Source organism: Desulfofustis glycolicus DSM 9705, assembly GCF_900130015.1.
Classification (GTDB): Bacteria; Desulfobacterota; Desulfobulbia; order Desulfobulbales; family Desulfocapsaceae; genus Desulfofustis; species Desulfofustis glycolicus.
On sequence record NZ_FQXS01000001.1, the window covers coordinates 344,371 to 459,713 of the forward strand.

General features: G+C 57.8%; 102 protein-coding genes and 2 tRNA genes (2 of these 104 only partly in view). 53 read left to right on the top strand and 51 right to left on the bottom strand.

Annotation, left to right across the window (positions count from 1 at the left end; translation table 11 throughout):
- Positions 1–1,412 carry the 5' portion of a hydantoinase B/oxoprolinase family protein gene (locus BUC26_RS01665; RefSeq protein ID WP_073373084.1) on the bottom strand. The gene continues 2,218 nt to the left of window position 1, outside the view, so 1,412 of the gene's 3,630 nt are visible here — the first part of the coding sequence; it begins with the start codon at positions 1,410–1,412; its stop codon lies off the left edge, out of view.
- Between the two features lie 201 nt (positions 1,413–1,613).
- On the opposite strand from BUC26_RS01665, the gene BUC26_RS01670 reads away from it, so the two are divergent.
- The 3 genes from BUC26_RS01670 to BUC26_RS01680 are packed head-to-tail and all read left to right on the top strand — an operon-like array spanning position 1,614 to position 4,551.
- Positions 1,614–2,597 carry a TRAP transporter substrate-binding protein gene (locus tag BUC26_RS01670; RefSeq protein ID WP_073373085.1) on the top strand — a complete coding sequence of 328 codons (984 nt, stop codon included), beginning with the start codon at positions 1,614–1,616 and terminating at the stop codon, positions 2,595–2,597.
- Between the two features lie 27 nt (positions 2,598–2,624).
- The gene (locus BUC26_RS01675) at positions 2,625–3,257 is read left to right on the top strand and encodes a TRAP transporter small permease (RefSeq protein WP_244155753.1); all 633 of its coding nucleotides are present in this window, start codon (positions 2,625–2,627) and stop codon (positions 3,255–3,257) included.
- Between the two features lies 1 nt (position 3,258).
- Entirely contained in the window at positions 3,259–4,551 is a 1,293-nt protein-coding gene (locus BUC26_RS01680) for a TRAP transporter large permease (RefSeq protein ID WP_073373086.1), read from the top strand.
- Between the two features lie 6 nt (positions 4,552–4,557).
- Here the strand turns inward: BUC26_RS01680 and BUC26_RS01685 are convergent, their stop codons facing one another.
- Positions 4,558–5,094, bottom strand: a complete 537-nt coding sequence (locus BUC26_RS01685) for a winged helix DNA-binding protein (RefSeq protein ID WP_073373087.1) — start codon at positions 5,092–5,094, stop codon at positions 4,558–4,560.
- A 282-nt stretch (positions 5,095–5,376) separates the two neighbouring features.
- Here BUC26_RS01685 and BUC26_RS01690 point away from each other — a divergent pair, with 282 nt between their 5' ends.
- Positions 5,377–6,717 (top strand): PhoH family protein, encoded by a 1,341-nt coding sequence (locus tag BUC26_RS01690; protein ID WP_073373088.1) that lies wholly within the window; start codon positions 5,377–5,379, stop codon positions 6,715–6,717.
- A 65-nt stretch (positions 6,718–6,782) separates the two neighbouring features.
- On the opposite strand, the gene BUC26_RS01695 is transcribed toward BUC26_RS01690, so the two are convergent.
- From BUC26_RS01695 to pdxR, 3 genes are all read right to left on the bottom strand, one after another.
- Complete coding sequence (locus BUC26_RS01695; protein WP_084540369.1) at positions 6,783–7,427, bottom strand: CBS domain-containing protein; 645 nt, start codon at positions 7,425–7,427, stop codon at positions 6,783–6,785.
- Between the two features lie 29 nt (positions 7,428–7,456).
- Complete coding sequence (locus BUC26_RS01700) at positions 7,457–9,124, bottom strand: DUF342 domain-containing protein (protein WP_073373090.1); 1,668 nt, start codon at positions 9,122–9,124, stop codon at positions 7,457–7,459.
- A 321-nt stretch (positions 9,125–9,445) separates the two neighbouring features.
- Positions 9,446–10,918, bottom strand: a complete 1,473-nt coding sequence (gene pdxR, locus BUC26_RS01705) for a MocR-like pyridoxine biosynthesis transcription factor PdxR (protein WP_073373091.1) — start codon at positions 10,916–10,918, stop codon at positions 9,446–9,448.
- A gap of 188 nt (positions 10,919–11,106) precedes the next feature.
- Here pdxR and BUC26_RS01710 point away from each other — a divergent pair, with 188 nt between their 5' ends.
- The 3 genes from BUC26_RS01710 to BUC26_RS01720 all read left to right on the top strand — a co-directional run bounded on the left by BUC26_RS01710 (position 11,107) and on the right by BUC26_RS01720 (position 13,591).
- Positions 11,107–12,084: a DMT family transporter gene (locus tag BUC26_RS01710; protein WP_073373092.1), complete on the top strand. Its 978-nt coding sequence runs from the start codon at positions 11,107–11,109 to the stop codon at positions 12,082–12,084.
- Positions 12,085–12,473: 389 nt separating this feature from the next.
- Positions 12,474–13,055 carry a flavodoxin family protein gene (locus BUC26_RS01715; RefSeq protein ID WP_073373093.1) on the top strand — a complete coding sequence of 194 codons (582 nt, stop codon included), beginning with the start codon at positions 12,474–12,476 and terminating at the stop codon, positions 13,053–13,055.
- Positions 13,052–13,591 carry a DUF3750 domain-containing protein gene (locus BUC26_RS01720; protein WP_073373094.1) on the top strand — a complete coding sequence of 180 codons (540 nt, stop codon included), beginning with the start codon at positions 13,052–13,054 and terminating at the stop codon, positions 13,589–13,591. Before BUC26_RS01715 ends, BUC26_RS01720 begins: the two co-directional genes overlap by 4 nt.
- A gap of 111 nt (positions 13,592–13,702) precedes the next feature.
- Here the strand turns inward: BUC26_RS01720 and BUC26_RS01725 are convergent, their stop codons facing one another.
- From BUC26_RS01725 to BUC26_RS01785, 13 genes are all read right to left on the bottom strand, one after another.
- Positions 13,703–15,103: a multiheme c-type cytochrome gene (locus tag BUC26_RS01725; RefSeq protein WP_143165879.1), complete on the bottom strand. Its 1,401-nt coding sequence runs from the start codon at positions 15,101–15,103 to the stop codon at positions 13,703–13,705.
- Between the two features lie 8 nt (positions 15,104–15,111).
- Complete coding sequence (locus tag BUC26_RS01730) at positions 15,112–15,726, bottom strand: cytochrome c3 family protein (RefSeq protein ID WP_073373095.1); 615 nt, start codon at positions 15,724–15,726, stop codon at positions 15,112–15,114.
- Between the two features lie 311 nt (positions 15,727–16,037).
- Positions 16,038–17,327 (bottom strand): TRAP transporter large permease, encoded by a 1,290-nt coding sequence (locus tag BUC26_RS01735; RefSeq protein ID WP_073373096.1) that lies wholly within the window; start codon positions 17,325–17,327, stop codon positions 16,038–16,040.
- Positions 17,324–17,908, bottom strand: coding sequence for a TRAP transporter small permease (locus BUC26_RS01740; protein WP_073373207.1), 585 nt, complete (start codon positions 17,906–17,908; stop codon positions 17,324–17,326). Before BUC26_RS01740 ends, BUC26_RS01735 begins: the two co-directional genes overlap by 4 nt.
- 74 nt (positions 17,909–17,982) lie before the next feature.
- Positions 17,983–19,032 carry a TRAP transporter substrate-binding protein DctP gene (dctP, locus tag BUC26_RS01745; protein ID WP_073373097.1) on the bottom strand — a complete coding sequence of 350 codons (1,050 nt, stop codon included), beginning with the start codon at positions 19,030–19,032 and terminating at the stop codon, positions 17,983–17,985.
- Between the two features lie 101 nt (positions 19,033–19,133).
- Positions 19,134–20,315 (bottom strand): M20 metallopeptidase family protein, encoded by a 1,182-nt coding sequence (locus tag BUC26_RS01750; protein ID WP_073373098.1) that lies wholly within the window; start codon positions 20,313–20,315, stop codon positions 19,134–19,136.
- A 37-nt stretch (positions 20,316–20,352) separates the two neighbouring features.
- Entirely contained in the window at positions 20,353–21,084 is a 732-nt protein-coding gene (locus BUC26_RS01755) for an aspartate/glutamate racemase family protein (protein ID WP_073373099.1), read from the bottom strand.
- 44 nt (positions 21,085–21,128) lie between these two features.
- Complete coding sequence (locus BUC26_RS01760) at positions 21,129–22,304, bottom strand: M24 family metallopeptidase (protein ID WP_073373100.1); 1,176 nt, start codon at positions 22,302–22,304, stop codon at positions 21,129–21,131.
- Between the two features lie 24 nt (positions 22,305–22,328).
- Positions 22,329–23,567 carry a Glu/Leu/Phe/Val family dehydrogenase gene (locus BUC26_RS01765; RefSeq protein ID WP_073373101.1) on the bottom strand — a complete coding sequence of 413 codons (1,239 nt, stop codon included), beginning with the start codon at positions 23,565–23,567 and terminating at the stop codon, positions 22,329–22,331.
- A gap of 66 nt (positions 23,568–23,633) precedes the next feature.
- Entirely contained in the window at positions 23,634–24,578 is a 945-nt protein-coding gene (locus tag BUC26_RS01770) for a hypothetical protein (protein ID WP_073373102.1), read from the bottom strand.
- An 87-nt stretch (positions 24,579–24,665) separates the two neighbouring features.
- Entirely contained in the window at positions 24,666–25,517 is an 852-nt protein-coding gene (gene panB / locus BUC26_RS01775) for a 3-methyl-2-oxobutanoate hydroxymethyltransferase (protein ID WP_073373103.1), read from the bottom strand.
- A gap of 42 nt (positions 25,518–25,559) precedes the next feature.
- Positions 25,560–26,363, bottom strand: a complete 804-nt coding sequence (locus BUC26_RS01780; protein WP_084540372.1) for an IclR family transcriptional regulator — start codon at positions 26,361–26,363, stop codon at positions 25,560–25,562.
- 492 nt (positions 26,364–26,855) lie between these two features.
- Positions 26,856–27,320, bottom strand: coding sequence for a PGPGW domain-containing protein (locus BUC26_RS01785; RefSeq protein WP_244155755.1), 465 nt, complete (start codon positions 27,318–27,320; stop codon positions 26,856–26,858).
- 641 nt (positions 27,321–27,961) lie between these two features.
- Between BUC26_RS01785 and BUC26_RS01790 the strand changes: the two genes are divergently transcribed.
- Positions 27,962–28,699, top strand: coding sequence for a substrate-binding periplasmic protein (locus tag BUC26_RS01790; RefSeq protein WP_208609674.1), 738 nt, complete (start codon positions 27,962–27,964; stop codon positions 28,697–28,699).
- A 9-nt stretch (positions 28,700–28,708) separates the two neighbouring features.
- A complete protein-coding gene (locus tag BUC26_RS01795; RefSeq protein ID WP_073373105.1) occupies positions 28,709–30,835 on the top strand; it encodes a hybrid sensor histidine kinase/response regulator in 2,127 nt (708 codons plus the stop codon).
- 24 nt (positions 30,836–30,859) lie between these two features.
- On the opposite strand, the gene BUC26_RS01800 is transcribed toward BUC26_RS01795, so the two are convergent.
- Complete coding sequence (locus tag BUC26_RS01800) at positions 30,860–31,303, bottom strand: PAS domain-containing protein (RefSeq protein WP_084540373.1); 444 nt, start codon at positions 31,301–31,303, stop codon at positions 30,860–30,862.
- 279 nt (positions 31,304–31,582) lie between these two features.
- On the opposite strand from BUC26_RS01800, the gene BUC26_RS01805 reads away from it, so the two are divergent.
- Both BUC26_RS01805 and BUC26_RS01810 read left to right on the top strand, forming a co-directional pair.
- Positions 31,583–32,884 (top strand): ATP-grasp domain-containing protein, encoded by a 1,302-nt coding sequence (locus BUC26_RS01805; RefSeq protein WP_073373107.1) that lies wholly within the window; start codon positions 31,583–31,585, stop codon positions 32,882–32,884.
- A complete protein-coding gene (locus BUC26_RS01810) occupies positions 32,881–34,905 on the top strand; it encodes a CocE/NonD family hydrolase (RefSeq protein WP_073373108.1) in 2,025 nt (674 codons plus the stop codon). Before BUC26_RS01805 ends, BUC26_RS01810 begins: the two co-directional genes overlap by 4 nt.
- A 164-nt stretch (positions 34,906–35,069) precedes the next feature.
- Here BUC26_RS01810 and BUC26_RS01815 read toward each other — a convergent pair whose 3' ends face one another.
- Positions 35,070–37,655, bottom strand: coding sequence for an APC family permease (locus tag BUC26_RS01815; protein WP_073373210.1), 2,586 nt, complete (start codon positions 37,653–37,655; stop codon positions 35,070–35,072).
- Between the two features lie 505 nt (positions 37,656–38,160).
- Here BUC26_RS01815 and BUC26_RS01820 point away from each other — a divergent pair.
- The 13 genes from BUC26_RS01820 (at position 38,161) to BUC26_RS01885 (ending at position 49,144) form a co-directional block, all read left to right on the top strand.
- Positions 38,161–39,162 carry a zinc-binding alcohol dehydrogenase family protein gene (locus BUC26_RS01820; protein ID WP_073373109.1) on the top strand — a complete coding sequence of 334 codons (1,002 nt, stop codon included), beginning with the start codon at positions 38,161–38,163 and terminating at the stop codon, positions 39,160–39,162.
- Positions 39,163–39,223: 61 nt separating this feature from the next.
- Positions 39,224–39,955: a hypothetical protein gene (locus BUC26_RS01825; protein ID WP_073373110.1), complete on the top strand. Its 732-nt coding sequence runs from the start codon at positions 39,224–39,226 to the stop codon at positions 39,953–39,955.
- Positions 39,956–41,068: 1,113 nt separating this feature from the next.
- Positions 41,069–42,472 (top strand): F0F1 ATP synthase subunit beta, encoded by a 1,404-nt coding sequence (atpD, locus tag BUC26_RS01835; protein ID WP_073373112.1) that lies wholly within the window; start codon positions 41,069–41,071, stop codon positions 42,470–42,472.
- Complete coding sequence (locus BUC26_RS01840; protein ID WP_073373113.1) at positions 42,462–42,854, top strand: F0F1 ATP synthase subunit epsilon; 393 nt, start codon at positions 42,462–42,464, stop codon at positions 42,852–42,854. The genes atpD and BUC26_RS01840 overlap by 11 nt, the downstream gene beginning before the upstream one ends.
- Complete coding sequence (locus tag BUC26_RS01845; RefSeq protein ID WP_073373114.1) at positions 42,847–43,161, top strand: AtpZ/AtpI family protein; 315 nt, start codon at positions 42,847–42,849, stop codon at positions 43,159–43,161. The genes BUC26_RS01840 and BUC26_RS01845 overlap by 8 nt, the downstream gene beginning before the upstream one ends.
- 84 nt (positions 43,162–43,245) lie before the next feature.
- Positions 43,246–43,551: an ATP synthase subunit I gene (locus BUC26_RS01850; protein WP_084540374.1), complete on the top strand. Its 306-nt coding sequence runs from the start codon at positions 43,246–43,248 to the stop codon at positions 43,549–43,551.
- A gap of 127 nt (positions 43,552–43,678) precedes the next feature.
- Positions 43,679–44,395: a F0F1 ATP synthase subunit A gene (locus BUC26_RS01855; RefSeq protein ID WP_073373116.1), complete on the top strand. Its 717-nt coding sequence runs from the start codon at positions 43,679–43,681 to the stop codon at positions 44,393–44,395.
- Complete coding sequence (locus BUC26_RS01860) at positions 44,388–44,666, top strand: F0F1 ATP synthase subunit C (RefSeq protein WP_073373117.1); 279 nt, start codon at positions 44,388–44,390, stop codon at positions 44,664–44,666. The genes BUC26_RS01855 and BUC26_RS01860 overlap by 8 nt, the downstream gene beginning before the upstream one ends.
- A gap of 4 nt (positions 44,667–44,670) precedes the next feature.
- Entirely contained in the window at positions 44,671–45,483 is an 813-nt protein-coding gene (locus tag BUC26_RS01865) for a F0F1 ATP synthase subunit delta (RefSeq protein ID WP_073373118.1), read from the top strand.
- Positions 45,476–47,047, top strand: coding sequence for an alternate F1F0 ATPase, F1 subunit alpha (locus BUC26_RS01870; RefSeq protein ID WP_073373119.1), 1,572 nt, complete (start codon positions 45,476–45,478; stop codon positions 47,045–47,047). Before BUC26_RS01865 ends, BUC26_RS01870 begins: the two co-directional genes overlap by 8 nt.
- Positions 47,013–47,894, top strand: coding sequence for a F0F1 ATP synthase subunit gamma (locus tag BUC26_RS01875; RefSeq protein WP_073373120.1), 882 nt, complete (start codon positions 47,013–47,015; stop codon positions 47,892–47,894). The genes BUC26_RS01870 and BUC26_RS01875 overlap by 35 nt, the downstream gene beginning before the upstream one ends.
- 441 nt (positions 47,895–48,335) lie before the next feature.
- Positions 48,336–48,590, top strand: a complete 255-nt coding sequence (locus tag BUC26_RS01880; protein WP_073373121.1) for a hypothetical protein — start codon at positions 48,336–48,338, stop codon at positions 48,588–48,590.
- Positions 48,591–48,856: 266 nt separating this feature from the next.
- Entirely contained in the window at positions 48,857–49,144 is a 288-nt protein-coding gene (locus tag BUC26_RS01885) for a hypothetical protein (RefSeq protein WP_073373122.1), read from the top strand.
- 468 nt (positions 49,145–49,612) lie between these two features.
- Here the strand turns inward: BUC26_RS01885 and BUC26_RS01895 are convergent, their stop codons facing one another.
- Together BUC26_RS01895 and BUC26_RS01900 are read right to left on the bottom strand one after the other, a co-directional pair.
- Positions 49,613–49,963 carry a hypothetical protein gene (locus BUC26_RS01895; RefSeq protein ID WP_073373124.1) on the bottom strand — a complete coding sequence of 117 codons (351 nt, stop codon included), beginning with the start codon at positions 49,961–49,963 and terminating at the stop codon, positions 49,613–49,615.
- Positions 49,960–50,154: a hypothetical protein gene (locus tag BUC26_RS01900; RefSeq protein WP_073373125.1), complete on the bottom strand. Its 195-nt coding sequence runs from the start codon at positions 50,152–50,154 to the stop codon at positions 49,960–49,962. Before BUC26_RS01900 ends, BUC26_RS01895 begins: the two co-directional genes overlap by 4 nt.
- Positions 50,155–51,058: 904 nt before the next feature.
- On the opposite strand from BUC26_RS01900, the gene BUC26_RS01905 reads away from it, so the two are divergent.
- Complete coding sequence (locus BUC26_RS01905) at positions 51,059–51,793, top strand: SDR family oxidoreductase (protein ID WP_073373126.1); 735 nt, start codon at positions 51,059–51,061, stop codon at positions 51,791–51,793.
- Between the two features lie 26 nt (positions 51,794–51,819).
- Here BUC26_RS01905 and BUC26_RS01910 read toward each other — a convergent pair whose 3' ends face one another.
- From BUC26_RS01910 to BUC26_RS01930, 5 genes are all read right to left on the bottom strand, one after another.
- Positions 51,820–52,248 (bottom strand): hypothetical protein, encoded by a 429-nt coding sequence (locus tag BUC26_RS01910; protein ID WP_073373127.1) that lies wholly within the window; start codon positions 52,246–52,248, stop codon positions 51,820–51,822.
- A gap of 633 nt (positions 52,249–52,881) precedes the next feature.
- Positions 52,882–52,958, bottom strand: a tRNA-Met gene (locus tag BUC26_RS01915).
- 183 nt (positions 52,959–53,141) lie between these two features.
- Positions 53,142–54,800, bottom strand: coding sequence for a chaperonin GroEL (gene groL / locus BUC26_RS01920; RefSeq protein ID WP_073373128.1), 1,659 nt, complete (start codon positions 54,798–54,800; stop codon positions 53,142–53,144).
- A gap of 67 nt (positions 54,801–54,867) precedes the next feature.
- Entirely contained in the window at positions 54,868–55,155 is a 288-nt protein-coding gene (groES, locus tag BUC26_RS01925; protein ID WP_073373129.1) for a co-chaperone GroES, read from the bottom strand.
- A gap of 241 nt (positions 55,156–55,396) precedes the next feature.
- Positions 55,397–56,473 carry a branched-chain amino acid aminotransferase gene (locus BUC26_RS01930; RefSeq protein ID WP_073373130.1) on the bottom strand — a complete coding sequence of 359 codons (1,077 nt, stop codon included), beginning with the start codon at positions 56,471–56,473 and terminating at the stop codon, positions 55,397–55,399.
- 139 nt (positions 56,474–56,612) lie between these two features.
- Here BUC26_RS01930 and BUC26_RS01935 point away from each other — a divergent pair, with 139 nt between their 5' ends.
- Positions 56,613–57,734 carry an AI-2E family transporter gene (locus BUC26_RS01935; protein WP_244155756.1) on the top strand — a complete coding sequence of 374 codons (1,122 nt, stop codon included), beginning with the start codon at positions 56,613–56,615 and terminating at the stop codon, positions 57,732–57,734.
- Positions 57,735–57,892: 158 nt separating this feature from the next.
- Here the strand turns inward: BUC26_RS01935 and BUC26_RS01940 are convergent, their stop codons facing one another.
- The 3 genes from BUC26_RS01940 to BUC26_RS01950 all read right to left on the bottom strand — a co-directional run bounded on the left by BUC26_RS01940 (position 57,893) and on the right by BUC26_RS01950 (position 61,645).
- Positions 57,893–59,098, bottom strand: coding sequence for a pyridoxal phosphate-dependent aminotransferase (locus BUC26_RS01940; protein ID WP_073373131.1), 1,206 nt, complete (start codon positions 59,096–59,098; stop codon positions 57,893–57,895).
- A gap of 234 nt (positions 59,099–59,332) precedes the next feature.
- On the bottom strand, positions 59,333–60,544 hold the full coding sequence (locus BUC26_RS01945) for an amidohydrolase family protein (protein ID WP_073373132.1): 1,212 nt from the start codon (positions 60,542–60,544) through the stop codon (positions 59,333–59,335).
- A gap of 192 nt (positions 60,545–60,736) precedes the next feature.
- Positions 60,737–61,645: a hypothetical protein gene (locus BUC26_RS01950; RefSeq protein ID WP_073373133.1), complete on the bottom strand. Its 909-nt coding sequence runs from the start codon at positions 61,643–61,645 to the stop codon at positions 60,737–60,739.
- Between the two features lie 164 nt (positions 61,646–61,809).
- Here BUC26_RS01950 and BUC26_RS01955 point away from each other — a divergent pair, with 164 nt between their 5' ends.
- Positions 61,810–62,874: a uroporphyrinogen decarboxylase/cobalamine-independent methonine synthase family protein gene (locus BUC26_RS01955; protein ID WP_073373134.1), complete on the top strand. Its 1,065-nt coding sequence runs from the start codon at positions 61,810–61,812 to the stop codon at positions 62,872–62,874.
- Positions 62,875–62,956: 82 nt separating this feature from the next.
- Here BUC26_RS01955 and BUC26_RS01960 read toward each other — a convergent pair whose 3' ends face one another.
- Positions 62,957–63,361 (bottom strand): hypothetical protein, encoded by a 405-nt coding sequence (locus BUC26_RS01960; protein WP_073373135.1) that lies wholly within the window; start codon positions 63,359–63,361, stop codon positions 62,957–62,959.
- Between the two features lie 288 nt (positions 63,362–63,649).
- Here BUC26_RS01960 and BUC26_RS01965 point away from each other — a divergent pair, with 288 nt between their 5' ends.
- Complete coding sequence (locus tag BUC26_RS01965; protein ID WP_073373136.1) at positions 63,650–64,057, top strand: hypothetical protein; 408 nt, start codon at positions 63,650–63,652, stop codon at positions 64,055–64,057.
- A gap of 235 nt (positions 64,058–64,292) precedes the next feature.
- Here BUC26_RS01965 and gnd read toward each other — a convergent pair whose 3' ends face one another.
- Positions 64,293–65,747 (bottom strand): decarboxylating NADP(+)-dependent phosphogluconate dehydrogenase, encoded by a 1,455-nt coding sequence (gnd, locus tag BUC26_RS01970; RefSeq protein WP_073373137.1) that lies wholly within the window; start codon positions 65,745–65,747, stop codon positions 64,293–64,295.
- Positions 65,748–65,935: 188 nt separating this feature from the next.
- Here gnd and BUC26_RS01975 point away from each other — a divergent pair, with 188 nt between their 5' ends.
- The 11 genes from BUC26_RS01975 (at position 65,936) to BUC26_RS02025 (ending at position 78,387) form a co-directional block, all read left to right on the top strand.
- The gene (locus BUC26_RS01975; RefSeq protein ID WP_073373138.1) at positions 65,936–67,381 is read left to right on the top strand and encodes an SDR family oxidoreductase; all 1,446 of its coding nucleotides are present in this window, start codon (positions 65,936–65,938) and stop codon (positions 67,379–67,381) included.
- A 50-nt stretch (positions 67,382–67,431) separates the two neighbouring features.
- Positions 67,432–67,929: a Na+/H+ antiporter subunit E gene (locus BUC26_RS01980; RefSeq protein ID WP_073373139.1), complete on the top strand. Its 498-nt coding sequence runs from the start codon at positions 67,432–67,434 to the stop codon at positions 67,927–67,929.
- Entirely contained in the window at positions 67,926–68,216 is a 291-nt protein-coding gene (locus tag BUC26_RS01985) for an MrpF/PhaF family protein (RefSeq protein WP_073373140.1), read from the top strand. The genes BUC26_RS01980 and BUC26_RS01985 overlap by 4 nt, the downstream gene beginning before the upstream one ends.
- Entirely contained in the window at positions 68,206–68,511 is a 306-nt protein-coding gene (mnhG, locus tag BUC26_RS01990) for a monovalent cation/H(+) antiporter subunit G (RefSeq protein ID WP_073373212.1), read from the top strand. The genes BUC26_RS01985 and mnhG overlap by 11 nt, the downstream gene beginning before the upstream one ends.
- The gene (locus BUC26_RS01995) at positions 68,508–69,491 is read left to right on the top strand and encodes a hydrogenase subunit MbhD domain-containing protein (protein WP_073373141.1); all 984 of its coding nucleotides are present in this window, start codon (positions 68,508–68,510) and stop codon (positions 69,489–69,491) included. The genes mnhG and BUC26_RS01995 overlap by 4 nt, the downstream gene beginning before the upstream one ends.
- Positions 69,488–69,796, top strand: a complete 309-nt coding sequence (locus tag BUC26_RS02000) for a sodium:proton antiporter (RefSeq protein WP_073373142.1) — start codon at positions 69,488–69,490, stop codon at positions 69,794–69,796. Before BUC26_RS01995 ends, BUC26_RS02000 begins: the two co-directional genes overlap by 4 nt.
- Complete coding sequence (locus BUC26_RS02005; RefSeq protein ID WP_073373143.1) at positions 69,796–71,274, top strand: complex I subunit 5 family protein; 1,479 nt, start codon at positions 69,796–69,798, stop codon at positions 71,272–71,274. Before BUC26_RS02000 ends, BUC26_RS02005 begins: the two co-directional genes overlap by 1 nt.
- Positions 71,271–72,770 carry a complex I subunit 5 family protein gene (locus BUC26_RS02010; protein WP_073373144.1) on the top strand — a complete coding sequence of 500 codons (1,500 nt, stop codon included), beginning with the start codon at positions 71,271–71,273 and terminating at the stop codon, positions 72,768–72,770. The genes BUC26_RS02005 and BUC26_RS02010 overlap by 4 nt, the downstream gene beginning before the upstream one ends.
- Positions 72,767–74,506 (top strand): complex I subunit 5 family protein, encoded by a 1,740-nt coding sequence (locus BUC26_RS02015; protein ID WP_073373145.1) that lies wholly within the window; start codon positions 72,767–72,769, stop codon positions 74,504–74,506. The genes BUC26_RS02010 and BUC26_RS02015 overlap by 4 nt, the downstream gene beginning before the upstream one ends.
- Before the next feature lie 359 nt (positions 74,507–74,865).
- Entirely contained in the window at positions 74,866–78,105 is a 3,240-nt protein-coding gene (locus tag BUC26_RS02020) for a TonB-dependent receptor domain-containing protein (protein ID WP_073373146.1), read from the top strand.
- 81 nt (positions 78,106–78,186) lie between these two features.
- Positions 78,187–78,387, top strand: a complete 201-nt coding sequence (locus BUC26_RS02025) for a hypothetical protein (protein ID WP_073373147.1) — start codon at positions 78,187–78,189, stop codon at positions 78,385–78,387.
- A 46-nt stretch (positions 78,388–78,433) separates the two neighbouring features.
- On the opposite strand, the gene BUC26_RS02030 is transcribed toward BUC26_RS02025, so the two are convergent.
- From BUC26_RS02030 to BUC26_RS02055, 5 genes are all read right to left on the bottom strand, one after another.
- Positions 78,434–80,686, bottom strand: a complete 2,253-nt coding sequence (locus BUC26_RS02030) for a CHASE2 domain-containing protein (RefSeq protein WP_073373148.1) — start codon at positions 80,684–80,686, stop codon at positions 78,434–78,436.
- 13 nt (positions 80,687–80,699) lie between these two features.
- The gene (locus BUC26_RS02035; protein WP_084540377.1) at positions 80,700–82,256 is read right to left on the bottom strand and encodes a sigma-54-dependent Fis family transcriptional regulator; all 1,557 of its coding nucleotides are present in this window, start codon (positions 82,254–82,256) and stop codon (positions 80,700–80,702) included.
- Positions 82,257–83,180: 924 nt separating this feature from the next.
- Positions 83,181–83,759: a hypothetical protein gene (locus BUC26_RS02045; RefSeq protein WP_073373150.1), complete on the bottom strand. Its 579-nt coding sequence runs from the start codon at positions 83,757–83,759 to the stop codon at positions 83,181–83,183.
- Positions 83,760–83,883: 124 nt separating this feature from the next.
- Positions 83,884–84,507 carry a glutathione S-transferase family protein gene (locus tag BUC26_RS02050; protein WP_073373151.1) on the bottom strand — a complete coding sequence of 208 codons (624 nt, stop codon included), beginning with the start codon at positions 84,505–84,507 and terminating at the stop codon, positions 83,884–83,886.
- Between the two features lie 218 nt (positions 84,508–84,725).
- Entirely contained in the window at positions 84,726–85,100 is a 375-nt protein-coding gene (locus BUC26_RS02055; protein ID WP_073373152.1) for a hypothetical protein, read from the bottom strand.
- A 275-nt stretch (positions 85,101–85,375) separates the two neighbouring features.
- Between BUC26_RS02055 and BUC26_RS02060 the strand changes: the two genes are divergently transcribed.
- From BUC26_RS02060 to BUC26_RS02075, 4 genes are all read left to right on the top strand, one after another.
- Positions 85,376–86,140, top strand: a complete 765-nt coding sequence (locus BUC26_RS02060) for a FadR/GntR family transcriptional regulator (protein ID WP_073373153.1) — start codon at positions 85,376–85,378, stop codon at positions 86,138–86,140.
- A gap of 262 nt (positions 86,141–86,402) precedes the next feature.
- Positions 86,403–88,061, top strand: coding sequence for a choline dehydrogenase (gene betA / locus BUC26_RS02065; RefSeq protein ID WP_073373154.1), 1,659 nt, complete (start codon positions 86,403–86,405; stop codon positions 88,059–88,061).
- Entirely contained in the window at positions 88,058–89,542 is a 1,485-nt protein-coding gene (gene betB, locus BUC26_RS02070) for a betaine-aldehyde dehydrogenase (protein ID WP_073373155.1), read from the top strand. Before betA ends, betB begins: the two co-directional genes overlap by 4 nt.
- 123 nt (positions 89,543–89,665) lie before the next feature.
- On the top strand, positions 89,666–90,616 hold the full coding sequence (locus BUC26_RS02075; RefSeq protein ID WP_073373156.1) for an ABC transporter substrate-binding protein: 951 nt from the start codon (positions 89,666–89,668) through the stop codon (positions 90,614–90,616).
- A 146-nt stretch (positions 90,617–90,762) separates the two neighbouring features.
- On the opposite strand, the gene BUC26_RS02080 is transcribed toward BUC26_RS02075, so the two are convergent.
- On the bottom strand, positions 90,763–91,134 hold the full coding sequence (locus tag BUC26_RS02080) for an STAS domain-containing protein (protein ID WP_073373157.1): 372 nt from the start codon (positions 91,132–91,134) through the stop codon (positions 90,763–90,765).
- Positions 91,135–91,274: 140 nt separating this feature from the next.
- A complete protein-coding gene (locus BUC26_RS02085; RefSeq protein ID WP_073373158.1) occupies positions 91,275–91,727 on the bottom strand; it encodes an ATP-binding protein in 453 nt (150 codons plus the stop codon).
- Between the two features lie 287 nt (positions 91,728–92,014).
- Here BUC26_RS02085 and BUC26_RS02090 point away from each other — a divergent pair, with 287 nt between their 5' ends.
- The 3 genes from BUC26_RS02090 to BUC26_RS02100 all read left to right on the top strand — a co-directional run bounded on the left by BUC26_RS02090 (position 92,015) and on the right by BUC26_RS02100 (position 93,558).
- Positions 92,015–92,827 (top strand): outer membrane protein, encoded by an 813-nt coding sequence (locus tag BUC26_RS02090; protein WP_073373159.1) that lies wholly within the window; start codon positions 92,015–92,017, stop codon positions 92,825–92,827.
- 111 nt (positions 92,828–92,938) lie between these two features.
- Entirely contained in the window at positions 92,939–93,268 is a 330-nt protein-coding gene (locus BUC26_RS02095) for a type II toxin-antitoxin system RelE/ParE family toxin (protein WP_073373214.1), read from the top strand.
- Positions 93,265–93,558 carry a helix-turn-helix domain-containing protein gene (locus tag BUC26_RS02100; protein ID WP_073373160.1) on the top strand — a complete coding sequence of 98 codons (294 nt, stop codon included), beginning with the start codon at positions 93,265–93,267 and terminating at the stop codon, positions 93,556–93,558. Before BUC26_RS02095 ends, BUC26_RS02100 begins: the two co-directional genes overlap by 4 nt.
- A 118-nt stretch (positions 93,559–93,676) precedes the next feature.
- On the opposite strand, the gene BUC26_RS02105 is transcribed toward BUC26_RS02100, so the two are convergent.
- Positions 93,677–93,754: transfer RNA gene (locus BUC26_RS02105), tRNA-Pro, on the bottom strand.
- A 386-nt stretch (positions 93,755–94,140) separates the two neighbouring features.
- Between BUC26_RS02105 and BUC26_RS02110 the strand changes: the two genes are divergently transcribed.
- The 7 genes from BUC26_RS02110 to BUC26_RS02140 all read left to right on the top strand — a co-directional run bounded on the left by BUC26_RS02110 (position 94,141) and on the right by BUC26_RS02140 (position 103,234).
- A complete protein-coding gene (locus BUC26_RS02110) occupies positions 94,141–95,343 on the top strand; it encodes an efflux RND transporter periplasmic adaptor subunit (protein ID WP_073373161.1) in 1,203 nt (400 codons plus the stop codon).
- A 12-nt stretch (positions 95,344–95,355) separates the two neighbouring features.
- Positions 95,356–98,457: an efflux RND transporter permease subunit gene (locus tag BUC26_RS02115; protein WP_073373162.1), complete on the top strand. Its 3,102-nt coding sequence runs from the start codon at positions 95,356–95,358 to the stop codon at positions 98,455–98,457.
- Complete coding sequence (locus tag BUC26_RS02120) at positions 98,454–100,118, top strand: TolC family protein (protein ID WP_208609678.1); 1,665 nt, start codon at positions 98,454–98,456, stop codon at positions 100,116–100,118. The genes BUC26_RS02115 and BUC26_RS02120 overlap by 4 nt, the downstream gene beginning before the upstream one ends.
- Before the next feature lie 88 nt (positions 100,119–100,206).
- A complete protein-coding gene (locus tag BUC26_RS02125; protein ID WP_073373163.1) occupies positions 100,207–101,013 on the top strand; it encodes an AraC family transcriptional regulator in 807 nt (268 codons plus the stop codon).
- 45 nt (positions 101,014–101,058) lie between these two features.
- Positions 101,059–101,667 (top strand): LysE family translocator, encoded by a 609-nt coding sequence (locus BUC26_RS02130; RefSeq protein WP_073373164.1) that lies wholly within the window; start codon positions 101,059–101,061, stop codon positions 101,665–101,667.
- Positions 101,668–101,808: 141 nt separating this feature from the next.
- On the top strand, positions 101,809–102,738 hold the full coding sequence (locus tag BUC26_RS02135; protein WP_073373216.1) for a helix-turn-helix transcriptional regulator: 930 nt from the start codon (positions 101,809–101,811) through the stop codon (positions 102,736–102,738).
- 124 nt (positions 102,739–102,862) lie between these two features.
- Complete coding sequence (locus tag BUC26_RS02140) at positions 102,863–103,234, top strand: VOC family protein (RefSeq protein WP_073373165.1); 372 nt, start codon at positions 102,863–102,865, stop codon at positions 103,232–103,234.
- A 344-nt stretch (positions 103,235–103,578) separates the two neighbouring features.
- Here BUC26_RS02140 and BUC26_RS02145 read toward each other — a convergent pair whose 3' ends face one another.
- From BUC26_RS02145 to BUC26_RS02195, 11 genes are all read right to left on the bottom strand, one after another.
- On the bottom strand, positions 103,579–104,478 hold the full coding sequence (locus BUC26_RS02145; RefSeq protein WP_073373166.1) for a formate dehydrogenase subunit gamma: 900 nt from the start codon (positions 104,476–104,478) through the stop codon (positions 103,579–103,581).
- A gap of 3 nt (positions 104,479–104,481) precedes the next feature.
- Positions 104,482–105,048, bottom strand: a complete 567-nt coding sequence (gene fdh3B / locus BUC26_RS02150) for a formate dehydrogenase FDH3 subunit beta (RefSeq protein WP_073373167.1) — start codon at positions 105,046–105,048, stop codon at positions 104,482–104,484.
- A 13-nt stretch (positions 105,049–105,061) separates the two neighbouring features.
- The gene (locus BUC26_RS02155; RefSeq protein WP_279626262.1) at positions 105,062–107,842 is read right to left on the bottom strand and encodes a formate dehydrogenase subunit alpha; all 2,781 of its coding nucleotides are present in this window, start codon (positions 107,840–107,842) and stop codon (positions 105,062–105,064) included.
- Between the two features lie 74 nt (positions 107,843–107,916).
- Positions 107,917–108,129 (bottom strand): Tat pathway signal protein, encoded by a 213-nt coding sequence (locus BUC26_RS02160; protein WP_073373168.1) that lies wholly within the window; start codon positions 108,127–108,129, stop codon positions 107,917–107,919.
- 82 nt (positions 108,130–108,211) lie between these two features.
- Positions 108,212–108,928: a TorD/DmsD family molecular chaperone gene (locus BUC26_RS02165; protein ID WP_073373169.1), complete on the bottom strand. Its 717-nt coding sequence runs from the start codon at positions 108,926–108,928 to the stop codon at positions 108,212–108,214.
- Positions 108,929–108,953: 25 nt separating this feature from the next.
- The gene (locus tag BUC26_RS02170; protein ID WP_073373170.1) at positions 108,954–110,615 is read right to left on the bottom strand and encodes a 4Fe-4S binding protein; all 1,662 of its coding nucleotides are present in this window, start codon (positions 110,613–110,615) and stop codon (positions 108,954–108,956) included.
- Positions 110,616–111,091: 476 nt separating this feature from the next.
- Entirely contained in the window at positions 111,092–112,129 is a 1,038-nt protein-coding gene (locus tag BUC26_RS02175) for an ABC transporter ATP-binding protein (protein WP_073373171.1), read from the bottom strand.
- Positions 112,126–112,914 carry an ABC transporter permease gene (locus tag BUC26_RS02180; RefSeq protein WP_073373172.1) on the bottom strand — a complete coding sequence of 263 codons (789 nt, stop codon included), beginning with the start codon at positions 112,912–112,914 and terminating at the stop codon, positions 112,126–112,128. Before BUC26_RS02180 ends, BUC26_RS02175 begins: the two co-directional genes overlap by 4 nt.
- Positions 112,915–112,926: 12 nt before the next feature.
- Entirely contained in the window at positions 112,927–113,886 is a 960-nt protein-coding gene (wtpA, locus tag BUC26_RS02185; protein ID WP_073373217.1) for a tungstate ABC transporter substrate-binding protein WtpA, read from the bottom strand.
- Positions 113,887–114,256: 370 nt separating this feature from the next.
- The gene (locus BUC26_RS02190; RefSeq protein WP_073373173.1) at positions 114,257–115,096 is read right to left on the bottom strand and encodes an EFR1 family ferrodoxin; all 840 of its coding nucleotides are present in this window, start codon (positions 115,094–115,096) and stop codon (positions 114,257–114,259) included.
- A 190-nt stretch (positions 115,097–115,286) separates the two neighbouring features.
- Positions 115,287–115,343: the end of an NAD(P)-dependent oxidoreductase gene (locus tag BUC26_RS02195; protein ID WP_341864980.1), read on the bottom strand. 957 nt of this gene lie beyond the right edge of the window; only the last 57 of its 1,014 coding nucleotides appear in the window; the start codon falls outside the window, past its right edge — the gene reads right to left on this strand; the stop codon is at positions 115,287–115,289.

The window sequence follows — 115,343 nt, forward strand, 5'->3', positions numbered from 1 at the left end:
AGACAGGCATGCTGCCCACCGGCGCCGCCAAAACAGTTCATCGTGTAATCGGTGATATCATGACCGCGCTGGACCGAGATTTTCTTGATGGCATTGGCCATGTTCTCAACGGCAATGCGCAGAAAGCCGTCAGCCACCAGTTCCGGCGGTTGCACCGGCAGGTCGGTGGCCCGGGCGATCTTTGCTGCCATCTCGGCAAACCGCGCGACAACCGCCTCCCGATCGAGCGGCCGATCGGCATCGGCGCCGAAAACATGGGGAAAGAAATCGGGCTGGACCTTGCCGAGCATCACGTTGCAGTCGGTGACGGTCAGCGGCCCACCGCGCCGATAGCAGACCGGGCCGGGATTAGCACCAGCCGAGTCGGGACCGACCCGATAGCGGGCGCCGTCGAAGTGGAGAATGGAGCCGCCACCCGCCGCCACGGTATGGATATGCATCATCGGTGCACGCATCCGCACCCCGGCGACCATGGTCTCGAAACTGCGCTCATAGGCGCCGTCGTAATGGGCAACATCCGTTGACGTGCCGCCCATGTCAAAACCGATCAGCTGCCGGTAACCGCTCATTTCAGCGGTCTTGACCATGCCGACGACGCCGCCGGCCGGACCGGACAGGATCGCGTCGCGCCCCTGGAACATCCGGGCATCGGTCAGGCCGCCGTTGGACTGCATGAACATCAGCCGCGGCCCGCTTTCTCCGGTACCGCCAAGATCGCCAGCCACCTGGTCGACATAACGCCGCAGGATCGGTGACAGGTAGGCATCGACCACGGTGGTATCGCCGCGCGGCACCAGTTTCATCAGCGGGCTCGCTTCATGACTGGTCGACACCTGGGTAAAACCGATGGACCGGGCCAGCGCAGCCGCCCGCTGTTCGTGCTGAGGGTAGCGATAGGCGTGCATGAAGACGATGGCCACGGCGCGGATACCGCGCTCATAAGAGGCACGCAGACTGCGCGTCAACTCGTCTTCGTCGAATTCGCAAATAACCTCTCCCCCGGCCCCGAGTCGTTCGCTGACCTCGGCGACTTCTTCGTAGAGCAGTTCCGGCAACACGATATGGCGATCGAAGAGGCGCGGCCGGTTCTGATAACCGATCCGCAGTGCATCACCGAACCCCCTGGTAATCACGAGCAGGGTCCGGTCACCGGTGCGCTCGAGCAAGGCGTTGGTGGCCACCGTAGTTCCCATCTTGACATGTTCGATGTGTTCGGTCGGGATCGGCTCGCGCTTGCCGATGCCGAGCAGATCGCGAATACCCTGGACCGCGGCATCGTCATACTGCTCGGGATTTTCTGACAACAATTTATGGGTGACGATGGTGCCGTCGGGCTGCCGGGCGACGACATCGGTGAAGGTTCCGCCTCGATCGATCCAGATGCGCCAGGCCGTGCTGTTTTTCGTCTCCATGGTCGTTCCGCGGTAAAGGATTGTGGTAGTGTGGAAGGAGTGTAATAGAAATTTTTTATCGACATTTTGTCAATGTAATGCCATAATGCCATCAGGACGACGGAATTGCAAGATCATATTGGGTGCCATTTCCATTCCGTTTATGGTAGTTTTACACTGCTGGTCACCGTCTTTCCACCACCAACACGAGAGGAGCGTATCATGAAACGGTTGAAAAAACTCATCCATGGCCTGTTGTTCTCCCTGTCCATCTGCTCCCTGACCGCTCTGGCTCAAGCGGCCGACACCTGGGACATGCCGACCCCGTATCCGGACAAGACGTTCCACACTCAGAATATCATGCAGTTTGCCGATGAAGTTCGCCAGGCAACCGACGGCAAGCTCGACATCAAGATCCATTCGGCCGGTTCGTTGTTCAAGCATCCGGAAATCAAAAATGCGGTGCGTGGCGGTCAGGTGCCGATCGGCGAATTCTTCGTCTCCCTGCTCTCCAACGAAAACCCGGTATTCGGTGCCGATTCCCAGCCCTTTCTGGCCACTAACTACGAAGATGCTGAAAAGCTGTGGGCGGCCCAAAAGCCGATTGTCACCGCCCTGCTGGAAAAACAATCGCTGATGCCGCTCTTTTCCGTAGCCTGGCCGCCCCAGGGGCTCTACACGAAAAAGCCGATCAACACCGTCGATGACCTTAAAGGCATCAAATTCAGGACCTACAACGCGACGCTGGAAAAATTCGCCAATCTGGTCGGCGCCGCACCCACCCAGGTAGAGGTTCCGGATATTCCGCAAGCCTTCGCCACCGGCCGGGTAGAAGCGATGATCACCTCACCGTCCACCGGTGCCGACTCTAAAGCATGGGATTTTGTTGAATATTTCACCGACATTCAAGCCTGGGTGCCGAAAAACATCGTGGTTGTCAACACCCGTGCCTTCCAAAAACTCGACGCTGACATTCAGCAGGCCGTTTTGACCGCGGCCGCCAACGCCGAAAAACGCGGCTGGGAGATGAGCCGCAAGGAAACCGCGGACCAGATCGCCGTCCTCAAGGAAAATGGCATGAAGGTCGTCGAGCCGAGCGAGGAGTTGATGGCTGGCCTGAAAAAAGTCGGTGACGAGATGCTGGCCGAATGGAAGGAGGCCGCCGGCGCCGAAGGTGAGTCATTGCTGCAGGCCTACGGCAAATAAACAATCCCCTGAGCGGGAGCGGCGTCTTTGTCGCTCCCGCCCGAACGGGCCTGTCGACCGATGCGAAGAGTTCTCGACACCCTGTATCTGGTAAGCGGCTGGCTGGCGGCTTTCTTCATCGCCGCCATTGGTGGCGTTGTTGTCGCCCAGGTGAGCATGAACCTGATTGATCGCGCCAGCACGTTACTACGTGGCACCGCCGTCGGTCTGACCATTCCGTCCTATGCCGATTTCACCGGTTTTTTCCTGGCCGCCGCATCGTTTCTCGCCCTGGCCCATACCTTTCGCCAGGGCGAGCATATCCGGGTCACCATCCTGATCGGCCATTTGCCCGCCAGGATCGCCTGGGCTTTCGAATTCTGGTGCGTTGCCGTAGCCGCCGCCATTTCCTGCTACTTCACCTGGTACACCGGGGTACTCGTCGGCGAATCATACCGCTTCAACGATCTCTCTCCGGGAATGATCGCCGTGCCGTTATGGATTCCGCAAACAGCCATGCTCATCGGGCTGATCATCCTGTCCATCGCTTTGATCGACGAGTTTGTCGGTCTGCTGCGGGGCAGGAAACCCGCGTACCTGGAGAGTGACGAGGGGCTGTTGGTCAGCGAACCCTACGAAAACGACGCGCCACCGGCTGAGACGGAGCAGCGCCGTGCCTGAAATGTTCATGATCGCACTGCTCCTGGTCTTTCTGCTGGCGTTGCTGGCCAGCGGGATCTGGGTGGCATTCTCCCTACTGGCAGTCGGCATGGCCGGCATCCATTTCTTTTCCGGCGCTCCCCTGGGCAATGTCATGGCTACCACCATCTGGGGCGCAAGCAACAGTTGGGCGTTGGCCGCATTGCCGCTTTTTATCTGGATGGGCGAGATTCTCTTTCGCTCACATCTGTCAGAAGACATGTTCACCGGGCTTTCTCCCTGGCTGTCCAAACTCCCCGGCCGACTGCTGCACGTCAACATTCTCGGCTGCGGTATCTTCGCGGCCGTCTCCGGATCGTCAGCGGCCACCGCCGCGACCATCGGCAAAATGTCGCTGCCCGAACTGGCGCGGCGCAATTACCCGGAAAAGATGATGGTCGGCACCCTGGCCGGCTCGGCGACCCTCGGCCTGCTCATTCCACCGTCGATTATCCTGATCGTCTACGGCGTCGCCACGGAACAGTCTATCGCCCGCCTCTTTATCGCCGGCATCCTGCCGGGCCTGTTGCTGGTCACCCTCTTTATCGGCTATGTCGTAATCTGGTCGCTACTCAACAAAGAACAGATCCCCAAACAGGTTGAAACGTTGCCGCTCGCCGAGAAGATCCGCCGCTCGCGCCGGCTCATTCCGATCATCCTGCTCATCGTCGGGGTAATCGGCTCCATCTATGCCGGTATCGCCTCGCCCACCGATGCCGCCGCCGTCGGTGTACTCCTCGCCCTGCTGCTTTCCTGGCTGGGTGGGACCCTGGACCGAAAGACCTTCCTTGACGGCCTGATGGGCGCCACCAAGACATCCTGCATGATCGCCTTCATCCTCGCCGGTGCCGCCTTTCTCACGGTCGCCATGGGCTTTACCGGAATCCCGAGAATGCTGGCCGAATGGATCGGCACGCTGAACCTTTCACCCTATGCCCTGCTCGCCGCTCTATCCATTTTCTTCATCGTACTCGGCTGTTTTCTTGATGGCATTTCGGTGGTAGTGCTGACGACATCGGTCATCATGCCGATGATCGAGCAGGCCGGGATCGATCCGCTCTGGTTCGGTATCTTCGTCGTATTGGTGGTTGAAATGGCCCAGATCACGCCGCCGGTCGGCTTCAATCTGTTCGTCATTCAAGGCTTGACCGGCATGAATATCCTGCGGGTCGCGGCTGCGGCGATACCGTTTTTCCTGCTGCTGGTCGTCGCGCTGATCCTGATCACCGTGTTTCCGCAGATCGTTACGGTCCTGCCCGGCATGATGGGCGGTTAAAAAGCGTCAGAGCGATGATGCCGCTCTGGCCGCCTGGTCGTAGAGTCCCGACATGAAGCGCAGGACCACGGCGGCGCGACTGACTTCGATGCCTTCCCGATCAAACGAGGCAAACGCCGAGACCAGGCAACGCTCGCGCACATCCCGATAGGACTCGCAGGCCTGCCGGCCTTCCTCGGTTGAACAATAAAAAATCTCCTTGCCGCGCTTCTCCCGGCCGACAAGGCCTGCCTTGACCAGTTTTTTCAATGCATAATTGACCGTGTGCTGATCTTCCACGTGGAGCACGAAACAGATGTCGGCCAGCCGTTTGCTGCGGTTTCGGTGGTTGACGTTGTGCAGGACGAGAACCTCGAGCGTACTGAAATCGGGGTGACCGGCAGCGGCCATGCACTGGACGATCCAGCGACTGAAAGCGTTGTTGGCGGTAATCAGACCATACTCCAACTCGCTCATCTGCCAGCCCCCCGCCGACGCGAGATGCTCCGAGGAAACTATCGGACTGAAGTGCTTCAGGTCAAGATTCTGTTTTTTTCCGCTCATAGACGTCTCCGCACCTCCTTCTTTCTTGTCTGCTTGCCGAATCCTGAACATACCAGAAGCACTGCCCGCTGCCAACTGCCGGCAGTCTCATTGCTGAACACTACAGCACACGGCCAGGTGCACCCAGTTGCAAGCAGCGACCTGATCCGGCAGAGCAAACGAAAACGTTACATGGAGGAATCGATTCTGGTATAGTTACAGCCAGTCTTTGTGCACGCGATGCGGGAGGTGATCTCCGCTAAATCACCGACAATCTCTCACCACCGCTACGGACAGCCCATCATGCCGAAACGAAAGAAAGTATTTGTCATCGACACCAACGTAATCCTGCACGACAGCACCTGTATTCACCACTTCGACGAACACGACATCATCATCCCGATCACCGTTCTCGAGGAACTCGACCAGTTCAAGAAGGGCAGTCAGATCATCAATTACCATGCCCGCGAGTTCGTCCGCGAACTCGATGCGCTGAGCACCGACAGACTATTCAATGGCGGTATCCGTATCGGTGCCGGCAAAGGCACCATTTCCATTCGCCTGGAGATGGATCCCCATCCCGACCTCCTGCCGTTTTTTCCCAACACGGACAAGCAGGACCATCGCATCCTCAACATCGCCTACCACATTGCCAGGCAACAGACCAAACCGGTCATCCTGGTCAGCAAGGATGTCAACCTGCGCATGAAAGCCCGCTCCATCAAGCTGATGGCCGAGGATTACACCACCGACCACGTTCGGGACCCGGCCCATCTCTATTCGGGTTGCCGCTACGAAGAAAACGTCACCACTCGACTGATCGAAAAACTCTATGAAGCCGGGGGCGAACTTGGTCTCGACGATTACGTTGCGGAACCCCCGCTCCGACCCAACGAATTTCTCGTGCTACGCAACGGCAAGAAATCGGCCCTGGCAATCTGCGCGATGAACGGATTCGACGGCAGTTTTGCCCTCAAGCGAGTCAACAAGGAGAGCATCTATGGCATCACCCCGCGCAATGCCGAGCAATCCTTTGCCGTCAGCGCCCTGCTCAATCGGGACATCAAACTGGTAACCATCACCGGCAAGGCCGGCACCGGCAAGACCCTGCTTGCCCTGGCCGCCGCTCTGGAAACCCGGACCCACTACCGGCAGATCCTGCTGACCCGCCCGGTCATGCCGCTGTCCAACAAGGATATCGGCTATCTTCCCGGGGATATCCAGTCCAAGATCAAGCCCTACATGCAGCCCCTCTACGACAATCTCGGTGTCATTCGCGGCCAGTTCCCGGAAAAAAGCGAGATGTTTCAACGTCTGCAGAAAATGCTCGATGAAGAGAAACTGGCCATCGAACCGCTCGCCTATATCCGCGGTCGAAGCCTGGTCAAAATGTATATGATCGTCGACGAGGCGCAGAACCTGACCCCGCATGAGGTGAAGACCATCATCACCCGCGCCGGCGAGGGGACGAAGATCGTCTTTACCGGGGACATCAACCAGATCGACCACCCCTATCTCGGCATCAGGTCAAACGGCCTCAGCAATTTGATCGACAAGATGCAGGGGCAGGCGCTGTACGCTCACATCGACCTGCGCAAGGGCGAACGCTCGGAACTCGCCGATCTGGCCAGCGACATCCTGTAACCACCGCCGCGAGCATTCTCATCCCTCGGCGCCCAGACAAGCGCCTGCTATTGTCCGGATGACAATCAGAAGGTCGGCGTGACACGCTCGACCGTAACCCCGTTGTCCCAGAGCTGGTTGAGCAATTCCTCGCTTTCTCTGCCCCGGATCTCAATACTGACCAGCTGTTGCTCGCGGCTGAAATCATGATGCTGGATGATGGCCAGAATTTCTTTGTTGTGCCTTTGAAATGCTTTGATCATCTTGAAGAATGACTCCGGTCGATGATCGATCTTCAGGTCGAGGCGGGTTCCGGCTCCCTCGGTGGTCATGATATCGAGAAAGGCGTCGAGCACGTTGGTAATGCTGATAATACCGACCAACCGTCCGCTCTCGACCACCGGCAAACCGTCAATTTTATTGCGGCGCATTTTTTCAACCGCCTCGAGCAGTGCGTCGTCGGGGCTCACCGTAATCGGTGAGGATGTCATCACCGCACCGATCGGGGTCGTGGTGCTCAGGTACTCCCCCTCTTGACTATTGTCGGAATCGAGGCTGGAGGGCATGACTTTTTCAATATCGCCGGGACTGACAATGCCCACCAGGACATCTTCCCGCACCACCGGTAACCGTCGGATCCGGTGCTTGCCGAACAATTCACGGGCTTCAGCCAAGCTCGTCTCCGGAGAAATACTGACGACATCTCGTTTCATCCACAATTCTACGTACATGTCACTCCTTTTCGCACGCTCTGATCGACTTATAAAACGATATTCTGCAAGGGGTTCCGACTTGAGTAAAAGGTAATTTTCTGCGTCTCGCTGTTAAGCGCAAAAAAGCCCTCCCGGCAGGTGTGTTTCAGTATCGCTTCGCTGTTGCCGATGCGAATGGTTGCACCGGCCTGAATGATGCCGGCGATCTCGATTTTCTGACCACAGGCGAAACGCAGGCCGCCGGCGGTATCATCGTCGGCCGAAACCGGGATGAGATTGAAGTCCTGCAGCGCCCGGCGACAATCGGCCAACTCTTCTTCATGCTCCTCAAGGTCGGGAGAAGTGCCCCCCGGTCCCAACCGATGACGCAGTCTGAAGACCACCTCCTCGCACGCCTTCTGCCTCTCGATGAGTTGCCCGAGCCGCTCGAACCGCTCGAAATCAACGGCTACTGCCAAGGAAGAATGGGGACTTGAATCGGTATCCACCTGGACGAGCGACAATGACCCGCCGGCAAAAAGTTTTGAGCCGATGATGCGCGACTCCGCGCCGGAGGTCACCGAGCCATGACAACGGACGTCGGCAAAATAGGCCTCCTTGGCGATATGCACCGCACCATGGCAGACAACTCGCCCCTCTTCGAGGTAGTATAGGAAAACATCGCCCCCGGCTTCTATGATCGACTGCTTACCGGTCACACCACCCCGGGCAATCACATTGGCACCGGCTACCTGACCGGATTCGATGATCCCGTTGACCAAAACATCACCACCGGCCTTCAGTATGAAACCGGGCTTGACCGACCCGCCGACTTCAACGCCGCCTTTGCTCCGCACGTTGCCGGTGGTAAAGTCGATATCCTCGGAAATAACCTGTTTGGAGGTCACCTTGACCGTGGTATCGTTGATCACCGAAACCACTCCGCCACAGGCAGCCCTGATCTGTCCGGTTTGCTCGTCGTAAACGATATCGGCGCCGGACTTGACGGACAATTCCTTGCCCGGTAGCTGCGGAACCTCGTGACCGTAGACGTTGATCCCCGGCAAGCCGGCCGTGGCGGCAATTCTGGTGGCCAGCAGCTGATCGGCGTCGACACCGATAAAAACGTTGCGCTCCTTGAAATCGATACTGCCGTCGGACTGCTCGCGCCCCGGCTGTTCGCCGACCTGTACTTCAATGCGCAATTTACCGTTCTGGCCATTGACCGGCATCCGACCGCGAGCAATCACCAATCCGGGCACCGGGGTTCGTTCACCGTGCACCTTGTCAAGGGCGCCGGCAATCGCTTTTTCCCTCACCCCCCAGCGCACACCTGCCTGCTCGAGTTGCTCGAGAATCTGCTGCTGATCAGGTGCCGGGTAGCCATCGATGGGAGGGTAGAGGTTCAATTTAACCGACCAACCGTCCTCACTGATAACGAGCAGCGGTTCGATCTCGACGATAACCACCCGGGTCGAGCCCTCTTTTTTGGTGGATAACCGCGGATAGCCGGAAACTGCAGCCAGCAAACCCCGCTTGTCGGCGCTGTGTTCGACATGTGGGCCCGGAGCCAGTACGGTTTCCTGCGCTTCTTTGTCATCCGGCGCCGAGCTATCAGTCTTGAGCGATGCCAGCAGCGTACCGGCAGGAAGCCACGGGCTTACTTCGAAACTCCTGACTTCCTCTCCTTCTCCGACCTTGACCGTGCCGGTTCTGAAATGCTGTTTGAAACCCACAATACTCTTTCCCGTTGCGGCGCGCAGTTTGCATGCGCCGTCATTTCAAGCCAACAGAGCCGTGCCGCCGGCGGAACCGGCCACATACGACGCCCCTCTTTCCTGCTCACGCCCGCTATTATAGCATATTTTCAGGAAAAATATCGAACACCAGTTAGCAAAGGACCGATCAAAACCGGTCTCGGCATTTACGTGAAATCGTTTCCCCGGGCTGACCGATCCCGCCGGAGGCTGCATCGCAACAGCCGGAGGCAGCACCGGCCAGTCCTTCCGACCATGACGCAGATTTTCGTTGTTCGTTGTGACTCCCGGTCATGGGGGTTAGTCGAGTCTGGCAAGCGCTTCGGCCAATCGGCTGATCCCTTTGTCGATCGACGCTTCGGTCTGGTAAGCAAAGTTCAGGCGAAGAAACTGTTCCCCCGCCGACTTATCGATGAAAAAGCCAGCCCCCGGGGCAAAGCCGACACCTGCATCTACGGCTTGCCGGAGCAGAGCCCCGCCGTCGACTTGTCCGACGAGCCGGAGCCAGAGGAACAAACCGCCCTGTGGAACGGAATACGCGACACAACCGTTGAGATAACGATCCACAGCAGTCACCATCGCCTCCCGCCGCTTCTTGTAGATGCGGATCGTCTTGCGGAGATGAGCCTGATAACTGCCGACCGAGAGGAAGGAGTTCAACGCACGCTGGGTCAGATTGGAGGTGGCCAGGTCGTTGAGACACTTGAGATTGACCAGCGTCTCGTAAATCGGCCCATCGGCAGCCAGAAAACCGACGCGTAGATCAGGCATCAGCATTTTCGAAAAAGTGCTGACGTAAATCACCGTGCCGCATGGGTCGAGCGACTTCAAGGCCGGCTGGGTACAACCGTCATAACGGAGATCACCGACAAAATCGTCTTCCAGGATCGGGACGTTATAGCGCAACGCCAGGGCCACCAGCGCTCTCCGGCGACTGCTGCTCAGGCAGGCACCGGTGGGGTTCTGGAAGTTGGGAATGGTATAAATCAGCTTGGGATGATAGGTCTGCAGGAGCGGCTCGAGCTGCTCAACGCACATACCCTGCTCGTCCACCGGTACGCCGATCGGCCTGATGTGCAGGGCCTCGAACAGATCGAGGGCACCATTGTACGTCGGCTCTTCGACAATCACCATGTCGTCGCTGCGCAACAGCGCCTGCACGACCAGACTGAGCGCCTGCTGGGAGCCAGTGGTGACCAGGATGTTCTCCGGATTGATACAGATTCCCAGACTGGTCATGACCTGGGAGATCGTCCTGCGCAACGGCAAATACCCGTTGGGTTCGCCGTAGGATAATCCCTCCATGCCGTCCCGCCGAATAACCCGCTGCATTACCCTACCAAATTCCCGGACCGGGAACAGACAGGGATCGCCGATTCCGCCGGAAAAGTAAACCGGATCGGTTACCCCGTGCCCGTCGGCCAAATGTCGAAACAGACTATCCTGCAATGACCGCTTCGAACGGGCCAGCGGACCTTGCTGCCAAACCGGCCAGGCTGAATCGTCACCGCTGCTCGGCGAGACGGTGATCGGCAGTACGGGTAGGACATAGGTGCCGCTTCCCACCCGGCTGGCTACCAGTCCATCGGCCTCGAGACGCGCATAGGCGTTTTCCACGGTGATCCTGCTCACACCCAGATCCTGCGCCAGGCTCCGCATCGATGGCAGCCGCGTATCGGCGGTCAGTATTCCGGTCAAAATCGCCTGCGAAAAAAAATCACTGATCTGCTGATAGATTGGAGATCCAGGTTTTTTATCCAGTACTATCCGCATCGGCCTCTCTTGTTAAATGTCATTATGTTTTTTATCAAAAATTGTCCATATTCGTCTAATTTTGATGATAATTATCTAATTGTCATACGAAATATAATCAATATTGTCCCTAACAATAATGACATTGACCGCTACAATTATGGCCAGCATCTCCTGATTGCCAAGAACCTCAACAAGGAGCGACCGGCATGAAACAATTCGATGACGAGGGCCGGGGATACCTGGCCGCCCTCTGCAGTGCGCTGGCCTTGGCCCTGACAGGCATCTGCATTCGCTATCTCTATACAAAGTACCAGATTGACCCGCTGATACTGGCTTTCTGGCGCAACGCACTGCTGGTTGCCGCGCTCTTTTTTATTCTCGAACTCAGTTATCCGAAATTGGTGGAAATCAGCAGCAAAGATCTCTGCAGAGTGCTCGGTTTCGGACTGGTACTGGCCCTATTCAACTATCTCTGGACCCTGTCCGTCACTATTAACGGCGCTGCCATCGCCACGTTTCTGGTGTATTCATCGGTCCCGCTGACCACCGTGCTCGGCTGGCTAATCCTTGGAGAAAAGCCGCCGGCCGGCATGTTTCCGGCGATATGCTGCTCAGTCCTCGGTTGCCTGCTCATATCCGGTGCCTGGTCCGCCGCCGACGTTTCTCTCTCCCCCGGCGGCATCATCGCCGGTATCGGTTCAGGGGGGTGCTTTGCCATCTACAGCCTGATCGGCAGGTTTTCTCGGCAGCGGGGCATGAATGCCTGGACGTTCATGCTCTATTGTTTCGGCTCCGCCGCCTTCTTTCTGCTGATCAGCGAGGTCGCGCTGCTCGGTGCTTCCGGAGCTCCATTCCGACCGATGGCTGCATTCTTTTCGCTCGGCGGGGCTCTTTCCGGATGGAGTCTGCTGTTTTTTCTCGCTGTCGGACCGACTCTACTCGGTTATGGGTTGTACACACTCAGTCTCGGCTATCTGCCGTCCGGCATCGTCAATCTAATCTCGACGCTGGAACCACCATTTGCTGCCGTGTTGGCTTACCTGCTGCTCGGGGAACTGCTCTCGCTGTTGCAGGTGCTCGGGGCCGCCCTGATTATCGGAGCGGTGCTGATCCTGCGCTTGATCAGACCTGCCCCGACACTGCGCCTTCGCCTGAAACACAGAGTAGTGCATCACTCCGGTTGACCGGCAGGGAACAGCCGGGGCGCGAAAGGATCGGCAAGAATCCGGAGCGGAATCTGGCACCAGTTCCGGCAGAGAGAGCGGCAAAATTGCACAATACCACTGACGATTTCACCGCCAATGGTTATTGTAGGACTGCATACCACATTCGGCCCGGAATAAAGGAAACCTGAAGACGTTCCGATTGTGGTAAAAAAAGGGGCCTGCATTACTGCAGGCCCGATATGTAGAGGCTCCTACGAGCCGGTGGGAACGATACGAAAAAGAGGTATTCGTCAAGACGGAGCAAATATAATGATGGACATCGAATTTGCAAGCATCTTTTTAAAAAAAAATGTAGGGCCGTTCCGTTTTGTTCTGCCGGTCGAATCCCGCACCCATCGGGTACATCAATGAAGATCCTGGTTATCTTGGGAAGTCCCCGCAAAAACGGCAATAGTGAAAGCGTCGCCCGCCTCGTCGCCGACCAATTGCAGCAGAATCTTGGCGCATCTGTCGACGTGATCCGGCTCGCCCGCCACAGAATTGCTCCGTGCATCGCCTGCGGCGGCTGCGCCAAGACCGGCCTCTGCGTCATCGAGGACGACATGGGAGAGCTCTATCCGGTCATTGATACTGCCGATATCATCCTGCTGGCGAGCCCGACCTATTTCTACGGACTGAGCGCCCAGACCAAGGAGTTTATCGATCGTATTCAGGCCCGCTGGTCGCGAAAATACCTACTCGGCATCAGGCTGCGCGAGCAAGACCGGCGCCGGGGCTATTTGATCTGCACCGCCGCCACCCAAGGCAAACGATTGTTCGACGGTTCCATCCTGGTGGCCAAATCTTTTTTTGACGCAATCGACGTCGGTTACGGCGGCGAATTGCTGATCAGGGGGGTGGATGAAAAAGGCGCCGTGCAGACACGTCCCGGCGAGGTGCAGCGAGCCAGCGACTTTGCCCGACAAATCACCGAGGATTTCCGCTCATGAAACCGTCGCTGTTCTTACTTTCATGCTGTCTCGTTGCCCTGACCATGACCGCCTGCTCATCGGGCGGCAGTTGGCGTGAGGCCAGCCGCGAATCGGCCGGAATAGCGCCCGAGCCGGCAAGCACCGAGGAAGCCGTTCTCCATGTTTACGGCGCCGATGCCTGGGGCTGGCGCGGTTGGTTCGCGATTCACACCTGGATTGCCGCCAAACGGTCCGGCGACCATACCTATAAGGTCTACGAAGTGGTCGGCTGGCGACTCAGCCGCGGTCTGCCGGTGGTCAGGATCGGCCCTGATATTCCTGATCGGTACTGGTTTGGAGCACGGCCGAAACTGCTGCTGGAACACCGGGGAGACGGAGTCGATGAATTGATCGATGCCGTCGATGCCGCCGCCCGCAGTTACCCGTGGCCGTCCATCTACAAAGCGGTTCCGGGACCGAACAGCAACACCTTTACCGCCTGGATTGCGAAAAACGTTCCGCAACTCGGCCTGCAGCTGCCGTTTTCGGCCATCGGCAGCGGTTATGTCAATTAGCAGCCGAGCCGGAAAATATGGCGGCGCCGACTCCCGACGAGGGGAGCGGCGCCGCTGTCTGCTAGAGTTGCCGTTGCTCGCTTTCGAGCAACGGTATCATTTTCAAACGGCTTATTGACCGCCGAAGATCGCTTTCGGCCGGGTGGTGCCCCCGGTGGCATTCGGGAAACCGGGATAGACGAAATCTTTCTCGCCGGTTTCGATCAGGTGATTGGCCTCTTTCATGTATTTATTGAATCGGTGCTTGCACTCGTAAAATCCGTGCCACCAGGCATAGTCCGGGGCCATCATGGCGACACCCATCCGCGCCCGGCGCCCCTCGTGATGCCATAGCTCGTAGTACTCGACCTCGAGGTGTTCGTCGAAGAATTTGGTCTTGTCGAGCAAGCCTTTTTCGTAGAGTTCGTCAAGCTTGGCCTTGGCCGGTTTGAAATACACCTCGTTGTATTCCTCAACGGCCCGGTCAAGGTCACTATAGTGTCCCTCCACCCACCGCTGGCTGTGGCATTGTATACACACCGCCTTCATTTTGTTGCGTTCGGTCTGCCAATTGGTGTCAGCCGGGAACGCCTGGAATTCCGACGGGCGGACCGTCAGCGGCGCCTGGGTCTCCCAGGACAATCGCTCCGTCACATCGTGGGTGGTCATCACCGAGCCGGAACCCGACATATGGCAGGAAGCACAGGTCGGTGAACGGTAATCGAGACCGGGGGTCCAGGTTCCGGGTGCCGCATCCCAATTGTACTCATCCTTGTAGGCATGATACATGGTGCCATGCTTGGACTCGTTATAGATCTCGATCTGCGGATGATCGGGCCCCAAATGACACTGATCGCAGGCCTCGGGCATCCGCGCTTCGGCAATCGAGAAGCGATGCCGGGTGTGACAGCTAGTGCATGAGCCGAGGGAACCGTCCAGGTTGACCCGGCCGACACCGACATTAGGCCAGGTCTCAGGGTCGACGGCACCGTCTTTCATCTGCAAGACCGTTCCATGACAGGCAAAGCAGCCGGTCTTCCGCTCGGTAGCGGAATTCATGCCACCATTGAGCCACGGATCGATCTTCCACATGATCTCGACGGTATTGGCATGCTTGCTCTTGGCATACTGTTGGGTCTCGTCCGGATGGCAGCGGGAACAATCCTTCGGAGTAACCACGGCAGCGACCGGTACCAGAAATTCTTTGTTTGCCCAGGGCGAACCTCCTGTCTCATAGACCTTGTCATGCGCCGTGCTCACATCCAGGTCCTTGGCATCGGCCAGATGGCAGTCCAGACAGGTAATTCCCGACCGGGCATGACCACTGGCTGCCCAATCGGCAAATAGGCCCGGATGCTCGGCTTTATGACACTCAATACAGGCCTGGGCTTCCTTAGGCATGGCACGATCCAGTCGAAACTGGCGCTCTTGCATGTAATTCTGCAGCGTTCCCGGTTCAGCCGGCTGCGCTTCCTGGGCCGCACCGATCGAAGCCAGGGACCAAGTCAACAGAATTGCTGCTCCAGCTATCATCCATTTCCTCATAAGGTACCTCCCTCCCAATTCGTTGGATATTCAACCTCGCCCCTGGAATTGAACAGAATTCCCGGCGCCCGATACGGGCCGCGGGACTCTTTGTGGGCATAGTAGGCACGATCGACGTGAACCAGACGATGATGGCAGTCGACGCATTTGCGCTCGTTGCCCTCACGGCCATACAGTGCAGCCCGGTGCGCCAGCATGGCGCCACGTTTGGCCGGAATGTGCAGCAGGTTACGGTGGCATTTCTGGCAGTTCTCGTTTTTCATATAGGCATAGGCTGCGGCGCGATTCTCGGCGCGGTCGTATGCCTCGGCCCCCTCCAGCACGTGGACGACGATGTCCTTGATGCCGTGCAGGGTCTTGTTGTAGAAAAAATCGATGGTATGTTCCGGCGGCGGCAAATGGCAATCCATGCAATTGGCGACAATACCCTGGGGATTATTGACATGGCTGGATGTCATCCAGGACTGATAGGCGGGAACGATCTCGTGACAACTTGAACAGAACTGCGGCGTGGAAGTCCGCGCCATCGTATAGTAGAGCAGGCTGAACAGAGGAAACGCTATAAGTACGCCGAGACAGATCAACAAAAGCGGCTTGACGGCTCTTTTCATGTCTTTATCCGTTGGCTGAAGAAGCAGCCGGATCTGCTGTCCGGCGCGTTCAATTATCGCTCTTTATCGTCCGGAACCTCACGAGGTCAGAAGAAACAGCAAAACGGCAGGGCATGGCCCGAACCTACCTAACATAAGTGTAACTTAAAAAAACGGTCAATTTCAAGCCGGATACCGCGTTTTTTTCATCTCCTGTGGCACGGCCGTTATTGGTAAGTGGGCTCCCGGTTTCCACCTCGATTTCAAAGGTCGCCACCATCGCCACGCCCCCTCACGACAACTCCGAACGGGGTCGCGCGAGTGGGGTGTCGCTAGTTCCCCGCCGCCAGGCCAGGCAGGAACAGGGCAATCTGCGGAAACGAGATCAGCAGGATCGTGGCCAGTGCGAGTATCAGCAAAAACGGCAACGCGTGTCCGATTACCTCGAGATAGGGTCTCCTGAAAATCAGCTGGGCGGTAAAGATATCGCAGCCGAACGGCGGGGTCGCCGAACCGATAGCCGCCTGCAAGGTAACCAGGGTACCGAGTAGGATCGGATCGACGCCGGCCCCGACTACATAAGGCTGAAAGACCGGGCTGAGGATGAAAATCGCCACGATCGGATCGACGAACATACAGGCGACGAAATAGACGACCACGACAATGGTCATCACCCAGAGCATGGACGGGTCCGGACCAAAGAGCGGCGGCAGCAGTTTTGCCGGAATCTGCAGGAATCCGATCAGGAAGGAAAAGGCCTGTCCGGCGCCCACCAGAATAAACACCACTCCGGTGATCACCCCGGTCTGCAGGAAGGCATCGATGACCCGCTCCCAAGTCAGACTGCGATAAATGATCAATTCCAGGATCAAGGCGTAGAAAACCGCCGCCGCGGACGCCTCGGTCGGGCTCAACAAGCCGGTATAGATGCCGCCGACGACAATCAGCGGAAACCCCATGACCGGCATCCCCTCCCTGATCGCGACCAGACGCTCCGCCCAGCTGGCCCTCGGCAGAGTGGGTATTTTTTTAATCTTGGAATAGACGTAGCAATAGATCGAAAACATCAGCAGGATCATCAGGCCTGGAAGAATCCCTGCCAGAAAAAGCATGCCGATCGAGGTGCTGGTGGCTACGCCGTAGACGATGAAGCCGATACTCGGGGGAATGAGGAAAGCAATGTCACTGGCGTTGATGATCAAGCCGAGCGTAAAGGAACTCTTGTAGCCGGCCTCGAGCAGCATCGGCCGCATGGTCCCGCCGATGGCGGCAACGGTAGCCTGGGTCGAACCGGACACCGCCCCGAACAGCGTGCAGCTGGCATTGGTGGTGATCGGCAGGCCGCCGGGAAGGTGGCCGACGAACACCTTGAGCATGGTGATCAACCGTTTCGCCGATGTGCCGGAGGTGATCAGGCTGGCCGAAAGAATGAACATCGGCACGCAGACCAAGGCCGGCGGGGTAAGCCCGGTAATCACCTGCTGCACCATGGTGATCATCATCCGTGGCGCCATATCGGGCATATAGACAAACAGATAGAGCAACAGCGAACCGAGCAGGGTGACCATGAACGGAAACCCGAGCAACAGCATAAGTGCCAGAGAGATTGCAAAAAGAGTCATGCCGGATCGCCTCCTATCTCCTCGTCTTCATACTCGCTTTCCTGATCGGGTGACTGCCAGGGATCCTTCTCGATGATGTTTTTCAGGATGGTTCGCAGATACTGGATGCTGGCCAACCCGAAACCGATCGGAACAATCACGTAAAAAATCCACTTCGGCATGCGCAGGGCCGGGGTCATGTGACTCCTCGACATCGCGTTTATCAGATATTCCCAGGAGGCATATGCCATTATCGCCATGACGATGGCACTGACCAGAGAGATAAAGATGATAAAAACCTTTTCCATCTTCGGCGGCATCGCATCGAGAAAGGCTCCCATGCGGATGTGACGCGCCTTGCGGACACCGTAGCTGACTCCGGTGAAGGTTATGAGCATGACGAGGAACATGGAAATCTCCTCGGCAAAATAGATGCTTTGAAAAAATGTCCGAGCGGCCACGTTGACCATCAGCAAGATGGCCAGCGCAGCGACACAGATGACAAGCACGGCGACTTCCACCGCGTTGACGGCTTTGCCGATAACCCGATTTATTCTCCGCAGGGTACCGATCTTTGCAGGACGATCACGATCTGTTTTCACAGTTGTGTCCTCAATCTGCCGGTGCAAACCGGTTTCCTGCCGCGGCCTGAGCCGCGGCAGGATATAATGATTAATTATTCGATATTAAGCGATTTTTTCGCACCTTCTATGTCTTTGAGCAAGACTTCCAACATCGCATCGGCACCTTCACCGCCGATCTGGGGATAGATCGGATAAACGTCTTTGGCCTGAGCCTTGAACGCCTTGATTGCTTCATCGTCGATATAGTGGAACTTCAGCGACGGCTTGTCCGCTTTCATCTTCTCCATATCCGACGCATTACGCTCGGTGATCCACTGGCCGGCCGGGATAATCGCGTCAATCCAGTAGCGGCGCATTTCGTCCTGCACCTCTTTGGGCAGACCATCGAAAAATTCCTGATTTACCGTCGGGATACCGATGAACGGCTCGCTCTTCAGTTGCGTCACATAGTCCTGAACTTCGTAGAACTTCATGCTGTAGATGGCAAAAAGCGGGTTGACCTGGGCGTCGATCAGCCCCATCTGCAAGCCGCTGTATACCTCACCATAATCCATCGGCGTCGGGCTGGCACCATACGCCTTGTAGCCCTCAACGAGCAGCTTCGAGGACATCAGACGCAGTTTGAGGCCTTTCATATCATCAATGGTTTTGATTTCCTTGCTGGAGGTGATCCACTGCCAGCCCTCGAACATGATGGCCAGCGGCACAAGATCGTTGTTCCGGAAGGCATCTTCCAACATCGGCAGGAATGTGCCGTTTCGCGCCGTCCAGTCAAGAACCTCAGGCACCTGCTCGGTGGGGAAGATATAATTCAAAGCCAGTACCTGGGCCTGAGGGACAAAGGAACTGATCCAGGCATGGTCGGAAAACACGAATTGAACTACACCCATCTGGGCCAACTCATTGATGTCCCCGAGCGCTCCGAGAGTACCGTACGGATAGACTTCAATATTGATCTTGCCGTCGGACCAGGTCTTCATGTGTTCGGAAAAATTGTTGGCCCATACGGTCATGAAGTCCCCTTCAATCTCCTCGGATGCCAGTTTGGCAGAAATGGGCGGGCCGCTGTAATTGGCGGCAAAGGCAGTGGCACAACAAAAGAATGCCACGATTGTCAGTGAAGCTGTCAAAAACTTTTTCATTGTTCTTCTCCTTTCCTTGAATGATCTGGGAAGTGGATCGAGGCTGACAAAGAAGTGTTTTTCGATCCAGAGCCTAGTATACCACATCACCTCCTTGACTCTTATGTCGCCCTGTTAAAGAAGTTCAGCGCGCCCTGCACGTGCATGGCTACGCCCTGTATCAGCACATCTTCATCGATGTTAAAACGTGGGTTGTGGTGCGGATAATCGGTTTCTTTCTCCGGATTGCCCGCACCGAGAAACATGAAGACGCCGGGAACCCGAATACTGAATTCGGAAAAGTCCTCGCTGGCGATCGAGATGTTGTCGATAATGTAGCGCTCATCGGGAAACACCTGATAGGCCGCCTCCCGAGCCAGTGCGACCATGGTTGGATCGTTGATCAAGGGAATATTCTCATGGGTGATTTCGATGTTCACCGTGCAGCGATGGGTGGTGCAGACCTGCTCGGCAATCCTGATGAACCGTTCGGTGGGCTGCTCGATGGAATCCGGGCCGCCGCGATAAAGGAACCTGATCGACCCCTCCAGTTCCACGTTATCGGCGATGATGTTGCTCTTGATGCCGCCGTTGATCCTGCCGAACATGATGGTCGTCGACTTCAGGTTACTGATCTCCCGGGTCTGGATCATCTGTACGGTCTGGATCAGGTTGGCGGCGGCCAGGATCGGGTCTATCGCCTCCTGCGGCAAACCGGTGTGCCCCGACTTGCCTTTGATGGTCAGGGAGAAGACATCGAGCCCACCCATCACCGCTCCCGCGGTAATACCGATATAGCCGGAGGCGATCGGGGTCCAGGCATGGATAGCCATCGCCGCATCGACCGTCGGGTTTTCCAGGACCCCTGCCAGGATCATCGGCACGGCACCGGCGCTCTCTTCATTGGGCTGAAAAACGAACTTGATCGTCCCCTTGATGGCCGCCCGCTGACCCACCAGTATCTTCGCAGCCACGAGCAACATGGCCAGATGCGCGTCGTGGCCGCAGGCATGCATCACCCCGGGTTTGGTGGAAACGTAGTCTACCTCGTTTTCTTCCTGAATCGGCAGGGCGTCCATATCGGCCCGCAGCATCAAAACCGGACCGGGTTCTGCGCCCTCGAGAAGGGCCACGACGCCGGTTTCGACTACCCGCTGCGTCTCCAGCCCGAGCGCTTGCAGATAGGCCTCGACCACCGCCGCGGTCCGGTGTTCGGCAAATCCCAGCTCCGGATACTGGTGAAAATCACGACGCAAGGCGATTACTTCATCGCGGCATTGTTCAATCTGTTCGTCAAGGTTCATGGATTCTCTGGCAGCTGTAATGGGATTTCCTGTGCTCTCAGATAAAGCCGTGGTAGCTCTTTTTGACGACGGCGGAAAAAACATAATTGATCATCGAGATATAATCAAATACCGGCATCTGCAACGCCTCCTGCAGCGCAGCACCATACGGCGGCATCAGACTGCATTCCAAAAGGATCGCCCCAACATCTCGATTTCGTTTGACAACCCTGATGCCGGCCGCGACCACTTCCTGCCTGACCGCATCGACATCGATCTCGCCGCTCTCGGCCAGGGCGAAATGGTGAAATGCCGGCTGCTGCTCCAAACCCTCAATGACCAGCCGACTCGGATCATCGACCCCGACCGCGGCCAGGAGCTGGTGATCCAATGCGGCTCCATTTGCCGCGAGGATACCAAGCGAGCGCTGCGCACCGATAATGGCCAGAATGAACGGGATCTGCAGCAGACTGGAGAGAAACACCGGCACACCGAGTTCGGTTGCCAGCCGCCGCTGGTGCAGGGCCATATAGCCGCAGTCTGCGGTGATCGCTCGCACGCCCTGTCGAACCAGTTCGGCTGCCGCATCCCTGAGCAGCGGGTAGATCGTCGGGTCCTGGCAAATCGCCCGGTCCAGCGAGAATCCCGCAACCCTGCTGAAACGCACCGGGAAATCGTAGGTGGTCGCGTTGGCCACATCCCCGGGAATAAAGGGAACAATCGTGTCGAGCAGCAGGATGCCGATGGCCTCACCGCTACTGGTCCGCCCACTCGTGGTTCGATAGATCACCGACCCGGCCCCTCCCGCTTTCTGTGAAACTCCGCAGCTTTGTCTTACCCCTTGACAAACAATTTTCGCGGCACGTCGGCAAAGGTTTCACAGCCTTTGTCGGTAACCCGGAACGACTCGCTGCACTCGAATCCGTAGGTGTCCATCCACATGCCGAGAATCATATGAAAGGTCATGTTGGGCTGGAGAATCGTCTTATCCCCGGGCCGCAGACTGACCGTGTGCTCGCCCCAATCCGGCGGGTAGTTGAGCCCCATCGAGTAGCCGATGCGCGACTCCTTTTCCAGTCCCGCCTTGGCGATATGATTACGCCAGACCAACTCCACCTCTTCGGCCCGCAATCCGGGTCGAATTGCTGCCAGCGTCAGATTGAGCCCCTCCACGGTATGCTCAGCCAGTTCCACCAGCGGTGCCGGCGGCCGTTTTCCGAGATAGGCGGTCCGTGCGATCGGGCAGTGATAGCGATGCCGGCAGGCGGCCAGCTCCAGATTGACCATCTGCTCGCTCCGGTAGGGCTCGTCGGTCCAGGTCAGGTGGGGGGCCGAGGTCTTTTCCCCGGTCGGCATCATCGGAACAATGGCCGGATAGTCACCACCATATTCGGGAGTCCCGGACATCTGGGCCCGGTAGACGTCGGCCACCACATCACATTCCCGAACCCCGGGTTCGAGACGTTCGATGGCGGTCGTCATTACCCGGTTGGCAATCTGCCCGGCCTGGCGCATCAGCTCGATTTCCGCTTCGGACTTGATCAGGCGAATCCAGTTGACCAGCAGGTCGGCGGTAACAAACCGGGCATCGGGCAGACTGTTTTGCAGTTCGGCAAAAGAGCGAGCGGTAAAATAATAGGCGTCCATCTCCACACCGATGCTCCTGGCGCCCCAGCCCCGCTCGCGGATCACGTCGCCGACGAAATTCAGCGGGTGGCAGTGCGGCGAATGAACATAGCGATCAGGGTAGCCGATAACCCGCTCTTCGGGCAGGAAGGTTGTATGCCGGGCGCCGGCCGCATCCATGCCGCGGCCGATCCACAGCGGTGTTGCCTCGTCTATGGCCAACACCAGGCATTGCGGTGTATAGAACGACCAGCCGTCATAGCCGGTAAGGTAGTTCATATTGGCCGGGTCGGAAACCACCAGCACCTCGATGGCGGCTTCCGACATGCGCTCTCTCGCCAGGTCGATGCGCTGGCGATATTCAATTTCCTTGAACAGTGTCACCGCAAGGCCTCCCACCCGATTATTTTAGACCCAGCCCCTCAGCTGCATCGCTTTTTCGAGCATTTTCAGGGCATGGATCCAGGCCCCGAGCCGCAGGGTGGTGCCGCCCGCCTCTTCGGCACGCTCCGCGGCACTGCGATAGGCCGCCAGAATCCGCTTTTCCAGCTGACGATTCACCGTCTCCAAGTCCCAGTACTGATCGGACAATCCCTGGGTCCGCTCGAAATGACAGACAGTCGCGCCGCCGCTGTTGGCCACCACATCCGGCACGATAACCACGCCCTTGTCATGGAGAATCGCGTCGGCCTCGGTGGTCACCGGTCCGTTGGCTCCCTCGACGATGAGGCGAGCCGTGACGTTTGGTGCATTGCCCCGGTGAATGACGCTCTGCACCGCCGCCGGCACCAGGATATCGCAGTCAAGACCAAACAGATTCTCATTGGCGACCGGCTCGGTTCCGGGAAAATCGGCCACGCTGCCGGTTCGAGCGACATGCTGCTTCAGGGCCTCGATATCGAGACCTGCAGTCTGGTAAACGCCGCCGTAGACGTCGCTGACGGCAACGATGCGGCAGCCGGTCCCGGCAAGCAATTCGGCCAGGGCCGAGCCGACCTGACCGAACCCCTGGACGACGGCCCGGGCGCCGCTTACGTCAAGCCCCATATCCTGAGCCGCGGCCATCAGGGTGAGGAAAACACCCCGTCCGGTCGCCTCCTCTCCACCCAAAGAACCGCCGAGAATAGCCGGTTTGTCATTGAGGGCCGCCGGGCAATGCTGCCCGGTGATCTGTTCATACTCGTCCAGCATCCAGGCCATGGCCTGTTCGCCGGTACCGATATCGGCCCCCGGCACGTCGCCCCACGGCCCTTTCGGTTGCAGATTCCTGATGAACGCCCGGACCAGCTGCTCCATATCCCGCGAACTGAGCTTAGCCGGATCGGCCTTGATACCGCCTTTGGCACCGCCAGCCGGAATCGCCGCCGCACAATGCTTGACGGTCATGAACAGGCCCAAGGCCTTGATCTCGTCAAGTGAGAGATCGGGACGGATCCTAGTGCCGTTGCGAAACGGCCCGAGCGCATCACAATAGTGCACGCGGTACGCCGGGAAAACCTGGAAACTCCCGTCTTCGAGCTTGAGCGGAATGCGGAACTGTTGAATCCGCTTCGGTTCCTGGAGAATCTCGAGCACCCGGGGATTGATGTCTCCCAGTTGCCCGGCGCGGTTGAGTGTCTGTATCGCGACTTGAAATACGTTATCCATGGCACAACTCCATCTCACGGTAAAAAAACTAACGGCCCCGAGGGTACCGTCAACACGTCATGAACCTTAAACCGGCAGGACGAGATCAGCCGCCCCTCTCGGCGACGTTTTCAGATCAGGGGCGTGCCGGGCCATAATCTCCTGGATGACGGCTGCCATCTTCACTTTCTGCCTGATCAGATTGTCGTGAAACTCCTCGGTAACCCACGGCTTGTAAATGTCTCCCTCCGAGGTCCCCGGCTCAATCTTGAAGTAGACCGGCGAGGCCACCCGGGCAATCTCCGGCGTCTCGTAGACCCGGTACATGCCGCCGAACTCATCGACGATAATGATGTAGACATCGAGCGGTATATCGACGGCGCTTCGGATGCTGGAGAGGATCGGTAAAGATACGTCGGCAATCGGGTTCATCGAATTGACGCCCATCTGCTCGATCACCTTGGCCCCCGCAGCACTGCAATAGCCGCCAAATACCGAAAACTTGAAAATGGTTTCGGCGGGGATCAAACCTTCCTTCCGCATCTTGTTGAGCAGGAACAGCACTCCTTCATCGTAGACCAGGAACCCACGAAAACCCGCCTCGATATTGCGCATGATATCGGCGATATGATAGGAGATATTGTCCGACCCGCGCAGGCGAAAGCCCTGCATGGCGCCTTCCTTGTTGGACATTTCCTTGGAGCCGGTATCCCAGGCCTTCCGGTGGCCGACGGTCATCACGACTTCGATTTGCTCGTCGCGGGCCATCTGGGCCATCGCCCGCAACTCTTCCATATCGCAATAGGTGGAACCGCCCACGGTAGCAATGGCGCGGTGGACGACGACATCGCGTTTCCGGGCCTCGGCGATCATCGCCTCCATGGTCGAGGCGCGCTCAACGCCGGCAATCTCGATTCGCCACCGGGCGCCATCGGCAAATCCTTTGGCCGAGGTGGCGAGTTCGTAACCGTCGCGCCCCGGAATCCCCTGCTTTTCCATAAAATCTCGAATCGTGCTCAGTATCTCAGACATGATGTTCTCCTTGTAATCACAATAAAATAATCGTCCAGCCAAGCGGATTTCTCTCTCGCGGCGACCGACTTCGCGAGGCCGACAGTGCTATTTCTGCAGCAGTTCGTGCAGCTTGGCCAATTCTCCATCAACCATTTTGTAGGTGTGCTCATCGGCCGGAAAGGCTTTGCTCCGGGCATCGGCAACGTATTGTTTGAAGGCCTCGACGGTCTTGCCGCCAAGGTTCTCGTATTTTTTGACAAATTTCGGGGTAAAGGCTTGGAAGATGCCGAGCACGTCGCTGCAGATCATCAACTGGCCATCGGCATCGACCCCGGCGCCGATACTGTAGACCGGAATGGTCAAGCGATCGCGCATGATCTTGCAGACCTCGGGCGGAACCGCCTCGACCAGCAGCGCAAAGGCTCCCGCCTCCTCGATCGCCAGTGCATCCTCGATCAACTCCTTGGCGGCAGCGGCATGACGCCCCTGCGCCTTGAAGCCGCCCTGCTGACCGGAGCTCTGCGGCGTCAGGCCGATGTGCCCCATTACCAACATACCGCCGTCGGCAATCGCCCGAATTTGCGGACAGACCCGTTTACCGCCCTCGAGTTTGATGGCATCGACTGCCGCCTCCTTGTGAAAACGCCCGGCATTACGGACCGCTTCCTCGACGCTCACCTGATAGGAAAGAAACGGCATGTCGCCGATGATAAACGTGTTCGGGGCCCCCCGGCGCACCCCTTCGCAATGATAGATGCACTGGTCCATGGTCACCGGTACGGTACCGCTGTAACCGTAGATGCACATGCCGAGAGAATCGCCGACCAGGATCATGTCCATGCCGGCTTCTTCGGCAAAAGATGCTGTCCAGTAATCATAGGCCGTGATCCAGACTGCCGACTGACCGTCCGCCTTCATTTTATCCAACTGGATACGGGTCAATTTCTGTTTACCCATCGTCTTCTCCTTTTGTTGTAGAAACGTAATCCCAGGTGCGCATCAACTCAGCCGTCGCTCCGGCGTCCCGATCTGCCGGGACAGGCGATGGCACACTGACAGCAACTGCTCCTTGATTTCCTGCATCTTCTGATCGGTCATGCGATGTTTCGGACCGGAAACGCTCAGCGCGTAGACCGGGCGACCGGTGTGATCGAAAACCGGGGCCGCGACACACCTGAGCCCCAGACTCAACTCCTCGTCATCAACGGCATAGCCGCGCTGGCGTGTTTTCTCTATCTCTGCTGCCAACTGCTCCGGAGAGGTGATGGTATGCTCGGTAAAGGGAACGAAGGTAACCGTCTGCAAGTAATCCTCACGTTCCCCGTCCGGCAAGAAAGAGAGGATCGCTTTGCCGAGGCCGGTGCAATAGGCGGGCGCGTGCGCGCCGATGCCAAGATCCATGCGCAGGATTTCGGTACTGTTGATTTTATCCAAGTGAATAACGGCGCCGCGCTCCCACTGTCCGAGATTGACCGTTTCCCGGAAGGCGAACGCCAATTCCTGCATGCAGGTGCGGGCATCGCTGCGAATCTCGAAACGATCGAGCTTCCTCATGCCCAGTTCGAGCATTTTGAATGACAGGGTGATCCGCCCAGTGCTCGTTTTTTCCACGTAGCCGAGATCGCGCAGCGTGCTGATAAAGCGGTGACTGCCGGCCCGGTTGGTGCCAAGCTGGGCGGCCACCTGGGAAACAGACAGATCTCCCTGTTCGGCCAGTACCTCTAGAATCCGTAACCCCTTGGCCAGGGAGGAAACAAAATAGTATTTCTCGTTGTCCGACGACATCGCACTCCGTTTGGGCATGCTGGCCGACTCGACTCCAGATTAAGCCCAGCCCGTTTCCATATCCACAGGGCGAGCAGGGGAAGGTCGGCTATATGTCATGGTATGCGTGACATTGTCTCTCTATATGAGACATATGGTATGATATGGTACTAGGCCGCGGATGTCAAGACATTTACACCACCGCGTACTCCTGAAAGATTTTTTCTATTTTTTCAGCATATTAAATCCTTGTAAAGGCGGCAACCAGTACGTTCGTCGATCAAAACACTCTTTCACTTCCGTGAACTTGGGACCACCCGAAACCAACGCACTGTCAACGACAAGCGACTATTCTTGGTGGAGCGTCGGCAGGAAGTGAACTGGGACAAGTTGCGCTCGGTTAGAACTGTAAACCATCAGCACCAGGGCTCGGTTGTATGAAAAGCAGTCTAGGCCCGTCGTTCTGCCGGAAGCCGCAGCGAGAAGTCCTGTCGGGATGGAGATAGGCGTCAAAAGAACACCTTCCGGCGGTCAGGGACGGATCACATCGGCCCGGTCGGCCGCCTCGTCTTCGCCGGATAGGACAAGGGGAGACCGACCGTATCGCCGACGAATACGATTGATCAGAGACAGGGTGGGGCCGCGGGACACCAGCCACCGTTCAAAGGCAAACTTACCCGGGAAATTCATCACCAGAACACCGATGATCATGGTCAGCAGACCCTGGCCGGGCAGCACCAGCATGGCCAGACCCGCCAGGACCAGCAGGGCGCCAATGGTATTTTTGACGATCAGCAGGCCTAGCCAGACTACCGGCGACCGCAGAGCCAGCTGTCGCTGCTCCGGCCGTTTGCGCCCGACGAAATAATCGGCCGGAATGCGGACCACTACCCAGGGGACCACGGCCAGCGTCACGCCGAAACTGACCAGGGAAATGGCGGCCAGCCAGAACGATATCGTCTCATGGGCCTGGAGCCACTGGATCATCGTCATCATGGCTCAAGACACCATGTAAAATAGACATCCTGTTTTCGGGAGTAAAAAAAATCGCTGTCGATTCAAAAGAAAGCCTCTATTTCCCTATTGCCTCCTGGGTATTTGAACTCGCTTGAGAATTTTTTACAAAGACCACGCCGGATCCACCACCGTCGAAGAACCACTGATAGCTAGCACTGCTAACCGGTCTGCCTAACCGTTGAATCTGCCGTTCGTTCTTTCAAGAACAGGCCGCCTTTTGCCACCGCTCTTTATCTCAATTTATCGTTTATACATCGTGTTTCCAACACATTTCTGACGATATACCGAGCCATGAGAGACGGATCTACACCGGATGCTTGGTGACGAAAACATCGTTACCACCTCGCATCAACAAAGAAAACTCATCTGGAGCAGCAGGCTCGATACCCGCATCCCCTTCGTCTCTGGTCTGTATCCGTTACGACGGTCACCGACGGGGCGATCCGATCCTTGCGGATTTGCCTTGAAAAACCGTAACCTGAGCGATAGGCTTGAATAAGTCAGCGAAACCATCCACCGATACCAACAACGCGATGCACAGACCATTGATCACCATGCCGACAAAACGTATTTCAATCGGCACAGTTTCCCTCGTTTGCATCGGCTGGATCATTGCTTTGATGCCCTTTTTATCTGCAAGCGCCGTTGCGCAAGAGTCCTCTCCCGTTCCGCTCCGTTTCGCCTATTCCGAATTTCCACCGTTTCACTGGAAAAACAACGACCAGAGCATGGCCGGTTTTTTTTACGACATCATCACCGAAGCCGTCGAGAATCGCATTGGCATTCCGCTCGTCTGGACCGCCTATCCCTGGACCCGTTGTCAGGAAAACGTCAAATCAGGCCTAGACGATGCGATCCTGACGGTCCCCACCGAAGACCGTGCACGCTATAGCGTTACGCACAAAAAACCGTTTTATGTCAAAGAGCTGCACATCTTCACCGCAGTCGATCACCCGCGCCTGGCCGATATCATGAGCATCAGGACGATTGGGGACATCAAACGACTCGGTCTTTCTGTCGTTACTTACAGCGGTAACGGTTGGCACAAGAGCATGATCGAGTCAGAAGGCATCAAAACCTACGAAACGCCCTACCTGCAGAACGTCTGGCTGATGCTTGTCAAGAAGCGTGCCGACCTGGTCATCGAATGGCCGCCCGGTGCAACCCCTGACTTGCTGCGCCTCGAACTGGACACTGCAGTCATCGACACCGGCACCGTACTATCCTCCATGCGCTTTCATCTGCTGATCAGAAAAGACAGCGGAAACACGGCGATCCTGGATAGATTCGACGAGACAATAGCCGCCATGCAGCGCGACGGCACGATCAACGCCATTCTCCGACGCTACACCCTATGAGGCGTTAAAATGGCGCTCCCGCATTCCAACAGCCGATCGAGCATCAAGACGGCAGTTCTTCGCTGGACCGGTATCCTGGCCGCTCTCTTCATCGCTTTTGTCTTCTATTATCAGGATTACGTCCTGGATAAAGCAGTCCGTCGAATCGACAACCACGCGCGGGTGGTCACCAGTTCTCTCTGGACCTTCGACCGATCCGGCCCCCTTGCCTACCTCCGCCTTGCCGCAGAGGCGAACGGTTATCTGACTATCACCGTTTACGATGAGAGCGATTCGGTTTTTTTGACCCTCCAGGGACCTCCCCTGACCAAGACCGAACGACTTCTCAATTCGCTCCACCTGCTTCCCGTCCACGATCTTGACACTAACATTGTCTACGAAGATGGCGTGATCGGGCGTATCGTCACGCAGTGGCCGAACCGTTCCGTCTACCTGTACCTCAACATTTTTTTCTGGCTGGCGCTGGTGCTGGTCGGCATCACCCTGCTGCTCTCACTGATCGATGCCAAGCACTCCCTGGAAGACCGGGTCAAGGAGCGCACCGTGGCACTGGAAAACGAGATCGCCGAACGAAAGAAGACCGAGGAAGCGCTTCGTGACCAGACCCAGCGCCTGAAACTCCACGTAATGAACACCCCGCTTGCCGTTATCGAGTGGAATATCGACTTCGAGGTGGTGGAATGGAACCGGGCCGCCGAATACATTTTTGAATACCGCCGAGAGGAAGCGCTCGGCAAGGTCGGGTACGATTTCATGCTGCCGGACACCGAGAAGAATCACGTCGAAGATGTCTGGAAGCAGCTGACCAGCAACACCGGCGGCTACCGGTCGGTCAACCTGAACCTGACCAAATACGGCACCGTCAAGACCTGCGAATGGTACAACACGACACTGACGAACCGCGCCGGCGATATTATCGGAGTCGCTTCCCTGGTTCTGGATATCACTGAACGGAAGCGGGCTGAAGCCGAGAACGAGCGACTGCAGGCACAACTGCTGCAGGCTCAGAAAATGGAAGCGGTCGGCAACCTGGCCGGCGGCATCGCCCACGATTTCAACAATATTTTACAGACGATCAGCGGCAATACCGGTTTGCTGCTGATCGACAACCCCGCGGACGCCCGACATCACGCGCGACTGCAGGCAATAGAGCGGGCCGTCCGGCGGGCGGCCGAACTGGTCCGGCAATTGTTGACGTTCAGCCGTAAAATCAACAGTGATCTCAAACCGCTCGATCTGAACCAGGAAATCAGGCAGATCCGGGGAATCCTCGCCCATACCATGCCGAAGATGATCGCCATGGACCTGCAACTGGATGACGATCTACCGCTGATCCGCGGCGATTCCGTGCAGGTCGAGCAGGTACTGCTCAATCTCGCCATCAACGCCATGCACGCCATGATCGACGGTGGGACCCTGACCATCCGTACGAACAGCGTCATGCTCGACGAATCCTTCTGCCGTAAACATCTCGGCGCAGAAGCGGGACCGTATGCGCAACTGAGTATCACCGACACCGGGGCCGGCATCGCCAAGGAAGCGCTTGAACACATTTTCGAACCGTTTTTCACCACCAAATCGATCGGCCAGGGAACCGGCCTCGGATTGTCCATCGTCTACGGCATCGTCAAGAGCCATCAGGCCTTTCTGGAATGTTACAGCACACCGGGCAGTGGTACGGAATTTCAGTTTTTTTTCCCCGCCCTCCCGGAGACTGCGGCAGGACTTGAAACACCGGCAGAGGCTGAGGAAATGCGCGGCGGCACGGAGACTATCCTGCTGATTGACGACGAAGAGGCGATCAGGGAAATCGGCAGGGAGATTCTCTCGACCTTCAGCTACACCGTTTTTTGCGCCGACAGCGGCGAAGCGGGGCTCGAAGCATATTTCGGCGAACGGGCGGGCACCATAGATCTGGTCATCCTCGATCTCAACATGCCCGGCATGGGAGGTTTTGCCTGCCTGCAAAAACTCAGAGAAAAAGATCCCGAGAGCCGCATTGTGATCGCCAGCGGTTACACCCCTACCGATGTTATCAACCGCGCCATGGACCACGGAGCTCGCAGCGTTATCGCCAAACCATTTCAACTGGCCGAACTCCTGCGTAGCGTCCGCACAGTCCTCGACGGGCACTGAGTGAGAAGACGCTGGTATCAGCCCTCAGTCACCTTGGATATCCGGAACTTCCCGTTGAATTGCCAGGTAATTGGCGATCTCACCGCCGACCCCGCGGATCGGCACGATCTTCCACTCCATCATGAACGTCGAACCGTCTTTCCGGTAGTTATAGGCCTTCCCGTGGAAAATCTCACCCCGCTCGATCTTTTCCCGCAGATCCGCCAATACCGCCGGATCGGTCTTCTCGCCCTGCAGCATCGCCGGGGACTGGCCGAGCAGTTCCGTACGCTCGTACCCCGTCATTTGACACACCGCGGGATTCACATAGATGATCGGAAACCCCGGCTCGGCCTCGGTAATCATCACCCCCTGAAACGATGCTTCCAGGGCAGACTCCAGCATGTTGAGCATGATGTCCTGAAAATTCTGATCGTAGCTGAAGATATCGGCAAGACTGAGATACTCTGACTTCATTGATTCTGACATGGTTATATGGCTCCCCGTATAAGTCGTCGCACCAGGACCACCCCGACGCCCCCGACTCCTATTATAGGAATTCTACCATACAATAAAAGAGGAATAGGATAACAGGAAAAGAGGGCTTGCTTGTTTCATTCCTCGTTTTTTGCTATCCTGAAAGCAGTTATAAGACGTTGTTGGCGACCTGAATTCTAGCCAACGACGTCGCCAGCATATCTTCCCTATCTCATTTTATTTTTTGCGCGGCAGAAACCCATCCCTAACATTTTATGCAGGGAGGGCGGCATGGTCGAGAACATCTTTGTCGCAGGCCTGGACAGTTTGCATCTGGCCCAACTGCAATCGTTGAAGAAAGCGGAGCGGTATCACTTTCACTCGCTGATTTCCTACGAGGAGATAAAGTGCGGCAAAACCTTTCCGGTCCGTTCCTTCGTCAGCCGCGCCTGCCAGACTCTGGAGGAATTTGCGGGCAGCGTGGACGGCGTGATCGGATTCTGGGATTTTCCGGTCAGTACGGTTTTGCCCTACATACGACAGCAGGCCGGGCTTGCAGGTCCGAGTTTGACTTCTGTACTCAAATGCGAGCATAAGTACTGGAGCCGCCTGATGCAGGCGGAGGTCGTGCCCGAACTAATCCCCGCGTTCAGGGTGGTCAACCCCTTTGCCAGCGACGCCGTCGAACGGTGCGACCTGCCGTTTCCCTTCTGGCTCAAGCCGGTCAAATCGGTGTTGTCTCACCTGGGGTTTCTGGTCCGCGACCGGATCGAATTCGCCTCCTGCCTAGAGACGATCAGGGAGCATATCGGCAGGTACGCCAGGCCGTTCAACTACATCCTCGGACTGGCGGATCTGCCTGATGAAATCCGATCCGTCGATGGCTTCCACTGTATCGCCGAGAGCTTGATCTCGTCTGGGTACCAGTGCACCCTGGAAGGATATGTGCTCGGGGGAGAAGTCGTAATCTACGGCGTGATCGACTCCATCAGGGAAGGAGGGGAGAACTGTTCGAGCTTTGCCCGTTATCAATACCCGTCCGCGCTGCCGGCCGCGGTCCAGGGCCGGATGGCTGCCGCCGCTGCAAAAGTGCTCGTGCGGGCCGGGTATGACGACGCCCCGTTCAATATCGAGTTTTACTGGAACCGGGCGAGCGACACCATCGCGCTGCTGGAAGTCAACACCCGGATATCCAAATCACATTGCCCGTTGTTCAAGATGGTAGACGGTGAATACCACCATGATGTATTGATCGATGTCGCTCTGGGCAGGCAGCCGCGCTTTCCCTATCGTCAGGGGGAGTATGGTGTTGCCGCCAAATTCATGCTGCGGCGGTTCCAGGACGGAATCGTCCGCCGGATTCCGGACCTCGACGCCATCGAGCGCCTGAAGCGCACATTCCCGGCCTGCGAAGTGACTATCAAGGTCAGGAGCGGCATGCGTTTATCCGATTTGCGCGACCAGGACAGCTACTCTTTTGAAATCGGGGAATTGTATCTGGGAGCGGACACTGGCGAAGAGCTCCTGGCTCGATATCGGCAGGCGTTGATAATGCTGCCCTTTGCCATCGAGCAGATCGAGGCGGCCGCATGAAGATCATCCGGGAGTTTCCCCACCAGATCAAGAAAATCGAGAATGTCTGGATACCGATGCCGGACGGCGTCAGACTGGCGGCGCGATTGTGGCTGCCACGCGGCGCCGAGACCATGCCGGTCCCGGCTATTCTGGAATACATCCCGTATCGCAAAAGGGATTCCACCCGCAGCAGGGATACCCAGATATACAGTTATTTCGCCGGCCATGGCTACGCGGGGGTACGGGTTGATATCCGCGGCAGCGGCGATTCCGACGGGATATTGTTGGATGAGTACCTGCAGCAGGAACTCGATGACGGCCTGTCCATCCTGCAATGGCTCGAGCGACAACCCTGGTGTAACGGCAGAATCGGCATAATGGGCATTTCCTGGGGTGGCTTCAACGGCCTGCAAATTGCCGCCCTACGTCCGCCGCAGCTCAAGGCGGTCATTTCGGTTTCCTCGACCGACGATCGCTATGCCGACGACGTCCATCATATGGGGGGCTGTCTGCTCGGGGACAATCTCTCTTGGGCCTCGACGATGTTCAGCTATAATTCCTGTCCGCCGGACCCGGCGGTTGTTGGCGGCCGCTGGCGGGATATGTGGTTTGCCAGGTTGCGGAGCAGCGGCCTGTGGCTGGAAAAGTGGCTTCGCCATCAACGGCGAGATGCCTATTGGCGGCATGGCTCCGTCTGCGAAGATTTCGCGGCCATCCAATGTCCGGTGATGGCGGTCAGCGGCTGGGCCGACGGTTACTCGAACGCGGTATTCCGGCTGATGGAAGGGCTTTCGGTACCATGCCGGGGGCTGGTCGGTCCTTGGGGGCACAAATACCCGCATGTGGGGCTACCGGGCCCGGCTATCGGGTTTCTCCAGGAAGCCGTGCGCTGGTGGGACACCTGGCTGAAGGGAAAAGACCGGGGTTTAATGGTAGAGCCGGCCGTGCGGGTCTGGATGCAGGAGAGCGTCGCCCCGACCACCAGGTACGACTGCCGCCCCGGCCGCTGGGTCGCCGAGGAGCACTGGCCCTCGGAGCGGATTGTCACTCGGGAGTACGTTCTGGCTGCCTCTCGGATGCTCGTCGCCCCGGGAACAGATCTGGGCGACGAGTGCTGCCGGCTGCAATCGCCGCTCGGCCTCGGGTTGTTCGCCGGCAAGTGGTGCTCCTATGCATCCGCCCCCGATATGCCCTATGACCAGCGCCTGGAAGATGGCGGCGCCAGGGTCTACGACTCTTATCCGCTGGAGGAGCACCTGGAGATTCTCGGGGCACCGCGGGTGGAACTTGAACTTGCCGCCGACAAGCCGGTGGCCATGGTGGCAGTACGACTTTCCTATATCGCCCCAGACAACAAGACCACCAGGTTCAGCTATGGCCTGCTCAACCTGACGCACCGAAACGGTCACCGGCACCCGGAGCCCCTTGAACCGGGCCGGCGTTACGTGGTTGCGGTTCCGCTCAACTACGTCGCCCAGGCGATCCCGGCCGGATATCGGCTGCGGGTGGCGGTCTCGACATCCTACTGGCCGATGGCCTGGCCGGCGCCGGAATCGGTCGGGGTCATGCTCTATACTGACAACAGCAGACTGTTGCTGCCGGTGCGTCCCGCGCGACCTGAAGATGGTGACCTTCGCTCGTTTGAACCGGCTGAAGGGGCGCCTCCCCTGCGGGTCAAAGTCATTCGTCCCGAGTATCACAACTGGCAGGTGATCAGAGATCTGGCGGCAGATATCTCCAAACTGGAAGTGATCAGCGACAGCGGCTGTCAGCGTATCGATGAAATCGACCTCACCATCAGCCGGAAAGCCAGAGAATGGTACACCTACCGGAAGGACGATTATGATTCGCTGAAAGGGGAAACACTCTGGGAACGAAGCTTCAGCCGGGGCGACTGGTCGGTACGCACCGTCGCCAGAACGGTGCTGACCAGTTCCCGGGACCATTTCTTTCTCCGGGCAGAACTCGATGCCCACGAGGGTGAAAAGCGGGTCTTCTCGGAAAATTACGATTACACGATAAAGCGGGAACTGGTTTGACCCGGCAAACCGCCACCGGTAAGAGACTCAACACTGCCAGCCCCAACCGGGTCGTCTCCGCTACTGCCGAAGCGTGACGCCGCCCGACATCACTTCAGGCTCCCGTGCGAGGCCTCGATGCACAGTGCGATCTCCGGGCAACCGATGCGGCGATTACCGGGGAATCAGTGCTGCTCCCCGCCAGCCGCCTCGCCTGAAGACTGATCCCCTTCATCGGAGAGCATCAATTCCTGATCTTCAAACGCCTCCCGGGCCTGTTCGGCCTTGAAGCGCATCCTCGCCGCTCGGCGACGCAACGCCGCGTGTTCTCTGACAGCGCGATCACGCTCGGCAGTCAGGTCGGCAACCCGGGCCGGATCACGGTCGATAGCCGGTCCGGTCAGAGCGGCGTGCAATATTTCCTCGGCGCGCTGAACCGCCTCTTCCGCCTCGCCAAGCTCTAGAGCCGTCTGCTCGGCAAGCCGCTCTTTTTCCTCGAGCAGATCCCTGGCCGCAGCCAGTGCCGCAGCGGTGCCCTCTTCCGGCTCCGCGCCGAGGTCGATATCTTTTGCGGCGGAAACCATCACCGTCGGGGGCAATTGCTGCAGCAGGGCCTCGGATGGACCATCAACAGGCAGGGCAACCAGGTCACCGTGAAAACGAAACGGCAGGAACACCAGCGTTGCAGATGCCGATGCCGCAACGATCGCCGCTGCTTCACGAGCCGCTACGAAAACTATTTCCGCATCTATTCTCGCGTCACGTAGTATTTCGTCCAGCGATTCCTGCTGCTCCTCCTGGGGGACCGACTCGCGGAAGGCAAGCACGCGCACCCGCGCCTTACGCCACGCCTCCGATCTCGTCATCAGGTAGGCGAACAGCAGCATCAGGTTTCCGGTCGCATCGGCGGACCACCAGACATCAATCTGCGAAGCTCCGGGCTCGGTCTCACGCAACCGTTCCCATGCGGGCGGCCGGGCATAGAGGATGGCGATATTGCATCCCAACTTGAACAGGTTTTTCAGCTGTCGGCCAAACAAAAACGTACGCAGGGCCAGACCGGTGGTATTCTGCGGATCCAGCCAGTTCAGCAGTATCGTGTTGGCCCGTAGCGGGCCGATACCGTGCGCCTGGAGCAGAGCCTGCACGGCGACCTCACTATCCGTGCTGATCAAAACCAACGGAAAAGCCGCCGGATTGTGCTCACGAATATCGCGACGCAACTGACTTTCCGCTTCATCCTTTCTTTTGGACATGAGCAGGCTTTTGCCTTCCAGCAGCGTCACCACGGTGGTCAAACCGCTGCCGCCCTCAAGCCAGCCGGCCAGCTGCAGCAGGCGCGGCCGACGTTCCGCGTCCTCGGAAAAAGCAAGGATCTGCGGTCGCCAGTCGCGGTGATGTTCTGGGGAAAGACCGGCTGCCAGCAGATTTTCGCGGACCCGCTGCAGGTAATGGGCGCGGCGACTGTCAGCCCAGCGCGCCGGGTCGGCGGTTCGCCGCAGATATTGATAAATCGCGAACAGAATGGCAATTGCAAGCACCCCGGTAAACGGATCTATCGCCAGCATGACGCCGAGGCAGGCCAGGGCCCCGGCCAGGCTGAGCCGCTTGTCGAACCACTTGAATGTAGGCCTGAACGACGGGCTGGCAGCTCTCGCCTCGTAATAGGTAGCGTAGTTGAGCAGGCCGTAGGAGATCAGGAAAAACATCGATACCACCGGCGCGATCAGGTTGAGGTTTCCCAGAGCGATGGTAAGAAAGGCAATACCCGCCGCCAGCAGCACGGCCCGGCGCGGATTGTCCGCCGGTCCGGAACCAACGGCAAAGGGTGTCAGTACCGGAAATATCTTGTCCGCCGCCAGCGACTGCAGGATTCGTGGTGCTCCGAGAAATGAGGCCATGGCGGAAGACAAGGTGGCGGCAATCACACCGACGGTGATCAGCCAGGGGACCCAGGCAACGCGGTTCATCGCCGTATAATCGGCGGTCAGTTCCGTACCGCCGAGCGACCCGGCAAAGATCAGGGACGCCCCGAAATAGACGAGCATCGACACCCCGACCGCGAGAAACGTTCCGAGCGGCAAACTCCTCCCGGGGTCTTCAAGATCGCCCGACATACTCACGCCTTGCGTGAAACCGGTTACCGCCGGGAAGAACAAAGCAAAAAGTACCCAAAACGACATGCCATCGGCAGGGGCCGACCAGTTGGCCTGAAAGACCTCGGCATCCCACCGCAGCCAGCCGCCGACGAAAAACGACACCAGGGCGGCAGCAAGCAGTGCCATGACCACAAATTGAAAGCGGGTCGCCCAGTCGGCACCCAGCCAGGCAAAGATGAACAGAAAGGCGACTGCCGCAGCGGCGACAATACGGGGGGAAACCGACGAAGCCGGCAACAGCGTCGTTGCCGCCACAGCCTCGCCGAAACCGATGCAATAAAAGGCGATCGATACCGCCTGTGCCAGGAACAGGACAATGCCGATGGCGCCACCGAATTCGAGCCCCAGCGTGCGCGAGATCAGATAATAATCGCCACCGCCTTTGACCTTGAGATTGGTGGCGATCGCCGACAGCGATACGCTGGTCAGCACCGAGATCAGATTCGCCAGGCCGATAATCAGCAAAGCCCCGAGCAAACCCCCGCTGCCGACCACATAGCCGGCGCGCAGGAACAGGATGATGCCGAGAATGGTCAGGATGCTCGGGGTGAAGACACCGGCGAATGTCCCCAGGCTTGGGCCCTTCCGGTCGACTTCCGATGTTTCTGCCATGGCGAGCACCAATTGACGGAACGTAAAGAAGCGAAGGCCACCCGACGGTCCTGGTCACTTCCTTGGACATGGGACCGTGCTCGAACATCTACCGATTTCGCTTCAGGCAATCGACGGGACGGTTCCGACGATGACGTCCACCCCATTATACATCGCCGCACCCCTTTGTAAAGCAACGGGGTCAGCGGAAGAGACCAGCTCGACAACTATCCGGGTCAATCGCGCAGCATACCGGAAGAACCGAAAACGTTAGCAGTCGGCGCCGTTGAGCAGCTCAGTGCCAGGAAGATCCACTGTTCGATCTGCTCCTTCCCAATGGCGGCGTCGTACACGGCAACAACGTTGTCTCCACCTCGCCGAGCTGCACCGGCATGACAAACGGGGAGCAGGGAATAGGCGGGGTATTTGCTTTATCGCTGCCGGGTACTATTGTTGAATGAACGACGGTCTGACAACCGATCAAATCACATCGATATTCTGCAAATCATCGAGACCGGAGAGCATTATGAAAGCCATTCTCGTACAGTGCGGAAGCGCTGCCCAGGACAGCTCGGCGTTTACCGTCGTCGAGCAACCGCTGCCGGAGCCGGGCCCCCGAGATCTGCTCGTACGCGTCCAGGCCATCGGCATGAACCCGGTGGACACCAAGGTCCGCATGCGGACTGATGGGTTCAACGTGCTCGGCTGGGATGCTGTCGGCATTGTTGAGAAAACAGGGGAGCAGGTGCAAAAATTTTCTGCCCGGGACCGGGTTTTTTATGCCGGGGATATTACCCGGCCCGGCTGCAACAGCGACTACCATCTCGTCGACGAACGGATAGCCGCCCCTGCGCCGCATTCATTATCGTTAGAAGATGCGGTGGCAATGCCGTTGACTTCGATCACCGCCTGGGAATCACTGTTCGAGCGACTCGAATTCACCGCCCAGGCAGGCGCCAATAGGGGACGGAACATACTCATTATCGGCGGAGCCGGCGGCGTCGGCTCCGTGGCGACGCAACTGGCGCACTGGGCCGGCCTCACGGTATACGCAACCGCCTCCCGCTCGGAGACGGTCGACTGGTGCAAAAAAATGGGGGCGGACCAGGTTCTGAATCACCGGAACAACCTGTTCGAGCAGCTGCGGGCCACGGGAGCCGGAGCGGTGGACGCCATCTTCTGTACCACCCAGATGGAACAGCACTGGCATGGCATGGCGGAATGCATTCGCCCGCACGGACGGATCGTGTTGATCGACGACCCGGTCAACCCGTTGGACATAACCGTCTTCAAGAAAAAAAGTGTCAGCATCTCGTGGGAGTTCATGTTTACACGATCGATGTTTGCAACCGGCGACATGGGCGAACAGGGAAAAATTCTCGAAACGGTCGCGGGCCTGCTCAACCAGGGTGCCATCGTCACCACCAGACGGAAAACCTGGACAGGCCTGACGCCGGAAAATATCCGGCACATGCATCTCGAGCAGGAGAGCGGCACGATGGTTGGCAAGCAGGTTCTCCTGTTCTGAAGCATATCTCAACAGGGGTTGGCCCCTTTATTCTGATCACACATTGCGGGGGAAATCGGAAATGTTCCAGGCCATCTGCCATTGTACGATCTCTTTGTTTCTGCTCCTGGCAGTATCGCTCAATTCGGCCGCAGCCGCACATTCCGAAACAATCCGGATAGAGGGAACTACCTTGTATTTCACAGGAAAAATTGAACAACACACGGCTGATGATCTCTTTGAACAAATCAAGGGAAAATCAATCAGAAAACTGGTCGTCTCCTCGTCAGGCGGAGAAGTGATGGCTGCAATGGATATCGGTCTCTGGATGTTCGAAAATTCCATCGACATCGAGATCGACCGGATGTGCTTTTCTTCATGTGCCAATTACCTGTTTACTGCAGCCAACCACAAGACCATCCCTCCAGGTTCGGTCGTGGCCTGGCATGGGGACTTGAGGCAGCTAGATGTCACTCCTGAAGTGTTGGCGGAAAAAATACGGGAGGTAGCGGAAGAGTCCTCCGCTGAGGCCGTTGGACACCTTGTCGAGTCAATGCTGATATACCACCAGGACGGTATCAGGAAGCAGGACGCCTTTTTTGAAGTCATTGGCGTGAATCCAGACATCTGCTCGATTGGGGTCGAATACGGTGCTGAAGATTTTTTTATTCTCTCCGTTGCGGACATGGCATCATTCGGCGTTGACGACATCGCCGCCGCCGCGGACTATCTCCAGACCGACCTCTCCGAGTTCAACAGATACGTTCCGGTAGCTGCTGTAAAGCTGGACGCCGGCCTGCAACCGGCAGACTAAGAGATTCGCGGACAGGCTATGTGCGGAGAGAAAAGCAATGTCATGCCCGGCGCACAAACGTCCATGAGACGGTGCCGCCACTACCGAGATAGCGTTCAGCGAAGACCAGACGAATGACCTGCATTCATCGGCCGGTAGACTTCATGATACCGTGACCGTTACCGTTGACTGACGTGAAGCGATTACACGGAAGTGCCCGGCTCATTGCCACCGAACGGTAGAATTGCCGGCCAGCCCCGGGATATGTTTTTTGCGGGACAGCCGTTCCATAATAACTCCTCTGCCAGGAGGGGAGGCTGCCTGTCGCCCTTTGTCAGACCTGGCTCGGAAGATACCGAACGGCGATCAGCGCCAGTCTTCCAGGGGGGGTCGGCCAACCAACCGCCGGCCGCCACCGTCACGAGAAAGATAATCAGGAAATACCAGAAAAAACTGCGCCGCGATCGGCCTCTCCGGATGAACCAGCCTGCAATCAAGCTGATGAACAGGGCTACGATCAGGGGAAAAAAGGCATCCGGTACGATCATGGGTAAACCTCTCCATTGTTTTTCGCTTTATGTTTCGTCCCCCACGATGCAGGTCTTGCTCCCAGGAACAAACAACCGATAGTAATGTGAACCATCCTTCCGTAAAGCAGCGTTGTTGAGATAACGTCCTCCTGGTTGGCGGTATTTCGATACTTCTACAGGCACTCCCCGATATAGAGCCTGCTCTGAATAGTCTCCATTGCTCCCGGCAACAAGACAGAAGAACGAGTCTTTGCGGTAAATCCCTGTATGACGGTTACCGTTTCATCTCCAGATATCTCAAATACCATGCCAGAGTACTGTCCCCCTGCTCCCTCCACCGCCGAGAGCACATTGTTCCGATAGCCCCTGTCTGTGATCGTCAGAAGCCGCGATACCGGTATTCCCGAGAAACGGGACGCTGTCCTGTAAAACTGGACGAAAATCGTCGGAATCCACCCCGGTTACCGGCCGTCCGTTTCTCAGTCAGCAGCAGAAGACCGTCTCCAGTGGCTGGCATGTTTTTTGAATAGTTTCAACATATAAAGGTGCCGGGATGGCTGGCACGTGTCTGCCGTAACTGGTCCCCAGTCAGGATTCAACCGCAATGCATCAAACAAAACTATCCTCCAGTACGGTAAAACAGGGACATGTCACCGCGGTACGAGGCAGCGTTATCGATGTCAGCTTCCCGCATGCCGTACCGGATATTCACAACGCCCTGCGTGCCGGCAAAGAAGGCAAGATCGTTATCGAGACGCTCATGCATCTCGACAAGCACACCGTGCGTGGCATCGCCCTGACCCCCGTCCAGGGGCTCGGGCTCGGCAGTCCCGTGATCGACAACGGAACGGGCCTTCAGGCTCCGGTCAGCCGCAAGGTGCTTGGTCGCGTATTCAACGTTTTCGGAGATGTGATAGACGAGGGCGAGCCGCTGCCGGATCTCCACCGGCAGCCGATACATCGCCTGCCGCCCCCCATTGAACAGCAATCAACCACCTCCGAGATATTTCCCACCGGCATCAAGGCCATCGACCTGCTGGCACCGTTGGAGCGAGGGGGCAAGGCCGGTCTATTCGGTGGCGCGGGTGTCGGCAAGACCGTTCTGATCATGGAAATGATCCACAATATGGTGAGTGAGCACCAGGGAGTGAGCCTCTTCTGCGGTATCGGAGAACGCTGCAGGGAAGGCGAAGAACTCTACCGGGAAATGATCGAGGCCGGTGTCATCGACAAAACCGTCATGGTCTTTGGCCAAATGAATGAACCACCCGGCGCACGTTTTAGGGTGGGACATACGGCGCTGACGATGGCGGAATATTTCCGGGACATCCAGAAGCAGGATGTCTTTCTGCTTATCGACAACATCTTCCGGTTCATTCAGGCGGGCATGGAGGTATCGGGGCTGCTCGGTCAACTCCCTTCTCGGCTCGGCTATCAGCCGACTCTGGCGACTGAACTCGCCGAGCTCGAGGGACGAATCTGCAACACCCACGCCGGTAGCATCACTTCGGTCCAGGCGGTGTACGTGCCGGCTGACGACTTCACCGATCCCGCCGCGGTGCACACCTTCGGGCACCTCTCCTCCTCCATCGTGCTGTCCCGGAAAAAAGCGAGTGAAGGATTGTATCCTGCCATTGACCCGCTCCAATCCAGTTCCAAGATGCTGGTTCCTCATATCGTCGGCGAGCACCACTACCGGGTTGCCCAAGAGATTCGCAGAACATTGACCGAATATGAGGAATTGAAGGACATAATCGCCATGCTCGGCATGGAAGAACTCTCCCGGAACGACCGCCAAACCGTCCTGCGGGCGCGACGGATCGAACGCTTTCTGACCCAACCATTCTTCGTGACCGAACAATTTACCAGCCATTCCGGACGCACTGTCGGTTTGCAGGAAGCCTTGGATGGCTGCCGACGGATTCTCGCCGACGAATTCGCCGATCAGCCGGAAAAAAATCTCTATATGATCGGGTCCATCGACGAGGCGCCAGGCAATGAAGCTTAAGGTCCTGATTCCAAACGAAATCTTGATCGACGAACCGGTCTCCAAGGTGGTGGCGGAAGCGACCAACGGCAGTTTCTGCTTGCTGCCGCGTCACCTCGACTGGGTTGCGCCGCTCGCCGCCGGCATTCTCGCCTTCGTCCCGAAAGGACAAGAAAGCGAAGTTTTTTTGGCAGTTGATGAGGGAATATTGATCAAGGTTGACGACGAGGTCCTGGTCTCCTGCCTCGATGCCGTAATGGGTCCGGAACTGCATCGCCTGCGGCAGGTAGTGGACGAACGATTCAAACGTCTCGACAACCAGGAACGGCGCAGCCGCAATACGGTCGCCAAACTGGAGGCTGGCTTCATCAGACGATTCCTGGACATACAGAAATATGGCTGAAAAACGCACAGAAGAAAAAAGCCGGGAAAAACACCGTTCGCTGCTACACTTGATCGACAGCAAACAGGAACGGAAACTCCGCGCTCGCCGCAACTCCGGTGGAGACGTCTGGTTCGGGCTCGGGATGTTCGGCCTGGTCGGCTGGTCGGTAGCTGTCCCGACCCTACTCGGCATCGCTCTCGGGGTCTGGCTGGATGGAAAACTCGAAGACCGCTTTTCCTGGACTTTGATGTGCCTCGTAGCGGGAGTGGTGCTCGGATGCCTGAACGCCTGGTTCTGGGTCCAGCGGGAAGGCCGACATGATTGAGAGCAGGCCCGATCATCCAGGCCTCGGGCCAGTGGCCGGCGTGGAGACGCCGCGAAACCAAAACGAAGCAGGCAGGGGAACGCAATGATAGTGATGTATTCCACCCTTATTGGCGCCGCTGCTGGTTTCCTGGCGTCCACCGCCTACTTTGGCGGACTGTGGTGGACCGTGCAGCGGCTCTCTGCCACCCGTCGAGCCGGCTGGTGGCTCCTCTTCAGTTTCCTGGCACGATTCCTGCTTTTTACAGGTTGTACTGCTTTTGTCTTCGCCATCGCTCCCAACCCGGTCGCCGCACTGCTCGGCCTTTTGGCCGCATTTGTCATGGTGCGCGAGATCGCGAAGAAAAAAATCGGCACTGAACGGCGCATCAGCCTTAAGGTGCAGCGCTGAGCGCGAATGGTCGCACCTGCGGTTTTTCGATATATTTGCAGTTCCCGATGGCCCGGCGGCAAACCGGCGTTGTCCGGTCATGTCCCCGGCATCCCGGCTCCTGGCCGGGTAACATAAAGGCGGCAGTATGGACATCAAAGATATCAGTCCCGATCAGGTCCTCTATTGGCAGTGGGAGTGGCTGAACCTCAATGCCACCATTGTCTTCACCTGGCTGGTGATGGTGCTGCTGGTCCTGGCCTCGATTCTGATCACCCGACGGCTCTCCGCCGGCCTCCGGATGAACCACTGGCAAAATTTTCTCGAAATCATCGTCAATCAAATGTCACGGCAGATCGAGGAAATCGTCCACCAGGATGCCGCTCCCTACCTGCCTTTCATCGGTACCCTCTTTCTGTTCATCGTCGTCTCCAACACACTGGCGGTGGTACCTGGATTCATCGCCCCCACCGCCTCACTCTCCACCACTGCCGGACTGGCCCTTGCGGTCTTCATCGCGGTGCCTCTTTTTGGCATCAGGGAACAGGGACTGCGCGCATACATCGGGCTCTATCTGAGTCCGACCCCTTTCATGCTGCCCTTCAACATCCTTGGGGAGTTATCCCGAACCCTCGCGCTGGCGGTACGTCTATTCGGCAACATCATGAGCGGTACCAAGATCGTTCTTATCCTGCTCTCCATCGCACCGCTGTTCGTGCCGGTGCTCATGCACGCACTCGGACTGCTGACCGGCCTTATCCAGGCCTATATATTCGCCATCCTGGCCGCGGTCTATATCAGTTCAGCCACCCGCGCACGCCGGGAAAAAGAGGAACAATTCAAACAAGGAGCTTCCCATGGATAGCCTTGCACTCATCGGCATGGTTTCGGTGTTCACCGCCGGTATCACCATCGCCATTGGCGCCATCGGCCCGGCCCTCGGCGAAGGCCGGGCGGTGGTTCAGGCGCTCGCCTCCATCGCCCAGCAACCTGACGAAAGCGGCACCATTACGAGAACCCTCTTCGTCGGACTGGCGATGATTGAGTCCACCGCCATTTATTGCTTCGTCGTTTCGATGATCCTGATCTTCGCCAATCCCTTCTGGGATTACTTCATCACCAAGGCAGGGGGATAGACCGGTGTTGGTAGATTGGTTTACCGTGTTCGCTCAGATAGCGAACTTCCTCATTCTGATGGTCCTGCTCAAGATCTTTATGTACGACCGGATCATCTCCGTTATGGAAAAACGGCAGGAGAGCATCGACGAGGAACTCAGGCAGGCCGCAGAAAACAGGGAAAAAGCGAAAACCGAAGGTGATGCACTGGCAAGCGAGCGCCGGGAACTGGAGAAGAACAGGGAGCGGCTAAATGCCGAGGCAAGAAAAGAGGCCAAGAAACGCCGGGAACAGGAACTGGAGGATGTGCGCGCCGAGATCCAGGCGCTTCGCAAACGCTGGCACGATGACCTGGCACGGGAGAAGCAGAGTTTCTTTCACGATCTCCGAAAACTTGTCGGCCGGGAAATGGTGGCGATCGGCCGCAGGTTCTTCTCCGATCTTGGCGAGGAGCAACTCGAACGTCGCCTGGTCGACCGCTTCATTACCCGACTAGCCGATCTCAAGGATCAGGAAATTGAACGTTTTCTCGCAACGCTCGACGAAAACCAGCATCGCGTGACCGTTCGCAGCGCCTTTCCTCTCGGGGAACAGGAGCGCCGGGATTTGGAGCGGGAGTACGAACAGGCCTTCGGCCAGCGGGACGATTTCCAGTATGAAAACACTCCGGAAGTCATCCTTGGCATCGAACTCGAAACCGGCGGCGTCAAGATCTCCCTGACCTTGGCCCACTATCTCGCCTCTCTGGAAGAGCGGCTCGTCTCCCTGCTCGCAGAAACACAACCGGAGGACACTGACCAGCCCGATGAAAACACCGAGGAACGAGTCGATGCCTGATTCTCTGCACCAACACCTCCGCAAAACGGCATCAGCGCTTGCCGGCGCCAGGGAGGCGATCCCCTCCTCGCTTCAGCTTCGCGAAGTGGGCACCGTCCATTCCTGCGGCTCCGGGATCGCCATGATCCGCAACCTGCGCAACATTGTCATCGATGAACTGCTCAACATCACCGGCGGTGGTCGGGCGCTCGCCTTCAATATCGACCAGGAGTTCACGGGCGCCGTGCTCCTTGATCACGCCGGCACGGTCCGCGGCGGAGCCGAGGTCACCGGTACCGGGCGGGTGATGGATTTCCCGGTTGGTGAAAAGCTGCTCGGACGCCTGGTAGACGCCAGAGGGGCGCCGCTTGATCGGAGGGGATCGATCGGTGCCGAAGAGCGCTGGCCCGTGGAACGGCCGGCCCCGGGAATCATGGACCGGGACCCGGTCACCGTTCCCCTGGCCACCGGACTCAAGGTAATCGACGCGCTGATCCCCATCGGCAGGGGCCAGCGGGAGTTGATCCTGGGCGACCGACAGACCGGGAAAACCGCACTGGCCGTGGACACCATGATCAACCAGCGGGACCAGGATGTGCGGTGCATTTACTGCGCCATCGGCAAACGCGCTTCGGCCGTCGCACGGGTAATTGCCGATCTCAAACAGTACCAGGCACTCGATTACTGCACAATCGTAGTGGCAACCGAGGATGACCCGCCAGGACTGCAATTCATCGCGCCTTACGCAGCCATGACCCTTGGCGAATTCTACATGGCCTCAGGCCATGACGTGTTGCTGGTCTTCGATGACCTCACCCGCCATGCCCGGGCCTATCGGGAGCTTTCCCTGCTGCTGCGCAGGCCCCCCGGTCGCGAGGCCTTTCCCGGTGACATCTTCTACATTCACGCCCGCCTCCTCGAACGTTCCACCCACCTTCGCGATTCTCTGGGTGGCGGCTCACTCACCGCGCTGCCGATCGTCGAAACCGAGGCCCAGAATATTTCTGCCTATATCCCGACCAACCTGATCTCGATCACCGACGGTCAGATATACCTGTCGCCCGATCTCTTTCAGAAAGGGGTCCTGCCGGCGGTTGATGTCGGCAAATCGGTCTCACGGGTCGGCGGCAAGACACAACTCGCCGCCTATCGGGCGGTCGCCGGCGATCTCAAGCTGGCCTACAGCCAGTTCGAGGAACTGGAGGCCTTCTCCCGCTTCGGTACCCGCCTCGACGAGGAGACCAGGCAGACGCTGCGCCGCGGACGCCGGGTGCGGGCGGTGCTGAACCAACCGCAATATAGTCCGCTGCCGGTCAGCCATCAGATAGCTGTTCTTGCCGCAGCCAGCCAAGGGGTTTTCGATTCAATCGCGCCCGAACAAGTAGCGGAAACAGAACAACGCATCCGCCAGGCCTTTGACCGCCAATTCGAGACGCTGCGAAACAAAATCGACCAGGGAGAAAAACTCTCCGAAGAGGACATGGAATCCCTCGCCGGCATGGCCAGGGAGCAGATCCCGGAACCTCCGGACCAGGAAGGCAAGGAAAGCAATGCAGACCATTCAGGACCTGAAGAAGACCATTGACAGCACCGAGGACCTGCAGTCGGTGGTCAAGACCATGAAGTCGCTGGCGGCGGTGAACATCCGCCAATTCGAGCGGGCGGTTGAATCGCTGCAGGATTATTATCGCACGATCGAGCTGGGACTGACTGCCGCCCTGTCCTCGACAACAGTACTGCCACGGGAGCACCAAGGCCGGGCCAGGCGACACGGGCAGGGACTTGTCGTGTTCGGTTCAGACCAGGGAATGTGCGGCCAGCTCAACGAACAGGTAGCTTCCCTGGCCATGGAAACGCTGGATCATTCCCCGGACAAGCAAACAGAGGCCCGCTTGCTCGCAGTTGGCGAACGCGTGGCCGTCCGGCTCGAGGACGCCGGCGGCCAGGTCGCCGGCTATCTTCCGGTACCCACCTCGGTCACTGCCATCGGCGGGAAGGTCCGGGAAATTCTCGAGGTAATCGATGAATGGCAAGCTGATCACCAGCTCGAACGCGTCTTCCTGCTGTTTTGCGTACCGACGAGCGGTAGCCGCTTTGAAGCAACCAAAATGCGGCTGCTACCGTTCGATCGACAATGGTTTCTCCGCTACCGGCAGGTTCAATGGCCCACCCGCAACCTTCCGCAATTTTCGGCTCACTGGCCGACCCTGTTCACCTCGCTGGTCCGCCAATATCTCTTCGTCTCTCTGTTCCGCGCCTTCGCATCATCGTTGGCCAGTGAAAACGCCAGTCGTCTCGCCGCAATGCAGGGAGCGGAACGCAACATCAAGGAAAGACTGGAGGAATTGAGTGCAGACTACAACCAGTTGCGCCAGATGAGCATCACCTCTGAACTGCTGGATATCGTCTCCGGATTCGAGGCACTCCGCTGATGGAGCATCGGCCGCAAACCGAAAAATCGGAACCGTGTCAGAGCGCAGGACTATCGGGAGACCGCATCGTACTCGACCAGGTCACCCCCCACTTTTCCCGGAGTTACCATCCCGGTGTAGATTGTCTGTCACACTTATTTGTTCGCTGTCCACGAACGTTGCCGCGGGTCTGATCATACCCGACAGCGCCAGAGGGGTTCTGGCACAACTCCTGCATCATTTTCAACGAGCGCCGACCTTCCCGCATGGAGACCCGGGCGGCGCGAGCAACAGCGTAGTGCAAACCGAGAGACCGTCCGGGCCCGGGAGAAACCACAGGCGACGGCATCGCTGATGGAAAGATCGAGCGCTTTTGATTTGTGACAGCCGGCTTACCGGTGTTACTCGATAGTATCGAGGCAGCGGCAGAACGTGGCTGCCTTTTTCAGCAGAGAGGTAGATATGTACGACAAACATGAATTGTGCAAGAAGATAGCCGAAATCTATCCCGACATCGGCGAATGTGGTATCGGTATCGAAGTCGACTACAGTGACGATAAAAACGTCTGGATCGTGCACCTGAAAAAGGGTGAGCATGAACTTGACCATCACCTGGAGATCGCCGATGCGGATCGTTGCATGGACGGTGAGCAATGTGTGGGCCTCGGCCTGGAAATTGCTCAGCTGAAAAGCAACATCAAAGGACAGCAGTTCTGATCCGCACCGAAACCGCTCTACGGTGATGATGCGCTTTCCAGCCCGACAAAGCATTTTAATCGTTTGCAATTACTTTTTTTGGGGACTCAGTCTTCCCGAATGGGACCGGACTGTCACGTGCCAAAAACGGCGATAGTCTGCAGGACTGTGCAGCCGCGGTTTCAATCCAGCACCAACCGCCCTGCAGATGACAGCGATGGAGGGCAGTCTCCGGGCCTTGGAACACGGCCGAACTGCTTCCCGCTCCGGTTCCGGGCGCTACTCCCGTGAGTAAAGATAGCGCCAGTGCCGCGCAGCTGGATCATTTTCCCGAAGGCGGAATCAATGAGGCGGTCACCAGCGCCCTCGCCGATTCCGCCTGTCCCGTTCATCTGTTGGCGGAGACCAGAAAACCCCGGAGGGGCACACCGGACGAACTACTCGACTACGAGGGCATATCAACACCGCTGCTGATCGTGGAAAAGGTCCGGGAATTGCTGTCGGAACGCAATTACCTCCACTATCCGGGTTATCTGGTGAGTCGAGGCACGGCGGGTTGGCTCCCGAAGTCATGATTGCTGACCTGCGGAGAGAAAAACATGAGTCCATCAGCAGAAGGAGAACAAACGTATGAGTACCCCTGTCAATCATTGTCCCGGTTTTGAATCTTTCCGGAACCTGAAATCGTTTATCTGCACCTGCTCGCATTGTGGCGCTGAAAAGGAAATATTTTCCGACGAGTTCGACCGCGAGCATCGATGTAGTCAATGCCGGCAGAAAATCGACTTTGCCAAATGCGAGTATCGTGCCGGGGCCGAAGACAAAACACCGAGATAGATCACCTCAGATTTGCATCGCCGCCACAAACCTGAAGTGTGTGGCGTTCGCACCCGGGTCGCAAATCGGACGATGCGTGACCGATCCGCCGCAACCCCGTTCTGCCGGTCAACATCATACGTTTTAGCCGTCATCAGGGTGAACGGGCGAATCGACGTTGCCGCACCGGGTTCTGGAGAGCGGCAACGACTGCTGCCTGCTGGCCACTAATAGAGTTGTTCGGAGCCCACTTCCATCATGCCGAGAACAACGTTGATCAACGCGTTGAAAAGTAGACTCACGGCGCTGGAGAAACAGAAAACCGGAAGCAGCGATACCTGCTTTTTCCTCCGCCTTCTCAAATAATAAAAGAGCGCATTAAAGCCGGACACCATGATCCCGATAAAGATGACCATACCGACACCATAGCCAAACTTCAGTCCAATTCGGGACAGGCCAAGCGATCCCATCTGGACTTCCATGACATAGGGAAGTAACAGGTAACCGAGGGCGAAGTGGCCGAAAAGAATGAGCACTGCCATCAGCGTGTATATTGTCGAGCGTGGTTGTTGTATCATTTCAGCAATCCGTTACCCATGATCTTGTTCGGCTTCAGGCGACGCATCATCTCAATCATGAAGAGCAGCGGCACAACGTCCCCGAAGACAAATAAACCATCTGGAATTATTAATTTATATCCAGACGTCTGCACGCCCCCCCGGCCCCCGAACTCGTTAGAACGGTCATCTTTCATACTCCCGATGCCCATGATTTTCCTCCTGCTTTGTGTGCCGATATTTCATTGGATAGCCGCTCCAGCGCCTGTTCGCGGAGCATCCGGTGCCGCGATACGTGACAGTCCTGTTTCACCGGATGACATCCGGCTTTCCCGGAATCGTGCTGGGCTCGGCGACTGTGGTTGCCACACGATAAAATCGTGGACGAGTTTCACTCAGCCTCTTCAAGGATCTCAATGTGCTGGCGGATGTGACACTCACCATCACAACAGTCATAGCAGCCATCTTTTCGGAGCGGCTTTCCTGGAGCCACGCGGTTCCACCATCCAGCCGTGTACCGACTGAGTCGACTTCCGGGATACATGGTATACGGGAAGGATGAACAGAGACTGTCTCAGTGAGACTCTTGCAAGATATTTGCCACGTTTGCACAGGACTATTGTCGCTCGTCGCTCCCCAGCGGCGATCCCTTGAATGCCAGAAACCAAGGCGCGGGCCTGAACCGCCTGGGCAACCCGCTGTTCGGGCTACGGGGTATGCCGGGAAGGAGTCGGGACGATGGATATTTTGCCCAGGATTCACAGCCGTTATGGTGCGAAAATACGGTGCTGACCGGATAGCCGTAGCCACTTACAGGTGTTATCGGTGGAAAAATCACCGCAATGGCGACTGGTAATGGACGCTGAGACTCAGGGCGAATTGGCGGTGCTCTCGCAGAGCGCCAACAAGAGTCGGCTGCGGTTTCTTCCCTCCAGACATCACTTTTTCCCTCGACCCTGCTTTCAGCCAGAAAAGCCGGGTTGATAAGTTGTAGCGTCCAGCTTACCGTCATAGGTATTCGGATCGGAAATACGACCGATGGAATCCCAACATCCGACGTCTGAACCAGTCGATACGCCGGAATGATATACCAGCAAAAGCAGATGGAGGAACGACATGTCACCGCAGAGCAAACGTGTAGCATTGGTAACCGGTGCCAATCGAGGGATCGGCCTGGAGATTTCGAGGCAGTTGGCCAAACGCGACTATTCCGTGATTCTCGGCTGCCGAGATGAAGAGAAATGCAGGCAGGCTCAGCGGGAATTGACGGCTGTATCGCCCGATGTCTCTATCACCCGCCTCGATGTCAGCGATCCGACCTCGATCGTTGCCGCCGCAGAGAGGATCAGGGACCAGTTCCAAAGGCTCGACGTACTCGTCAACAATGCCGGCATCATGATCGACGGAGAGGCGGGCATACTGGACCTGCCGTTGACTCTGCTCCAGAACACCCTGGAAACAAATTCCTATGGCCCTTTACTGCTGAGCCAGAGCTGCCTACCGATCATGCGGACAAACGGATACGGCCGTATCGTCAACATCGCCAGCACGCTTGGAGCACTGACCGACATCGCGAGTCCGGAATCGTCTTCTTCGGCAATCAATTCCCCGGCCTACCGGCTGTCGAAAACGATGCTGAACGGAATTACCGCGCTGCTGGCCAGAGAACTGAAGGACGAAAACATTCTCGTCAATTCGGTCTGTCCCGGCTGGGTCAGAACAGATCTTGGCGGCCCGGCAGCGCCGCTGACGCCCGAACAGGCGGCGGAAACTCCGGTCTGGCTGGCAACTTTGCCGGACGATGGTCCGACCGGCGGTTTTTTCCGCGAGCACCAGCCGATTCCCTGGTGACCGCTGCGGTGATACAGGCTGCCTGGCTACCGGATGCTCGGGTCTCGGTCCATGATCTGCTTGAGTTTGCGCTGATAGTTGGTGTTTTTCTTCGTGGCCAGCCCGAGCAATTCCCTGACCTGAAGAACCTTTTCGGCCGTTTCATGCTCGATCGCCACGGTCTGCATCGCCAGATCAGCGATACGGACTTCACCATATTCCACTCGGCATGACCCGACCAGGTAGAGAAACCGCTGTTTCCGCACCGGTACGAGCCTGATGCCAGAACACGATGGTAGTATCTCCCGTATCAACTTCCATTCGTCGATCATCGTTTCTGCGCCAAGGTCGGGTAAATCGAGTGACAGTGCGGGAAAAAGCTGACCATTCAATACGTTTGACTGGAGAGGAAAGGAGAGTTTGAACCGCGGCTTCCATAGTTCGAGCGGTCCAAGAGTTTCGAGAAGCGACTTCATTTCCAGCCGGCTATCCCGTATTTTCACGCTGCTCGAGACGTCTGTTCTCGTGACCAGATAGGTATCGCTACTCTTCCTGATCGTGGGGGATGATTCCTATCGACGGATCCGGCCGGCAACGACTGTCAGATCGTGGTCGAATATGCGAAACTCGTAGCGTGCGATGATTGTATCCTCGTCGGAACCGATGTTCATAGCAGAACGATGCCTCCCGGCACAACTGCTTATTCATTTCAATTCAATTATCTCGCCGGCATACCGATTGACGCCCGAACACGTCGGTCTGGAAAAATTATAGCAAGAAAGCCGATTTGCACACTGCCCTGCAACGGAATGCACCCCGGTTGAAGAGCGTTCCTCCACCTTGATCTCAAGCAATAAAACCGTGTACATCACCGACTATGAAATCGTCCATGGAATCCGAGGAGGAGATGGCCGAGTCGGCAGGACTGCTGCTTCGGCAATCGATCTGCCGGGAGCGCCAGCTTGCCACGGCAAGTTCTTCTACAAGATGGGATAGATACCGATCATTGCAAGAAAAAAGCGCTGATGTACCAGGTTTACACACCTGGATACTCCAGCGCTCTATACTGAATAACCCTCCGTAATGATACCGGAGGATTATGGTCTTGATGGTGGCGATGCAGGGACTTGAACCCCGGACTCTGCGGATATGAGCCGCATGCTCTGACCAGCTGAGCTACATCGCCATTGTGCAAAGGTCACAATTGATACATCATCGAGTTTTTTGTGTCAACCATTTCTTGGCCGGAGGGCCTGTTTCTGGCCGGAACCGGACCCCATGGCGGCAGAAAACAAAACAGGGGGACCGCACAAGCGATCCCCCTGGGGTTACAACATCCGGGTGAAACCGGAGGAACTGCGGGAGGTCATTACATCATGCCGCCCATTCCTCCCATGCCGCCCATACCGCCCATACCGCCCGGAGGCATACCGCCGCCGCTATTGTCCTTCTCGTCCGGAACCTCGGCGATGACTGCCTCGGTGGTCAGCATCATGCCTGCTACCGAAGCGGCGTTCTGCAAGGCAGTACGGGTCACCTTGGCAGGATCGATGACACCGGCCTCGATCAGATCGCCATATTCTTCGGTTGCCGCATTGAAGCCGTTGGCGCCTTTAAGGTTCTTGACATGCTCAACAACGATGGAACCTTCATGACCGGCGTTGTTGGCTATCTGGCGAATCGGCTCTTCCAGGGCGCGCAGCAACAGTTTCTTACCGATTGCTTCCTCGCCTTTGAGATCCAGCGCCTGCAGAGCTTCCAGGCAACGGATATAGGCTACGCCGCCACCGGGTACCACGCCTTCTTCGACGGCTGCCCTGGTTGCATTCAGCGCATCTTCGACGCGAGCTTTCTTCTCTTTCATCTCAACTTCGGTAGCTGCACCGACGTTGATCACGGCAACGCCGCCGATCAGCTTGGCCAACCGCTCCTGCAGTTTCTCGCGATCGTAATCGGAGGTGGTGTCCTCGATCTGGGCGCGAATCTGCTTGACACGGGCGGCGATCTGCTCTTTCGAGCCGGAACCGTCGATGATGGTGGTGTTGTCCTTGTCGACGACGATCCGCTTGGCAGTGCCGAGGTCGTTGATGGTGATGTTCTCCAGCTTGATTCCGAGATCCTCGGTTACGACCTGGCCGCCGGTCAGAATAGCGAGATCCTGCAGCATTGCCTTGCGCCGATCACCGAAACCCGGAGCCTTGACGGCGGCAACGTTGAGGGTGCCGCGCAGTTTGTTGACTACCAGGGTCGCCAGCGCTTCGCCTTCGACATCCTCGGCGACGATGAACAGACCCTTGCCCATCTTCGCAACGGACTCGAGGATCGGCAGCAGGTCCTTCATGCTGGATATCTTCTTCTCGACGAGCAACAGGTATGGGTCGTCCATGGCGACTTCCATACGCTCCGGATCGGTAACAAAATACGGAGACAGGTAACCGCGGTCAAACTGCATACCCTCGACAACTTCCAGGGTGGTCTCCATCGATTTGGCTTCCTCGACGGTGATGACACCCTCTTTGCCGACCTTGTCCATGGCCTCGGCGATGATATTGCCAATGGTCTCGTCGCTGTTGGCCGAGATGGTTCCGACCTGAGCAATCTCTTTCTGCTCTTTGGTCGGAGTGGCGATCTCTTTCAGTTTTTTAACGACGACCTCGACCGATTTATCGATACCGCGCTTGATTTCCATCGGGTTGTTGCCGGCGGCTACCAGTTTGGCGCCTTCGGTGTAGATGGCCTGAGCCAGAACGGTTGCCGTGGTGGTACCGTCACCGGCAACATCCGAGGTCTTGGAAGCGACTTCCTTGACCATCTGGGCGCCCATATTCTCGAACTTGTCTTTCAGCTCGATCTCTTTAGCGACGGTAACGCCGTCCTTGGTAATAGTCGGAGCACCGAATGATTTCTCGATCAGCACATTGCGGCCTTTCGGCCCGAGGGTTACCTTGACGGCATTTGCCAGGGTATTAACGCCGGCGAGTATCTTCTCGCGGCCTTTGACACCGAATTTAATCTCTTTTCCTGCCATTGGACTTCTCCTTTATCTTTTCAAGCATTTAAGTACGGTTAAAACAATGATTTCCAGGGAAACACTGTTATTCCACGATTCCCAGGACGTCATCCTCACGCATGATCAGATAGTCCTCGCCGTCAAGCTTCACATCAGTGCCGCCATATTTGGAGAACAGGACGACATCTCCTGCTTTGACCTGCAGAGCTACGCGCTCTCCGGAATCGTTGACTTTACCCGGACCGACCGCAACTACTTTGCCCTGAGCCGGTTTTTCTTTTGCACTGTCGGGGATGATGATGCCACCGGCGGTTTTCTCTTCCTCCTCAAGTCTCTGAACAAGAAGGCGGTCATTCAACGGACGAATTTTCATTGCTTCCTCCTATACTGCTTCGATCTATAATGTTTGTATTTACCGGGACCGTCTCGCCCGAACAGGCATGGTCCCGCTCGATGCGCCCACGAACCGGGGCTGTCTCAGAACAGGGCAAACTATAGGAGTGGATAAACAAAAATCAAGGGGCGTCGGTATTTTTTTTCCGGCGCCCCGTATGGTCAACTATCTTCCCGGATTTTCGTTCAGAGAGAGGATCGACAGCGGCACGCAAGCAGACTCAGCCGACCCGCATCGTCCACTTGAAAGGATCTTCGCTGCGGCCGTACTGGATCGCCTGCAATTCTTCAAACAAACGCTCGGCCAACGGCCCGGCTTCACCCCGGTTGATCGGATAACCGGTGTCATCGCAGAACAGTTCACCGACCGGCGATATGACCGCAGCGGTCCCGGTGGCGAACGACTCTTTGAGCGTTCCATCCTGCGAGGCGGCAAGCACTTCGTCGATGGTTACCGGCCGCTCTTCCACCTTGATATCCCAGCTCCGGGCCAGCTTGATCACCGAGTCCCTGGTGATACCGCCGAGGATAGAGCCACCCAGCGGCGGGGTGACCAACGTGTCGTCGAGCATAAAGAAAATATTGCTGGTACCAACCTCTTCGACATAACGTCGCTCGCAGGCATCGAGCCAGAGAACCTGCGTATATCCGGCCTTATTGGCCATTTCGTAAGCGAGCAGCGAGGCGGCATAATTCCCGGCGGTCTTGACTTCGCCCACGCCGCCCTTGACCGCCCGGACATAATCACGGCAGACGAAGATCTTAGTCGGGCTGAAACCGCCCGCATAATACGAGCCGACCGGGCTCATGATCAGATAAAAGATGTAGTTGTCCGCCGGCTTGAGACCGAGAAACGGATCGACTCCGATCATTGTCGGCCGCAGGTAGAGCGACGCACCGTTTGCCTCCGGGATCCAGTCGCGGTCGAGATAGACGAGCGCCTTGAGGCCCTGGAGGATCAAATCGACCGGGAACCGCGGCATGCTCATGCGAACCGCACCCCGGTTCATTCGCTCCAGGTTATCGAGGGGGCGGAACAGGTATATCTGTCCATTGTCTCCGCGATAGGCCTTGAGGCCCTCGAAAATGGCCTGGCCATAATGGAGAACCGTTGCCGCCGGATCCATCTCGAAAGGCTGATACGAGCAGATCCTGGCCTGCTGCCAGCCCTGTTCTCGATTCCAGTCCATGCGGAACATGTGGTCGGTGAAATGCCTGCCGAAGCCGAGTTCTTCAACCGCCGGTTTGGGTTTGGGCGTCTCCGTCTTCTCCAGCGAAATATCAATATCTTTCCACATGATACCGTCTCCATGCACGAGGAATTTTGCTTTTTAATTGAATCCTGCCGGTTTATACTGTACCAGTAGCGACAGACCTTACGGGCTACCAAAATAACTCAGCACGATTGCTAAATGCAAACACAATCGCGCTGTACAGATGCCGACACGCTGTGCCAACACCATGACCGACCAGATCGCCCGGCACCACTATCCGACCAACGGACCAAGTCCGATGCAGGTTCGCTATTTCCTGCTGGTGCTGCTGGTGTCCCTGTTTTTCCTCGGCCGGGTCCTCTTTCCGTTCTGGTCGATACTGGTGCTTGCTTTTCTGCTCTCCAGTTTTTTCCGGCCGATCTATTTATTCCTCGAGCGGTGGCTGCCGGCGACCCTGGCCTCGATCCTGACCTGTCTGCTGATCACCGCCATTGTCTTCGTCCCCCTGGTCTTCTTCGTCGGCGCTCTATCCAACGAGGCTCTGACCGTTTACCAATGGGGCCGGGACAGCCGAGTCTGGCTGAAACTTCAGATTCTGATCCAGGAGAGTCCGCTGATCGGTCAATCCCAGAAGTACCTCGGTGAAATCGGTATCGACTTCGATGCCTCGCAGATTTCCGACACCCTGTCGGCCTTCGTCAAGGTCGCCGGGCTGATGCTCTACAATCAGGCTAGTTCCTGGGCTGCCAATATCATGCAATTCCTGTTTCTTTTCGTGATGATGATCCTGGCCATCTTCTTCCTACTGATCGACCTGCCGCGCCTGATCGATTTTTTGATCCGGATGTCGCCGCTGCCCGACGAAGAGGACCGGCTTCTGGTGAAAAAATTCGAGCAGATCGCCTCCGCGGTGTTGAAAGGCAACGGCATTTGCGGTCTGCTGCAGGGCGTCCTCGGCGGTGCAATGTTCTCGATTCTCGGTCTCAACTCACCGATCCTCTGGGGCTTTATCATGGGGATTCTGGCCTTCCTGCCGATCTTCGGCATCGGCCTGGTGTTGATCCCGGCTTCAATCATTCTCGCCTTCAACGACCGGATCACCGCCGGTATTTTCCTGTTTTGTTTTTATCTCGCCCTGTCCCTGCCCGTTGAATACCTGCTCAAACCGAAACTTGTCGGCGACCAGGTAAAGATGCATACCCTGCTGGTATTTCTCTCCATTATCGGCGGACTGAGTGTCTACGGCATCCTCGGCATCATCTACGGGCCGATCATCGTTACCGCCTTTCTGACCCTGTCCGAGATCTACCTGAAAAAATACGATTATTACGTGCAGAACTTCTAGACTGACGCAGCCTTCCGCACTTTCGGCCGAACCGCCCGGTACCGAAAACACCTGAAAGAATCGGTCAGGCGCTCCCTCTTTGTGTTATGCGAGGAACTGAGCACCTGCCCGAATCATCGCCGGCGGTCAGCCGGCACGGTCTTCCCGGTAGCTTTGTCCTATCCCTCAAGAAACGCTTTGAGGCGCCGCAACCCTTCTTCGATATCGTCGACTCCGATACCTGAATAAGCCAGCCGCAGGAAAAAGCGGTCTTCTCCCGGCAGCGGCGTACCGAAGTGCGAGCGGGCACACATCGACACCCCGGTTTCCTGGAGAATCGTGGACAAAAAGGCCTGATAGGCGGTAAAGCCCTTGTTGGCCATGGCAGCGGTGACATCCGGCCAGAGATAAAAGGTCGCATCCGGGCGATAGCAGGTAACCCCTTCGATATCATTGAGCAGATCGACACAGCAGTCGCGTCGTCGTTGCAACTCGGCGAGGATCTCCTGAACCGGCTGCTGATCACCGGTCAACGCCTCGACAGCCGCCCACTGGACGAAATGATTGGCACACGATTCGTCGTTGACATTCATCTTGCCGATGATGCTGATGATCTCTTTCGGCCCGAGCGCCGCCCCGAGACGCCAGCCGGTCATCGCGAAGCGCTTGGAAAACGTATAGAGAATGACACTGCGTTCTTCCATGCCAGGCTCGGAGACAATCGACGTCGACCGGCCGTCGTAGTGAATGTCGAAATAAGCCTCATCGAGCAGCACGATCAAATCGTGACGGACGGCAAGTTCGGCAATCCGCCGCCGGTCTTCGGCGCTGCATTCGGCACTGGTCGGATTGTGCAGGTCGTTGACGATCAGGAGTCTGGTCCGCTCGTTGATCGATGCTTCCAGGCCATCGATATCGAACGTGAAGTTGGTCTCCCCCGGCACGACACCATAGGGCACCGCCACGCCCCCATGAAACTGAATCTGCGATTCATAGATCGGAAAACCCGGATTCGGGTAGAGGACCTCGTCGCCGGGATTCATCAGCGCCAACAGAAACTTGGCGATGACCGGCTTACCGCCGGGCTGGATGGCGACATGATCGGCGGTGTAAGAGGTGCCGCGCGTCCGCCGGAAATCCTCGGCCAGCGCCTCACGAAGTTCGGGAATACCGACACTGGGGGTGTAGCCGGTTTTGCCGGCCCGCAGCGCTCGACACGCCGCTTCACCGATATGGGGCGGCGTCGCCAAATTCATATCACCGAGGTGAAACGGAAATACCCGATTGCCGGCCGCCGCATGTGCCGCCGCATGTGCCGCCACCAGAAAGGCTGTCTCCACTCCGAGCCTGTCGACCCTATCGGCCAGACGATAGCGCTCTTTCATAGTTATTCTCTCTCCCTGTACTGCGTAATCAGCTCTCGTCCCCATTGCGACAAAGCCATTGCCGACCAGCCGCTCAGAGCCTATGCAGGTAGCTGCCGGCCGACGAGGACCCGTCAACCAGCTGCGGTTTTAACCGAATTCTGGGCATCAGGCAAGTCCCGGTAGCGCCGAGCAGGCCGGCTGGGCACTCCTGTGCGGTGACCATGGCGGCCGAAATCGCGACAAGAGCGCCCCTCACCGGCGATAGGCGGCGGCCGGTCGACCGCCGAGATAGATTGCTTCAAGATAGGATAGTTTACGCGGCAGTTGGGCCGGGGTGCCGCGAGTCACCAGAAAGTTGGCCGGCCTGGCGCGGGCGATGCGCCCCCATTGCCGCTCCACGCCGAGCAGTGCGGCGTTTTCTTCGGTGGCGCAACGGATCGCTTCCTCAAGTCGGTAGCCGGCCTTGATCAGTAGTTTCATCTCCTCGACCACCGCCTCGCCATGGAGCACCCCGGCGCTGCCGGCATCGGTCCCGAGAGCCACCCGGACCCCGCACTGGCGGGCGAAGGCAACCTGCTCGAGCTGATGGTCAAGCGTCTTTTCGATCACCCGCCGGTCGGCCATACCGCGATAGGCGTCAGCATGGTCTCCATAAGCCTTCATCGTGTACATCGTCGGCACCCAGAAGATGCCGCGCTCCGCCATCAGTTCCAGGTTCTCCCGGCCCATGAAATAGCCGTGCTCCACGGAATCGCAGCCGGCATCGAGCGCCGCCCGAACCGGCAGCCGACCATTGGCATGCACCATGACCTTTTTGCCCTGAGCGTGGGCTCGGGCGACCAGCGCTGCAAGTTCGGCGGTGCTGAACTGAGGCCTTGTTTCCCGGCCGAATTCGTGGAGACTGTTCAGCCCGGAGTTGACGACTTTGACCTGGTCTACCTGCTGCCCATCCTGTTCCCAACGCTCGACCAAGGTCTCCGTTTCGATGGGTCGGCCGCCGATCAGGCTGCCGTAGCGTCCCTGGCGGAAATAGGCCTGACCGGACCGCTTGATCAGCACCTCGCCGTCGCCCGCCCGCTCCTGGCGATAATCCACAAGGCAGCCGAGGCGGTCGCCCCCGTCCCGCACCACCAGCACCCCGTGGCCAAAAAGTTGTCGCAGGTGTTCTTCGATCACGCCGTACAGCTGATGGCAGCCGGCACGCTGTTGCGCTTGCCGGACAGTCTGATCGATACTGCCACTCATGCAAAGATGCAGGTGACTATCGAGCAACGGTGGGACAACGGTGCAATGCGACAGGTCGGTCAAGCGGGCCGGATCGGGGAAATCCGCTCCGTCTGCCGGCGAGATGGCATCAACCAGGCCGTCGCTGACGATCAGCAACTGCCGGCGCCGCGCCTTGTCGCCGCTCCCATCGATCAGCCAGCCGGCAAGGATATAGTGGGACAGTTCGCTGTCGGTCATCGCTTCACTCCCGGGGAGCTTGAAAAGCTCGAAATTTCGTTCAAAATCAAGGCACGCAAGAAAATTTTACCGCAGGCATAGATGATATTCCGAGGTTAGAATTTGATTGCGCAAGGATGAGATGGAGCGAAATGGCAATTTTTCAAGATTCCCTCCCATTGACGGACTCTGGCCGGCCGGCGCTTCAACCGGTCAGGAGAGAGTGCGCAGCAGTCGTTCCAGGTCGGCATCGACATCGAACCGGCCATACTCGCTCTGGCGTTGCGGCTCGCCCGGCGGCGGCTCGAGGCGTAACGCGTCAAAGATCAACTCGTCGAGCAGCGCCAGCTCCCGGCACACCATTTCTTCCGAGTCCGGCGGCACCGGGTAGCGCTGCATCAGCAATAGCTCGAGACCGTATTGTTCGCTTTTTCGGGCAAAGGCTTCGACCTCGTGCAACGTCTTGAGCGTATGCCGCCGCTTTTCGAAGAGATAGTGCTCCAGGTCGATGCCGGCCGGCTTTCCACCGGCCAGCGTGACCAGCAGTTCAAAGAGCGCACCGAACCGCTCCAGCCGAGCCCCTGACCAGCGCACCAGCGTGCAGAACAGCTCGCTCGCCGAGGTGGAGAGGCGCACCTTGCTGCGCCGCAACAGGGTGCGGGCCGCCAGCAGCTGGTCATCGCCGAGCGTTTCCTGCAAAGCCGTACAGAGCCGGTCGTCAAGCTGCCGATCGAGAGCAAGCCGGTTGAGAAGCTGCCGGACAGGCACCCGGTCGAAGGGCAGATCCACGGTAATCGCCGCGTCTGCAACCGAGATCGGCACCGATTCCCGACACTGATCGAGTCGCTCGGCTAGAGCGGCAACGCCGACCTTATCGATATCGGCGGCACACAAAAACACTTCGACGTCCCGACGCAATTGCTCGCTCGGTGAAAAAATCAGATGCAGTAGCGGTTCATGGGCGTCGTGCTCCACATCCCGTAACACCTCCTTGAGGTCGGCAGCATCCAAACCATAGGCCGACTCGGCAAACTCCCCTATCTGACGATCCACGACCAACCCGCCATCCAGATGACGCAGCAGGCACTGGAGCAATTCTTCATGGTGCTCGTTATCGGCCATTGATATGCAATCTCCCTTGCTGGTTGAACTGACGGGGCTCTGTCTGCAAGACAGCGCCCCAATAGTACGGTATACTATAATAACAACGCTCCGAGATGCAGGCGACTTCGCCATGTTTTTTTGGACCAGCGCCGCCGTCTCGGCCACCCTCCGGAGGTTCGCCGATGTTTACTCCCGCCTGCCTGCCGATTCTGATCGGCAGCCTGCCGCTCACCGATCACCACCAGGCATTGCATCAGATACTGGCCACCACTCCCGATATTCCGCTCTGGCCGCAATTACCGAAAAACCCGCAGGAGGGAATGCTCCGCCAATTTCTCGACGGATACCCGGGACTGACCGAAGAGGACGGCCATTTCTGGATCGCCACGGACCGGCCGTCCTTTGCCGAGGAGACGACGTGCTTCTACGAAGATGTGCTGCGCAGCACAGACACCGCCGAACTGCCGGAAGAGTCGCGCTTTTCGCTCAACGAACAAACGGCATGCGGTTTTTTTGTCCTGCGCGAGACCCTGCCCCGCCTCGATCGTCTGCCGCTGTCCGTCAAAGGCCAGGTGACCGGCCCGATCACCTGCGGCATCGGCGTCAAGGATCAGCACGGCACACCGCTCTTTTACGACGACAGTCTGCGCGACATGCTGATCAAACTGCTCAGCCTGAAAGCCCGCTGGCAGGTCGAACAGCTGCGTCCCTGGTGCCGGGAAACGGGACCGCTGCTGTTCATCGACGAACCGGGAATGGTCAGTTACGGTTCGACAGCCTTTTCCGGCATCTCCCGCGAAGCAGTTTGCTCATCGATGGCGGAGGTGATCGCGGCCATCAAGGGCAGCGGCGGCTTGGCCGGCATTCACATCTGTGCCAACGGCGACTGGGCGCCGGCGCTGCAATCGGAGGCGGACATCATCAGCTTCGACGCCTTTTCCTATTTCGACAACCTCATCCTCTACCGGGTGGAACTGCTCGCCTTTCTCAGGCGCGGCGGTATCCTCGCCTGGGGTATCGTACCGACCGGTGACCCCCTTGCGGTCGCCGCCGCCACCGAGGAAGACCTGCTGGCGCGCTGGCGGGAGCAGGTAGGCCGGGTCAGCGCCCTCGGCTTTGCCGCCGACCGGCTGCAGGCGCAAACCCTCATTGCCCCGGCCTGCGGCACCGGGTCGCTGTCCCCGCAACTGGCCGAGCACGTCCTTCAACTGACCGGCGCCCTGGCCCGGCGCATCAGAGGCGAATAGGCCGGCAAAGCGCACCCGCGGCGGCACGGGTGGAGAGGAACTGCAACGTTTCATGTTTCGTTGCGGTATTACGCCGCGGCACTCAATACAACAATCGATGCCGCAGCTCCCGCGGCAGGTGGGCGGCCACAGCCGCCAGCAGGAATGCGGCGCACACTGCCGGTACGGCCGGCAGCAACCGATGATAGGCCGCCCCGAGCAGCAGCAGTTTCACCAGCGTGCTCACACCCGCCAGCTCACGGTACCATTGCCGATGGCGCAGCGATTCCGTCCCGGTCAACAGCACTCCGCTGAGTACCGCCAGCCAGAAATAGAAAGCCGGCGGCCCGGCCGGCCAGGAGAGCAGAAACGAAGCGAGGACAACACCGCCGCCAACCTGATGGACAGCTCTGATTGCCACCGATCCCAGCAAGACCCAATAAGGGCGATCGCCGATCCGCCCGCAGGCCGACGCACTACCGGCGCCCTGTTGCTTCCCTGCAACCATAAATCCCTCCGCTTCGTCGTCTCCGTTACCCCGCACGCCGGCGAGGCCGGAGCCGGTTTGTGTCCCTCTGTGATACTCCGGCCAGCTCAGCTATGCCAGCCTTTTTCAAAGAGTTGCCGGCCACTGGAAAAAATGCGCTGGACGGCGGGCATTTTCAGTTTGGGTGATTACTGTTTGCACCAGGTCGAGCCGGCAACGTCGGCCCGGTCGCATTACCCGTCATTTCCCCGTGCATGTGCCTCCGGCGCCCCCAGCGGTTGCCGATCACCTCAAGCAAGGAGGACGGACATGGCCCAGTCTTACACCTCATGCAACGCCGTGGGCGGAAGAATCAGAAGCCGTTGTTCCCGCTGCCAGAAAGTGACGTTCATCGAAGTCGCTCCCGGGACCAGGAAAAAAATCGTGCGCTGCTCCTGCGGAAAATCATGCGCCTACCTCATCAATTATCGCCAAACGTCAAGGACTTCCTCTTCAATCAGGGCGCAAGCGATCCTGGCCAACGCCAGAGAGACCAAGATCCAGGTCTGTGACACATCCAGTGACGGCATCGGATTTCTTGTCCCGATCGAGCACCGCCTGTCACTGCACCGGGGCGACGAGGTCCAGATCAAATATCGGGGCGGCGGCGCGCTGGCGCAACGCAAGCTGTTGATCAAAAATATCAACGGCGCCCGGATCGGTGGCCGATATACCTGAACCGGCTCCGCGTTACCTCACAGCGACAGCGAGCCTCGCGACAGCTACCGCAAGACCACCGGCAGAAACTAACGGCGCTGGCGGCGGACCAACTGCAGTACGAGGCGGTAAACGTCAGGTTTTCGTGAAACCTTGAGTTCTGAGCTACCTCGCTCTCTCTCCGGCTAGTGCGCTACGGCCCGACCAGCTTGCAACGATGGCATCCTTAATTCGTTAAGATTCCGGGTCATAGACCTCAACGGGAATAGGCGGTCGACGTCGTGGCACCACCGCTGCCGGTCCAGTCCGTGTGAAAAAATTCGCCGCGCGGCCGGTCGACCCGCTCATAGGTATGCGCCCCGAAATAGTCGCGCTGAGCCTGCAACAGGTTGGCCGGCAGACGTACCGAACGCAAACTGTCGAAATAGGCGAGGGCCGCCGACAGGCAGGGCACCGGCACACCATGCATCGCGGCAATGCCGACAACGGTCCGCAGATCGGCCTGGGCCTTGTTGATGCGGTCGCTGAAATAGGGAGCGAACAGCAGGTTCTCCAGCTCCGCTTCCTGCCGGTAGGCGTCGGCGATATGATCGAGAAAGACCGAGCGGATGATGCAGCCGCCCCGCCAGATGCTTGCTATCGACGCGAAATCGAGCTGCCAGCCGTATTCCTGCGACGCATTTTGCAGCAGTGCGAACCCTTGGGCGTAGGAAATGATCTTGGCACAATAGAGGGCCTGCTCAAGTGCTGCGACGAGTTGTTGCCGATCACCGGAAAACGGCAGTTCAGGCCCGCGCAGGATGTCGGCAGCCCGGCGACGGTCATCGACCCGGGCGGAAATGCAGCGGGCAAAAACCGACTCGCTGATCAGCGACAAGGTGATGCCCTGTTCCAGCGCCGAGACCACCGTCCACTTGCCGGTCCCCTTCTGACCGGCGGCATCCAGAATGGTATCGACCACCGGCACTCCGTCTTCATCCCGATAGCCGAGGATATCGGCGGTAATCTCGATCAGGTAACTGCTCAAATCGGCCTTGTTCCAGTCCGCGAAGATTGCCTGCATCTGGTCGCATCCGAGACCGAGAAGCTGCCGCATGATCTGGTACGACTCGCCGATCAACTGCATATCGCCGTACTCGATGCCGTTGTGCACCATTTTTACGAAGTGTCCGGCGCCGTCGCCGCCCATCCAGGCGCAGCACGGTTCGTTGTCGCCGGCCCGCGCCGCTATGGCGGTAAAGATCGGCTCGACCAGAGGCCAGGCCGAGCGCTCGCCGCCGGGCATGATCGACGGCCCGTGCAGCGCGCCTTCTTCACCGCCCGATACGCCGGTGCCGATAAAACGCAGTCCGCGCTCGCGCAACTCCCGATCGCGACGGATGGTGTCAAGATAGTGAGAGTTACCGCCGTCGATAACGATATCGCCTTCATCGAGATACTCCAGCAGCTGCTCGATAAAGCTGTCGACAGGCGGCCCTGCCTTGAGCATCAGCATGATCCTGCGAGGCCTCTGCAGGGCCTCGACAAAGGAGCCGACCGTCTGATGACCGCTGATCGATTTGCCCCTTCCCCGACCGGCCAGAAAGGCATCGACCTTGGCGGAAGTCCGGTTGTAAACGGCCACCGAAAAACCTTTATCGGCCATGTTCAGCACCAGGTTCTCCCCCATCACGGCAAGCCCGGCAACACCTATCTGTGCCTGTTTTTCCATTGTCCCGCTCCTCGGTGATCGTTATCGGCAATCTGTGCGCCGGCTCCATTTGGAGTCGGCACCTGGCAGCATGATAATTGCGTGACTATCATTTCGTCAACGACTTCGTGGCGCACAGCAGCGTGGCGCAACCACCAAAAATATGGCAGGATAGACTCCGATCCTCACTCTCTGACGACGAGACCATAATGAAAACCGTCCTGATTACCGGAGCCACCGGATACATCGGTCGCAGACTATGCCATCGCCTGCTCGCCGGGGGCCGCTATCGCATCCGTCTGCTCGTCCGCAACCCGAAAAAAGTCCAGGTGGCGGTGACCGGCAAGGTGGAGATCGCCACCGGTTCCACCTTCGCTGTCGACTCTCTGCAAGCAGCCCTTAACGGCGTCGACACCGCCTTTTACCTGATTCATTCCATGGGCGAACGGGACGACTATCGCCGGCTGGACCGGGAAAGCGCCGAGAACTTCCGCAGCGCCTGCATCACCGCCGGCGTGCGACGCATCATCTACCTCGGCGGCCTCGGCGTGCGGGACAGTGCCAGCAAGCACCTGCTCAGCCGGATCGAAACCGGCGAAATCCTGTCCGCCGAGCCGGAGCGGATCGAGACCATCTGGCTCCGCGCCGGAGTCATTATCGGCTCCGGCAGTGCCAGCTTTGAAATCGTCCGCAACCTGGCCCAGAAACTGCCGATGATGATCACCCCCCGCTGGGTGCGCACCAAGACCCAGCCGGTGGCTATCGACGATGTGCTCTCCTACCTGGAGCAATCGATAGAACTCGACCATCGCGGCAACCTGGTGGTGGATATCGGCGGAGACCCGCTCAGTTTTCAGGACATGATCGTCCAGGCCGGGCGGGCCATGGGACTGCGCCGTTTTTTGGTGCCGGTCCCTTTTCTGTCTCCGCGACTCTCTTCCTATTGGCTGATCCTGTTCACCCCGATTCCCTACCGACTCGCTTCGGCTCTTGTCGAAGGATTGAAGAGCGAAACGGTCCTGCAAAACGACAACGCTGCCCGCTACTACCCCGACATCCGGCCACAGAGCTTCAGCAAGGCGGTGACCGCAGCCATCAAGGAATTGGAGCAGCACCAGGTCATCAGCCGCTGGTGCGACAGCAGCGGCCTGCAGGCCTGCGATATCACCGAGTTCGACGACCCGGCCGGAGCCATCCTGCGCGATACCCGAATCATCCCTTACAAAAATGGAGAACAGCAGGCGGACGTCTTCCGCAGCGCCTGCCGGCTCGGCGGTGAGCATGGCTGGTTCCGCTACCAGTCGCTGTGGCGGCTGCGCGGCCTGATCGACAAACTGCTCGGGGGCTACGGCCTGTCCCGGGGCCGCCGGCAAACCGGCGAAGTGCGGGTCGGCGATGCCATCGATTTCTGGAAAGTGGTCGATATCCGGGACGCCAAACGGCTGCTGCTCTATGCCCAGATGAAACTGCCCGGCCAGGCCTGGCTGGAATTTGACGTCCAGCCCGATCAATTGGTACAAACCGCACACTTCCTGCCGCGCGGGGTGCTTGGCCGGCTCTACTGGTACAGTATCGTACCGCTGCACAACCTGGTCTTCGCCGACCTGGCCCGTGCAGTTGTGCGTGCCTCCCGGGAAAACCCGCAGCCCGGTTAACCGCCGGAAATTCCGGCTTTCATCGACACCTTGTTTGAGAGATAATCGTCATGTTTGCTTCCCTGTGGTATCTGCTCGGTCGCCGGCTGGTCGGTTTTTCCCTGCTCTGGTGGTTGCTGACCAACGGTTCGATCGATTCCTGGCCGGCCGGGCTGATCATGGTGCCCCTCGCGGTGCTGTTGTCGCTAACCCTGCGACCACCCGTCCCGTGGCGAATCAGCCTGCCGGCGGCATTGGCCTTCATCCCGTTCTTCCTGCAGCAATCGATACGCGGCGGCATCGATGTCGCCGGCCGGGCCTTTTCCACCCCCTTGCCGCTTGATCCGGCCCTGCTCGAACACCCTTTGAGCCTGCCCCGCGGGACCGCACGAATTTTTCTGCTCAATACGATCAGCCTGCTGCCGGGAACCCTCAGTGCCGACCTGGTGGAGGACCGGCTGGTCGTTCATTGCCTCGACACCGATGCCCTGGCAGCCGACGACCTGCGCCGCCTCGAAGATCGCGTCGCCGCCCTGTTCATGCTACCCATTCACCGGAGGCGCCAATGACTGAACTCTGCCTCGGCCTGGCGCTCTTCCTGCTCGTCACCATCGTCCTTGGTCTTATCCGCATTCGGCGCGGGCCGTCCGATGCCGATCGGATGCTGTCCGCCCAACTTTTCGGTACCACCGGGGTAGCGATCCTGCTGCTGCTCGGACAGGCCACCGACCGTACCTTCTGGTGGGATGTGGCGCTGGTCTTCGCCCTGCTGTCGGCAGTCACCGCCATTGCCTTCGTCAGCCGCAACGAGCCGTCCGAAACCGCGCAGCAGCAACGGGATGATCATGGATCCTAGAGACATCCTGTCAATCGTCTTCCTGCTGGCGGCGGCGCCGTTTTTTCTCGCCGGCACCATCGGCCTGCTGCGCTTCCCCGACGTGTTCTGTCGCCTGCATGCTTTGACCAAGGCCGATAACCTCGGTCTCGGCCTGATTGTCATCGCTCTAGCGCTGCAGGCCGACACCTGGCTACAGTCGGCCCGACTGCTGCTCATCTGGCTGCTGGTCATGCTGTCCGGGGCCACCGTCGCCCACCTGATCGCCCGCACAGCCCTGCGCGCCGGTCGAAAACCATGGAGTGGACGGTCATGACTCCGGGCCCGCTGCTGCTCTTCGACCTGCTCCTGCCGGCCGTCCTGCTGTGGTTGGCCTGGCGTTCATTGACCAGCAGCGATCTGTTTCGGGCAGTGATCCTGTTCATCGCTTTCAACCTCTTGCTGGCGCTGGCCTGGGTTCGCCTGGAAGCCCCCGACGTGGCGCTGGCCGAGGCGGCGATCGGCGCCGGCGTCACCGGCACCCTGTTGCTCGCGGCCCTGACGCGCATCGAGTCAGCGGCAGGGAGACGGTTATCCCGCCCGGCCCGGTGGCGGCCCGCCGCGCTCGTCCTGACCGGCACGGCCCTGCTGGCGGCTGCAGCCGGTCTGCTCTGGTCCCTGCGATTGCTGCCAACCATGCCCGGCGGCTTGGGTCCCCTGGTCGACCGGCATCTTGCCGAAAGCGGCGTCGACCATCCGGTAACCGCCGTCCTGCTTAACTTTCGCGGCTACGACACGCTGCTTGAAGTTGCGGTTCTGTTACTCGCCGTCATCGCCATCTGGTGCCTGGACGAGGCGGTGCCGTTTCTGCAGCAGCCCCTTGAATCTCCGCTATTGACGGGTTTCAATCGGATGATGTTGCCGATTTTGCTGCTGTCCGCCGGTTACCTGCTCTGGCTCGGCAGTCACGCCCCGGGCGGCGCCTTCCAGGCCGCCTCCCTGCTCGCTGCCGGCCTACTCCTGGCGCTGTTCAGCGGTGCCTCACTACCGGCACAGTGGAGCGGACTACCACTGCGCCTGTTGCTGGTTCTCGGTTTCCTCGCCTTTCTCGCCGCAGCAATCATCGGACCGCTGACCGGCCGTGCACTGCTCCACTACCCGCCGGCCTGGGTTAAACCGCTGATCCTGCTGGTTGAATGGTTGCTGACCCTGTCCATCGCTCTGATCCTCACCGCAACCGTCATCGGTGGCCGACCGACCGGATCCAGGCCGTATCCACCACCCGCTTCACCAGCTGCGGAGGGTCGTCAGCGATGAGCGTGCCGCTGATCTATACCGCTGCCGGGATCTTCCTCTTTCTTCTCGGGACGTACGGACTCGTCGCCTATGCCCACCTGCTGCGCAAGATCCTTGCCGCCAATATCATGGGCAGCGGGGTATTCATGGCCTTTATCGCGGTTGCCGGACGAACGCCCGGCGCGCCGGATCCGGTGCCCCATGCCATGGTCCTGACCGGCATTGTCGTCACCGTAGCCTTTACCTCGGTGGCCCTGGCCCTGGCCGTCCGCATCGCCCGAACCAGCAGCCGGGTCCATCTGTCCGGGCGGGACGAGGAGCAGTAATGGACGCTGTACTGCTCACCCACCCCTGGAGCGTCTGGACGATTATCGTCCCGCTGGCCGCCGCCGTCCTGGCCTTTCTCGTGCCCCGCCGAGCGCCACTGGCGGGCATCATCACCGCGCTGAGCGTCGCCCTGTTCGTGGCCGCTACCGCCTACCGGATTTTCCTGGCCGGTCCACACACCCAGATGCTTGGCGGCTGGCAGGCACCGCTGGGCATCACGCTGCGTGCCGACGGCCCGGCGCTGATCATGCTGCTCACGTCCGGACTGGTAGGTTTGACGGTCAGTTTGTACGCGACGGGCTACTTTACCGCCGCCGACCGGCAGCAGCGCTATTTCTGGCCGCTCTGGTTGCTGCTCTGGGCGGCCTGTAATGCCCTGTTTCTCTCCGGCGACCTGTTCAATCTCTATGTCACTCTCGAGTTGGTAACCCTCTCCTCCATCGCCCTGGCGGCCCTGAACGGCAGCCCGGCGGCCCTTGATGGAGCCATGCGCTACCTGCTGGCCGGACTGCTTGGCTCACTGAGCTACCTGCTCGGTGTGGCCCTGATCTATGGTGCTTACGGTACGGTTGATCTGACCCTGCTCGGGCAAACCGTGCGCGCCGACGGGCTCAGCCGCGCTGCGCTGGCCCTGATGACCGCCGGCCTGTTGCTGAAAACAGCCCTGTTCCCGCTGCACTTCTGGCTGCCGCCCGCCCATGCCTCGGCACCACCGCCGGTCAGTGCGCTGCTGTCCGGCCTGGTCGTCAAGGCCCCGCTGTTGATCCTGTTCCGCCTCTGGTTCGAGGTTTTCCCCGACACAGCCACCGCCGGCATGGCTCATCTGCTCGGCATCCTCGGCTGCGGCGCCATTATCTGGGGATCGCTGATGGCCTTGCGCCAGCAGCGCCTCAAACTACTCGTCGCCTATTCGACGGTGGCGCAGATCGGTTATTTTTTTCTGCTCTTTCCGCTGGCACGGGGCGAGGCGGCCGCCACCGCCTGGGTCGGCGTGTTCCTGCTGGTGCTGGCCCATGGCTGCAGCAAAGCATCGATGTTTCTGGTGTGCGGCACCATCACCCGTCTTGCCGGTCATGATCGGCTGGCCGGGCTCGCCGGCGCCGGCGGCACGCTCGGTGCCCGGCTCCTGGTCTTCGCACTGGCTGCCGTGACCCTGGTAGGGATGCCGCCGAGCAGCGGCTTCATCGCCAAATGGCTGCTGATCAACGCCGCCATTGTTGCCGGGCAGTGGTGGTACCTGGCGACCATCGCACTCGGGACCCTGTTGGCGAGCGGCTACGTACTGCGGGTGCTGAGCCTTGCTTTCACAGAGAGCCAGTCCCCGCCTCTACCCGTCGCCCCGCGCATCTTGCGCTGGCCGCCCCTGGCCCTGTCCGTCGTCGCGGTGCTACTCGGCCTCGCCGCCTTCCATCCCGCCGTGCTGACCCTTGCCGGCGCACCGGTTTCCGGGATTATTCTGCTGGAGATGGTGCCATGAGCTGGCGGGAAGCACTCCCTGTACTGATTGTCCTGAGTTCCCTGATACCGGGCCTGATTATTTTCACCCTGCCTGAAGAGCGGCAACGCCTGCGTACCGCACTGAACCTGGGCGGCGCTCTTGTGAAATTGAGCCTGGTTGCCGTGCTCTTTCCCTTTGTCTATCTCGGCCAGTCATTCGTCTTTCGGTTGCCGCTGCTGCCCGGCATGGACCTGGTACTGCACGCCGACGCCCTTTCCCTGCTGTTTATCGTCCTGTCGGCGTTTCTCTGGCTGGTCACCACGCTGTATGCGATCGGTTACCTGGAAGGCTCTCCCCACCGCAGCCGCTTTTTCGGGTTTTTTAGCCTCTGCGTCAGTTCCACCACCGGCATCGCCCTGGCCGGAGACCTTATCAGCTTCGTCATTTTCTACGAGATGCTGACCATATCCACCTACCCGCTGGTCGTCCACCGCGGCACTCCCGAGGCGCTGCGCGCCGGGCGCATCTATCTGGCATACACGCTCAGCGGCGGCATCCTGCTGCTGGTCGGAACCGCCTGGCTGCGGGTCATCGCCGGAGATCTGGCCTTCGTCGCCACGGGCATCCTCTCGGCTCTCGACCCGTCGCTGCACCCGTCGCTGATGGTCATCTTCCTGTTGCTCATTCTCGGTCTCGGCGTCAAAGCGGCACTGGTGCCGCTGCATGGCTGGCTGCCCCTGGCCATGGTCGCACCGGCGCCGGTCAGCGCGCTGCTGCACGCGGTAGCCGTGGTCAAGGCCGGCGCCTTCGGCATCATGCGGGTCGTCTATGACGTCTACGGCATCGAATTCGCCGCCAGCCTCGGCCTGTTGCAACCGCTGGCGCTGATTGCCGCCATGACTGTTATCTACGGGTCCGTGCGGACCTTATTCCAGGATGATCTGAAACGGCGGCTGGCCTACTCCACGGTCAGCCAGGTCTCCTATATCGCCTTGGGCATTGATGTCGCCGGGCCGCTGGCAACCATCGGCGGTCTGGTCCATCTGGTCCACCAGGGTATGATGAAAATCACCCTGTTCTTCTGCGCCGGCAATCTTGCCGAAACGCTCGGCATCCACAAAATCAGCGAGATGAACGGCGTCGGCCGGCGTCTCCCCTGGACCATGGCCGCTTTCACCATCGGAGCCCTCGGCATGATCGGCCTGCCGCCACTGGCCGGGTTTATCAGCAAGTGGTATCTAGTCCTCGGCGGCCTGGAAGCCGAGCAGAACTGGGTCATCGTCGTCCTGATGCTGAGCACGCTGCTCAACGCCGCCTATTTTCTGCCGATTATCTATCGCATCTGGTTCGGCGCCCCGCCGCAATCCTGGCCGCGAGATCGGGTGCGGGCCGATGGCCGGGAGACCTCGCTGCTGCTCCTGCTGCCGCCCCTGGCGACAGGCCTGCTGGTCATCATGCTCGGACTGCTGGCCGCCGCACCGTTCAGCCCGTTGCAATGGGTCCAGATCATCACCATCCGGGAATACATACCATGAATGTTGTTTTCACCCTCGCGTCGATACTGCCGTTACTAGCGATCCTGGCCCCCATTCTGTTGATCGCGGGTCTCTCTGTCGCGCGTACCTGCCCGGTCGCTCTTCGCCTGGCGCCATGGGGAGCCCTGCCCGGTCTGGTATGTGCACTGCTGCCCGCCGGTGGCGACCTGAATCTACCCTGGCTGCTGCTCGGCAGCAGTCTGGATCTCGATACGACGGGTCGGAGTTTTCTCTTTCTCTTCGGGATGCTCTGGCTGGCAGCAGGTCTTTACACCCGCGGATATCTTGCCGATGACCCGAAGAAAAAGCGGTTCTGGATCTTTTTCCTGTTGACGATGTGCGGCAACCTGGGATTACCGCTGGCCAAGGGAGTCCTCGACTTTTACCTGTTTTTCGCGCTGATGAGTTTTTCCGCCTACGGCCTGGTGGTACACGACAACAGCCCGTCGGCCCGCCGGGCCGGCCGCCTCTATCTCTCCCTGGTTCTTATCGGGGAAGTGCTCCTCTTTGTCGGCTTCGGACTGGCGGTCAATGGTGCGCAATCCCTGCGGCTGACGGATATCTCCTACCACCTGGCCACCGCTGACCAGCGAGACCTGATCATCGGGCTGCTGCTCGCCGGTTTTGGTATCAAGGCGGGGATCATTCCCTTGCATATCTGGCTGCCTCTGGCCCATCCGGCCGCACCGGTACCGGCCAGTGCCGTCCTGAGCGGGGCGATGATCAAGGCCGGCCTGCTCGGTCTGATGCGCCTGCTGCCGCTTGGCGAGGCGCTGCTGCCCGGATGGTCGCAGGTTTTGATTATTTCCGGAATCATCATGGCCTTTTATGGCGTGCTGGTCGGGCTTTGCCAGATTCAGGCCAAAACCGTGCTTGCCTATTCAAGTATCAGCCAGATGGGGTTCCCGCTGATCGGCCTCGGCCTCGGCCTGGCCCAGCCGGCCGCCTGGCCGCTGCTGACCGGGGCGGTCACTTTTTACGCGCTGCACCATGGACTGGCCAAGGGGACGCTTTTTCTCGGTGTCGGCATGAGTTCTGCGCCATCAACGGGGTCACCCAGGCGGCTGCTAATCGCCACCCTTTTGATTCTACCAGCCCTGTCGCTGAGCGGCGCACCGCTGACCAGCGGGGCGCTGGCAAAAAGCGCCCTCAAGCCGTTTCTCGGCGGGGCCCCGGATATCTGGGCAGCCTCCCTGCCCTGGCTCCTGTCACTGGCCGCGATCGGGACAACCCTCATTCTGGCCCGGTTCTTGTTCGTGCTTTACGCCGGCACGGACCAGGGGCATACCCCAAAACCATCGATGTGGGCCGGATTTGGACTGAGTGCAGGTGGCGTTCTGCTCTGCGCCGCAGCTCTGGTGCCGCTTGGCGAAAACCGTCTCGAGATGCCTTCCCCCGGCTGGAATCAACTCTGGCCGGTGGCCGTCGGCATCCTGCTGGCAGGCGCTTTCTGGTTCAGGAGCAGAGGCCGCAGCGTAGCACAGGAACCGGTGATTCCGGCAAGCGATCTTTTCGTTCTTCTGGAGTCAGCAGGTACGGCCGGCAACATAGCGGGCATCGCTGCGAAACTCTCTTCCTCCTTGCAAAAAGGTGCAGCTGGAGTCGCTGCAGCGATTGCATCAATTCGCCTGTCTGGTGCACACGATTTGCCACCCGTCTTCGAACTGGTTCTCCGCCGTTTGCCGGCCGCCGGGGTATGCTTCACCATACTGCTCCTACTGCTGCTCTTCCTCTGACCCCCATGACCGGGAGTCTCAACGAAACAAGAAACTCTCTAGTTTCTTAAAAGAAAATCATTTCCCCGGGCTGGCCGGTCCTGCCGGAAGTTGCATCGCGAAGGCCCGGCAGGCCGGCAGGACCGAAGGGCTTATTTATAACGCCTCCAGCAAAAAAATCTTGCAAACTCCTAACAATTTAAGTAGCCATTACTAATGGTATAATCCATTTGACAGACAGGCTGAGCGCCGCGGCTGCTTCTGCTGCTGCCGGCACGTCGCGGAATATCGCCTAACTTCAACCACCAGAGAAACCGGCACGACGAACCACGACAAGAAGACAAAGCACGACCGGAAATAGCTCAACGGAGGGGGAATCCATGATTTTGATCCGGGGAATTGCGGCCATTGTCTTTGCTTGCCTGCTTTTTATGTCCATCACCGCAGCAGCGCGCTGTACCGACCCGGTCGGCCGGCTGGCTGCCCTCCAGGGCCAGGCGGAGATCCGCCGGTCCGGAGAGACGACCTGGCAGACCGCCACCAGAGATGAAATGTTCTGTCCCGGCGATCTGCTGCACATCGGCCGCGGAGGCCGGGCGGCGGTCGTGCTGGAAAACGAGACCGTGCTGCGCCTCGACCAGAACTCCACCGTCACCTTCGGCGTCCCTGAGCGGGGACGCTTCCTGCTCAATCTGCTGCGTGGCGCCCTCCACATTTTCAGCCACCGCCCCCGTGCGCTACAGGTCGCCACCCCGTATGTCAACGGCACCGTGGAAGGCACTGAATTTCTGGTTACCGCCGATGACCGGCAGAGCCGGATCACGGTGTTTTCCGGCCTGGTTATCGCCGCGAACCGACACGGCCGCCTGGATGTTGGCACCGGTCAAACGGTGCTCGCCCGGCAGGACTCGGCCCCGGTTTATGAGCTCGTCCTTCGGCCGCGCGATGCGGTACAGTGGACCCTGTACTATCCGGCCATCCTGACCGACTCATACCGTGTGCCGGATGACGGCGTATCGGCCTTGCTGCGGCAGGCGACTGCCGCCCTGGCCGCCGGCAGGGCTCGTGAGGCCCGCGACGCCTGCGCCACAATCCTCGCTGACACCCCTGACAACAGCCGGGCACTGTCTCTACTGGCGATCATCGAGCTGACGCAGAACAACCGCCAGGAAGCAACAAGCCTGGCACGCCGGGCCTGGGACGCCGCGCCACGCACCGCCACCGCCGGTCTGACCCTCTCCTACGCCAGGCAGGCTGCCTTCGACGTCGACGGAGCCCGCGCCATACTGACGGAAACGATGGCCGCCATCCCGGACAATCCGCTGATACTGGCCCGACTGGCCGAACTCCAGCTTGCCGCGGGGGCGCGCGATGAAGCCGTCGCCACCGCGCACAAAGCGGTGCAATTGGCCCCGGAGAACGCCCTGGCCCGGGTGGTCCTCGGTTTTGCCCACCTGGCCCGGGTCGAGATCGAGCAGGCAGAGCAGGCCTTCAACGAAGCGATCGACCGCGAACAGCTGTTGCCACTGGCTCGTCTCGGTTTCGGCCTGGCCCGAGTCCGCAGCGGCGCTGTCGCCGAGGGCCGGGCTGCCATCGAGCTGGCTGCAGCCCTGGATCCCGGCAACTCGCTGATCCGCAGCTACCTGGGCAAGGCCTATTATGAAGAGCGACGGGACGGCAACGCCCGGCGGCAATACCTCGTCGCCAGGGAACTGGATCCGGCCGATCCGACCCCGTGGTTTTACGATGCCATCCGTAAGCAGAGCATCAACCGGCCGATCGAGGCGCTCCACGACCTGCAGCAATCGATCGAGCGCAACGACCGGCGGGCCGTCTATCGCTCTCGCCTCCTGCTCGACGACGACCTGGCCGCCCGCAGCGCCAGCCTGGGCCGAATCTACCAGGATCTCGGCTTTGAACAGCTGGCTCTGGCCCAAAGTTGGCAGTCACTGGCCGCCAATCCGGCCAACTATTCGGCGCATCGCTTCCTCGCAGACAGCTATCACGCCCTGCCGCGCCATGAAATCGCCCGGGTCAGCGAATTATTGCAGTCGCAGCTGCTGCAGCCGCTCAACCTGACCCCGGTGCAACCGCAACTGGCGGAGAGCAACCTGGCCATTCTCGACGGCGCCGGTCCCGCCGCCGCCACCTTGCACGAGTTCAACCCGCTCTTTTTAAGAAACCGCCTCACCTTGCAGGCCAGCGGCGTGGCCGGCAGCAACGACAGGTACGGCGAAGAGTTGACCCATGCGGCGATCTGGAACCGCTGGTCCTACAGTCTCGGTCAGTTTTATTACGCCAGTGACGGCTTCCGGCAGAACAATGAGCAAGCCACTTCCCTCTACAACGCCTTCCTTCAGACGATGCTGTCACCGGACACCAGCGTCATGGCCGAACTGCGTTTCCGGGAAAAATCATTCGGCGACTTGGCACTCCGCTTCGACCCTCAGGATTTTCAGCCGAGAATCGAACAGGAAGACGACATTGCCAGTCTACGGATAGGCACCCGTCACGACCTCGCGGCCAACTCAACGCTGCTCGGTACTGCCGTGATCAGTTCCACCGAGGGCAGCGCCGCCGGTATAGAGGAATTCGGGATGAGCATCGATATCAGCAACGACTCCGACAATGGCATGGCGGAAATCCAGCACCTGTATCGGAGCTCCCGTTTCAACCTGCAGAGCGGGGCCGGTTATCTCGTCTCCGACCAGACCGAGGAAATCGCCTTCTCTCCGCCCATCGCCAGCCCGTCCATGGCGGATACAACGACCAAACATGTCAATGCCTACGCCTATGCCCAGCTCAATCTGACACCGGAACTCACCGCCACCGCCGGACTCAGCGGCGACCTGCTCGACAGCCCGGTCAAGGACCGGGAAGAGCTGAACCCGAAACTCGGCGTCAGCTGGCAACCACTGGACGGTACCCGGCTCCGCGCGGCTGTCTTCAAAAACGTGCAGCGTCGCCTGATCTACGCGCAGACCATCGAGCCGACCCAGGTCGCCGGGTTCAACCAGCTCTTCGACGATTTCGCCGCCACGTCGGCCTGGACCTACGGGGTCGGTATCGACCAGAGCTGGTCGGATTCCTGGTTCGCCGGCCTGCAGGTTTTTCGACGGGAACTGGAGGTGCCGTTTCCCTCGGTCGGGCCGACCGGGATACCGGAGCAAGTCGAGGACGACTGGCGGGAGGATATCGGTTCGGCTTATCTCTACTGGACCCCATGCCGCTGGGCGGCACTGGGGCTTGACTATTATTACGAGCGTTTCAGCCATGATCGCTGGGAAGGACCGCAGGGAATCGCCGAGTTGACCACACACCGGATCACACCGAAGATCCATCTCTTTCACGAGTCCGGCTGGCGGGCGGCTGTCGAGGCGAGCTATCTCGACCAACATGGCGACTTCGGGTCGACCTTTGTCGGCTTCTCCGGCGACAGCGATCGCTTCTGGGTGGTCGATCTCTCGCTCGGCTACCGGTTACCGAACCGACGCGGCCTTATCAGTCTGGAGATGAAGAACTTATTTGACGAGACGTTTCGTTTTCTCGATACGGACCCGGCTCAGCCACGCCTGCTGCCGGAGCGGCAATTTATGCTGCGTCTGACCTTATCCTGGTAGTTGGAGAGACCGCCCGAGAGCCAAGCAAGGTCACGACGGGCAGTCTCAGTCATGCAACCATTGCCGACGGAGGGAGAAGCAATGAGTAAGAAAGCACAGGTTAAAGGATTTCATTTCAAGGGCTTTGACGAAAGCGGCGAGCCAATCATTTTCGACGGTAAAAATAAAAAGCTGACCAGCCAGCCTGGTCCGCCGCCCGGCGAACTCGTGGAGGCCATTCTCATCTACCACGAAAACCCGACCTGGGTCTGTATCGGTGGCAAATGGTATCGAATCGGCTGAGCCGGTTAAAAAAGGGGCTTGAGACACTTCCACTTCAGGCAGGGAGTTATTTTTCCAAACGGATAACTCCCTCCCAGTCTTCCGGTGGCGAGTCCTGCCGATAGAGGGCACACCGTCGCAAGTAGAACTGCGATGGGCCATCCTTGCTGTCCAGGGCGCAGGCCTGTTCAAAGACCGCCGCCGCATCCTGCCAGCGACCCTGAAGAAAGAGTTCCAACCCCTCGGGAAAGATTTCCGTAATCAGAAGACGCCGTTTGCCGCACAATTCACCGGGAGGCAGCAACTCGAATACGGATACCGATTTGCTTTTGCCGCCGAGCAGGAACCTGCCGAGATAGCGACTGTCGATCCCGTCGCCCCCTTCGACAACCTCCCGGGAAGCAATCAACCAGGTTCCGAGATACTTGTTCAACCCTTCGATACGCGATGCGGTATTGACGATATCGCCGACCGGTGCGTATTCGAAATGCCCTTCAGCGCCGATATTGCCCATCAGCAGATAACCGGCATGCAGGCCAACCCGGGTGGGCAGCTGTCGGTCCGAATGCTCCCGGTTGAAGCGCTGTACCGCCGTCTGTATCTGTACCGCCGCCCGGCATGCTTTTTCTTTCAAGGCCCGCTGCGGGCCAGCCGACGGCCACAGGGCAAACATGGCATCGCCGACGATATTGCAGACCAGCCCCTCTTGCTCGTTGACCTGCCGGAACAATTGTTCAAAGTATCGTTTCATCAGTGCGCTCAGTTCGGTCGGCGTCAACTGTTCCGACAATGCCGTATAGTTCTTTGCATCACTGAGCAGGCAGACGCCGTAAACCGTCCGGTCGCCGGTGGTGATAAAGGAGAGATCACGTGAAAGTTCCTGTACCACGGCATCCGGCAGGTAGAGGCGAAACGCCTTTTCGATATGCTCCCGCTCCCGCCGCGCACCCAAATACCTGGTGACCATCGCCGCCAGGAAGACGCCGGGCAGCAACACGGCCAGCGGCACGACGATAGGGCTCCAGGCGCCGGCCAGAGAAAACCAGGCGGCAACAACCATCAGATAGCTCGCACCGCAGCCGACCAGCAGCAACGCCGCCGGCAACGGTGGCAGCAGGAAACAGGCCAGGCTACCGGTCAAAGCAGCCGCCAGCGTCAGGCCGCTGCCCGTCGCCGTTGACACCTGGCGAACAGGGCGATTTTCCGACAAATTGGCAAACACTGTGGCGGCCAGTTCGACGCCGCTCAAATCGAGCCCGTCGGCCTGCGAAAACACCGTATAAAACCCATCTTGCTGCTCGGACCAGCTCGTTCCGGCGGCGCCGACAAAGACGACACTGTCCTTGATCAACGCCCCGATCCTCGGGTCATCCAGATTACGATCGGCGAGAATATCGTGATAAGAAAAGGTTGGAATCGTTGCCGGTGGTCCGTAGAAATCGATATGGATACTGTTTTCTCCCAGGTAGGCGGCAAGGAGCCCGCGCAGCTGCTGTTGGCGCGGAGCAGGCAGCAGCCGCACGGTTTGCTCGATACGGCCGGCAGCATCACGGCCTGACTCGGAAAACTGCAGACAGAGCGATCTGATACGTCGCATCGTATCCACCAGACCAATAGTGTTCGGCACCTCACTGCCGTCGGACGGCACTGTAGCGGCACAGTCGGGAACCAGCAAACGAAGCACCCGGTAGAGATGCTCGTAATCCTCCAGTGCCATGACTTGCAATGCGACAACCGGCAGTGTCGGAATCCCTCCCGCTGACGATTTGAACGTCCAGGACCGACTCACTCGTACCGGAATTTTCGGGATCGGAAACGGCGCCCGGGCCAGTGCCGCATCGGCAAATATCGGGGCCGGCGGGATCAGTTCATCAACTTCGGCAGACAGCTGACCGGAGGAGCCCGGCCCGGCGTTGCCGGATCGTCTGACGAGTTTCTCGCAGAGTACAACCCGGCCGAATCGGCGAATCGACTCGGCGAAGACCCGGTCATTAACCGGATCGCGCGTTTCAGCGAAATGGATATCGAAGACGACGACGGCGGCACCGGCAGTGACAAGTCGGTCGAGCAGCCGGGCAAAGAGCAGCCGGGGCCAGCGATCGAATTGCTTCGGCAGGCCGAGCATCCAGGAAGAACGGTGATCGACATTGACGATTACGACATTGGACGGCGGCTCCCGAACCCCTCGCAGGCGAAACAGCAGCGCCAACCCGAAACGTTCCTCGACCATCTGCCCAAACGGGGACTCGATCAGGAACACACCGACCAGCGTAAACAGCACCGTGCATACCAATGCCCGGCCGGATTGATTCATTGCCATTGTCGGTCCTTTATCAGCTGTTGATCCCCAGGGCCGCTATCTTGTTGAGCAGGCCCTGCCGCGACAGACCGAGTGCTTTTGCCGTCCGTGAACGATTACCGTGCTCGCGCCGCAACGTTTCGTCGATAATGCGGCGCTCCACCTGACGGACGATTTCCTTCAGGGGCCCGGCAAAGGATACCTCGTCGATCTCACTCCGGCCGCTCTGCAGGTAACGGATCTTTCCGGACAGCATTTCCGGCAAGATGGTTTCCGTTCCGGCGGCCATGGCAACCGCCCGCATCATCTCGTTTTCCAGTTCGCGGACGTTGCCCGGCCAGTCGAAGCGAAGCAGCAGGTCCATCGCCTGTGGCGACAGGACAGGAACCGGCCGTTTGTTTTTCCTGGCGTTCTTTTCCAGGAAATGTAACGCCAGTTCGAGTATATCGTCTTTCCGCTCACGCAGAGGTGGTGGCGTAATTTGAAAGACGTTGATGCGGTAATACAAATCTTCCCGGAACGCTCCCCGGTTGACTTCATCGGCCAGATCGCGGTTGGTCGAGGCGATCAGGCGCACGTTGACCTGACGCGTCCGGTTGCTGCCGACCGGCCGCAACTGTCCTTCCTGCAAGACCCGCAACAGCTTGACCTGCATCGAAAGAGGCATCTCGCCGATTTCATCGAGAAAAATCGTGCCGCCGTCAGCGATCTCGAACAATCCTTTCTTCTCTGTCAGCGCACCGGTGAAGGCACCCTTGGCATGGCCGAAGAGTTCACTCTCCAGCAGGTTCTCGGGCAAAGCGCCACAGTTTTCGGCAACGAAGGGCTGGTCCTTGAGCGGGCCGTTATAATGAATGACCTTGGCGATCAATTCCTTGCCGGTTCCCGTTTCGCCCTGGATCAATACGGTGGTGGTCGTGTCGATGACCTTGGCAATCAGATCGAACATCTTTCGCATGGGCAGACTCGAGCCGATGATCTCCTTGAAACGGAAGCCGGTCTGTGCCTGGGAAAGCAGCGTCTGCCGTTCCCGCTCAAGGATATGCAGATGATCCTTGAGATCACCATAGAATCTCGCGTTCTCCAGGGAGACGGCAATCGTCCCGGACAGGATTTCCAACAGCTTCTTGTCTCGCTCGGTGAATTGACCGCTGCGTTTGTTCAGCGCGTAGAGCACGCCAAGAAAACTCCTCCTGGTGCGCAGCGGCACGCAGATCATCGATCGGGTAGCGAAATCGTGCAACATGTCAAAACCGTCGTAATATCGCCGGTCATCAGACACGTCATTGATGAAGACCGCCTGGTCATGCTCCATAACCCAGCCCGCCACCCCCTTGTGGTCGGGGAATCGAGGCGCAGTTTTGTGCAGATACCCCTCAACCTGAGCGCCCTCGACCATGCGAATGAAATAAAACTCCTTCTGGGCCGGGTCGTGCATCGCGATGGAAGCACCCTCGATATCGAAAATTGTTTTGATCTTCTCCAAGATGGTGACCAGCATCTCATCCATATTGCCAATGGTATGAAACGACGCAATCACCTCGCTGAAGAGTGAAAAATCCTTTTCCGAAAGATACAGCTCATCGGCCATGGAACAGCTCCAGCCATATGAAAGGACGAATCCGTGCCCGAAGGACCGGACACGTGTGGCGACTCTGTACACCTATTGTACGAAATCGCCATGGGAATGTCTAATCACTGGACGGGTTTTTCACCCCGGCACCGACGGGAAATCCCTGCCAGAGCATAACGATGATCACAACAATCTATTATTAACGGCAAGTTAGACAACTTATCAACACAAACCGGAACGGCGCCTATCATTCTGGCACCGTCTTCGCAATAGGAAGACTAGAAACCGAGCCAAGAGGGTAACAACGGTTAGGGTCAGTCACCTGAACCTGACACACCGGCGACGGAGAACGTCCTGCAAACTGGTGCAATTGACATGCACTGAAAACAGCATCGATAAGGGGGTAAGGGCATGTACGCATTCACAGATTTCATCGTATGGTTGTGGTTGTTGCCGGTCACACTGTTCATCATCCTGCCACTGGCTATGCTTGCAGTGTGGTCTGTCAGCAGATTGATCAGTGGTCTCAGAGTTGGTCAACAATCCCTGACAAAGGCAAATCGACAGATCTCCGATTCGGCAATGGCTTCCGGCATCCGCGCCTGACCGCCTGGAATCGGGAGATGGAGAGCTGCACGGGGAGTTTTGCTGCCGCTGTCAAAAACGTGTACAGCCACAGCAAACCTCCCCTACCGGCGGTCCGCTGACCTCCATCACGATTCACTACGAAACAAGCGCGCGAAAATCCCAAAGTATCCCGTCAGCTCTCCACCAGACACCACACGGGCACACCCGCCCGTACGAACCGGCTGCGACAGTCTCTGCCACATGAAACGAGCCAACGACTCCCGCTACGGAGTAAAACGCCCTGCCATAGTGTATTCCTCCACCTGCCGTAACGGCAGCTGTTCACAGCAAACGAGACGTTGAAAACGCCCAGCATCACCAGGGACAATTGGTCAGACGCGGATTGGCACCGTTGTTGGTCTCATTCAACTCCGCAATCTTGTGGTTGGTATCGATCCAGACAAGCCCGGTAGCCGCCGCCTTGGCTATGCAGCCGGTGTCGTAATCGACGGAGCCGCCGGGCGGCTTGAGACTGCCGGCCGGATCAATCCTTTTCAGAGGAACCGGGTTGCGGAGAGCTGGGTTTTCAAGACCTGCAGAGATATGAGCCTGTGCCTTGCCATGCTGGTCATCCGGGATTCTCCCGGTCCCGATATTTTTAAATCGACAGACGAACCGGCACCCTTTGGCCTGCCAACACCGCTCGACAATCAGATCCGGCAACTGCCGCGGCACAACGGCACTCGTAGCCGCCGGTTGCCGCTCCAGGGGCTGAACTCCGGGCTTCAGGCCCTTCTTTTCCTCTGCCGCCGCATAGCTGCCGGCCATGCAAACGAGCCCCGCTATCGCCGCCATGAGCACGAGTGCCAAAACTGTTCTGTTACCGTTCATAACGCCTCCCGAATTGAGATTGCCGACGCGAAATTCGCCTGGTTGGTCAGTTTCGCTCTCCATGTCTCTCCTGTCAAACCGATGTCTCCGCTAACGATTAGTACCCGTTGCGCGATAAACGGTTTACAAGAAAGTGAACAGACGGCAAAAAAAAGCGTGAACGGCTTGGCTCAAAGCTCGCTGGCGCTCAGAACGGCTTGTGGTATTCCTGATTCTCTTTCTTGTAGCCGGCTTGAAATTCAGGAAGGGCCGAAACGTCCTCAATCAATCGCCGGACATTGGTACCGAGGACGATGCCGGCATCGGGGAAATTCTTTACCCAACTCGCATAGACCGTCGCCAAATAATCGACCACCGTTGGCTCATCACCGGTAATAAAGCGCTTCTCGTCCAACTCCTTGTCAAGGATTGCCCACAAACTTGACACCTGCACGGCCAGTTGTCTGAGAACTCCGGCCCGCTCACCCTCATCCATCTCTACCCGGAAACGAATGGCAAACATGCGGCCGTAGGCCGGGTGCAGGGTGGCGTAATCAAACATCAGCCAACGCAGGAACTCCGCTTTCTTCGCAAGATCGGTCGGCAGCATGGATGAACTGTGCTTCTCGAGCAGATACAGGACGATTGCCGCACCTTCGGTAATGATCTGACCCTCGGGGGTCTGCAGCGCCGGCACCTGATTGGTCGGCACCAGCGCCGCATAGTCATCCACATCCTCCCGTTTTACCGGAATATAGGAAACCCCAAGTTTTTCCAGTAGAACCGTAATGCCGGAAGAACACGACCCGGGAATCGTATAGAGTGTATACATAGTCTCTCCTCCAGAGGAAAAGTCCGCTGTGCTGTCTGACCGACCGCACATACGGGATATTACTGATTGCTCAACACCATCAGATGTGCTGAGAACAGGTCTTCACTGTAACTATCCTCGCCGGAGAGGCAACCCCGGCAGATCGACAACCGATTGCCCTGGCAACGGAGCAACTCCACGGCCGCAGGTGAAGATGCCGCCCATCATGCTTGCCTGCACTACCTTCCCGAATCGACGATGTCATACAGTATCATTGCCGCTATCACCGTCCAGCCAACAAAATGAAACATGATGACTCCGACAGGATCGAGAAAGTCGGAAACGGTATTCAAGATTGCACTGACGAGAAAGACCGTGCCGAGCAGCATCATCATACTCAGGATGTGGGTGCAGATCAGGATGGCCTTGTTGTCGATATCACTGTAGCCATACGACGTCCATAACTGGCTTATCGTCGCCCAAACAACCGGTATCGCGACAAAAAAAAGAAGCAGATTGTTTTCTTCAGGAAGCCGGTAATCGAGGTAAAACTCAAACAAAAAGACTCCGAGTACAAAAATCAGGCAGTTTCTGATTACCACGAACGTTCTCATATCACTCCTCCAAGGTCTCAGGAATTATCCCATGACAGAAACGAGGAATCTCCGTATCTCCCCAACAATCGAGAAGAATCAAAAAGCTTGACAAGTGCCTTCCGGCACGGTTAGTTTGGTACTACCAATTTGACAAACAAAAGACTCGAACATTTTTTTGACAGATCATTATATCCCAACTATAACGTTATAATTTTAAATATTGCGCGACCATCAGTCTAATTTATTTTCATAAATTGTCAAGTTTGGTAGTACCATTTCAAGTGAGCTGAATTATGACCACCACGTCAATCTTTACACCGGTACAAATCGGCAGAGCAGGGGAGGACATTGCCCTGCAGATAGAGGCTGCGATCCTTGAGGAAAAGATTCCGACCGGCGAACGCTTGCCAAGCGAAAGAGAACTGCAAGCCCAGTTCCAGTGCGGTCGCGGTGTCATTCGCGAGGCTATTCGCGCCTTGAAGCAAAAAGGACTGGTAGAGATCCGCAAGGGGGCAAAAGGCGGTGCCTACATCAAGCATATCGAAGCCGCCAATGTGGGTGAATCCCTGGCGCTCTTTCTCAAGCAAAAACAGATCGGACCCGGCTATATAGCCGAATTTCGCGAGAGCATTGACCGGGTTATCACCATTTTGGCAATCGCCCGGGCAGATAAGGTCGAAAAAGAGGCGCTTGTTACTGAAACTTCCAAACTTCTGCAAATGCTTGAGGGACCGGAGGTGGACAAGGAGACTCTGGCGAGGCATGACCGGGAGCTCAATATCCGTCTTGCGAAAATGAGTAAAAACCCGATCTTCGAGTGGGTCATGGAAGCCATCCAACTCGGCTACAGCTCCCAGGATTATGCCCTTTACGACCAGCCGGGCTATCGTCGGAAGACCGCGGAGAACTGGCATGCGACCGCTTGTCGCATCGCCGACAACGACCCGATGAAGGCGCTGAACTCAATAGCTGCTCATTATGCCTTGCTGCAACGCTGCATTGACGAAATTACAGAGAAACCGGAAAACGACGCCGAAAGCAACGAGACATACGCCTGAACGGTTTGTCATGAATTGCCTTATTCCTCCGGTTCACGCGGGCAAGCAGTACTGCAGAGCCTTTCCGCGTCTCACCGGCGGCTGATTTATACTGGGAAGCTTGAAACATTCGGGATCTCGTTCAAGATCGAGGCGCGCAAGAACATTTTACCGCAGGCTCTATGATATTCCGGGAATAAAAATGTGAATGCGCAACGATGAGCTGGGGCGAAATGACAATTTTTCATGGTTCCCTAACGTCTTCAAAAAGGAGTAAACTGAAATGCCAACAAGCGATTACGATTTTATCATAGTAGGCGGCGGTTCGGCGGGAAGTGTTCTGGCCAACCGGTTGAGCACCAACCCAAAGAACAAGGTGCTGGTCCTGGAGGCAGGCAAGCCGGATTACCGCTGGGATTTTCGTATTCATATGCCGGCCGCCCTGACCTACCTGCTCACCGACAAGACCTACAACTGGCTCTACGAATCGGCCCCCGAGCCGCACATGCACAATCGCCGCGTCGCCCAGCCGCGCGGCAAGGTCCTCGGCGGTTCGAGCAGTATCAACGGCATGATTTACATCCGCGGCAATGCACTCGACTACGAGAAATGGGCCGCCGATGAGGGGATGGAAAACTGGGGCTACGCACACTGCCTTCCCTACTTCAAGAAAGCCGAAAACCGCCTCCAGGGAGCTGATCAATACCATGGCTCCAACGGCCCGCTCTATCTGCAAACAGCCGAATGCGACAACCCGCTGTTCCGCGCCTTTTTCCAGGCAACCGAACAGGCAGGCTATCCGCTCACCGATGACGTCAACGGTTATCAGCAGGAGGGCTTCGGCAGGTTTGACCAGAACATCTATCGAGCGAGGCGGCATAATGCCGCCCGGGCCTATGTACACCCGGTCAAGAACCGAGCGAACCTGACGGTCCAGTGCAAGTCCATGGTCCGGCGCATCCTGTTTCAGGGGAAAAAGGCCGTTGGCGTGGAATACGTCAAGGGCGGAACGACGCAAAAAGCATACGCAGGAGAAATCATCTCCTGTGGCGGAGCGATAAACTCGCCGACGCTGCTCCAGCTTTCAGGCATCGGCAACGGAGGCGAGCTGAGCAACCTTGGAGTCGAAGTCGTCCACGACCTGCCGGGTGTGGGAGAAAATCTTCAGGACCACCTGGAGTTGTATGTCCAGTATGCCTGCAAAAAACCGGTCAGCATGTACCCGGCACTGAAATGGTACAACCAGCCCAAAATAGGCTATGACTGGTTGGTTCACCGCACCGGGGCGGCGGCCACCAACCATTTCGAAGCGGGCGGCTTTATTCGCGGCAATGACAGGGTGGACTACCCCAATCTCCAGTTCCATTTCCTGCCGATTGCCATCCGCTACGACGGCTCCGCCCCTGCCCAGGGGCACGGCTTCCAGCTTCATGTGGGACCGATGAACTCAGACGTTCGCGGTCACGTCAAGATAACATCACCAGATCCCGCCGTGTACCCGGAATTGTTTTTCAACTATCTCTCCACCGAGCAGGAGCGCCGGGAATGGCTCGAAGCGATCAAATGCTCGCGCGCCATTATCGGCCAGCCGGCGTTTGACGAACTGCGCGGCGAGGAACTGGCCCCCGGACCGGCGGTCCAGAGCGACGAAGAGATTCTCGATTTCGTCGCCCGCGAAGGCGAGAGCGCTTATCATCCCTCATGCACCTGCAAGATGGGCTATGACCGGATGGCCGTGGTCGATGCCAAGCTCAAGGTACACGGAGTCGAAAACCTGCGTGTCGTCGATGCCTCGATATTCCCGTCGATCACCAATGGCAACATCTATGCCCCGGTCATGATGGTAGCGGAAAAAGCAGCGGATTTGATCCTCGGCAACACCCCGGAACCCCCATCCGAGGCAGGTTTTTACCGGTTCAACGAGGGACAGGAGACAAAATGACAGGTACCGAGAAAAGCATGTATATCGGCGGCCGCTGGCTCCCGGCGGTCTCGGGAAAGACCCGGCGCATTTTCAATCCGTTCAACGGACAGGTCGTTGCCGAGGTCGCTGAAGGCGATCGCGACGACGCCAAAAAAGCCGTCAACGCTGCCCGGCAGGCTTTCGACAGCGGTGTCTGGTCGGATCTTCCCGCTGCTGAGCGGGGAGTTCTGCTCTACCGACTGGCCGAAAAAATAGCAGAGCAGAGCGAAGAGCTGGCTCGACTTGAAACCCTGGATACCGGGAAAACCCTGGAAGAGAGCCGCTGGGACATGAGTGACATCGCCGGCATCTTCCGCTACTACGCGGGCCTTGCCGACAAGGACGGCGGCGAACTGATCGACTCGCCGATCCCCCACAGCGAAAGCCGGGTGGTACGGGAACCGGTCGGGGTCTGCGGCCAGATCTCGCCGTGGAACTACCCCCTGCTGCAGGCGGCCTGGAAACTGGCGCCCGCCCTTGCGGCAGGCTGCACCGTGGTCATCAAACCGAGCGAGATCACCCCGCTGACCACGCTGAAAATCACCGAGCTCGCCGCCGGCCTGAATTTCCCGGACGGCGTCATCAATACCGTGCTCGGGCCGGGGCACAGCGTCGGCGCGGAGCTGGCGGAACATCCTCTGGTGGATCTCATCTCCTTTACCGGCGGCATAGAAACGGGCAAGACCATCATGCGCGCCGCAAGCGGCAACGTGAAGAAAATCGCGCTTGAGCTGGGCGGCAAGAATCCCCATATCATCTTTGCCGATGCCGACCTCGACGCTGCCCTGGAGGCGGTCTTGAACGGGGTCTTTTTTCACGCCGGCCAGATCTGCTCAGCCGGTTCCCGCCTGATGATCGAAGATAGGGTTCATGACCGATTTGTCGAACGACTAAAATCGAGAATGGCCGCCATTCGGCTGGGCGACGGCATGGAGTCGGCGACGCAGATGGGACCCCTCATTTCAGCGGAACACCTGGCCAAGGTCGAGAGCTACATGCGGGTCGCCGAGTCGGACGGCGCCCGTCTCGAGCTCGGGGGTACGCGCCCCGAAGCCCCGGAACTTAAAGATGGCTTCTTTTTCCTGCCGACGCTTCTCACCGGATGCCAAGGCGACATGCGCATCGTCCGGGAAGAAGTGTTCGGCCCGGTCATCACCGTGGAAACCTTCAGCGACGAAGACGAGGTGGTAGAACTTGCCAACGCTACGATCTACGGGCTGGCCGCCGGTTTCTGGACCCGCGACGCGGACCGGATGCACCGGGTGGCAAGACGGCTGCGTTTCGGCACGGTCTGGATCAACGATTTCAATGTCTATTTTACCCAGGCCCCGTGGGGCGGCTACAAGCAGTCCGGACTCGGCCGTGAACTGGGACGCCACGGCCTGGAAGAGTACACCGAAGTAAAGCACGTTTTTCACAACCATCGGCCGGAACCACCCTGCTGGTTCGGCAACTCCTGAGACAGCTCAGCGCTGATCAGTGAGCAGTATGGTGCATGCGCCCCTTTCACAACTCGTGAGAGAAGGGCACCACGGGCCATCGACGGCCTGTCAGATACCCATATCTTCACGGAGGACAGATCTATGCAATCGCAGAGAACACGAAAGATAGCGCTCATTTTACTGGCAGCGGCGCTGTTATTTTCCGGGCCGGCCTACGGGGCACAGGAAGTTCGCTTTGCCAATGTCAGCTGGACCGGGGTAACGGTCAAAACCGAACTGGGCAAATCTATCCTCGACAGCCTCGGCTATGAGGCCACCATTAAAACCCTGTCGGTCCCCATTGCCTACAAAGCACTGGATCTGGGTGATGTCGACGTTTTCCTGGGCAACTGGATGCCCTCCATGGCAAGTATTGCCAACGAATTCTTCGAAAAGGGAACCATCGTACAATATGTTGCCAACATGCCTGGGGCCAAATACACCCTGGCCGCCCCCTCTTATGTCGTTGACGGCGGGCTGAAAGATTTCAGCGATATTGCCAAGTTCGCCGACAAACTCGAATACAAAATCTACGGCATCGAACCGGGCAACGACGGTAACCTCATTATCCAGTCGATGATCGACGAAAACAAGTTCGGACTCGGTGACTTCAAACTGATCGCCACCAGTGAGCCAATCATGCTTTCCGAGGTCAAGGCATTCAGCAAAGAAGAGAAATGGGTGGTCTTTCTCGGCTGGTCGCCACATTACATGAACCAGATCATCGACATGAAATACCTCACCGGTTCCACGGCCGAGACCTTCGGGGAGAACGACGGCACCGCCACGGTCTACACCAACATCCACAAGGGGTTCGACGAGAAAATGCCCAATGTCGGCCACTTCCTGAAGAACTTTATCTTCCCGATCTCGACGATCAACGAGATTTCACTGATGCTGCAGAACGACAAGCAGCTGGGCCACGGCGAGGCCGGTCTGATCTATCTGAAAAAACACCCGGAAATCTATCGCGCCTGGCTGGAAGGAGTCACCACCGCCGACGGCATCAAACCGGCGCTTCCCGTCTTCGAAGCCTACCTCGAGCAGATCTGATTCTGCCCTGCCGGCCGGCAAGACCGATGGTCTAACAACAATGCCATCCCCATTTTGGTAAACAAGTTTTATCCAAGCTCATCTACTCAAGACGACAAGAAAAGGGATTAACATCATAATTTAGCGGTTAATCCCTTTTTTCCTCCCTATTGCCTCGCCTTTGCCTGCATCCGGTCGAGGTATCCGTCCAACTCCTGATCGTTGGCAAAGACCTTTAGATCGGGGAGCGAAAGCATTATCTCAAAAACTTTGACTATCTGGGGTTGGCGGTTTGCAAGGATCAGCCTGCCATCATTTGTTTTCAGCACTCTCAGCGCTTTCATGACAGAACGAATACCAGCAGAGCTGATGTAGTCTAAATCTTTCATATCCAGGATGAGCGCCTTCAATGGCATAGCCGTTTCGTCTTCTATTACTTTGTCAAGCTTCGGAGCCGTTTCAGAGTCCAGACTTTTGCCGAGGTGAATTCTGGTAACTCCGTTTCGCGTATCTTTTTCAATCCGTATATCTAACGACATTCATAATACCTCAGACAGTTTTTTAATATCTCTGGTTACACCATGTTCACCCTTCAGGGAGAGAAAAAGAGCTGGTTTCATTCCGTCAACGTGATGCACCAGGTTTGTGTTACCTATTGTGGCATGAGGGAGGACACAGCTCAGCATTTGATTGAGACGAGAAAGTGGTTTTGGTTGTTTTTTCGTGCGTAATGAGCTTGCTCACTGATTTTTCTTATCATCATGATTCCAAGGCCTCCTATTTTGATATCGTCAAGCTCTTCACCAAACGGGGACACAGGAGGTTGAGTCAACGGATTGAAGGGGATACCGTCATCAATAAACTGGACATGCAACGACGAATCGCTATGGCCGAGCAACATTATTATCTCTTTTTCTGTTCCTGAATAATAGACGATGTTGACGAAAACTTCTTCGCAGACGAACTTTACATTGGTCAGGTTCTGCTGCGACAGTCCATTTTTTTCGAGATACTCGGCAAGCAGGTGAAACAGCCTGTCCAGTTGCCCAATCTCCGGAGACAGAGCATGACACTCTTGAACAACTGTCCCCGTACCACCGCAGAATAAGTAGTCAGTATTGGTAGTGGTCACAATCTTTCCCGCATCTATTATTCATCACCATTTAACACAATTCTCACTTGGAAATGAAGAGACGGCAATCAGAAATTGCTTTTCTGAGGGATCTGCCACCCCCGCTCATAGACTATGCTCCATGGCTCATCAATTTTCCTGGTAATGGGGTTTCTTTTATGATCCACTGCCGCAATACGTGAACCACAATCATGCCCGTATCAGGACGAACACGTAGATTCAGCCGGGAACCTTGAAAATTGAACGAAATTTCGAATATTCAAGCCCCCCAGTCATAGAGGGAACCCATGGGATCATTACAATCAGCATTTCTCCGCGCTGCTGCCATCATCTGCTTCACAACCCTGCTTCTTGCAACCACAGCGGCACACGCTGCTCAGCCAGGAATGTTTTACACAAAAATCGGCCTTGGTGGATCATTTTCCAAAGATACCACCTTTGCAGACAGAAACTGTGAATCGAGTTCACCCGCCGCCCTTTTTGGCTGCGGTCCAGGGAATGACGGGAGTCCTCTCGGCGCAGACGGTGGTTTCGGCAACTCCGCACTACTCGAATTCGGAGGCGGCTATCAGGCATACCAATGGCTCAGAGCGGAGATCCTGCTCGCCTATCGACCTGATTTTTCTTTTTCGGGAAGCAGCAATTTCCGCCAGATAAATCCATCTTACAAGCAACGGGTTACCGGCAACGCCGCCAGCTTCTCCGGATCGTTGAATGTAATTTTTGATCTCGCATCAGTCATGGGGCTGAGCAAACAGAAACTTCATCCGCTTCTTCTCGGCGGCATTGGTTTTTCGCATAATCGGATAGAATCCATGAACTATCACTTTCCGACAACCGTGACCCAGACCCCGAGCGGCTCAACCACAGAATTCAGTTGGAATGTAGGAGCTGGCGTCGCCTACGACTATACTGAAACAATCAGCTTTGAGTGTATCTACCGCTACAGTGATCTCGGCATGATCGAAACCGATGCGGATGCCATACTCATCACGAGAAGAAGTGACAATGCAATCATCTCCGACGCCATCGTCATCGGCAAGACCCGTGCTGATTTTACCGCGCACGAACTGCTCTTCAGCGTCATCTGGTATTTCTGACCGCAAAGCCAGAAAAAATCTCTACGAAACAACCAGATCAAAAACACCATCGCCAGCCACCCGAAACCAAAAGCAACCTTGACATAGTTATCATTTGTGATAACATTTGATATGAAATGGCACGTCACGTTTTATAATGAGAAAGTCGAAACAGAGACGTTGTCCTTTCCTCCGGGGATAGTGGCAAATTTTCTTCACATAGCGGAATTGATCGAGGAATTCGGCCCGGCCCTGGGCCTGCCGTATACAAAAGCACTCGGCGACGGCCTCTTCGAAATCCGCGCCAAGGGCAAGGAAGGGATAGGCAGATCTTTCTTCTGCACGGTGAAAGGCCAGGAAATAATCATCCTGCATTCCTTCATCAAGAAATCGCAAAAGACCCCGAAGAAAGAATTGAAAACAGCTCAAACCAGACTGAAAGCGCTCAGGAAGAAAAAATGAGATCGACACTGAAAGACTTCAAAAAGAAAGCTCTGTCCGATCCGGAAGTGGCTGAAGAATACAGGAACCTGGCTCCGGCCTACGAACTGAGACGCCAGCTGATCAAGATCCGAAAAGACGCGGGCCTCACCCAAGAACAAATTGCCGAGATCCTGCAGACGAAAAAAAGCAATATTTCAAGGCTGGAAAATGTCAACTCGACCATTTCCCCGAAACTCTCAACCATCGAGGAATATGCAAAGGCAGCAGGCTACAGGATGCAAATCAGATTCATCCCGCAAAGCCAATAGCCTAACAATAGCGCCCTCCCCGTTTTGTTAAACGCGTGTTAAACCAGATTTACCTGCTGACGAACAAATGGAAAGTGATTAACAGCCCAATATGACTGTTAATCACTTTTTCTGTTACTGGTCGGGGCGGCAGGATTCGAACCTGCGACCTCCTGCTCCCAAGGCAGGCGCGCTAACCAGGCTGCGCTACGCCCCGTTGTGGGTAATGATGAATGGCATTTCTTACCCCTTCTCCCTGTGGATGTCAATTAGGAATGATTATATGTTAGCAGACGGCTGTTCCGGGGCTCCCGGCAGACGGTAACTCTGAGTACCGGCCGGTTATTTTGATGGCCGTCGAGCACCAACGATCCCGTCCCCCGCTTCTTCGCAGCGTTCTAAACGAATGCAGTATTTTGGCCGCTCTTCGGGACGGTATACGAAGTAATGGAGGGCGCGGAGGAAATGTGCTATTGTCAGCGGTGATTACTCGCATCCGCTGACCGGTGATTGCTGAGCAATCGAGCAATAGGCTGCTGCTGGCCGGTACATCCCGACTTAACATTTTTTTCGGCCCGTGCGGGTCTCTGGCACATAACAACCATGGCAAAAAAATCCTCTTTTTCCGGCAAAAAATTGCTGCTCTTTCTGGCGCTCGTACTGGCGGGCTGGGGAGCGATCTACCTGTACAAAGGCGAGGATGACCCGACCAGACTGGGTCCTTCGCGGGAACAGGCTGTTGTTGGGGTGAATACCGCCCTGGTCGAGCGCCGTGACCTAGAAGAGAACCGTGTCTTCAGCGGCACCCTGATCGCCGAGAAACGCTACGACGCAGCCGTCAAAATCAGCGGCCGGGTCCGAGAAATCGCCGTCAACCTCGGCGACTGCATCGACAAGGGCGAGTTGATCGCCCGGCTGGACAGCGAAGAATACGAACAGCAACTGGCCCAGGCGCGGGCCGAAATCGATGTCGCCCAAGCCTCGCTGGCCCAGGCCCGCAGCAACCTTGTTGCCGCCGAGCGGGCATATCAACGGGCCATCAAGCTCCGCGATCAACAAGTGGCCTCGGCTGCCGAACTGGAAACCGCAGAAACCGAACGGCTGGCTCGCCAGGCTGGTGTCAGCCTGGCCCAGGCCCAGGTCAAACAGCGGGAAGCCGCCCTGCGCGCCGCTGAGGTCCGCCTCTCCTACACCACCTTGACGGCAGACTGGCAAAACGGTGACGGCAGCTGCCGCTTCGTTGCTCGTCGTTATGTCGACGAAGGCGACACCATTGGTGCCAATGCTCCCGTGGTAACCCTGGTCGATCTGTCAGTACTGACCGCCGTGATCAATGTCGCCGAACGCGATTACGCCTATCTTCATGTCGGTCAGCCGGCAACTATCATCGTCGACTCCTTCGCCGACCGCCGCTTTGCCGGAACCGTGGCCCGCCTGGCGCCGGTCTTTGATGAGACGAGCCGCCAGGCGCGAGTGGAAATCACCGTCGCCAACCCGGATCACCTGCTCAAGGCCGGCATGTTCGCCCGGGTGCAGATCGAACTGGGACGAGCCGAACAAACCCTGGCCGCACCGTCCACGGCCATTGTTCAGCGGCTCGGGGTCACCGGCGCGTTTGTCGTCGATAACGACACCGCGCGGTTTGTACCGGTCACCACCGGCATTACCGACGGCAACTGGCTACAGGTGGACGGACTGCCAGAAGGTCAGCAGGTGGTCACCCTGGGCCATCACCTGCTCAGCGATGGAGTCCCGGTATCCACCGCCGGCGATGTGGACGAACTTCCGCCGCAGCCGCGCGACTAACGGTATCGAGCCATGAACATCAGCGCCTTTACTACGCTGCGACCGATCTTCACCATTATGGTGACCCTGATCATCATCCTGATCGGTGTCGTATCACTGAGCCGGCTGCCCATCGACCTGCTGCCGGAGATTTCCTATCCGGCCCTGAGCATCAACACCTCTTACGGCAACGCCGCGCCGGAGGAGGTAGAAAACCTGGTTACCGAAGTCATCGAGCGCGCCGTGATGGCCATCCAGGGAATCGAGGAGGTCACCTCCGAATCCACGGAAGGCAACAGCAGGGTCCGCGTCTCCTTTACCTGGGGGACCAATCTCGACGCCGCCACCAACGACGTGCGCGACCGGCTGGACCGGATCATCGACGATCTGCCGGAAGAAATCGACCGTCCACAGCTCCGCAAATTCGACCCCAACAGTGCGCCGATCCTGATTTACGGAGCGGCCTCCGACCTTGATCCCATAGAGTTGCGTCGCCTGATCGACGACCAGATCAGTTATCGCCTCGAACAGGTCCCTGGCGTTGCCACCCTCGATGTCTGGGGTGGGTTGGAGCGGGAGATTCGTATCGAGATCGATCTCGACCGTCTGCGCGCCCTGCAACTGTCGCTGGACACGGTGCGCAACGCCATCCGTGATGCCAATATCAGTCTGCCGGCCGGTACCATCGAGTCGGGGAATACCGAGATCCGCCTGCGTACGCCGGGAGAATTGACCAGTGTCGGCCAGTTGCTCGACCTGGTGGTCGACCGACGCAACGATACCCCGATCTACCTCAAACAGGTCGCCACGGTCAGTGACACCCACGCCGAGATCACCAGAATCGTCCGGGTTAACGGGAAGCCAGGCGTGTATCTGGCCGTACGCAAACAATCGGGCACCAATACCGTTGAAGTGGCCCAGCAGGCCAAGAAGGTGATCGACCAGATCAACCGGGATTTCCCCCAGATCCAGATAATCCCGGTTATCGACACATCAGATTATATCCAGCGCTCGCTGGCCAACGTCGGCCGGACCATTGTCATCGGCGGCCTGCTGGCCGTCTTCGTGCTGCTCACCTTTCTTCGCAATATCCGTGCAACACTGGTGGTTACCACCGCTATCCCGGTGGCTATCATCAGCACCTTTGCGATGATGTATTTCGGCAACCTGACTCTCAACCTGATGACCCTGGGAGGACTGGCCCTGGGCGTCGGCATGATGGTCGACAACTCCATCGTCGTGCTGGAAAACATCCTGCGCCGGCACCAGGAACTCCATGAAAGTCCGAAGGAAGCGGCTATCAACGGCGCCCGGGAAGTGGCGGGCGCCATTGTCGCCAGCACCTGCACGACGCTCGCAATATTTGTGCCGATGCTTTTTGCCCAGGAAATCTCCGGCCTGCTCTTCCGCCAGCTCACCTATGTGGTGGCCTTCTCCCTGCTCTGCTCGCTGTTCGTGGCGCTGACTCTGGTGCCGATGCTGACCAGGCTGTTTCTTGGCATCCGCCGTGAAAAACACGGTCTGGTCAAGCGTGCGGCCGATCGGGTCGGTCGCCTGCACGACCGCCTCAACAGACGATACGCGACGCTGCTCGACGCGGCCCTGCAGGCTCCCCGAACCACCGTCTTTGTCGTTTTCCTGGTCTTTGGGCTGAGCCTGACCCTGCTGCCACTGATCGGCACCGAGTTCATGCCCGCCTCGGACGAAGGCGAGGTCCGGGTGGATGTATCGATGGCCGGAGGCACGCGCCTCGACGTGCTGGATGAAACGATGCGCGGTGTCGAGCAGGTAGTTATCGATGCTGTCCCGGAAATGCGGGCCGCCGTGGTCACCATGGGCTCGTCCTCCGGTCGTGGCGACGCGGCAGGCGGCAATGTTCGCCTGTCACTGGTGCCGCTGCTGGAACGTGAACGGTCCAGCAGCCAGGTTGCCGCCGACCTGCGTCGGCAGATCGGCGTCGTGCCCGGCGCCGAGGTGCGGGTCAGAGCCGGACAAGGCATGTTCCTGCTGTCACGGCTCATGGGCGGCGGCGAAGACAATCTGGAGGTGGAAATCCGCGGTTACGACCTGTCCACTCTGGATCGGCTGGCCGAGACGGTGGAAGACCGGATCAAGGATATTCCGGGCATCACCGACACTCGGCGCGGCCGCGAGGAAGGCGTACCGCAGACCCTGCTGGAAATCGATCGCGACCGTGCCGCCGATTTGGGACTGAGCGTGGCCCAGATCGCCCGCACCCTGGAGACCGCCCTGTCGGGCACCAGGGCCGGCCAGTTCCGGGACGGCAGCGGCGAAGATGTGGACATTCTGGTACAGGTCAAGAATGCCAAACTGCTCAGCATTGAGGAACTGCTGACGCTGACCGTCAGCAATAACGATGGTCAAGCCGTTTCTCTGCGAAACCTGCTGACTCCCCGGTCAAGCCTGGGACCGGTCGAGATCGAGCGAAAAAACCAGCAGCGCCTCGTCGCCGTTCTGGCCAATGTCGCCAACCGCCCCTTGGGCGAAGTAGCTGCCGACGTGCAACAACAGTTGAGCGACGTCCCCCGGCCGCGCGGCTACGAGATCCTCATGGCCGGCGACGTCGAACAACAGGCCGAATCGTTTCGGGAGATGCTGATCGGTATTATCCTGGCGACGCTTCTCGTCTATATGGTCATGGCTTCACTCTACGAGTCTCTGCTGCCTCCGGCCATCGTCATGTTCTCGGTGCCGCTGCCGCTGATCGGCGTTATTCTCGTGCTATTGCTGACCGGCACCACCTTCAACGTGCAGAGTTTTATCGGCTGCATCATGCTCGTCGGCATCGTCGTCAACAACGCCATCCTGATCGTCGACAGAGCCAACACCCTGTTTCGCGACGAAGGCCTGGATCTGCTGGCGGCAGTACGCGCGGCCGGCCGGGACCGGCTGCGTCCGGTCTTGATGACGTCGTTGACCACTGTGCTTTCCCTGCTGCCGCTCGCGCTGGGTATCGGCGAAGGCAGCGATATGCAGGCACCGCTCGCTCGGACCGTGCTTGGTGGTCTACTGAGCGCCTCTTTGATCACTCTGATCTTCATTCCGGTGGTCTTCCTGCTCTTCAACCGGAGAAAAGAACAGCGCCGCGCCATCCTTGCCGGCGGGGGGTCATGATGAGACGATTTTTCGGCGCCATTACCGCTTCGCTCCTGGCACTGGTTATGAACGGTTGTTTGGGCGTTACCCTAAACAGCCCGACAACCCGGCCCGTCGACCTTTCGACGCCCGAGCAACCCCGGCCTCCGGGCCCCGATGTCGCTCCCGTCCCCGTGCCGACCGGCACGTCGCCCGAGGTTGCCGAATATTACTATCGGATGACCGAAAAACCGTCTTCCTTGGAATCGATGACGGTAGATACTCCCCTGGAACTGAGCGTCGAACAGGCGGTCGTTTCGGCACTGGAAAATAACCGCGCCCTGGTCGTCGAACAGTTCAACCCTCTGATTGCCGGCACCTTCGTCGACACTGAACGTGGCGTCTTCGACCCGACTCTGTTCGCCGAAGCCACGCTTGAAACGTATCGGCAGCGATCTTTCAACGAAGTCGAGGGTCGCCTCTTCTCGCTTGACGGCGACGAACGGACCATCGTCGGCGGCATCAGCCAACAACTGCCGACCGGCACCGAGCTATCGCTGGAGATTGCCCAACAAGGCGGCACACGTGACGACATCCGCGCCAACGACGAAGCGCGGGCCGGACTCAACCTGACCCAGGCCCTGCTCCGTGGCGGCAACCTCGCCGCCAACCTGGCCGGCATCCACCGGGCCCAGGCCGCCGCGCTCGCCTCAGCGTACGAGCTCCGCGGGTTTACCGAGAACCTGGTGGCCCGTGTCGAAAACGCTTACTGGGATTACGCGCTGGCGACGCGCCAGGTGGAAATCTTCGAAGAGTCGTTTGCCCTCGCCCAGCGCCAGCGCGACGATATCCATACCCGAATCGAGGTCGGCCAGATCGCAGAGACCGAAGAAGTCGTCGCCAACGCCGAGCTGGCCCTGCGTCGGCAGCAATTGATCGATGCACGCAACGACCGGGAACAGGCAAGACTGTCCCTGCTTCGCCTGATCAATCCGCCGTCGGCCAGGGGATGGGACCAGGATATCAGGCTCAGTGAGAAGGCCGTCATCCCGGAGGTGCGCCTGGGCAGCGCCGAAGAACACGAACGTCTGGCCACCAGACTGCGGCCGGATCTCAACGAAGCACGACTGCAGGCGCGCCGCGGAGAGCTGGAAACGGTGCAAACCGCCAACGGCCTGCTGCCGCGCCTGGATCTGTTTATCACCCTGGGCAAGACCGGTTACGCTCGCAGCTTTGGCGAAAGTTTCACGGATCTCGACGGTCCCGGCTACAATGTATCGGCGGGCCTGGCCTTTGAGCTGCCGGTCGGAAACCGCGCCGCCAAGGCCCTCGATCGGCGGGCCCGGGCCGGCTACCGGCAGGCGCTGCACAGTATCGACAACCTGCAGCAGCTGATCTCGCTGGAGGTGCGCACCGCCCTGCTGGAAGTGGAGCGCAGCCTGCAGCAGATCGATGCGAGCGCAGCTCGCCGCATTCTGCAGGAAGAGGTCCAACGAGCCGAGACCGTTCGTTTTCGCGTCGGCACCGCCACCGCGCTCGACGTGGCCCGCGTCCAGCGCGACCTGCTGGAAAGCCGCATCAACGAAGTCGAAGCCATCGTCAACTACCGTCAGGCCCTGATCAATCTCTACCTCCTCGACGGGACCCTGCTGCTGCGTCGCGGCATCGACGGGCCGGGAGCCGAAGAGGTGCTCTTTTAAGGAGACGACTCATTTCGACTGATATGTTCACCGGCTGCCCTAGAACCACTAAAACTGACGCCATCTGAACGAATGAGGATGCCTGGCTATGCATCAAAAGTTCCTCAAAGATCCACGCCTGCCGTTTGTCGAATGCCGCTATTCACAAAACAGTCGATCGCTGTTCAAGGTACATATGCATAACTCGGTCAGTATCGGGGCAGTCGATCAAGGGCAGGTCCACTATTCGATAGAAAACCGTACTATCACCCTCGGTCCCGGCGCATTGGCGCTGATCAACCCGGAAACGCTCCATTGCTGTAACGCCGTGCACACCGCAGAGCGCAGCTACTTCATGATGCATCTCGATATCGACTGGTGTCTGACCGTGCAGCGCTCGCTCTGGAAGATTGAGAGTTTTGTCCCGTTTGCCACTATCAGGCTTGACGACCTTTCGCTTTACAACCAGTATTGCCTGGTCATGGAACGATTGCTTGCAGCTGACGTACACCAGCAGGAAAAGGAACAACTGCTCGTCGATATGGTCTGCCACATTTTTATCAACGGATGTCGTCCCCAACAGGAGCAGGAGCAGATATCCGCCGATATCGATACTCTCAAGCACCTCTTAAAAGAAGATCTCCACAAAGACCTCACTCTCAACTCCCTGGCTCAATCGCTCAACGCCAACCCATATACTCTTCTTCGGAAATTTAAAGCACAAACCGGCATTACCCCGCATGCCTACCGCATGAACTGCCGCATTGATCTGGCCAAAAAACACCTCCGCGAAGGAAGAGATATTACCGATACCGCACTGGTATGCGGTTTTTTCGACCAGAGTCACTTTCACCGACACTTCAAGGCCATGACAGCTGCAACTCCTCACGAGTACCGCGTCAATTTCATGCAATAAAAACCTCTTAAAACGTCCTATCTTCTCCTGAAAAAGGAGATTGATATGGAATTTATACTCATCGCCACCGCTCATTTTCTGGCGCTGCTGAGCCCCGGTCCGGATTTCTTTCTGATCCTTCAAGCCTCGCTCCGCATGCCGAAGAGATACGGCATCGCGATCTGTTGCGGCATTGCCACTGCCAACAGTGTTTATCTGCTGCTCGCGGTACTTGGCCTTGAGGTGGTAAAAGAGATTAACTGGCTGATGACGATTCTACGGTACAGTGGATCCTGTTACCTGATCTACATCGGGATACTGTTGCTCAGGGCACCGCGTCAACCGTTATCCAGCCATACCGGCGATCATCCGTTACAACGGCCGCATTTCGGGTATCAGGTGGGGGTTGGCTTTCTCTCCGGGATTCTCAATCCGAAAAACATGATCTTCTACCTCTCGCTGTTTACAGCCATGGTCTCCCCTGAAACAGGGTTGGCGACACGATGTCTGTACGCGCTATGGATGACTTCGATAGTTTTTATCTGGGACAGTTTCATCGTCATTCTCATGACACGAACCGGAGTCAAGTCCTTTCTCGGACGCCGTGTTTACCTGCTGGAAAAGGCTTCGGGTATGATGCTCGCGACGCTCGGCACGGCCTTGGCTCTGTCCTGAAATCTGTTCACGATGTCCCGGAGTCGAATACGAAGGCAACGAAATGATAGATGAAATGACTGGAGTTGTCGGCTATACCAAGGGTTGATGGCGCAACCGGCCAAGGCCCCTGTTATTCCCTCGACAACAAACGGTGCCCACGTGAAAATTGAACGTCTGCTGGCAATCATCGTCCTCCTGCTCAATCGCCGCAAGGTCACCGCTAAGGAATTAGCGGAGCATTTCGAGGTCTCCATCCGCACCATCTATCGCGACATCGCCACGCTGAACGGCGCCGGCATCCCGGTCATCTCCAGTCAGGGGCAGGCAGGCGGCCTGGCCATCCCCGACGGCTATAAACTCAGCCGACAACTCCTCACCGCACGCGATCTCGAGGCGATGCTCGCCACCCTGCGCGGCGTCAACCAGGCCTTGGCCAACAGAGACCTGCAGCGGATCATCGAGACCCTCGACAGCCTTTTGCCAAAGGGCGACGAACCGGCAAACGTGCCCGTACACCGCCCCCTGATCATCGACATCACCCCCTGGGGACCGTCGGTAACGCCGGAGCAGACGATACAGACGTTGCAGCAAGCGGTGGATGGCGCATTGCTGCTCGACTTTTCCTATACCGACTCGTCCGGCCAGGTCAGCCGACGCACGGTGGAACCCCATAGTCTGGTCTTTAAAGGCTATGCGTGGTATGTCATCGCCTATTGCCGTCTACGCCGCGATTTCCGCCTTTTCCGTCTCTCCCGCATCTCCGCTCCGTGCCTTCGCGGCGAAAGCTTCGTGCGCCGCGATCTCGGCGACATCAAGCGCTTTCTCCGCTTTGACTGCGGCCCGACCCTGCCGGTCGTCCTGCGCTTCTCACAAAGTGTCCGGGCCAAGGTGGAAGAGTACCTCCCCGGTGCCGAACTAGAGTGTGAGGACAACCATCATATCATTGCCCACCTCGAACTTCCCGATGATCCGTGGCTTTTTTCCTTTATCCTCGGCTTTGGCGCCGATGTCGAAATCATCGCCCCGCGTGCGTGGCGTAAACGGGTGCAAAAAATCCTCCTCGACACGAAAAATCTCTACGAAACTTGACATAACGCTGTCACCGACCATGGTTAGCATAGGATGAAAGGGCATCGGCAGGTGTACGATGCCAAACCGCGGCGGCCCATCGGGAGTCGCTCGCCCCATCCACATCAACGCAAAGGAGCACGCGATGAAAACCAATCCGGTGATCTGGTTTGAAATCTATGTACAGGACATGACACGAGCGAAAACATTCTACGAGCAGGTGCTGGCAGTGCAGCTGACACCCTTGCCCGGCGAGGGCATGGAAATGTTGACCTTCCCGATGATCGACAACAGCGTCGGGGCCATGGGATCCCTGGTGAAGATGGACGGCTGCCCCTCCGGCGGCAACAGCACCATGGTCTATTTCGCCTGCGAGGATTGTGCTATCGAGGCAGCCCGGGCCGAGAAAGCCGGCGGACAGGTCTTCAAGGAGAAATTCTCCATCGGCGAGCATGGCTTCATCGCCTTGGTCATTGACCCGGACGGCAATATGATCGGCCTGCATTCCATGCACTAGGAACCATACCGATACCGGCACAGAACGAGTTGTTCCGGGTTTTCGGGACAACTCGCTTTCCATTGGTCGGCAACCGGCTGGAGAGCCGTACTAACGAAGTCGAAGCGATCGTCAACTACCCGCTAGGCCCCGATCAGCCGTTACCTGCTTGACGGTTCACTACTGCTGCGCTGCAGCATCGATGGTCCGGGTGCCGAAGAGGTGATTCTACGCGAGCATCTCCGCCAGAGAAAGTCCCCTTCTGCACGAAAAGAGAGGGGCAGAGCGAGGTTGGAACTCTGCCCCTCTTGTGAAGAAAGGGAGGCCCTGCACCGCCAAAGGGGAAGCGGAGCGAGACTGGAAAATCAGGCTTTACGTACTTGTTTCAGTTTCCGGTAATACGAACTATGTAAATGTTTTACCTCATCTTCCTCCTTGTATCCGGTGATGATACTGTTGATCGATCCCTTGATGGCGAACAGCGACATATACACATGGGTGAAGAAAAAGGCCACAACCGCAAAAGCAAGCAGGTTGTGAACAATTGCCGCGAGCCTGAGCAGGTCTATTTGTGACATACCGAGACCGCCGGCAATTCCCAGGCCGAAATCCTGGAGATACATGGCACCACCGGTGACGATCATGACCAGCCCGCCGATGGTAGCCAGCCAGAACCACACTTTCTGACCGCCATTGAATTTACCGGCCGGCACCTCTTGCTTCTTCCTGCTCAAATACCCGCCAAGCATGAAAAACCATTTGATATCGTCCATGGCCGGCAACATTTCCACGAACCAAAAGACAAACATGGGCACCACCGAAACGGCAAACACAATCGTGGCGATCCCGTGCAAGTGCCGGGCGTAGGTGACCAAAGCCCCGCCGCCCAGGTAGGCGCCGAAGACGATCATGAACCCGGTCGGCACCAGAATCACAAAAGAGACGGCCGCCAGCAGATGGATGATCCTGTTAAACAAGGTGAACACATAGATCCGTTCCCCGTCATGGGAAAAAACTTTGGGTCCGAACACCAGGTAATGGCAAAGAAAGACCGCGGGAATACCGAGGAGTATCCCCAGGAAGATTGACCGGAAAAAGTTCCCCTGCAGATAGGTGAACAGGGGCCCAAGATTCCTCGATTGATCTTTGCCGTACTCCGGGATGTTTGTAATGATCATTCCGCCCCAGATCTGGCTGTCAGCCGCGCATGCGGCTGACGCCAGCATCATGGACGCGGCGACGACTATGATCGCGCGCCTTGTCATGGTTTACGCTCCTTTGCCTCTGGAGCTGACCCGTTTACGATATATGGTGGAGACTTCCTCGGCATCTCCCACCAACAGTGCATTGGTTGCACAGACCGCGGCGCAGATCGGCACCTTGCCTTCGGCGATGCGGTTGTGGCCGTACAAGTGGCGTTCCCGAGCGCTGTTGGTCTCTTCCGGGCCACCGGCACACATGGTGCACTTGTCCATCGCGCCTTTGGTACCGAAAGCTCCGTCCCGCGGGAATTGCGGCGCTCCGAACGGACAGGCGTAGAGGCAGTAGCCGCAACCGATGCACTTGTTCTTGTCGTGCAGCACGATCCCGTCTTCCCTGATATAGAAGCAGTCGACGGGACACACCTGTTCACAGGGGGCATCGGTGCAGTGCATACAGGCAATGGAAATGGAATACTCCTTGCCCGGGATGCCTTCGTGCATGGTGACCACCTTCCTTCTACTGATCCCCACAGGCAGTTCGTGAGCCTCGGAACAGGCAACCGAGCAAGCGAAACACTCGATGCACCGGGTAGTGTCGCAGTAAAACTTCATTCGAGCTTGACCGTTACTCATGGCTTATCCCTCCCTATGCTTTCTCAATGCGGCAGAGGCCGGCATTGTATTCTGGGATTTGCGTGATGATGTCAAACCCATAGTTGGTGATGGTGTTCGAGCTTTCACCGATCGTATAAGGCTTCGTACCTTCGGGATAGTTGTCGCTCAAGTCGACACCCTGCATCACTCCGGCAAAGTTGTAGGGCAGGGCAATCCGGTCCGGGGTCACGGTCAGGCTGTACTGGGCCTTGACCCTGATTTTCGTTCCCTGCGGCGCATGCAGCCACATCATGTCGCCGTCCCTCAGCCCATACTGCAGTGCCAGGTCCGGGTGAATATTGGCGAACATTTCCGGTGTCAGGTGCGACAGGTATTTGCTGGTCCGCTCCAGCATGCCGGCACCGCTGAGATTGACCACCCGCATGGAGACGAGCATGGTCGGAAAGTCTTTTACCCATTCCTGTGCCTTCTGTTCGGACACGAACTTGACGTCGACGCGGAAGTTGTTCTTCTGATCGTCATACGACGGGAAGCGTTCAACCAGGTCCGGCCGCGACGAATGGATCGGCTCGCGATGCTTGGGAATCGGATCGGGAAACTGCCAAACCTTGACCCGAGCCCGGGCATTGCCGTACGGCGCCACCCCGGCAGCCAGGCATTTCTCGTTGATAATGCCGCTGAGATCGACTTTCCAGTTGGCTCCCATCTTCTCTTTCTCTGCCGCCGTCAGGGTGATGCCGAGGACCTGTTCGATATTGTCCTTGGTAATCTCCGGATAGCCGCCGGCGATTTTCGAATCTTTGACACTGACGCTGGGATCCGCCAATTGTGAAACGCCATCGTGCTCCAGGCCAAACCGGTTGCGAAAGCCCATGCCGCCGGCGGTGACCGGAGTATTGACGTCATACAGGACCGGGCTGCCCGGATGGTTCTCATCCCAACTCGGCCACGGCAGACCGTAATATTCTCCTTTCATCGGCCCCTTTCCTTCAAGGGTGAGAGGGTCGAACATGTGCCAGTTTTCCTGATGCTTGCGCAACCGCTCCGGTGTCCAGCCACCGAGACCGATGGTCTTGATGGTCCGGGCGATCTCACGGCACGCGTCGTCCGGCCAGACGAACTCCTCCTTGACCGGCTGCAGTTCCCGATCCTTGACCGCCATTTTCATGGCCCGGGTGTACTCGTCGTAAAAACCGAATCTTTCCGCAAAGAGGAACATGATATCGTGGTCCGTCTTGCTCTCGTAGAGCGGATCAACGACCTTGCTGCGCCACTGCGAGGTGCGGTTGGTGGCGGTGACGCTGCCTTCAGTCTCGAACTGGGTCGCCGCCGGCAGAAGGTACATGTCATCCTTGCGGTTGGTCAGGACTGCCGCCTCGTTGACAAAGGGGTCGACAAGGACAACCAGATCGAGCTTGTCGAGTGCCTCCTGGATTTTCACCTGTTGAGACATGGAGGTGATGCCATTGCCCTGCACCCAGAGCGCGCGAACAGGACTCGAGGAATAGGTCGTCTCCTCCTGCAGGACCCCCTGCCACCACTTTGCCAGGGAGAAGCCTTTGGCCTGCATCCATTCCGGAGCGGCAAACCGGCCTTTCAGCCACTCGTAATCCACCCCCCAGGATTTGGCGAAATACTTCCAGGATCCTTCCGCCAAGCCATAGTAACCGGACAGGCTGTCGGCCAGGCAGCACATGTCGGTAGAGCCCTGGACGTTGTCATGGCCCCGGATGATATTGCAGCCACCGCCGTTTTTTCCCATGTTGCCCAATACCAACTGCAGGATCGGCAGGATCCTGGTATTCGAGGTACCGGTACTGTGCTGGGTAATGCCGAGCGCCCAGACTACCGTGGCCGGTTTGGTCTTGGCGAGAATGGTGGCAATCTGCACGATCTGCTCGGCCGGGATGCCGGTAACATCGGCGGTCAGTTCCGGCGTCCACTTCATGGCCTCGGCTTTGATCTCATCCATGCCATAGACACGGGTTTTGATGAATTCCTTGTCTTCCCAGCCGTTCTTGAATATGACATGCATCAGCCCGTACACCAGAGCCACATCGGTCCCGGTTCTGATCCGCAGGAAATGATCGGCCTTGGCCGCGGTCTTGGTGAAGACCGGATCAACGACAATCAGTTGGGCGTTATTCCGATCCTTAGCCTGCAGGAAATGCTTCATGCCGATCGGGTTGGCCGCAGCTGAATTGGCACCGATGATAAAAATAACTTTAGAATGACCGACAACATCGCCAAAATGATTGGTCATCGCCCCGTAACCCCACGTGTTCGCCACACCGGCGACTGTAGCGGAGTGTCAGATACGGGCAACGTGATCGATGTTGTTTGTCCCCCACATCGCAGCAAACTTGCGGAAATAGTATGCTTGCTGAAGGTTGAATTTGGCGGATCCGAGAAACATGGCCATATCCGGCCCGTTCTCCTTGCGCAGGGCAAGCATCTTGCCGGAGATCTCGTCAACGGCCTGGTCCCAGCCGATCCGTTTCCACTGACCGTTCTCTTTCTTCATCGGGAACTTGAGCCGCTGCTTGCTCTTGATCAAGTCGATCTGGTCGATCCCTTTACAACAGTGGCTCCCCTCGCTAATCGGGTGATCCTGGGCCACGTCCTGACGCACCCAGACGCCGTTCTGGACCTCGGCGATCATACCGCAGCCGGCGGAACAGATGCTGCAGATGGTTTTAACCCGTTTCGAGCCGGGGAAGGGTTCTTTCACTTCTGCTGCTGTTGCCGCCCGCAGGCTCCTGCCCAACGGCAGGCTCGCCGCCGCACCGACACCGGCGCCGACAGCAGCCATTTTCAGAAAGGATCTCCTGCCGATTCTCGGAGTCATCTTGTCACGCATTTTTTCTATCACGGTCTTTCCTCCTCTCAATACGCCGCCTTATAGTACATGTCCCAGTCGCTCGTTTTCCGGTAGAGAACTTCCTTCTTCGGAGAATGACCGACGACCACGCCGTTCGAGACGCCCGCGGAATCTCCCTCATCCGCAGCAACGCCGCATTTGGCGGCAATGAGGGTGCCGATACCCACCGCCCCGACCGCCACGGTCGACTTCAACAATTTTCTTCGTTCTTCATCCATCCGCTTTCCTCCTTGATCTGTAAGTTGTGAGGAAGCCGCAAATATGCAGATTTTGCATATTTACGGATAAAAAAAATCCCCTCTATAGGCAGCTGTCTTGCCCCATCTTGACACACCTGCTCATCACCGCTTGCTGATCGCCCGGGTGCTGGTGGGTTCTTGACGCAACAGCTGACTGCTCGCGAGGCTTGTTCACACGGAGAAACACTCGCTCAAACGCAATGAACGATTCCAGGACCAGTGCCGCCTGGCGGTAAAAGGAGCTGTACTGATGTTCACGCAGCTGATCGATTAACGCATCGACCATCTCATTGAGAACATTTTGAAATACTTTTTCGCCAAGGAGTCCGGCATTCGCATTTCCCCCGAGTTCCTCGATAATTAACCGTTGCATGAACCGCATGATGAATTCCAGATGGTCTTCATGTTCCTTGAATTCGTCACTGTTGCGCCGAAAGGGGGAGGCAAGGAGATACTCGATCATCTGCAGCCGTTTTCTTCCGTCATCCCGGTTTTCACAAAAATACGAAGCCGTCGTCGGAATGGAAGCCGTGTCGGGTCGATAAAACAAGCGCTCATTTTCGTTTTTTAAAGCAAGAAAGCCGCGGTTCTTCAGTCGCCGTTTCATGTTTTTCAGTGCTCGCCCGCTCTGTTCATCCAGCGGATGACGGCCAAGCAGGTCGACACTCTTTTCGAGATCGTCAAAATACTCGGCATCAAAAGAAAAAGGGAACAGGGAAGCGAACAGGCCGTAATAGACCGCCCGTGCTTTGTGAATGGCTCTTTTTTCGCTATCCATGCTTGTTCTCCCACCAGGTCGGTTGTTACGGGTGCATCGCCGCAACCATCAGTTTCGCTTTACAATCCGGGCAACACGTGAGCGTCTTCAGTCGGGTCGGATCACCGGCGAACAACGGCTTCATCATTGCGGCGATTTTTTCGATGGATTTACTCGGCCCGATAGCGGCACCACATTCGCTGCAGTGGAAAATGGTATCTGCAGCCATGATCTGGAAAGAAAAAAATGAAGGATCGAGATCGATTCGGTTGTTCACCGTCTGCAAGCAGCCGGGTTCAGGGCAGGTCTTCTGACAATAGCCGCAATTGGTGCATAGCGACGGATTGAAACGCAGCGTGTTATCTTCCACAAACGGCAGTAATGCCCCAACTCCACAGGCATCTGCGCAACTCAGACACAGGGTGCAGGCTGCCCGATCAACGGTGAGCGTGCCGTAATGAAGAACCGGGTCAGTCTTCACGGTCCCGAATGATCCTTCACCGACCAGGTGAGCGATCCGCTGCGAGACACATTTCCTCTTCAGAACTGAAGGTTCCGCCAGCGCGTGGGTGGGCAGGTCGTAAGTAGGGAGTTGATCGAGTACGTATTGCAATTCATCCAAGCTCCGGCAACGATAGATTGCCTCACGGTCATGAATCCGCCGGTAAATTCCGTTGACCAGATCGATCGCGCCTTGGGTGGCCGCCGGTATGCTATCGCTCCAGATGACCATCGGTTTACCGCTGGCCTGCAAGACTGCGAGGAGGTGGTTTTCATGTAGCATATCAGATTGTTCAATGACAAACGGCAACACTCCCGGTGGCAATCGGACCTGGAGCGTTTCCAGCTCGATACGAGCGGTGATGACCAACACATGTTTGTTCCGGTACAATGATACCGCTTTTCCCAACGAACGAACCGACAGCAACGTCGAATCCAAGGCCCCGGAGGGGCAGATCCCGATACATTGTCCACAATGGATGCAGTCGATCTCTGAAAAGCGCAGGTACCTTCCGTCTCTCGCTTTGGTTATGGCTGACGAAGGACAGATATCGACGCACAGCCCGCAGATATCATGACGCTTCCCGTGGTAGAGGCAAATTGATTCATCATACTTTTTGGTATTACGTACCTGGAGAGTACCGTAATTGTCGCACAGCGCCGTGATGACGTCTTCCATCCCGTCCTGATCCGGATCATAAATACCTTTTTTACGGGAGAATTCGACAGGCGCTTCGAACCAGACAATCTGATCCGTTTCGACGGTGCTGCCGTGCTGGTCGACAGTCCGCATATTGATCTGCAGACTGCCGATTCGTCCTTGCACATTGAGCACCTGAGCGCTTTCCAGCAGCACCGGGGCAAGCCCAAGTGTTTGCAGCTTTTCCATGAGCTGAGGCCGATCTGTCCGGGAGATGATCGCCACTCTGTTGTCTACATCAATATCAGAGCTGAAATCCTGCGCATACTCAAAAATGCATGCCCTTACATCGAATAGCTTTTCAACGCTTTCCATCTTTACCTGCGAGCTATCGTGGCTGGAGCGCAGGTAAAAATTAATCTCCGGAGCATATACTTCCGCATTGGCCGAAGGGACGTTGGCCACCAGATAGGGCCGTCCTGATTGCGCCGGTGGCGTGGCAGCGTTCACTTCGCCAAGTTCGACCTGCAGATCACGGGGCAGAGAGAATAGGTATTCTCGGCTCATAAGGGTTCCATGATATAGAAATACAAGAAAAAAGGGCTCTTCCCGCTTTTCTACGGCCAAACGCCCTGGGCTTGCGCCCGATCTCCGATCCGCTCAAGCAACGCCGGTACGACACGATCGGGAAACAAGGAAGGACCGCGGGAATACTTGCATGATAGCCCTCACTTGATTTGAAACAAATATTTCCTTCTTTTTGACCAGGAATAACCCCGGATCACCATCGAGCAACTAATCCTCTTTAAATTCAGGGGGTTCTGTAAGCAATATACTTACTAATTATAGGTATATTACTTACAAGGCTAACGTTTTTCCCTTACCGGTTTTTCAGATACGGGATTACCTTGATCGGCGAATACAGCCTCGGACGACAAAATGACCGTTGGTTGATACTTTTAATTCGAGACAAATGGCAAAGCAGGAGAAGGACGGAAAGCGATCAGAGGAAAAATGAGAAGCTTTTCTTTTGAATCATTCTTTTAGAAGACGTGGACAGCCTGAGGGGGAAAGGACAGGTGAACGGACATGCCAACCGCAAGAGACAGATCGAACGCCGCACTCTTGGTGACCACGGTACAAAATAACTGATCACCAGCCGAAACGCGCACCTCGTAGAAAATTCCCTGATCAACGATGCCGGTTACGACCCCCGGCACGCAATTGCCGTCTAGCGCGGTTCCAGCCGACAGACTCAGCGTGATATCTTCGGGCCTGATGGCGATATGACCGCCCCCGTTGACAGGCCGGCCCATCACTTGCAGTGCAAACTGATCAAGCCGGGCCGCGTTTTGCTCGAAAGTAGCGGCAAAGATATTCTTCATGCCGACAAAGTCGGCAACGAACGATGACGTTGGCTTTCGGAAAATGTCCTGAATGGTTCCCACCTGGCGAATAGTTCCATCATGCATGACCGCTGCCCGTGAAGCAAGTGACAGCGCCTCGGCAAAATCATGGGTCACTATAACGAAAGTCACACCCAAGCTGTGGTGAATCTCTCCGAGCATGGCGCGGATGTCTTCACGGAAGTTTGGGTCAAGCGCCGACAATGGCTCATCGAGTAACACGACGCGGGGCTCGACGATTAGCGCCCGGGCCAAGGCGGCCCGCTGTAATTCCCCGCCACTCAAAGTTTCCGGGTAACGCTGCAGGACATGGTCGATACCGAGCGCATCGACCATCGTTGAGAAATGTTTTTCCGCTTTGTGACCGTCACGCGCACCATAGCGCAGACCGAAGGTAATGTTGCCGGCGACCGTCAGGTGAGGGAAGAGTGCATAGTCCTGATACATGATCCCGATTCCCCGCTTCTCCGGGGGCAACCGGGTGATATCGCGCTGCTTGAGGTGGATGCTGCCACCCTGGATCGGTACCAATCCGGCAATGGCCTCGAGCAGCACCGTCTTGCCGGAACCGGTCGGGCCCATCAACGCAAAGAAGGCACCTTCCTCGATGGACAGGGTAATTCCTCTCAGGCGGAACTCGCCGAGGCACACTGCCAGGTCATTGATCTCGATCACGGATTCTTCTTCCTGGCCGGCAGAGCAATCGTGCGCAAAACGAGAAACAGCGTCAAACAGACCACCACCAGCCAGACCGCCACGGGCTGCGAATACTGCAAACCATACCCTTCGAAGCGCTCGTAGATCAGTACCGGCGCCGTCATCGGGTGGTAGGCGACCACGACGATCGCCCCGAATTCACTGATGGCACGGGCGCAGCACATGATAAAGCCGGCCAGCATGCTGCGCCAGGCAAGGGGAAAAGTAATCCGGACGAAGGTACTCCACATAGAGGCGCCGAGGCTACGGGCGACCTTTTCCAGACGCGGCGATACCGACTGAAAGCCGGTCCTCGCCGCATTGATGTAAAAGGGCAGGCCGACAAAAACCATCACGGTGATGATCCCTGTCGTACTGCCCATGATCCTGACTCCGACATCGCTCATCAGCTGTCCGAACCAATGGTTTTTTCCGGCCACACTGAGAATCGCGATGCCGACCACCGGATGGGGAATGACGATCGGCAGGTCGATGATGCTCTCTACCAGTTGCTGTCCCCTGAATGATGACCGGGCGAGGACATAGGCCAGTGGCGTGCCGACGACGAAGGCGATGCAGGCGGCGGCAACCGAGCTGTAGATGCTCAGCCAGATCGAACCGACGACGTTTTTATCCCGCATCGCCTCCGCCAGCATGGCCGGCGAGGGAGCTGTCAGCATTTCGTAGAGCGGCAGCAGGATAAAGGCCAGGACGACCACCCCGCATGACACCGAAACCCAGTAAAAAGCGCCTTTGCCGCCCATCGGTACGACAAATCAATTCTTTACTTCGACAAATTGCTGCAACTCCGGCGGCAGTGCTGCTTTCATCTCCTCGGAGGGCACCCGGCAGAGGATAAACGGCGGTTGTCCCTGCTCTTTCAGGATCTGCAAACCTCCCTCCGGATCGAGCAGGTAGTTGAGGAAGGCGACGGCGCCTTCCCGGTTCGGAGCATCCTTGACCAAGGTGATGCCATAGGTAATCGAACCGCCTTTCATGTCCATGAACTCGCCCGGCTTTTTCCCGGTTACCTGGACAACGGCCTCGGAATAGAGGTCGTCATACTCATAGTTGCCGAGATTGATCTGATCCGGCAACACCACGTATTTCAAGCCGTGCTGCACGGCTACCGAGAGATACTCCCAAGCGTAATCCATATTGCCAGTCTGCAACAGCGACACCAACTCGACGGACTTCGGACGGACATTTTCCATCGGCCGATTGGCGATCAGTTTATCGGACAGCCCCGTTAGACCGTAATGTTTTTCGGCCAGTTGCAGCACCATCAGGGCCCGGTATCCACAGGGATCGAGATTCGGATCAGAATGCCCCCAGACTACGCCGTCGGTCGCCAGGATCTCATGCCAGTTGTCGCTGTTGACCGTATCGGCAAATTTGCTTTTATCGGTATAGCAGAGGACCATCTGATTGGTGGCAAAGCGGATATTGAGATCGGCAAATTTCGGAATGAGGAGTTTGTCGATCACCTTGTAATCGGCGGATGCGACAATATCGCACGGCTTGTTCAGGTCGGTCACTTTCCGCGCTGCGGCCTGGCTGCCGCTACCTTCGCGCTGCAGATCAACGCCGGGGTACATGGCCTCGAACGCTTTTTCCATCTGCTCGAAGGGCAGAGAGAGGCTGCCCGCATGAAACATGACCACCGTCCCCTTCGGCGCCGCTCCAGCAACTCCCGACCCAATGCAGACAACACACCCAGTGATGATCACACTCATAATTCTCGTCAAGGCAATCGGCCATTTCATCGGAAATCTCCTTGTCTGTTAAATTTTAGTAATCGATCCTCGTCCGGCAGGCAGGGCGGGACAGCGCCGTTACTCGACACGTCGCGTCTCTTCCCGACCGGAACAAAAACTACTACCGTTGTAGGAGTCTTTTATGGGTAAATGCCAAAAACAAACCAAGAATGGCAACCACTTTCCGCTTTGGCCTCATAAATAACGATCGATTACCAAGACTAACAGACCAGCCACTCTCATCCCCGGCTCTATCGAAACCGCTTTCAGCAAGTAAAAATAGGGACAGCCCCCTTTTGCGGGAACTGTCCCTATTTTTTTCGCCATCTCACGGAATGAGCTGGTACCGTTACATAAACATCTCCGTTTTCGGGTGTTCATCCATGGTTCGGGCCCGTTCACGAATACGCGTGTCAAGCATACTGAGATCGTTGGTAAAGGCATCTTCCGGACAGATACGGAGGCATTTAAAGCAGCAGATACAATTATCGGCAAACTCGGGATACGGAGCCAGCGTGATAGCCCCTACCGGGCACTCCTCTGCACATACGCCGCATTGCGTACACTGCTCTTCGTCCACCTGCTTGGCCGGCATGTTCGTCTTCGCTTTGGCGAAAACGACCTTGGACATTTCCGTAAACGCCTGCGGCGGTTGGTACGCCAGCATCTCCAGAGGCAGAGCCGGCACCGGCGAAGCGGCCGAGAATTTGTCGACAACCCGTTCCACCAGATCGGTGACCAACCGGTCATCCGTCTCGTCCGGATGATTCTCGCCGAGTGGATTTTCAAAACGCCACATCATCGAATGCTCTGCCAGCACCTTAGCGGCGCCGATGACCCCGTAGCCCCGTTCCTGAAGAGCAACACCCAGGTCGTGCAAGGCGATGCCACTGCTCGCTCCGCCCCAAGTGACGAACGGTACCGCATGCCCACCGGTCGCCAGCGGCAGGCTGGCAATAAACTCCAGCACCGGTGGAATCACCCGGCTGAAGTAGACCGGCGAACCGACAAACAAACACGACCGGTCATTCCCGAGACGCTCGAGCACATCGCTCTCCAGGCCAGATTGTTTGGCCAGATCCACCGATACCACCTCAACACCCTTGCTCTTCAAGGAAGCAGCAATAACCTGGCCGACATGATCGGTCGAACCACTTGGTGACATTGAAACAACAACCGCGAATTTCATAACGTTTATCAACCTCCTGGATGTAGTTTACGGACATTCGCACAAAACATAATGCGACGATTCGCAGAAAAATGCAAGAGGTCCGTGCTTTCGGAGTACCATATATCTTGGCAAGACCGGAAAATACCTATCAAAAAACTCTCTCTGAAGAACGGAAGCCATCAAGGAACGGTCGACCGACTCCCGCCTTTCAGCCGGGACCGGCGATATCTTCCATATTGTTGATCCTGGCCAGTACCTTGTAGAG

Coding starts and splice junctions, on each gene's coding strand:
- BUC26_RS02120 (WP_208609678.1), top strand. CDS start 98,454: ATGATGAGACGATTTTTCGGCGCCATTACCGCTTCGCTCCTGGCACTG.
- BUC26_RS01715 (WP_073373093.1), top strand. CDS start 12,474: ATGAAGATCCTGGTTATCTTGGGAAGTCCCCGCAAAAACGGCAATAGT.
- BUC26_RS01950 (WP_073373133.1), bottom strand. CDS start 61,645: ATGGCCGATAACGAGCACCATGAAGAATTGCTCCAGTGCCTGCTGCGT.
- BUC26_RS01680 (WP_073373086.1), top strand. CDS start 3,259: ATGTTCATGATCGCACTGCTCCTGGTCTTTCTGCTGGCGTTGCTGGCC.
- BUC26_RS01730 (WP_073373095.1), bottom strand. CDS start 15,726: ATGAAAAGAGCCGTCAAGCCGCTTTTGTTGATCTGTCTCGGCGTACTT.
- BUC26_RS01805 (WP_073373107.1), top strand. CDS start 31,583: ATGGTCGAGAACATCTTTGTCGCAGGCCTGGACAGTTTGCATCTGGCC.
- BUC26_RS01790 (WP_208609674.1), top strand. CDS start 27,962: ATGCCCTTTTTATCTGCAAGCGCCGTTGCGCAAGAGTCCTCTCCCGTT.
- BUC26_RS01905 (WP_073373126.1), top strand. CDS start 51,059: ATGTCACCGCAGAGCAAACGTGTAGCATTGGTAACCGGTGCCAATCGA.
- BUC26_RS01670 (WP_073373085.1), top strand. CDS start 1,614: ATGAAACGGTTGAAAAAACTCATCCATGGCCTGTTGTTCTCCCTGTCC.
- BUC26_RS01955 (WP_073373134.1), top strand. CDS start 61,810: ATGTTTACTCCCGCCTGCCTGCCGATTCTGATCGGCAGCCTGCCGCTC.
- BUC26_RS01935 (WP_244155756.1), top strand. CDS start 56,613: ATGCCGACACGCTGTGCCAACACCATGACCGACCAGATCGCCCGGCAC.
- gnd (WP_073373137.1), bottom strand. CDS start 65,747: ATGGAAAAACAGGCACAGATAGGTGTTGCCGGGCTTGCCGTGATGGGG.
- betB (WP_073373155.1), top strand. CDS start 88,058: ATGACAGGTACCGAGAAAAGCATGTATATCGGCGGCCGCTGGCTCCCG.
- BUC26_RS01960 (WP_073373135.1), bottom strand. CDS start 63,361: ATGGTTGCAGGGAAGCAACAGGGCGCCGGTAGTGCGTCGGCCTGCGGG.
- BUC26_RS02015 (WP_073373145.1), top strand. CDS start 72,767: ATGAATGTTGTTTTCACCCTCGCGTCGATACTGCCGTTACTAGCGATC.
- BUC26_RS01795 (WP_073373105.1), top strand. CDS start 28,709: ATGGCGCTCCCGCATTCCAACAGCCGATCGAGCATCAAGACGGCAGTT.
- BUC26_RS01965 (WP_073373136.1), top strand. CDS start 63,650: ATGGCCCAGTCTTACACCTCATGCAACGCCGTGGGCGGAAGAATCAGA.
- BUC26_RS02025 (WP_073373147.1), top strand. CDS start 78,187: ATGAGTAAGAAAGCACAGGTTAAAGGATTTCATTTCAAGGGCTTTGAC.
- BUC26_RS02190 (WP_073373173.1), bottom strand. CDS start 115,096: ATGAAATTCGCGGTTGTTGTTTCAATGTCACCAAGTGGTTCGACCGAT.
- pdxR (WP_073373091.1), bottom strand. CDS start 10,918: ATGCGGATAGTACTGGATAAAAAACCTGGATCTCCAATCTATCAGCAG.
- BUC26_RS01720 (WP_073373094.1), top strand. CDS start 13,052: ATGAAACCGTCGCTGTTCTTACTTTCATGCTGTCTCGTTGCCCTGACC.
- BUC26_RS01900 (WP_073373125.1), bottom strand. CDS start 50,154: ATGGGCATCGGGAGTATGAAAGATGACCGTTCTAACGAGTTCGGGGGC.
- BUC26_RS01860 (WP_073373117.1), top strand. CDS start 44,388: ATGGATAGCCTTGCACTCATCGGCATGGTTTCGGTGTTCACCGCCGGT.
- BUC26_RS02125 (WP_073373163.1), top strand. CDS start 100,207: ATGCATCAAAAGTTCCTCAAAGATCCACGCCTGCCGTTTGTCGAATGC.
- BUC26_RS02165 (WP_073373169.1), bottom strand. CDS start 108,928: ATGGATAGCGAAAAAAGAGCCATTCACAAAGCACGGGCGGTCTATTAC.
- BUC26_RS02050 (WP_073373151.1), bottom strand. CDS start 84,507: ATGTATACACTCTATACGATTCCCGGGTCGTGTTCTTCCGGCATTACG.
- BUC26_RS02030 (WP_073373148.1), bottom strand. CDS start 80,686: ATGGCAATGAATCAATCCGGCCGGGCATTGGTATGCACGGTGCTGTTT.
- BUC26_RS02140 (WP_073373165.1), top strand. CDS start 102,863: ATGAAAACCAATCCGGTGATCTGGTTTGAAATCTATGTACAGGACATG.
- BUC26_RS01725 (WP_143165879.1), bottom strand. CDS start 15,103: ATGATAGCTGGAGCAGCAATTCTGTTGACTTGGTCCCTGGCTTCGATC.
- BUC26_RS01945 (WP_073373132.1), bottom strand. CDS start 60,544: ATGACCGACAGCGAACTGTCCCACTATATCCTTGCCGGCTGGCTGATC.
- BUC26_RS02005 (WP_073373143.1), top strand. CDS start 69,796: ATGGACGCTGTACTGCTCACCCACCCCTGGAGCGTCTGGACGATTATC.
- BUC26_RS01850 (WP_084540374.1), top strand. CDS start 43,246: ATGATAGTGATGTATTCCACCCTTATTGGCGCCGCTGCTGGTTTCCTG.
- BUC26_RS01820 (WP_073373109.1), top strand. CDS start 38,161: ATGAAAGCCATTCTCGTACAGTGCGGAAGCGCTGCCCAGGACAGCTCG.
- BUC26_RS02130 (WP_073373164.1), top strand. CDS start 101,059: ATGGAATTTATACTCATCGCCACCGCTCATTTTCTGGCGCTGCTGAGC.
- BUC26_RS01980 (WP_073373139.1), top strand. CDS start 67,432: ATGTTTGCTTCCCTGTGGTATCTGCTCGGTCGCCGGCTGGTCGGTTTT.
- BUC26_RS02110 (WP_073373161.1), top strand. CDS start 94,141: ATGGCAAAAAAATCCTCTTTTTCCGGCAAAAAATTGCTGCTCTTTCTG.
- BUC26_RS01695 (WP_084540369.1), bottom strand. CDS start 7,427: ATGTACGTAGAATTGTGGATGAAACGAGATGTCGTCAGTATTTCTCCG.
- BUC26_RS02095 (WP_073373214.1), top strand. CDS start 92,939: ATGAAATGGCACGTCACGTTTTATAATGAGAAAGTCGAAACAGAGACG.
- BUC26_RS01750 (WP_073373098.1), bottom strand. CDS start 20,315: ATGAACCTTGACGAACAGATTGAACAATGCCGCGATGAAGTAATCGCC.
- dctP (WP_073373097.1), bottom strand. CDS start 19,032: ATGAAAAAGTTTTTGACAGCTTCACTGACAATCGTGGCATTCTTTTGT.
- BUC26_RS01710 (WP_073373092.1), top strand. CDS start 11,107: ATGAAACAATTCGATGACGAGGGCCGGGGATACCTGGCCGCCCTCTGC.
- atpD (WP_073373112.1), top strand. CDS start 41,069: ATGCATCAAACAAAACTATCCTCCAGTACGGTAAAACAGGGACATGTC.
- BUC26_RS02060 (WP_073373153.1), top strand. CDS start 85,376: ATGACCACCACGTCAATCTTTACACCGGTACAAATCGGCAGAGCAGGG.
- BUC26_RS01845 (WP_073373114.1), top strand. CDS start 42,847: ATGGCTGAAAAACGCACAGAAGAAAAAAGCCGGGAAAAACACCGTTCG.
- BUC26_RS01815 (WP_073373210.1), bottom strand. CDS start 37,655: ATGGCAGAAACATCGGAAGTCGACCGGAAGGGCCCAAGCCTGGGGACA.
- BUC26_RS01690 (WP_073373088.1), top strand. CDS start 5,377: ATGCCGAAACGAAAGAAAGTATTTGTCATCGACACCAACGTAATCCTG.
- BUC26_RS02090 (WP_073373159.1), top strand. CDS start 92,015: ATGGGATCATTACAATCAGCATTTCTCCGCGCTGCTGCCATCATCTGC.
- BUC26_RS01910 (WP_073373127.1), bottom strand. CDS start 52,248: ATGAAGTCGCTTCTCGAAACTCTTGGACCGCTCGAACTATGGAAGCCG.
- BUC26_RS01780 (WP_084540372.1), bottom strand. CDS start 26,363: ATGCCCAAACGGAGTGCGATGTCGTCGGACAACGAGAAATACTATTTT.
- wtpA (WP_073373217.1), bottom strand. CDS start 113,886: ATGAGTGTGATCATCACTGGGTGTGTTGTCTGCATTGGGTCGGGAGTT.
- BUC26_RS01810 (WP_073373108.1), top strand. CDS start 32,881: ATGAAGATCATCCGGGAGTTTCCCCACCAGATCAAGAAAATCGAGAAT.
- panB (WP_073373103.1), bottom strand. CDS start 25,517: ATGGGTAAACAGAAATTGACCCGTATCCAGTTGGATAAAATGAAGGCG.
- BUC26_RS01895 (WP_073373124.1), bottom strand. CDS start 49,963: ATGATACAACAACCACGCTCGACAATATACACGCTGATGGCAGTGCTC.
- BUC26_RS01880 (WP_073373121.1), top strand. CDS start 48,336: ATGTACGACAAACATGAATTGTGCAAGAAGATAGCCGAAATCTATCCC.
- BUC26_RS02160 (WP_073373168.1), bottom strand. CDS start 108,129: ATGGATGAAGAACGAAGAAAATTGTTGAAGTCGACCGTGGCGGTCGGG.
- BUC26_RS02100 (WP_073373160.1), top strand. CDS start 93,265: ATGAGATCGACACTGAAAGACTTCAAAAAGAAAGCTCTGTCCGATCCG.
- BUC26_RS02045 (WP_073373150.1), bottom strand. CDS start 83,759: ATGGAGAGCGAAACTGACCAACCAGGCGAATTTCGCGTCGGCAATCTC.
- BUC26_RS02115 (WP_073373162.1), top strand. CDS start 95,356: ATGAACATCAGCGCCTTTACTACGCTGCGACCGATCTTCACCATTATG.
- BUC26_RS01855 (WP_073373116.1), top strand. CDS start 43,679: ATGGACATCAAAGATATCAGTCCCGATCAGGTCCTCTATTGGCAGTGG.
- BUC26_RS02075 (WP_073373156.1), top strand. CDS start 89,666: ATGCAATCGCAGAGAACACGAAAGATAGCGCTCATTTTACTGGCAGCG.
- betA (WP_073373154.1), top strand. CDS start 86,403: ATGCCAACAAGCGATTACGATTTTATCATAGTAGGCGGCGGTTCGGCG.
- BUC26_RS01825 (WP_073373110.1), top strand. CDS start 39,224: ATGTTCCAGGCCATCTGCCATTGTACGATCTCTTTGTTTCTGCTCCTG.
- BUC26_RS01985 (WP_073373140.1), top strand. CDS start 67,926: ATGACTGAACTCTGCCTCGGCCTGGCGCTCTTCCTGCTCGTCACCATC.
- BUC26_RS02035 (WP_084540377.1), bottom strand. CDS start 82,256: ATGGCCGATGAGCTGTATCTTTCGGAAAAGGATTTTTCACTCTTCAGC.
- BUC26_RS02000 (WP_073373142.1), top strand. CDS start 69,488: ATGAGCGTGCCGCTGATCTATACCGCTGCCGGGATCTTCCTCTTTCTT.
- BUC26_RS02145 (WP_073373166.1), bottom strand. CDS start 104,478: ATGACAAGGCGCGCGATCATAGTCGTCGCCGCGTCCATGATGCTGGCG.
- BUC26_RS02055 (WP_073373152.1), bottom strand. CDS start 85,100: ATGAGAACGTTCGTGGTAATCAGAAACTGCCTGATTTTTGTACTCGGA.
- BUC26_RS02020 (WP_073373146.1), top strand. CDS start 74,866: ATGATTTTGATCCGGGGAATTGCGGCCATTGTCTTTGCTTGCCTGCTT.
- mnhG (WP_073373212.1), top strand. CDS start 68,206: ATGGATCCTAGAGACATCCTGTCAATCGTCTTCCTGCTGGCGGCGGCG.
- BUC26_RS01800 (WP_084540373.1), bottom strand. CDS start 31,303: ATGTCAGAATCAATGAAGTCAGAGTATCTCAGTCTTGCCGATATCTTC.
- BUC26_RS02170 (WP_073373170.1), bottom strand. CDS start 110,615: ATGAGCCGAGAATACCTATTCTCTCTGCCCCGTGATCTGCAGGTCGAA.
- BUC26_RS01870 (WP_073373119.1), top strand. CDS start 45,476: ATGCCTGATTCTCTGCACCAACACCTCCGCAAAACGGCATCAGCGCTT.
- BUC26_RS02080 (WP_073373157.1), bottom strand. CDS start 91,134: ATGTCGTTAGATATACGGATTGAAAAAGATACGCGAAACGGAGTTACC.
- fdh3B (WP_073373167.1), bottom strand. CDS start 105,048: ATGAGTAACGGTCAAGCTCGAATGAAGTTTTACTGCGACACTACCCGG.
- groL (WP_073373128.1), bottom strand. CDS start 54,800: ATGGCAGGAAAAGAGATTAAATTCGGTGTCAAAGGCCGCGAGAAGATA.
- BUC26_RS01995 (WP_073373141.1), top strand. CDS start 68,508: ATGACTCCGGGCCCGCTGCTGCTCTTCGACCTGCTCCTGCCGGCCGTC.
- BUC26_RS01940 (WP_073373131.1), bottom strand. CDS start 59,098: ATGAAAGAGCGCTATCGTCTGGCCGATAGGGTCGACAGGCTCGGAGTG.
- groES (WP_073373129.1), bottom strand. CDS start 55,155: ATGAAAATTCGTCCGTTGAATGACCGCCTTCTTGTTCAGAGACTTGAG.
- BUC26_RS01765 (WP_073373101.1), bottom strand. CDS start 23,567: ATGGATAACGTATTTCAAGTCGCGATACAGACACTCAACCGCGCCGGG.
- BUC26_RS01975 (WP_073373138.1), top strand. CDS start 65,936: ATGAAAACCGTCCTGATTACCGGAGCCACCGGATACATCGGTCGCAGA.
- BUC26_RS01785 (WP_244155755.1), bottom strand. CDS start 27,320: ATGATGACGATGATCCAGTGGCTCCAGGCCCATGAGACGATATCGTTC.
- BUC26_RS01735 (WP_073373096.1), bottom strand. CDS start 17,327: ATGACTCTTTTTGCAATCTCTCTGGCACTTATGCTGTTGCTCGGGTTT.
- BUC26_RS01840 (WP_073373113.1), top strand. CDS start 42,462: ATGAAGCTTAAGGTCCTGATTCCAAACGAAATCTTGATCGACGAACCG.
- BUC26_RS01685 (WP_073373087.1), bottom strand. CDS start 5,094: ATGAGCGGAAAAAAACAGAATCTTGACCTGAAGCACTTCAGTCCGATA.
- BUC26_RS01875 (WP_073373120.1), top strand. CDS start 47,013: ATGCAGACCATTCAGGACCTGAAGAAGACCATTGACAGCACCGAGGAC.
- BUC26_RS01930 (WP_073373130.1), bottom strand. CDS start 56,473: ATGTGGAAAGATATTGATATTTCGCTGGAGAAGACGGAGACGCCCAAA.
- BUC26_RS02010 (WP_073373144.1), top strand. CDS start 71,271: ATGAGCTGGCGGGAAGCACTCCCTGTACTGATTGTCCTGAGTTCCCTG.
- BUC26_RS02180 (WP_073373172.1), bottom strand. CDS start 112,914: ATGGGCGGCAAAGGCGCTTTTTACTGGGTTTCGGTGTCATGCGGGGTG.
- BUC26_RS01770 (WP_073373102.1), bottom strand. CDS start 24,578: ATGTCTGAGATACTGAGCACGATTCGAGATTTTATGGAAAAGCAGGGG.